The sequence below is a fragment of the Inquilinus sp. KBS0705 genome, from assembly GCA_005938025.2.
GTDB lineage: Bacteria > Bacteroidota > Bacteroidia > Sphingobacteriales > Sphingobacteriaceae > Mucilaginibacter.
On the sequence record VCCI02000004.1, the window covers coordinates 230,686 to 333,606 of the forward strand.

A 102,921-nucleotide genomic window follows, 5' to 3' on the forward strand; every position below is an offset into this window, starting at 1 on the left:
TAAAAACCAATGGTTTAACCTCGGGATGCTGGTATAAGTAATAGTTTATACCATCGGCAAAGGCATTCATCAGCTTTTTAAAATATGGCGAGCTTTGGTTGTAATCTTTTATGGCATCGGCACTATCGGCTATTAATTGCAGCTGTACATCTTCGTATAAGGCGGCTTCGCCGGTGGCCTCGCTTTGGCGGCCAAGCTGGTACAGGTAGTTTTTTTCAATACCCTTAAAATTGTCTTCGCATTGGGTATACATCAGGCCAAATACCACAGCTGCATCGGTTTTAGCATAAATATGCGGTACGCCGTAATCGTCGCGTATAATGGTAACGGCTTTGGCCTGTTGTTTATATCTGCTTATTTCGGCCGGGGTATACTTTTGTGCCCATACAAACAACGGAAGCATCATTACCCAAATATAAAACAGCTTTTTCATGATATAGACTTGATTATTAATAATTCATCCCAATTTAATAATTATTTGCACATGCATCCATAATCAAAATCCTTAACCCCTCAAATAATTGATATACAGCAAGTTTAAACTATCAATTTGTACGAATAATAGTGCAGGCCGTAGCTAAAAGCATTCAGTATACCTTTTTATTAAACGCTGTAATCCGATTGTATTTTAATAGTCTTATTACCAATAATAACAGGTTGATAAACTTTGATATGCAATCATATTATATATAAGCGCCAACTTTAACGCTTTTTTAAATTTTGAGCTTAAATGTACCCTGATTTGCATTAAAATGGCTTTTTATCAAAACAGAAACAGCTTTTTTGGGATATTTTTTATAAAAGTGTATTTTATTTTAATCCGATTGTAATATTTTAGGTATTTTAAACGTCATATTGACAATAAATTATTAAACAGGTTATTCATTGTGTATATTTGACACTTTAATAACCATCCAAAGGTTTGGGTATGTTTTTTGCAATTATGCACTATATACCATCCAAATTTGACATAGTTAGCCGCTAGGGTTATCATTATAAAGAGCTTAAGTATACTGCATGTTACTTGAGGTTTAGTTGATCAATATCATTTGAGAGATGATGTTGTAGTGCGTTCCGGGGTGAGATACGGAACGCATTTTTTTGCTAAAAAACAGGCTTCCTCTATTCTTTCTTCCGCTATAAATTATTCCACTTTTTTGCGGGTGCTGCTATAAAATTTTCGTTTATTTTGTTGGTGGTAGGTTAACCAATATAATAAAAATTATTCGTTTTTCCTATACATCGCCATAATTAATGACACCATCCGGTTGTAAGTTTCCAGTCCTTCGGGCTGGTTATTGGCCTTTAAAAACTTGTCGTAAAAAATACTGGTCACCACTTCTATCCGGCTTTGGTACGATTGCCAATACAAGCGCTCGGTTTTAAAGTCGGCCAATACAGCCGGCGAAATTTTAGCCTTTAGCTGATGAAAGCTTACCGTATCGGCCATGCGCACACTAAACATAAACTCCTCTACGGCCAGGTAATAGGCCGAGTACCGTAGCAGCCTGTCTTTAGCTGATGTGGCGGCTATATACCCTGCAAAGTTAGCTTCGTCCTCGGGGCCGTAACCCATTTGGTGCGACATTTCGTGGCAGGCCACAAAGGGGCGGTTAAAAACCGGCATTTGGTAATTAAGCTGTGCTTCGGTTGTGAACGGGTTGTAGTAGCCCGATGTACTGATGTAGTTAAGCAGCGGGGTAAGCAGCGACGGCTTTATACCCGGGCTATACGTTTTGTAATCGCCCGAGCGGCCCGAAAGACTCAACACCGCCCTTACTGCCCGATGGTAAATGGTATCGTTGGGTTGGGCAAGGTCGGCATGGGTAACGCGCGACCGGGTGATATTGGCACTATCTATAAGTATTTGGGTAACACGTTGCAGTTCGGCGGTAGTGTAGGTGGTATCTGGCAAGTGTAACCGCTCGGCAGCCGAAGGCCTGAAGTAATTCATCCCCCAAAAAACATAAAAAGCAATTATTGCCGCCTGCAGCCCTATAATAAGCTTTATGCTCAACATACCGGCTTCTGTAAACCGCTTTTTAAAAAGCAACTTTAACAGTTTTATAGTGGCATATATCAAATAGGCAATAACCAGCAAGTATACAACATCGCCAACACTAAAGGGGAATATATTGAGCACCGGATGCAACAGCCGGCATATAACAGGGTACAAGCCCTGCGAGTAATACCGCTCGACCGCGAGGGGGTGATCTGCAAAAAGCATCAACATAAAAATGGCCAATGCAAGCAGGGCTATTACAGCCGCCTTTACCGCCCATATATTGTTACATAAACGTTTAAACATGCGCTGTAAATATATACATGATAACCCATAAGCAAACCTTAACCTTTAAATAATTACAGCGCACAAAAAAGCCCCGCGATAAACGCGAGGCCTTTTTAAATTTATATTGGCAACTTATTTTACCGATACCGGTACAGACAGTTTATCCCAGTTTAACGAGAAACCTTTTGCGCTTGTTTTATACACCAGGTGCTCGCTCATAGGTGCGGCTACAGGCTTTACAGTTACGCGTAAAGCATCCTGGCTGGCGTCGTATTTAAAGGCACCCCATTGCTTGGCCACTTTGTTAAAAATGATAGTCCAGGTGGTTGCGGTTGGTATGGCAAAGAAGCCGTAAGTGCCGGCAGGTAGTTTTTTACCTTGTACCATAATATCTTTGCTGGTGGTAAATACAGTAGCCTCGTTTGCACCTGTGCGCCAAACCTGGCCAAAAGGCACCAGTTCGCCGTATATTTTGCGGCCTTTAACCGATGGGCTGCCATAGTTAATACTGATCTTGGCGCCATTGATAGTTGTGCTGATACTATCGCGCGGGCTTTCTACCTTTTTGGCTTGTGCCGATGCGATAGTGGTAAACAGAATAGCGAAGGCAAATAACATCGCCGATTTAAATAAAATTGAGTTTTTCATTTTAGTTTTTAATTGGTTTAATGGCATAAATATATACCGATTTTTAGTTGTGGACAAATATGCCCCGCATATTACCTCAATTAAACTCATGAGTTGTAAAAAAATTGCAGTCAATTTTTTGTGGCGCCTAAAACCTTCTTTCAATCAGCCTGTTATTGTATTTGAAAATCACATTGCAGTTAGGAATTGACCGAAAGGTTAAACAATTGTTGTGAGTTTTTGGCCCTCCGGTTTTTTAAGCCGGAGGGTTTTTATTATCCGTACTTTTTAAGCAGGCCCGCTCCAAACTATTTTAATTGCAATAAGCCTATATTTGCTTTAATAAACAGCCGCACCTTAGTATACACCATGGCCATTAATTACAAACCGTACTACCTGCTATTGCTTATTTTGGCGCTGGTGGTAAATGTTATTGGCATTAATAACGGCTTTTTTGCCGACGACCCGGGCCTTTATGCATCGCTTGCCAAAAACATGGTTTACAGGCGTGATGTTTTGCAACTATTTACCTATGGGCAAGACTGGCTGGACAAACCCCACTTTCCGTTTTGGGCCGCTTATGTAAGCTTTAAGCTATTTGGTATAAGTGTGTGGGCCTACCGCCTGCCGGCTTTGTTGTTTTTTTTACTGAGCTGCGTTTATGTTTACCTTTTTACCCGCAGGTTTTATACTAAAGAGATCGCCCTAACGGCTGTTTTAATAGTAATGACCACGCAGCACATCATTCTATCGAACGTTGATGTGCGTGCCGAACCTTATTTAATGGCCTTTATTATTGGCAGTATATATCATATTGCGCGCCTGCACGCCCGGTTTTCGGTAAAGCACATGGTGTTGGCGGCGCTGCTTACCGCCTGCGCCATCATGACCAAGGGCATATTTGTTATAGCGGCAATTTATGGTAGCCTACTTGGTCAGCTTATTTTTGAGGGGCAATTTTTACAGCTTTTTAAGGCAAAATGGTGGCTGCTGTATTTACTCACCTTTATTTTTACCCTGCCGGAATTTTACGCGCTGTACATACAGTTTGATATGCACCCCGAAAAGCTGGTTTTCGACAGGCATAATGTATCGGGCATACGTTGGTTTTTGTGGGATAGCCAGTTTGGGCGTTTTGCCAACACCGGCCCTATAAAACATGCGCCGGGCAGCGTTTTCTTTTTTTTACATACCATGCTATGGGCCTTTGCACCCTGGTGCCTGCTGTTTTACCTGGCCGTATTTTATAAATTAAAAAGCATTTGGCAAAAGGTAAAGCTGCCCGAATATTATACTTTAAGCGGTGGTTTGCTGTTGCTGGCCTTGTTCTCGCTGTCTAAGTTCCAGCTGCCGTTTTACCCTAATATTTTATACCCACTATTTGCTATTGTCACTGCCCCGCTTTGTTATGCAGCGCTATCGGCCAGGGGGCATGTACTACGGCAAATTAGCTTACTGGCCTATGCTATTTTGTTGCCGCTGGCCATTATTGCCTTGTATATATTATCCAAACCGGCCGGTAGCCTGTTATTGGTGGTTGATACAGTATTGTTTGGCAGTATGGTAATATTGCTATACATAAAGGTAAAACAAGCCCGGCTACGCCTGTTTATGTTTACCTGCTGCGCCGTATTATTTGCTAATTTTTATTTAAGCACCGTGTTTTTTAAAACGGTGGCCCACTACAATGGCGAAATAAGCGCGGCAGAATACATTAACCAAAACACCACTGCAAACACGCCCGTTTACACGATAAGGTTATCAAATAATGTGTTCCAGTTTTATTGTAACAGGCCGGTAGCATTTGTACCTGCAGAGGGCTTTGCAAGCACCCACACCCCGACAGGGGCGCTGTTTTTTGTTAACCAGGCATCAATGGATATGTTGGTACAAAAGCATGCTGCTTTTACGGTAGTAAAGGCCTTTGAAAACTACCCGCACGAAAACATTTTGCCCGCCTTTATTAATAGCGCTACCCGTTATAAGGTGTTAGATAAGGCATACCTCATCAGTAAATAACCGGTTAACAAAAAAGGCAAGGGATTTCTCCCTTGCCCTGCAAATATTTTTTAAGTTTAACCAACGTTAAGCGCTTATTGTACTTTGTATTTATAAACGCTGTGGCCTAAATTGCCGTTGCTGTCAATACCCTCAATAACTACGCGGTAATTACCCGGCGTAGCCCCGTTAAAGTAACTAAAGGTAGTATTGCCATCTTTATCTGTTACCAAATTAGGTTTCCACAAAATAGTGGTGCGGTTGGTGTTTACCTCTCTGTCGGTTATATTATAAACCGGCGAATAAAACTCACGCGCTTTGTAAAAGCCCTGCGGGGTTATTGATATTAGCCCCGGCGACATTACATGCACAGCATCACCGGCATCATCGCCGCCGCCCTGGCGGGTTGTTAATACTATTACACCCGCGCCGCCTGCAACGCCATAAATAGCCGCGTTGTTGCCTTTTAATATCTCTACTGTCTCAATATCGTTAGGGTTGTAATTTGCAAGGCTGCCACCACCTGTATTACCATCAACCACTATTAGCATCGGTTCATACTTTGCGGCACCGGCCGATATTACAAGTCCGTTTAAAAGATATGCCGCACCGTTAGAAAATTTTACCCCTCTTACCTTACCATTAAGGCCATCAATTAAAGTTGGCGAATCTTTAAATTCATCGTGTTTTATAACCTGATCTGCATTGCCCGAACCGCCTAAGTTTGATGAACGATAGTTAGTCTTACTATCTTTTACTAATACCGGTTTTAACTCTTTAGCATTATCGGCGTTGCTAACAACTGTACTTTCATCGGCCACGTTATTAACCGGTAAGTTGTCGGCATATTTACCCATAGGCGATACATCGGCATCTACAGCTAAACGGTTGATGCTTTTTTCGACCACAATTTTAGTTTTGCTTTTAATGGCCTGGTTTTCGGTTTTTAACAAAAACCTGGTGTTATTATCAAAGCCAAGGTCTTTAAAAATAAACTTGCCACCCGCATCAGTAACCGCGGTTAACGATTGGCCGTTATTAGCAAGCAGCGTTATCTTTTCGTTAGCTACAGGCTTACCATCGTTTGTTAGCATGGCGCCCTTTATCTGTAAAGCATTTTCGGGCTGGTAAGCAATGGTTGCCGGTTTGCTATCCATCATATCGCTCCATACAAAGCGGCGATAGCCCTGGGTTAGCATTAACACATCAAGGTTACTGCGTGTATCGGCTGTATTATTTACAAAATAATAGCCCGGCTGCTCTACATATCCCTTTACATCTGATGTCAGCAGCAGGTCCGACAGTATGCTGCGTTCCATATTCTCGTCAAATGGCACCTTGGTTTCATCAACCACCGATACCGAAAAATTGCCGGCGGCAGGGTTTACGCCCGCCTTTGCATTAAGGCTTATGGTTGCTTTATCGTTATGCGCGTAGGCAGCCTTATCGCTGTTTACCGTTAAATTTAATATGCCGCTATTTTGTATAAACGCCAAACGCTCGTTTAAAGGCGCGCCCGATTGGGAGAATAAGGTAACCTGCACAATCCCCGTTTTCATATCCTTAACAGGCAGGTCGAAACCTATTACCTGGTTATCTAAAACAGTTTTAACTGTTTTTACTACGCCACCATTATATATTACAATGTTGATATCCTGGTTTTTATTTTCTAAGTAATAAGCTTTGTTAGCATTTACCTCAACAGATATTTTATCAGGGTTGTCGTTATTAACCGCCAGTGCAATACCCTTAGCACTTGGGGCCGGTAAATCAACCTTATTTACAGATCCATCTGGATAGGTGATCTTTGCGGTATAGGTTTTATTTGCGGCCGGGGTTACAAAAAATTGCCCCATGCCCAAATGCGCCGATGTGATCTTGGCTACCTCGGTATTTTCGTTATCAACCACAACGCCTTTAATGTTTACACCAAGGCCATCGCTGCCTACCGCCTTAAACGCTATTTTTGATGGCAAATTGGTTACGAAGCTGCCACCCTCGGGGAAGAATTGAACATCGACCCTTTTATCGGCCTTAGCGGGTGCGGCTACTCTAGTAAGGTTTTTGCCCGTAACCGGAATTTGTTTGGTAAAAAAGTAAGTATTGCCGTTATTTTGCATCCATTGCGTATAGGCCCTTACTTTATAATTACCTTTTGTTAAATAGGCAGGCAGCAAAAAATCGCCGTTGGCCTGGCCATTGGTTAGGCGCAGTACGATGCTTTGCATCACAGAATCGTTTTTACTGATCAGATCTACATGCAGTACCCCGCTTATGGTAGATAGCTCGTGCTTTTCGCCGGCGGTTACATAGGCTTTAAAGTAAAGCGTATCGCCGGGGTCGTAATAGGGCTTGTCAAAATGCAGGTAAGCTTTCTCAATAACCCTATCGGTAGACAGGGACTGGAGTTTGCTGATAATGTCTTTAACATCAACCCCTGATTTTAGGGCCGCGGGGGTTGTTTGGGCGCTTAACTGCAATTGCAGGCTGCAAAGCGCCAAAAGCATTAAAAATAGCTTTTTCATAATGACAAGAATTTAATTTTGGTTAATGCGGGTGGTTAGCCCTTTATAATTGGCAAATAAATGTACTGATATTCAGCACTTAAAGCAAATTATTATTTAACACTAAATTAAATTATTCGTCATCCTTAATTTCTTCCCAATAAATGGTTCCGCAGTAAACTTTGTTGTTGGTGGCTACCTGGTCCTTAATTTTTTCGAGTTCGGCTTTTAACTCATCCTCGGTTATGGGCATGTTTACAGAATAATAGTGAAGCACATAGCCTGTTTTACTATTAATAAATTTAAAATGCCTGGCAACAGTACTCATGGCGGTATTGTTTTATACTATTACAATAGCAAATACCGCCAATTTGTTTGTATTGCGTAAAGCTATCGGCCGCCATCGGCAGGCGCCGCAGGCATATTGTTGTCTTCGCGGTTGCCTTTTTCTTTATCTTTTAAAAACTCCAGCTTGCCAAATTTATAGCTAAGCGATATACCAAACGACTGGAACGGTATCTGCCTTAAGGTAGTTTGCTTAAAGCCCGGCCCGTTAGTTTCCGACTGTTGGTTAACATACTTGCTAAACGCATTGTTGGCAACCAAACCAATGCTTGCCTTTTTGTTCATGAACTGCTTGCGCACGGCTATGTTGTAAAAGTAAAACTGGGGGCGGTAGCCTTGCAGGTTGGTTTGTTTAGAGTTGTAGTTACCAAATACCTCGGCAGTAAGGTCATTACCAAACTGGTAGGTGGCATTTAAGTTAATGCGATAGTTAAAGCCGCTAACTTTAACAATGCCCGGGTTGGTATTGGTGCGTTCAACAAAAAACATATTGGTGCGCAGGCTAAACTTTTTGGTTACCGGCACCGATGCAAACAGGTTACCACCTAAAGAGCTTTGCGTGCCGATGTTATCGCGCGAGGTAAGCAGTACATCGGTGTATTCGCGGCCGTTAATATCTAATACATCATAGCGGGTTGTATAAGGTTGTATATCATCCTTATTATGGCGATAAAAACCACCTATGTAAAAATTAGCGCCACCATCAAAGGAGCGGTTGTAACCCAATTCGAAGTTATTGCCCACTTCGGGTTTAAGGTTAGGGTTACCGGTGTTTATGTTATGCGGATCGCTAATGTTATAAAACGGGTTGATAGAAAAATAGTCGGGGCGCTCTATCCGGTAAGAATAGCTCACTTTAATAGATTGGGTAGGGCTTAATTTATGCGACAGCGTAAGCGAGGGCGCAAGTGTGTTGTAACCTGGTATAGTTACTCCCGGGAAATCAACTTTAGTGGTGGTGTACTCGTTTCGTAAGCCCGCCTTCGCATCCAAAAAATTATGAAAAAGCGATACCGAGGTTGACAAGTAAGCCGCGTAAATATCGCGCTTGTAATTAAATCCATAGCTTTGGCCGGCATTGTTAATGTAAGTACCGTCATTCAGCAGGCTATCGGTAATGGTATTGCTGCTCAGGTTTTCTATCACCAGTTTGCCACCACCCTCAATAGTAAAGTTTTTGCTGATAGGCTGCGTATAATCTACTGATAGGTTGGTTTGCTTTTCGGTACCGGGGCTGCTACCTCTTGCACCCGAGGTAAAGTCGGAGGTGTTTAAATAGTCCTGCGTTTGGTTATAGTTTGATGTGTTTTTACCCGTACTGGTCGAGTAGAGTACCTCCAGCTCCTGGCCTTCTTTTTTAAAGTTCTTTTTATAGTTCAGGCTCCAGTCGGTAGAGTTTGCACTAAAGCGGCTATCCGAGTTGCGCAGGCTAAGCAGGTCGTATATGAGGTTGCCGCTGCCTGTTTTGGTTTCCTGCTGGTTGGTAAGGCCGTTATTATGGTTGCCAAAATGGTCAAACCCTACCGATGCGGTAAACTCATCTTTAGGCGTAATGCTCCAATTAAAGCTTAAGCCCGATTGGTAGCCGCTACGCTGTGTACTGCCACTACCCTGCTGCAATAAATTAACAATAGTATCCCGGGTATCGTTATACGATTGCCTGTTGTTCGAGCTTTTTGCGGTAGTATTTAACTGCTTGTTGCCGCTAAAAAAGGCATTCAGGCCAAAGTTGCCTTTGCGCGCGTTCAGGTTAAATGATCCGTTTTCCTGGCGGGTGCCTATAGCGGTGTTTATACTACCGTTGATGCCTTGTACTTTACTATCCTTTAATATAATGTTGATGATACCGCCTGTACCCGCTGCATCATACTTGGCACCTGGGCTGGTAATTACTTCGATACTTTTTATCTGGCTGGCGGGTATGGCCTGTAAGGCATCGGCCAGGCTGGCTCCAAATATGCTTGATGGCTTGCCATTTATTAAAAAGCGGATGTTGCTGTTTCCCTGCAATTCTACATTGCCATCTAAATCTACAGTTACCTGCGGTACTTTCTTTAACACATCTATCGCCACCCCGCCTTGCGCGGTAAGGTCGTTAGCGGCGTTGTATACTATTTTATCAATACGGTTTTCGATAATTGGGGCTTTGGCAACAATATTTACCCCTTTTAACTGGTTTTGCACCGGGGCTAATAGTATATTACCTAAAGCGGTGACATTATCAGCCGTAACTATAACATGATCTATAGTGTGGCGTGTGTAGCCCAAAAAATCGATGGTTACTTTATAATCGCCGGCAGGCAGGTTGTCCACACTAAAATTTCCTTTAGCATCGCTGCTGATGCCATTGAACGGGCTGGTGGCATTTTGCTTAAATACAGATACGGTTGCATAATCAACCGGTTGCTTGGTAGCCGCATCGGTAACTTTACCGTTTATTTTACCATTGCCCTGGGCAAAGCCTTGTAAACCTACGAGTATGAAGATAGAGAAAGTTAACAGCAGTCGCATATAGTACACCTAACATTTTAATGGGGATGCAAAACTGTTAAGAAACTTTGAGTTAATGCTGATTTTTCCGCTTCATTTCATAATTGTTACAATTGTGTTAAATACACACAATCAAAATATTAAAACCAATGTACCGGCAATGATCAGTATAGCACCCGATGCTGATTTAAGTGTTAGCGGCTCGCCTAAAAACACTACGCTTAATATTATTGCCAACGCTACACTTAGCTTATCAACCGGCGCCACCTGCGATACCTTGCCCAATTGCAGGGCCTTAAAATAAAATATCCATGATAGCCCCGTTGCACAGCCCGATAGTATCAAAAACACCCAGTTGGTTTTGGTAAGGCTGCCTATGCTATGGTTGCTGCCTTTGTATAAAACAATGGCCCAGGCAATAAACAGTATCACCACGGTGCGTATACCGGTGGCCAGGTCGGTATCAACTTTCTTGATGCCTATTTTAGCAAAAATGGCCGTAAGGGCCGCAAATACTGCCGATAAAAGTGCGTATATCCACCACATTGTTACTTTTTATTAAAATGAAATAATTAATTACACGTACAAAGCTAAGCTACTGATTTGCAGATAAAAAAGCCGTCAAAATCTGTGGCATTAAATTAGCAGTTTCAGCTTTAGTTAAAAAATTTGCATTATAAATATGGTTTTTTTAACACGTTATCCTTATCTTCATCGTTTTAACTTTATATGAAAAAGACTGATTTTGTTTATTCGGAAGAGTCGGAACCACACAGGATCCGGACTAAAAAAATTCTTAAACAGTTTCCACAGTTAAGAAAACTGATCGGCAAAAACCCTAATACCATTTTCGCCATTATAGGCCTGGTGGCTTTTCAGGTAATATTGGCCTGGTTCCTGCGCGATCAATCGTGGTGGCTGGTTGTAGGTGCCGCCTATCTTTTGGGCGCATTTGCCGACCATGCCCTTTTTGTAATGATACACGAATGTACACACCAATTGTTATTTAAAAACCGCAACGCCAACCGCTTTGCATCAATGTTTGCCAATTTGCCGCAAATATTGCCAAGCGCCATATCGTTCGAAAAATATCACATCAAACACCACTCTTTTCAGGGCGTACACGAGTTGGATGCCGACTTGCCAAACCGCTGGGAGGCAAAACTTATCAGCAATTCGTTTTTTGGTAAGGCATTGTGGCTATTGTTCTTCCCGGTGTTTCAGCTATTTCGTTTATCGCGCCTGCGCGAGATACACCCTTTTGATGGCTGGATAGTAACCAACTTTTTAATACAGGTAGTATTTACCACTGCTATATGGTATTTTATGGGCTGGCACTCGTTAACGTTTTTATTGTTAAGCTTCTCGTTCTCGGTTGGTTTGCATCCGCTGGGCGCCCGCTGGATACAGGAGCATTATTTAACCCATAGCGTTGAGCAGGAAACATACAGCTATTATGGCCCTTTAAATACGGTTGCCTTTAACGTAGGTTTCCATAACGAGCACCACGATTTTCCATCTATACCATGGAATAAGCTGCCCGAAATTAAAAAGGCCGCCCCCGAGTATTACGACACTTTATATTACCACACCTCGTGGACAAAGCTATTCTTCCAGTTTTTGTTTGACCGCGAAATATCATTATTTAACAGGATATTACGCCGCGACAGGGGCCGGGTAGCCATAACTGATGTATCAAAGCCTGATGCCGAAATGAGTGCCGAAACGCCAAAACATCAGCCGTCAACAAGTGTAACGGCTTGAAAATAAATAGAGAACCCGCCTCAAAGCGGGTTTTTTTATGTCATTTAGCTGCAAATTATAAAGGCATCTATAATAATCTGAAATTTGATGTGTTATTAGTGCAGTAATTATGCGTTATAATAAAAAGTTTAAGGTATTTGTTCCGGTTGTTTTTTTGGTGTTTATAGCCGCCTTTGCCAAACACCGACTGGTTGATGCAAAAATGCAACCTGATGGCCAGCTGCAAAGCAAAGAGATGGACGAAACATCAGGCCTTGCCGCATCAGGCATTTTTCCAAATACTTATTATGCCCATAATGATAGCGGCGATACCAGCCGTTTTTTTGCCATAAGCCCCGATGGCGAGCTACACACCACCATTTATTTTAATGCAAGCAAACACAACGAGGGCGTAACAGACTGCGAAGATATTGCCGTTGGCCCCGGGCCAATAAAGGGTCACAGCTATGTTTATATAGGTGATATTGGCGATAACGATTACCGTCGCCGTAATATAGCCATATATCGTGTTGAAGAAAAAAAACAATGGGCCACGGAAGAAAGGACAGATGCCCACGCCGATAGGTTAAAACTAAATTATCCTGACGGGCCGAAGGATGCCGAGACCCTGATGCTTGACCCGGTTGAAAAACTCTTATATATTGTTACTAAACGCAGCGATACCGTATCGGTTTACACGACCCCTTTAAATTTTAAAGCCAACGATTCGGTTACGTTAACTTTTAGGTGTAAATTATTTTTTAAGGGGATAAAGCCCTTTAAATGGATAACCGCCGGTGATATATCAAAAGACGGGCAACAGATACTATTAAAAAACTACGAAAAGGTTTATTACTGGCGCAAGCAGACAAACGAGCCCATTTGGAAAGCAATGCAACGCGCGCCCGAAGAGTTACCATATAAAGCCGAAAAGCAGGGTGAAGCTATTGCGTTTACGCCAGACGGCACAGGCTATTACACCACCAGCGAAGGCGTATTTGCGCCCGTATACTATTATAAAATACCGTAATTGTTGTAAAAGACAATTAGATAGCGGTAGTAAGTACTAATCTATCGACTTGATGAATTTTGCCGGAATGCCGCCTACCACTGTGTTGTCCGCAACATCTTTTGATACTACTGCACCCGCGGCTACAATCGAATTTTCGCCTACGGTTACTCCGGGCAGGATGGTGGCATTTGCACCAATCCAGGCATTACGCTTAATAATAATAGGCCTGGTTATCAGTGCCCGCCGTTCAACCGGGTCGGCAGGGTGATTTTCAGTAACAAGGTTTACTCTTGGCCCTATTAATACATGGTCTTCTATAGTGATGCCACCCATATCAAGAAATGAACAGGCATGATTGATGAATACATTTTTACCAATAGTAATGAACTTGCCAAAATTGGTATAAAAAGGCGCAAACACAGTTGTGCTCTCATCTATTTGATTACCTATAATTTCGCTTAGTATATGGCGTATTTGCTGAATATCTCCTGCCGAATTAAGCCGGGCAGAAAGTTGTATAGTACGGTTTACTATTTCATCCACCTTCGGGAATTCAGGATCGCTCAACCGTATAAGCTCTCCGGCCCTCAGCCTGCTAAAGATATCTGCTTGCTTCATTACTATTTTAATTAAATAACGGTGTAAACTGTTTAATAATACAAATTAGCGCTTTGCAATTAAAATTTACAGCAGGTGCATTCTCTCAGCTCCTGCCATTCTTAACTGCGCCTTCATAATCGCCTAAATAGGCCCGCGGAGATTTGCCCGTAATATTTTTGAACACATAGTTAAAATTGGTAATACTGCTAAAACCGCAATTGTAAGCTACATCGGCAATATTGTTATGGCTGCCGTTCACCAGCATTTTGCAAGCCTCATTAACCCTTACCTTATTTACAAAGCCCACAAAGGTATGGCGGGTATGCTTTTTAAAATACCGGCAAAAAGCATTGGGTGTTAAGTGCGCCTGGCGTGCCACTTCATCAAGCGTTAGGGCGCTGCCATAGTTATGCATAATATAGTTATATACCGATGCAATGCGCATCCCCTCAGGGTCGGTCATGGCGCTGCTATAGCTGCCTGGTGATAGTGGCTGCATCTCTACCAAACTCATATCGTTCAGCACTTTTACAAATTGCGATAACTGTAATGCCCCGGTTGATTGCATAATTTCCAGTATCTGCTGCTCAAAGCCTTTATAATGGTTACCGGGAATTTTAAACCCGTTTTGCCAATGCCCGGCAAATGCCTGCAAGGCTTTCATTTCGGGCAGGTTAAAAAGTGACGACAGCTTGCCCAATGGGTTAAAAAATATAGTTACCGTTTTTACTACTTTATCATTGTCGCCTGTAAAATATTCGGGGCTGCTTTTAAACAGGTGGGGCTGGTTGGCACCAAGCACATATAGTTCGTTATCGGCAAAAACATGCATGCTATTGCCTGCCAGTAAGGTGCCGCTGCCTTGTTGTATCCAGGTTATTTGTACTTCGGCATGGCGGTGCAGGTGGGGGTAAAAATGCGGCAACACCTCTTCCTGTACAATTATTGTACGATCGTGCGGTACAGGTATGGTAAAGGGCAGCACTTTCATGAGCAGGGAGGTTATTGAATTACTGATTTATAGAATTAGAGAATTATTGATTTACTGAGTTAGAGAATTATTGAATTATTGATTTAGAGAATTATTGATTTTTTATCCCGGTAATTATAGGTAATTTTCTGTTGGAATAAATCACTCCATAATTTATTATATCAATAATTCAATAATTCAGTAATTCAATATTTTTTTTCACACCAAGGCAACCTTTGTATTACGGCCATCGTGTTGTAAGCAGATAAGGTAGCAATTTAAAGGTAACAGAACCCGGTATATATGGGCGAAGAAGAAGTACACCAACTGGTAGCACGCTGTTTAAAAGACGACAGGATCAGTCAAAAACTGCTCTACAAGGCTTTTTATGGCTTTGCCATGAGTATATGCCTGCGTTACGCGGGCAACCGGTACGAAGCTTCGGAAATTATGAACCAGGGATTTTATAAGGTATTTAAAAATTTAGCCAAATACGATACTGTTAAACCTTTTAAACCCTGGCTGGGCCGCATAATGGTAAATACATCAATAGATTATTACCGCAGCAATTTAAAAATAGCCCATACCGAGGAACTGGACAATGCCATGCATGTAAACGATACAGAACTAGCCGATAAAAATTTGAATTATAACGAACTGCTTGATATGATACGCGCTTTACCACGCTCTTACCGCACTATATTTAATTTATACGCCATTGAGGGGTATTCGCACGAAGAGATTGGGGGCATGCTAAACATCAGCATAGGCACATCAAAATCAAACCTGCACAAGGCGCGCGAAAAACTAAAGGTAATGATAGCACAAAGCAACAAAGCGCCGATAGCAACCAACCGCGATCAATCAAACAACATAGTACCAGTAAACCATACCAGCCTATCCGTATCCTTTATAAACAATGTTATTAAAAAATGAAAGAGGAAAAAGAAGATAGTATTGATAAGTTATTCAGCGGGGGCCTAAACAACCCCACCGAAGAGGTATCGTACCGCGAGGAGGATTGGGATGCTTTAGAAGGAATGCTTGATGGTACAAAGCCAAAAGGCGTTACCCGTAAAATTATATATCTTATTGGTGCAATAGCGGCTATGCTGGTGCTGCTATTGGGCTATGTATTTTTATCGCCGCCAAATAAACCACAAACCAAACCCGATTTAGTAAAAACAACCCCTGCAACACAAAAAGATTCCGGTACAGTCGGTTCGCCTTCGCAGCAACTGGCAGATCACACCCAATCGCTTTCGGATAGTGTAAGTATAGCCAGTAGTGCCGTTGATGACATCCGCAAAAGCAAATCGTTCTTTACCTTATCTGCTGCTGGGGGCGACCGTACTTATACCGGCACTAAAGCTGTTAACCAAAATACCGGCACTTTTGTAGCACCGGCAAAACCAGACACCATTACCGGCGAAAAAAATAACAACTTGACCGCAAACAAACCAGATACCATTACCGGGGTCAATAACCTGGCACTAAATAACACTGTTAAAAAAGATACGATAACCGGGCTTGCCGCCACTACTACCCCGGCTAAACCGCTGGTAACCGTAACCGACGATATTAAGCCTAAAAAACAAAAGGTATCGTCGGCTGCATACGGGTTTAGGCCAACATTTTCACTTGGCATCATAGCCTCACCTGATATTAATGGGGTTAAAACCTTTGCCAATAACAAGGTGGGTACCAATGCGGGGCTAATATTAACGCTTAACCTATCGCGCAGGTGGAGCATTAGTTCGGGGGCGGTATATGCCGATAAACCTTACAATGCCGATTTTGCCAACTATAAAACCAACTATCCCTTTGCCACTACGCCTACAAGCGTTACTGCAAGCTGCATAGTGTTAGATATTCCCTTAAATGTGGGTTACCAGTTTTATAACAAAAACCGCAACAAGTTTAGCCTGGGCACCGGCCTTTCATCGTACTTTATGCTAAGCGAAGACTATAAGTTTAACCATGCTGAGGGCGGATATAACTCGATAGATCCCTGGACATACAACATTAAAAATCAGAATAAACATATAATGGGCATCCTTAATCTGAATGCGACTTACCAGCGGGAGGTAAACTCAAAATTAGATATAGGCATACAACCTTATATGAAATTACCACTCACTGGTATAGGTTACGGCCAGGTTAACTTACGGTCGGCCGGGGTGTCAGTAAGTGTAATGTATAACTTTAAAACAGGTATAAAGCCTAAGTAAAATTCATGAAACATATCGGCTTAATTATACTCGCCTGGTTAATACCAAACCTGGCGGGACAGGATATCTACGTGTGTAAAAACGCGGTTATCACCCTTTATTCAAAGGCGCCAATAGAGGATATTGATGCCCGTACAGACCGCGGAACATCGGTTTTTAACGCTACCACCGGCGAACTTGCCTTTAGTGTGCCTATACGGTCGTTTAAGTTTGATAAGGCCCTGATGCAGGAGCACTTTAACGAAAACTACCTGGAAAGCGACAAGTATCCACAGGCGGTATTTAAAGGCAAAATAACCGGCACTACCGATCTGAGCAAAGATGGCAGCTACTCTATAAGCGTTACTGGCGTGTTAGATGTGCACGGCGTAAAACAAACCCGTACCATACCCGGCAAAATAACCGTAACGGGTGGCACCGTTAGCATGGCAGCCGAGTTTATGGTAGCCTGCAAAGATCATAACATTGAGATACCTACGCTGGTGTTTCACAACATTGCCGAAAGCATACGCATACAGGTATCGGCCAATTATTCGCCTTACAAAGCAACTCCCTAACACACAATAATACATTATGAAACCATCCCTACTCATCATTGCCCTGTGCTTATCAGGCACCATGCTAAAAGCACAAACCACCAAAACCGATACCGGCAACACCGACGCGCTTTTGAAAAGCCTGAGCACGCCCGATAAAGCCGAGCCGGTTATTGCTACCTTTAAAGCTACACGCTTAATACTATCGCAAACCACCGAAACCGTTAAAAAGAAAGAACTTAACTTTTTGGTGATACACCGCTTTGGCGATATTGGCGGCGGCGGCGGTGGCGGAAAAACCCTTTGGGGCCTTGACAACTCATCAGACATTTATATTGGCTTTGAATACGGCATCAGCGATAATTTTAACATTGATTTTGGCCGCAGCAAATACGAGCAATTATTAGAGCTGGGCTTAAAATATAACTTCCTGCATCAAACCGTTGATGATAGCTCGCCCGTTGCCATTACAGGTTTGGTAAAAACGGGCTTTAAACCTTACCATGTAAATACGGCGGTATTTGATAACTATGGCGACAGGTTCTCCTACCTGTTAGAGGCTATTATAGCACGTAAATTTTCGCCGGCATTGTCTTTACAGATAGCGCCGTCCTACATCCTTAATAACTCACCGTTCCCTTTTATAGCCGGTAACGAGAAGCGCTTTTTTTCGCTGGCTGCGGCTGGTCGCTTAAAGTTCAGCAAGCGCATGGGTATTGTGGTTGATTATGTGCACCCTTTCTCCAGTTTTAGAAACAACAGCATTGACCCTAAATTTTATAACGGACTGGGCGTAGGGATCGAGATTGAAACCGGCGGGCACGTATTCACCATCAACTTTAGCAACACCCAGTATATATCCGAATTTAATTACCTCAACGACACCGAGTCGAGCTGGGGCAAGGGCCAGTTTCGCTTAGGTTTCACCATATCACGCATATTCGATTTTAACAAAAAACATAAAAACTACTAAACAATAAAACTATGGAAAGGCAAGAATTTTTAGCAAAGTTAGGGATCACCATGGCTGCAGTATGCACCGGGTGTAGTTTGGTTGGCTGCGGCGGCTCAAAAAGCAACGACCCCGGGCCAAGCACAGGTGGCGGCGTTACCCCACCACCACCGGGCAGCGGTGCCGTTTTTTCGGTAAACTTAGATAGCGATCTGCAAGCTGTAGGCAGCTCGAAAGTATCAAACGGTGTGATCTTAGTAAGACTAGCTGCTGGCAGCACGGCTGCCGCTTTTACCGCCGTGCAAGTAGCTTGTACACACCAGGGCACCAATATTAACTACAATACCGCACAAGGTATATTTATATGCCCTAACCATGGCAGCGAGTTTAATACATCGGGCGCGGTGGTTATGGGCCCGGCTTCGGCAGCATTAAAACACTATACCGTTGTGGTAGATGGATCGACACTAACCGTTAACGCTTAATTAACACCCTTGCAGCATTTAAAGCTGCAAGGGTAATTATTTACTGATAGCGTGACGGGGAGAACTGGGTGATATTGGATGAGGGTGTTTTGTGGTTTAACACCTCATCCACCAGTTTGCCTGTTGCCGGTGCAAGGCTAAGGCCCATCATACCATGGCCTGTAGCAATTGCAAGGTTTTTGTATTTACCGGATAAGCCTATGTAAGGCAAGCCATCAGGCGAGCATGGGCGAAAGCCAAACCAAATATCTTTGGGCTGGGGTAAGGCAGGTTTAAAGTTGGGGAAATATTGGGGGATTGACTCCACTATGCCTGCCACCCTACTCATATTAATTTTATCGTTTATCTTACCTATCTCCATAGTACCGCCAAAGCGTATACTGCCATCCATAGGCGTAACAGATACCCTTGCTTCGCAAAGCAGTGCGGGGATGGTCATGCGTTTTTGTGGCTCGGGCAGCATAAAGGAGTAGCCTTTGCCCGGCATCATAGGTATGTTAAGGTCGGTTAACTTGGCAATGCCGGGTGTCCAGGCACCACCTGCCAGCAGGTATGCATCGCCTGTAAAGCTTTTATCGTTACTGTTTACCGATGTAATTTGCCCTGCATTGTGTTGTATAGCAGTTACCGGTGTATTGCGATGTATTTTTACACCTGCGGTTTCCAGGTGCTTAACCAGTCCTGCGATCAGCTTATTGGGGTAAAGGTGTGCATCGCAATGGTAGTGTACAGCGCCTAATACATCAAGGTCTATATCCGGTTGTAGTTTGCGGGTTTCGTCGGCGGTTAGGTATTGGGCATCCAGACCTAAATTAGTTGCCTTTTCGGCCGTGTGGCGCTCTTCGTCCTCAAATTTGGCAGTTTTAAACAGCATTAATATACCCTTATCGGCATAGCCGAAATCAAAGTTGGCCTCTTTTTCCAGTTCCTGATATAGGGCCTTGCTAAGTAAAGACAGATCGCGCAGCGCCCCTGCCGAACGCTCAACGTGGTGCTTATTAGCAGCCTTTAAAAATTTAATACCCCAGCCAAACAATTCCGGGCTTAGCGATGGCTTTACGTAAAACGGGCTTTTACTGTCAAACATCCAGCGTATACCCTGCTCTATCATACCGGGCGCGGCCAGTGGTATAAAGTGGCTCGGTACTATCATCCCGGCGTTACCAAATGATGCATTGTCCTTCAGGTCGCCCTGCTCCAGTATTTCTACTTCCCATCCCGATTTGTTCAGGTAGTATGCCGAAAATAAACCTATTATTCCGCCGCCTATTATTATTGCTTTACTCATGTTATATTACCTGAAACCCGTGTGCGTGTGGGTCGTCCTCGTCATCAATTTTTATGGTGTTATAACCGTATACTTTTGCCCAGCCTTCAATGCCGGGTACAATGGCCGGTTTGCCACCTAAAGTTACTTCGTCCTCTACTGTACCAATAAACTGGCTGCCAATAATGCTTTCGTGTATAAACTGATCGCCTTTTTTTAGCAATCCTTTAGCATGCCACTGCGCCATACGCGCCGATGTACCGGTGCCGCAAGGCGAGCGGTCAATAGCTTTATCGCCATAAAAAACAGCGTTGCGGGCAGTTGCCTGCGGCGATATGGTTTTGCCTGCCCACAAAATATGCGAGCAGCCATTAATAGTAGGATTTTCTGGATGAACGAAAGTGTACTTTTCGTTTATCCGCTGGCGTAAAACGCGGCTCCATGATATCAGCTGGTCGGCAGTATAATTCTCCAATCCTTTGAAGTTTTCCTGCGGGTCTACAATGGCGTAAAAATTACCGCCGTAGCTCACATCAACTGTTAGCATACCCAGGTCGGGGCATTCTACCTCCAAATTTTCGGCAGCCAGGTAGCTGGGCACATTAACCAATTTTACAGACTTTACCTTTTTACCCTCCTGCTTATACGATATTAGTACCAGCCCGGCAGGCGCTTCCATACGCACCACGCCGGGTGTTTTTGGGATAATAAGGCCCTCTTCGATAGCAATGGTAATGGTACCAATAGTGCCATGCCCGCACATAGGCAGGCAGCCGCTGGTTTCGATAAATAATACGGCCACATCATTCTGTGGGTCATGTGGCGGATATAGTATACTGCCCGACATCATATCGTGCCCGCGGGGTTCAAACATTAAGCCTTTGCGTATCCAGTCGTACTCTTTTAAAAAGTGCTGGCGCTTTTCGCTCATGTCGGCCCCAGTCAAATTTGGCCCGCCGCCGGCAACCAAGCGTACCGGGTTACCGCAGGTATGCGCATCTATACAAAAGAAAGTCTTACTTGACATTTTTTTTAAGTCTTAAGCCTTGCCCAGAGTCTTAAGTCCACTTCCGACTTAAGACTTTAGGCTTTATACTCTATTTACTCCATTCGTTATTGTACAACCGCCATATATTAAGCGGGTTGCCATCTTTTAATTCATCAGGCAAAAGATCGTTTTCCCAATTTTGCCAGGCTACCGGGCGTACAAAGCGTTTTATGGCGCCTGTACCTACCGATGTAAACCGGCTATCGGAAGTGGATGGGAATGGGCCGCCATGCTGCATAGCGTTACCCACCTCAACCCCTGTTGGCGGGTTATTTAGTATTACCCTGCCTGCCAGGTTAGATAGTTTATCGGTTATACTTTTGTATTGGGCAAGTTCGCCGGGTTCGGCCATTACAGATGCTGTAAGCTGGCCGTGCAGGCTATCAACTACCTGCTCTAATTGTGCCATATCGTCGGCAACAACCAGTAATGAGTATGGGCCAAAAACTTCCTCTTTGAACTTTTCATCCGCTAAAAAGTCGGCGGCCTTTATTTCGGCAACAACAGCTAAGCCCTGGTTGGTATTACCTGCATCCAGCTTATCTGATTTAGCAAAAACAGAGACAGCCTTATCTGCCAGCATACCTTTAGATAACTTATCAAAGTTGGCACAAATTCCCGGTGTAAGCATAGTGGCCGAATTAACATCGGCTATGGCTACGGCAAGGGCCTTTTTAAACTGTTCTAAAGGTTCCGACGCTACGGTAAGCAGCAAGCCGGGCTGCGTGCAAAACTGCCCCGCATTGGTGGTGATAGATGCAGATAGCTTTGCCAGTTCTTCGGCACGGTTTTCTAATGCTTTTGGAAGTAATATTATTGGGTTGGTACTGCCCATTTCGGCAAATACCGGTATAGGTTCATCGCGATCGCGGGCCATTTTAACCAATGCCATGCCACCTTTAAGTGAGCCTGTAAAGGTTACTATTTTTGTTTTGGGATGCTTTACCAATGCTTCGCCAATAGTATAGCCATCATCATACAAAAGCGAGAAAACACCTTCGGGCAGGTTATGCTTTTGGGCGGCTTTTTTTACCGCTTCGGCAACCAGCGCGCTGGTACCGGGGTGTGCCGGATGCGCTTTTACTACCACCGGGCAACCCGCTGCCAAAGCAGATACGGTATCGCCACCGGCAACAGAAAATGCCATTGGGAAGTTGCTTGCACCAAACACTACAGCCGGGCCAATAGGCACCAGCATCTTGCGTATATCTACCCGCGGTAATGGTGTACGATCGGGTATGGCGGTATCAACTACAGCCTCAACCCACGATCCCTCGTCCAGCAAATTGGCATACAGGTTTAACTGGCCGGTAGTACGGCCACGTTCGCCTTGTAAGCGGCCTGCAGGCAGGCCGCTTTCGGCCATGGCACACTCTATAAGCGCATCGCCAATGGCTAATATTTCTTCGGCTATGCTGCGTAAAAACGCGGCTTTGGTAGCCCTATCAGTATTTCGGTAGGTTACAAACGCCTTATCGGCTAAAGCCATTGCATTATCCACATCGGCCAGGCTGGCAGCATTAAATTCGGGCTCAATTTCTTTACCGGTCGCGGGGTTAACCGCCTTAAATGCCTTACCACCTTTTATGTATTGATATCCTATTAAATTTTTTGTTTCCATAGTATAGATATTATAAAACTGCCATACTCGGCTTGTCGAAGCACATTTATTAGGTCTTCGACAGGCTCAGACTGACAAGCAAATTTACGGCGTTTTCGCTGGCTATTAGCTAACGCCGGTTACATCCACCTCAGCTTCGACACCCCAGCTGCCTGCAGGTAGTTCGGGGCGGGTTTTTACAGCGTGGTTAATAATGGCTAATACCCTTTCGCGCTCTTCACCCTTAATTTTTAAACGTGGCAAACGTACAGCTTCAGTACCTAAACCGGTAACAGTTTCGGCCAGTTTAATGTATTGTACCAGCTTAGCATGTATATCCAATTCCAGCACAGGTAAAAACCAACGGTAAATAGCCAATGCTTCCTGCATACGGCCAGCCTTTGCCAAACGGAAGATAGAAACAGTTTCTCTTGGGAAAGCATCTACCAAGCCGGCAACCCAACCATCGGCACCCATAAATAATTCTTCTAAAGCTAAAGTATCCACACCACAAAGCAGCGCATATCTGTCGCCAAAACGGTTAATCATACGGGTTACGTTGCTTACATCGCGGGTTGATTCTTTAACCGCCTGTATATTTTTGTAAGGCAATAATTTTTCAAACATATCCAGCGTTACTTCAATTTTGTAATCGTGCGGATTGTTATATATCATAATGGGCAGCTTGGTGCTTGTTGCCACATCGGTAAAATATTTTATAGTTTCTTCTTCATCGGCATTATAGCGCAGTGGCGGCAACATCATTAAACCATCAGCGCCATACAGCTCGGCATTTTTAGCGCAAAGTAAAGCGCCTTTAGTGGTTTGCTCGGCTATGTTTAATATCACATATCCACGTTTGGCTACCACTTGTACGGTATGTTTTAACAATTCAATTTTCTCGTCGTCGGTTAACACGCTCGATTCGCCTAACGAACCGCCAATGATGATACCGCATGCGCCGGCCTCTAACTGTGCTTCGATGTTTTTATCAAATGCTTCAAAATCAAACTCGCCGTCTTCGGTGAATTTTGTTGTTACCGCGGGGAATACCCCTTTCCATACTATGCTCATTTTTTTCGCTTTTTAAGCCATGCTGTAAAGCACAACCATTTAATTTATATGTATAACCTAATTTGTTCAATTTAACCCTCTCCGATAACAGCGGAGAAGGTTGGTCGAAATTTTACTTCCATACCCTCACCAGCATCACCCCATGCGGTGCAATATTTGTTTTAAGGTCGCCGCCGTTGGTAGCCATATCTTTTTGCTGCCATACGTCCCTTATTTTTTTGTATCCTATAATTCCGGCATCAGCACTGCTTAACGTTACCGCCTGGAATTTATCTGTTGTATTAAATATGCCTATGGCTTTGCTGCCATCGTTCATTTCCTTTATCCAAACCTGGTAGGTGTCATTCTTTATTTTTTGCGTAGCGGCTTTACCTAAAGCGTCCTGGTCAATAGCCAATACTTCGGCATTGGTGAGCAGGTTTAAAGTAAACTTATCCAAGCGGCCCATATCGCAACCTATCAGCAGCGGCACGGCCTGCAGGCTCCACAAGCTAATGTGTGTGTATTGCTCATCAAAGGTTAAGCGGCTGTTATGCAGGCTTGGCCCCCATCCCACTTTACCAACCACCAGCATATCGGGGTCGTTAAAATGCCCCGGCTGTGCAAATGGTACCGCTGCCGACTGCCCAAAGCCTATACCCGACATACTGCCCCAGGTATCTTCAATATCGCCTGTAGTGCGCCAGCTGTTACCGCCCACTTCGGCACCCCACTCCCATACTTTACCCCAGCCATACTGGCAAAGGCTAAGCATAATATCGCGATGTACATTATCTAAAGCAGCGCGTATAACCTGATAAGGCTTTTTCAGATCGGCCAGTTGAGGGTCTTTAACCGTTACCGAGCTATATGAGCACCAATCATATTTTAAATAATCAATTCCCCAATCGCCGTAGGTTTTGGCATCCTGCTCTTCGTGCTGCCAGCTACCCAGGTAACCACCACATGTTTGCGGGCCTGGCGACGAGTAGATACCCATTTTAAGCCCAAGGCTATGCACATAACTGCTTAGGCCCTTCATATCGGGGAATTTGTTGTTTGGCGTTATTTCGCCGCTGGCTAAACGCTTTTCAGCTTCCCATCCATCATCAATGTTAATGTAGCTCCAGCCAAACTGGCTAAGCTTTTCGGCCATTTCGCGGGCCGATGTCCGTACTTTTTCGTCGTTAACACTTAAGCCCCATGCGTTCCAGCTATTCCATCCCAATGCCGGGGTAAGACCTATCACATCGCCTATTTTAATGGTAAGCTTTTTGGTATCGCTACCCAAAGTATTGCTTGCTGTAAGGGTTATATCATAATCGCCTTTGGCAGTTACCGCACCGGTGATAATACCCGTTTTTTCGTCGAGCGTTAAACCCGCCGGCAGGCCTGTTGCTTTATATTGCATGGGCTTTTTACCCGTTGCTGGTATCAGGTACAAAAATGGATTGCCCGGCCTTGCACCATAAACTTCGGCACCATTGATTTTTGGCGTAGCCGATGGCTCGGGCGTAAGTATGTATGGTGTAGTTTCGTTTTTGGTGAGGGTACTTCCCGATGCGGCATCGGTAAACGTATAAGTTATACTGTACGATTTTTTTTGCAGCGCCGCTATGTTAAAATTATAGGTAAAGGGCCTGCCCATTGTAAACGCAGCATCATTAGTTTTTTCGTAAAGTATAGTGCCGGTTTCGGGGTCGGTAACTTTGAATGCCAGCTTGCCCTTATAATCATAGGTGCTGCCCTTTGCCGTTAATTTAATAGATTTAGCAAGGCTGTTTTTTGGGCCATAAGTAAAATCTCCATCGGTATTTATGGTTACATAATCCATAATATCGTTCATGCTGATGCCGAACTTAGTACCATAAACACCACCATCGCCGCCGGTATCGTAAACACGTATGGCTATTACATTCTCTTTATCCCACAAAAGGGCCGGGTTGTTGGCTGCTATTATATAACTGCGCGGGCCATAATTCCCCTCTTTGATACTACTGCTTGCCGCACCGCCGTATTTACCTATCAGGGAGCCGTTAAGGTATACCTCGTCGTTATCATCAATACTGCCCAGGTCAATGTGCAGGCTATCCTTTAAGTATGATTTTTGTTTAATTGCCGATGGGATAAGCACATGCAGCCTGTACCAGCCAAAGCCATTGTAGCCGGGGTAGCCTTGCCCCTCCCAGCTGCGGGCCACATCAATGGCTTTCCATTGGCTATCGTCTAACTGCGGCGACGCCCATAGTGTGCTATCGCCTTGCTTAAACTTCCATCCGGTTGAAAGCGAAACCTGCTGTGCATGGGCATTTAAAAAGCCGGCCAGCAATACTAACAGTAACAGTTTCTTTATCATGGTTTTAATGGGTTAGCAAATCAACATACTTTACCTGCTGCGGAAACCAAACTGTCATTTCGCCCTTGCCGCGGTTGGCCCAGGCATAGTAAGGTATGGCTGTAAGCGTTTTATTTTGGGTAGATATGTTTTGCCCAGCGCTATCCACATTTACGGTTTTTACATCGCCGGTCAATACCATCACACCATTCAGCAATTCGGGCTTATATTCGGGTTTAAGGGTTGTAGTGGCGGGTAAAATAATGTTTGATGCCTTGCCATCGTTATCTTTCCACTCGGCGCAATACATTACGGGGCCACGTTGCAGGGCAACCTTACCGTTATCTTCGGGCAGTTTATCTGTAGCTATTACCCTGCGCACTTCCATTGGCAGGTTCATCTCAACTTTGTCGTTCTTTTTCCATTTACGGCTAATTACGGCGTAACCATTTTTCACATCATAATCTATAGCCGTACCATTAACCTTTATTTGCACCTGTTTATTTGACGGTGTTTGATAGCTGTATAATGCCGAAGGCATGGCCTGGTTTTGTGCCCAGCCGGGTATGCGTATCTTCAGGTTAAAATCCATGCTGTTGGCAGGGTCTATGGTGAAGGCCAGCGCGCCATCCCATGGGTAATTATTTTGCTGGGTTATTTTTAATTGCTTACTGTTTAGGGTTAAGCTGCCTGTACCGCTAATAAACAGGTTCACAAAAACATCCTTACCATTTTGGGCGTAAATATAGCCGGGGATTGATGGCATTAGCCTAACCACATTGGTAGGGCAGCAAGAACAGGTGAACCATCCCGCGCGCTCGCGCTCAATATCAGGGTGACTAAAATCATCGTGTATTTGCATGGCATTGGTATAAAAGAATGATTTACCATCCAAACCAACTCCTGATATCAGGCCGTTATACAGCGTTTTTTCCAATACATCAATGTATTTAGATTCGCCGTGCAGTAAAAACATACGCTGGTTCCAAAATACGCTGCCTATGGCGGCGCAGGTTTCGTTATAAGCGGTAGCGTTGGGCAACTCGTAGTTATCGCCAAAACGCTCGCCATCGCCTACGGCACCAATGCTGCCCTGTACATACATTTTTTTACCTACCATGTTGTCCCATATCTTATCAATAGCTGCAAGGTATTCCTTATCACCGGTAAGGGCGGCAACATCTGCCATACCCGAGTACAGATACATAGCACGTACAGCGTGGCCTTCGGCTTCGTCCTGGTCTATAACCGGCTTATCATCCTGCCAGTACACACCATTCTCGAAAACGCTTTTGCTTTTTTTGTTATATTCTTTATGCCCGCGTTCGTCTATAAAAAACTTAGCCAGATCCAGGTATTCTTTTTTACCGGTAATGCGGTACAGTCTTACTAAACCCATCTCAACAATTTCGTGACCGGGGGCAACATGCCTTTTACCGGGGCCAAAAACACGCACCAGCAGGTCGGCGTTGCGGATGGCAATATCCAGGAAATTGCGTTTGCCGGTAGCCATGTAATGTGCAACCGCACCTTCGTACATGTGGCCCGCGCAGTATAATTCGTGGCTGTTTTCCTGTTCTTTTACCCAACGCTCGGTACCCAGCCATGCACCTACGTGTAGTGGGTCGATAGTACGGGCGGTATACAAGTAGCCATCGGGCTCCTGCGCTTTAGCTACAATGTTGATCATGGAATCTACATAATGATCCAACTGTTTATCAGGGTGTAGGGCAAGCGAGTATGATGCCCCTTCTATAGTTTTGTAAATGTCGGTATCATCAAACGGGTAAGTGGTGCAAAATTTCCCTTTACGCTCGGCAGCCATCTGGAAATTTTTTACACGGCCGGTACTCTCGCAACGGGCAAAGGATGCCGGGATAGTTACTGTACGGTTTGTTTCGATACGCGATGACCAGAAATGATCCGTTAGCTTCACCTTAGTGAAGGCTAGGGGTTGTATAGGATAATCCTGCTTTTGGGCAACCGCACTAAAACTGCAAAAGACTAATAGGATAATACAAAGCTTTTTCATGATTGGATGGGGTGTTATTTCTGGTTAAAAGTAAAGCTAATCAAAAGTACAGGAAAATAACCGCTGTGTTAATTGATTTTTACCTGATTGTAGCAAGATATTAACCTTAATCAATCATTAAAAGCTAATTGAATGGTAAGATAATGTTTTCGTATCTCCGGCTATTATAAAACCATTACCAATCCTATAATAAAACAAATTCAATTACCAAGACTATCAAGATCATCCTTAAATCACATAAATCAAGGTTCAGATAAAAGGCAATTAAATTATTTACCTCATTATCAATAATATACAATTTAATATGGTACTATGTATTGCATATTACTATATTAAACATATATCTTTGTTTAAACTTAATATAAAAATGAAAACAGACATCAAAAAAATTATACTTGCCCTGCTATTAGTAGCATCAAGTACCCTGTGTTTTGCGCAGTGCGACAAAACCGCCACGCTTACATCATCATTAACTACCTACCTTAACGATAAGGGCGAAGTAGAGCGGACTAAAGACGAATCCGCAGTGATCACTATTAACAAAGCCGAAGTAACTATAGTTACCGGCGATAACGGGCGAACATTGAAAGGTGCCGTAAAAACCTATGCCTGCAATTGGGCCACGCCTTTTAAAGAAGGTAAAACTGTTTTAACCACAGCGCTTACCGATGGCGGCCAGGAAATGCATGCTACTATAACCATCGAAGGTAAGGCAGGTAAAGTAACCCTAACGTTTGAAGCAGAAGAAGAGCCAGGGAAAAAGATAGTGGTAATAGCCGATAAGTTTGAATAACCCTGCATCTATTCATAACACTTTAAACCCAAAAAGATGAAAGTTACCCTTAAAAAAACGCTGCTATTAATTATATTGATAGCAGCAGCAACGGTTAGCTTTGCTCAGTGTGGTAAGGCCACATTAACCGGCACTAAGCTTACCCAATTGGATAATAATGGCGCGGTGGTAAAAAGCAAAGACGAAAAAACTGTTGTAACCATCACCAAAACCGATATTACAATTACACCCGGTAACGACGATCCTAAAATGTCGGGAAAGATAAGCTCGAGCATTTGTAGCTGGGCCAAACCTTTTAAAACCGGCAAAACGGTTATTAAAGCTAAATTGTATAACGATGGCGAAAACAGGGAGAACAACGCCACCATAACTATTGTTGGTGTAGCAGGAAAAGTTACCCTTACATTTGAATCGGCCGAAACGCCGGGACGCAAAATAGAGATGATTGCAGATACTTTTGAATAACCACCTGGTAGCACCAATAGGGCTTATTTTTACCTAAAATTAATAGTATAATGATAATTTGTTTTAATAAAAAACCATACTTTTATTAGATTAAATTATAACTATAATATGAAAAAGAAAATTTTTACAACAGCCCTGTTATCATGCTGCTTCATGATATGTTTAGCAGCTGCAGTATTTGCCGACCTTAATGGCAAATGGACCGGTAACTTAACAATGGCCGATGGCAATAGCATACCGGTAACTTATGATTTTAAAGTTGATGGCGAAAAATTAACCGGCACTGCACAATCGCCCGAAGGTGACGTTGCTTTAGAGAACGGTAAAATTAAAGGTGACGACTTTAGCTTCAGCGTAAATGTAAACGGAATGGATATACCACATAGTGGTAAAGTTTATGCCGATTCGGTAGGTATGGATTTGTCGATAAACGATAATAAAGCGCACTTCGTTTTAAAACGCGTTGCTAAATAGGCGCCACGCATAAAAGCAAATAAAAACCCTGCCCAAACGGCGGGGTTTTTTATTTAATGCCAAACAAGCTATAATGCAGGCTTGTTTAATACGGCATAAGCATTACCTTTGCCTGCGCATGCTGCAACGTATTACCGCATATTTATTAATTGCATCGTTAATAACGGTGAACTTTTCGCGCGTGTTTGTTTATGCCGGTTTTGAGCTGAACAAAAAATACATTGCAGACAACCTTTGTGTTAATCGTTTTAAGCCGCAGCTGCATTGTAATGGCAAGTGCTACTTTATGAAAAAGATAAAACAGGCACAGGATAAAGAAAACTCCGAAAACAGGCAATCACAAAAAAACCTTTTCCAGGAGGCTTGCTTTAATCAGCCGTTAAAAATTAAATTTCAGTCGGTTTTACTTTCAGTTACACCAATTCCAAACTTCCGTATTATCCTTCCCCAACAAGTGCGGAGTATCTTTCAGCCTCCGCGGCTTTCATAAAAACACCTTTTTAATACAGTTTTTAATACCGGCTTCGCGGCCAGTATTTGCTACGCTTTACACTTTGCGTAAAGCTGTGCTTTTGTTATGCTGTTTCGGCAAAGCCGGAATGCACACTTATACATTTTTATGAAACCATCTATATTATTATATATAATGCTATGCTTTGCGCCTGCCTTTTGCTTTGGCCAAAGCAGCTTAAATGGCACCGTTACCGATGCCCGCACACACGAAGCTATTGCGGGTGTACTGATAACAAATGCCGACGATGTTACTCCTCTTGCACAAACCAATGCTAAGGGCAAATTCAGCATACCAACCGGTGGCATTAAAGCCATTCGCCTTACTATGGTAGGCTTTACTGACAAGGTTTATACCTTAACCGGCAGCACAAATGCCGAAATAAGCCTTGAACCCGCCACAATAGATCTGCAACCTGTAGTAGTATCGGCCAGCCGTGAGCGGCAGGCCAGGCAGGACGCCCCAATTGCTATCAGTAAAATAAATTCCACACAAATACACGATACTAAAGCTACCGCGCTATACCAGTTACTAAACAAGGTAACCGGTGTTTACATGGTTGATTTAGGGAACGAACAACATACAATGGCCATACGCCAGCCTATTACTTATAACGCGCTTTACTTGTACATGGAGGATGGCCTGCCTATTCGCCCTACTGGCATATTTAACCATAACTCGCTATATGAAATAAACATGAGTGGTGTGCGCGATATTGAGGTGATAAAAGGCCCGGCATCATCGCTATATGGCAGTAATGCTATTGGCGGTGCGGTTAACTTTATTACGCAAGGGCCGCCTGCAGGCTATGCCGGCAATGTATCTGTACAGGGCGATAGTTATCACTACCGCAGGGTTGATGCCGACGGCGGTTTTAGCGCAGGTAAATTCGGCTTATATGCGGGCGGTTACGTGGCTCATCAAAAAGATAGCTGGCAGGATTACTCCGACTTTGATAAATACTCGGGTAATTTTAAAACTACTTATGATCTTGACAGCAAAACCCGGCTCACAACATCTGTAGCTTATAATTATTTAAATACCCAAACACCCGGCAGTTTAGATAGCGCCCATTTTTACAGCCGCCAGTATGGTGCCAACCAACGCTTTACCTACCGCAAGGTTGATGCCTTAAGAGCCAACACACGCTTAGCGCATACATGGAACGATCAAAGCAATACCTTCCTGACTATATTTTATCGCCATAACTCTACAACACAGTTGCCAAGTTATTTTATATCGGATGTAAGGGACAATAATGGAAATTATGTAAGTTCTAACGGGCAGGAGAATGACCAGCGCTTTCACAGTTTAGGTTTGCTGGCACAGCACAGGCAGGATATGGATTTCCTGCATTCGCGGTTAATATTAGGCGCTTATGTGGATAATAGCCCAAGTTCGTATTACGCCAAATTTTTAGATATCCAAAAAGATGTAACCAATAACTATTATACTGGCTATACCAACACCGGTCGTTTTATTGACGATTATAAAATAAAACTGTTTAACACGGCAGCCTATGCGCAATACGAAATTAAACCTGCCGATGCGTTAAGGGTAGTAATGGGTTTACGGTACGATCGTATCCATTATAATTTCACCAACGGCATAACTACCGGCAGCAAATACAAACAACAGGAAACCAACGATTTTAATATAGTAGCGCCTAAACTCGGACTAACCTACAACTTTAATAATAATAAAGGTTTGTATGCCAATTACAGCGTAGGCTTTCAGCCACCCGAAACCGGCGATCTTTACAGCTCGCGCCAGTTGGTACAACTAAAACAGGCAACCTTTAACAATTACGAAGCAGGCGGATGGTTTGCCGCGTTTGATAAAAAAATGTACGTGGAAGTCACTCTTTATGACCTGGAGGGGCGTAACGAAATTATTAACCAGCTGCTACCCGATAATACCACCCAGAACCAAAACGCGGGTGCAACCCGCCACCGTGGTATCGAGTACTCGGTTACCTATGCACCGGCGCGCGAATTTAGTTTTAGGTTTAGTGGCACCAATGCCCGCCACACTTATGTAGATTACAGCGAAGTAAGCACCAATTACAGTACAAATGTAAGCACCGTTACCAGTTATAACGGCAACCGCATGAACAATGCACCGGCATGGATAGCCAACTCCGAAATTACTTACAAACCCCTTTATGCCGATGGTTTACGTGTAGCCGCCGAGTGGCAACATATTAATTCGTACTATACCAACCCGGCTAATACCAAAACCTATGCAGGCTACAATATTTTTAACCTGCGTACGGGGTTTGATGTAAAAAGCGGTGCTTTAAAAGGCGCAGGCATATGGTTTAATGTGTTAAACCTTACCAATAAGTTATATGCCACAACGGTTACCAGCAACCAATATGGCGATACTTATAACGCCGCGCCGCCACGCATTTATTCGCTGGGCATTAGTTACTCATTTGCAAAACAATAACATGGCAACAGCAAAACAAAACTTTTATAAATGGCATCGGATAATGGGTTTAACAGCCCTTATCCCTGTCATTTTTTGGACTATTAGCGGTTTATCGCACCCATTTATGTCTAACTGGTTTAGGCCCACCATAGCGCAGGAGGTGTTTAAACCTTTGCCTCAAAGCCAAATTAAACCAACCTTATCTATACATCAGGTGTTGGACAAAAATGGAATCACTGAATTCAGAAACTTTGGCCTGATCAATTTTAACAAACAAAGCTATTACCAGATATTAGGTAAAGACAGCATCACCAATTACTATTCGGCTGCAAACGGCGAAGTGTTAAAAAATGGCGATCGGCTTTACGCCGTCTATCTTGCAAGATATTTTACGCAGGATAGTACTTCAAAAATTAAAGCTATCAGCCTGCAAAAAATATTCGATGGGCATTACCAGCCCATTAACCACCTGCTGCCGGTTTGGAAGGTATCTTTCGACCGACCCGATGGTATGGATATTTACGTAGAGACCGGCCAAAGCCGCATGGGTACATTTAACAATAACACGCGTAAGGCAATGCTTAGCTTATTTGAGCAATTGCATACCTGGGCTTTTTTAGCAGCTATTGGCGGCGAGCAATTCAGGATAATTGTACTGCTAATAATTGTTAGCATCCTGTTTTTATCATTATTAAGTGGCCTAACTGTTTATGGCTTTTTTTGGAAGAAGTTTAAAACAGCCACCCAAAACCGTAAAGGTAGCGGAAAAAAAGATACCCGCTTTGTGCACCGTTTTCACCGGCAAATAGGGCTAATTGTATCTTTTGTAATGTTCACCTTTGTTACCAGTGGGGCATTCCATCTTTTGGTTAAGCTGCATAATATAGGGCCTAAGCAAAAAGTTTATGGGCAGGTATTTGATATTAATGATCTGGTATTATCAAACCTAAAACTGCCGCTTGCGGATAGTGTGATTACTAAAGTTGGTTTGGTTAAGCTTGATGGACAAACTTATTACCAGGCAAGCAACAACAGTAAGGATATTTTATATTTTGATGCTAAAACAGGCACTGAGTTAAACGATGGAGACAGGCAATACGCTAGGTTTTTAAGCGAATATTATCGCGGCAGCAAAACCACGCGTGATTTAAAGGTTACCCAAATACGCCAGTTTGATAACGAATACGGTTTTATTAACAAGCGCCTGCCGGTACAGAAAGTAGAATACCCCAATGCTGAAAATTGGTATATTGAGACCACCACATCCCAATTATCAACAAAAGTTGCCGGGATAGACCGCACGGAAGGGTTTTCCTTTATATTTTTACATAAATATTTCGGCATGACCTGGGCCGGTAAAAACATACGCGATATTGTGAGTATGTTAGCCGCGTTAGGGGTGTTGGTAGTATCGCTATTTGGCTTTGCAGCCTTTATTAAAAACAAATAATATATACATGAAGATACGTTTTGTAACCATTGCCGTAATAAGCCTTTTAGGTTTAGCCGCCTGTAGCCAACCCGATAAAAAACCTGCCGATGCAGCCAAAACAGCCGCAGTACAAAAAAAATATTATTGTACTATGCACCCCAGCATACAAAACGATAAACCCGGCACCTGCAGCAAATGCGGTATGGAACTGGTGGAACGCGATACAACTAAAGGGAAATAAATAAAAAGCTGTCATCCTGAACTTGTTTCAGGATCTCACAGGACAGGCCATCTATTCATCAACTTTGCTTGTGAGATGCCGAAACAAGTTCGGCATAACGTTCCATTATTTTAATCCTTCTTTACATCCTTCCCCTTCCAAAAAAGGGTATTAGGATGAAATTGCTTCCACGATCGCCAAAACTCCTGGTAGGCTTGTATCTTACTTAATTGGGCGCCTTTTTGCGCGCCGGTTATGCAGGCGCCGTTCCAATCCCAAACAGATGCGGTTTCCTGGTCGGTAAGTTGCCCGGCTGCATCTGCGTTAAAATGTAATTGGCGGCCGTTTACATTGGTATTATATACATGATAGTTCATGCTGTCGCGTTCTATTGTTACCAATAAACCGGTGTTGTTTACTATATCATTCAATACCTTTTTCTTTACCATTGTGCGCCAATCATAAGCTTTGGGTTTGCCATTTACTATTATGCCAATTATCCAGCTTTTATTCACCAGCGAGTCTTTGTTTTTTAAAGTGCTGTCTTTATCAACCGTTTGCAGGCGGTCATAATTTTTAAGGTCGAGGTAATCGTTGGCGTATATTTTATCGGGTTGTAATATTAACGATGCCGGGTACTTGCTCAGCCAGGCGCCAAGTGTCATTTGCTCATAAGGCAGCTCGGCTAAATGCTCGCCTTTTAACTTACCTACCGCAGCATTACCGGTGCTTTGGTACCACCATGTTTTAGTAGCGTTATCTTCAATAATGGCGTTATAGTGCCTTGCACCCACCAACCTAAAGGTTTGCACCTTGCCGTTAATTACAGGGCTGTACACCCGGCCGGTACGGCACATGGTGCAATAGGTAACCAAAACGGGCTTACCGCCAATCTCGTCCTGCACTTTATGATGATAGCCTAAATAAATTACCGGGTATGCCTTAGCAACACCATTATTTACAACACCTATTACCAGGTAGGTGCGCGGTACCCGGTTGGTAATACCGTTAGCAAATACCGCCTTACGTGTTTCGCGGAACATCACTTCGGCTTTATAAGTATAATCAGTATAATAAAAGGTAATTAGCCCCAGTACTAATACAGCAGCTTTAACGATCTTTCCTTTAAGCGTATCTTTAATAAAGTATGCTGCTACATACCATATTATTATTAAAGCACCAACAATACGCAACGGTAATATTATCTTTTCGAGGTAATAACATACTGTAATGGCATTGATATCTTGGCTGCCGGGGAAAGGCATCAGTAAATAAGCGTGTACAAGCCCGGGGATAAAAAGCAAGATAATGCCCGCCCAAAAAATTGATGGTTTTGTTTTATTCGTCATTCTTATCCGCAAAGGGCCGTATAGTTGGTTAATCAGGTTATGATGCCTAATTATAAAAGAAAATTAAATATCGATGCTATGTGATTGATAATTAGGTTTTTTATAATACAAGCGGCCGATATATGTATTTTTGCTATTTATTTTTGACTTTAAGCTTACCCTAAACAAACCAACATTGCATAATTTTATGCTTTTAACCCCGACACCATGAAAGTAGAGATATGGTCTGATGTGATGTGCCCGTTTTGCTATATAGGCAAACGCCGTTTTGAAGATGCTTTGCAGCAGTTTAAACATGAGGATGATGTAGAAGTAGAATGGAAAAGCTTTCAGCTTAACCCCGATATGAAAACCGACCCCTCGGTAAATATCAGCCAATACCTGGCCGATGTAAAAGGCTGGACGCTGGAATACGCGCAGCAAATGAACAACCATGTAACCGAAATGGCCACCGAGGTTGGTTTAACCTACAATATGGATAAAGCCGTAGTGGCCAACAGCTTTAACGCGCACCGCTTTACCCACATGGCCAAACAACATGGCTTAGGCGATGCCGCCGAAGAACAGCTGTTTAAAGCCTACTTTACCGACGGTAAAAATACTGACGATATTGATACCCTTGCCGATATGGGTGCTCAAATTGGCCTGAACAGGCAAGAAGTAATTGACGTGCTTAGCAACAATTTATACGCTGATGACGTAAAACACGATATTGCCGAAGCGCAGTACCTGGGTATACGCGGTGTGCCTTTTTTTGTAATGAATGGTAAGTATGCCGTATCCGGCGCGCAGGCAGTGCCTGTATTTACCGAGACACTGGAAAAAGCTTACGGCGAATGGCAACAGCCTAAACCCGATATGAGTGTTATTGAAGGACCGGCGTGCGGCCCGGATGGTGATTGCTGATAGGTTTTAAACATATATATGAAGAATTTAATTAAGGGTTGTTTATTTTTTGTTTTACTGTTAATGACGGTAACTGGTTGTAAGAACGACCCGCCCGTATACCCGGCCGGGTTATTAAAAACCGGCACTATTACCTACACCCTTAACGGCCCCGAAACCACCATTGTAGATAATGTATACTTTGACGTAATACTGCCCGGTATAGACGCGCCAAAAGGCAACACGCAAATTTTAGGCGGCACAAATGCCGATAATGCTTTTACTATACAAACCGCTATCGCTAAAACAGGTACATCTGATATAGATTATATACAGATTGGCCACTATACAGGCACTGTAGGTAGTGTTGTTATTACCAGCTTTAGCACTACCGACGGTAAAACAGGTAACATTCAAGGCACCTTTACCGCCGACCTGGTAAATGTTGATACCGATGAGGTAGCCAATGGCGTTACAGGCACATTCAATATCACTCAATAGCCTGTATAACAAAGCATTGTTAAGTATTTTAACATAAAACAGCAATAAAGCCGCTTAATAATCAAACGGCTTTACTAAATTTAAAAAATGTTTTACCTTTGCATCTTAGTGTAATAAATACACTAAGATAAAATATTATTTTGGAAGCAACCTTACCATCATATAATTACCCAAAAACAACATTACGCTTTGCCGTAGGCGCTATGTTTTTTATGGCGGGTTTGTGCTTTGCCAGCTGGGCATCGCGTATTGCAACTATACAGCAAAATTTAAGTTTAAGCGATGCGGGCCTTGGGGCGGTGCTGTTTGCCATACCTGTGGGCTTAATGTGCTCGTTGCCTTTTTCGGGATGGATAATTACTAAGTTTGGCAGCCGTAAGCTGCTTATTATGGCTTCGGTAATGTATTGCTGTAGTTTGGTTACCCTGGGCATGGCGCAAAATACTTTTCAACTCATATGCTGCCTGTTGGTTTTCGGGTTTTCGAGCAACGCTGTAAATATATCGGTTAATACACAGGCTGTAGCCGCCGAGCAATTGTATGGCAGGCCAATACTGGCATCTTTTCATGGTATATGGAGCCTGGCGGGTTTTGCCGGTGCTGCAATTGGCACTTTAATGATAGGTAAAGGCATTATACCGCTGCACCACTTTATAGGCATAATGCTTATTATTCTTATCAACATAGCAATTATATCGGGTTATTTAAAAAATGACAAGGTAACCAGCAGCGACCCTGTTTTTGTAATGCCCGATAACTCCCTTATCAAGTTAGGTGTAATTGCCTTTTGCTCGATGATATGCGAGGGCGCGATGTTTGATTGGAGCGTGATATACTTTAAAAAGGTAGTGCTGGCAACCGGCGCGTGGATGGGTGCGGGTTATACCGCTTTTATGCTTACCATGGCCACAGGCCGTTTCATAGCCGATTGGTTTGCGCACCGTTTCGGGTTAAAACGTACATTACAGGTTAGCGGTTTATTAACAGCCTCGGGTTTGCTTATAGCAGTATTGTTTCCTTATTTATATACATCGTTATTAGGCTTTTTACTGGTGGGCTTTGGCGTGTCATCTGTAGTGCCATTGGTGTATAGTGCCGCCGGGCGCTCAAAAACCATGTCGCCGGGTGTGGCGCTGGCAGCGGTATCAACCATAGGCTTTTTGGGCTTTTTAGTAGGGCCGCCTGTAATTGGCTTTATTGCCGGTATAGCCACGCTTCGCGGCTCGTTTACACTTATCGCTGCAATGGGTATTTGTGTTACTGTGGTATCAACCAAAGCCAAAATATAACTACGCTTTATTCAGGTCGCTATCTGTTGGGTTTAGTATATATTCAAAATTTTCGTAGCCGTTATGAAAGTTAAACTTAAGCCTTTCGGGCGGCAGGGCAATATCCAGCGATATGGCTGCCAGCGTTTGTGGCAGGTTATCCCTTATTAATTTCAAATCGGTTACCTGCGGCATGTCAATAGCTATATCTTCGCCACGGGCCTCTATTTTCCACTCTTTAAGGCCTGCCCTTTGTAACACATCTAACCACTTTTGTTGATACGCGCTCATATACATTATATAAGTAATTGACTATTGTGCTTTATAAACAGGCCCGGTATAAATAAGTTTTATCTAAAGCTTACTTAGCCTTCACTATGTACTTACCATACACCGCTAATGGTGCCAAACGATTTTCGAAAATAGGCGAACTCTTAAAAAACTTCTTAAAATCGGCTTCGCTAACCTGGCCGGGGTACGGCACGTAATAATGATCTGGCCGGCCATTGCGCCATGCCATTACATACGATGTTTTGTGTTTGTTTAAAGTAGGCAGCAAAACCTTTGTCCACCAGTCGGCTTGTGGTATTTGCTCATAGCCGGTTTCGGGCAGGCAGGCCAGTTTATGGTTACGCGCGGCAATGGCATCAATAATACCCAGGCGCATATCCAGTTTTTGCTGATAATCGCTTACGCTTTTGTAGCAATAGTTATCAAAACCCATAAAATCGGCGTAGCCATTGCCCGGGTAACGGGCCAAAAATTCGGCTTCGTTATTAAAATCGGCAACCGAGTATACAATAAGCAGGTTATGCAGTTTTTTGGTGTTACGCAAGTAATCAACAGTAAAACGCCAAAGTGCCTTAAACTCGTCAGGACTACTGGTGTTGGCGCACCACCAAAACCAGTTGCCTGTTAATTCATGAAAAGGGCGAAACAGCAGTGGTATCGGCTCGCCTTCGGGACCTTTAAGGTCGGCTATGTAGGCAGCGGCTTTGTCAAGCCAATTGATATAGGTTTGGTGGTACTCGCCATCGGGCAGTAATTCTTTAACCGTACGATTGGTAGTATCCCATGCGGTTTTACCGTTTGTAGGGTTATCCATGTGCCAGCAAAAGGTGTTGATTCCTCCTCTGTCGTATGCCTCGCGTACCAGTTTTTTTTGATATTTGAAAGGGATACCATTTATATCACGCACGCTATCATGCTCTATCTTAGCCAGGTCCCAGCCATACATTGCCGGGTACGATCCGGTTACGCTTTTCACGTCAGACCGCCCCTCTTCAAAGCACCAGTTTACCCCATAGGCAGTATCATCGTGGTGGCCAAATATGGCTCCGGCACCAACCAAACGCTGCATACTGTTAAACAGTTCGCGGGTTTCTTTGGTAGCCATTGGGTCGCTGGGGGCAAATAATTGTGCTTTAGCCGTGCCCGACAATAATAAAAAGGCTGCTATTGCAAAGCAGTAAATATTTTTCATATAGGTTAATCGTATTTGTACTCTGATTATTGGTATACGCACCTGCGTATAGTAGCAGCGGTCAATATACACTTTTCGGCAAAAAATGTTAACCGGTATAATTTTATCGGATACTTATTTCATGAGCCTGATTGCTTGTTTCAATCAATCTACAAGCCAATTATATGCGTAGATAGCCCGGGGGATATAGATAAGAGAACAATGTTATTACGTCTATTGGTTTAAGGGGTGTTACATTTGCAACATCATTGTATAACAGCATCCGTCTTTAATGTGTAATAATTAAAACAATTTGCTCACATACTTTATCTATATCTTACATTAGTTATACCTTTATCGCCATTAATGAATAACGCAAAAAGTACAACAAGGCCGGCACCTTCGCGCTTATCAAAGTTAAAAAGCAGCATTGCAGATTTTTTTTTAATGCTGCACCGCATCTATGCTTTTATACTGCGCTTTTTTAAAGAAGTTTTTTTACCGCCTTACGAGTTTAAAGAAGTTTTGCGCCAGTGTTACGAGGTGGGTGTTAAATCGTTCACCCTTATATCATTAACAGGTTTTATTGTAGGTGTCATATTCACAAAGCAAAGCCGCCCTTCGCTAACCGATTTTGGTGCGCAATCGTGGTTACCATCGCTGGTATCTATTGCTATTATGAAGGCATTAGCGCCACTTGTTACCGCGCTTATAGCGGCTGGTAAGGTAGGCTCCAGCATTGGCGCCGAATTAGGATCTATGCGGGTTACCGAGCAGATAGACGCCATGGAAGTTTCGGGCACAAAACCTTTTAAATTTTTGGTTTGTACGCGCGTTATAGCCACTACCATTACCATACCCTTATTAGCTACTTATACTGCTTTTATAGCGCTTTTAGGCGGCTATTTAAATGTTAGCCAAAACGAGGGCACCAGCTACGCCACCTTTATGCAGCAGGCTTTTGAGCCTTTAACGTTTATTGATTTTTGGGCATCGCTAACTAAAGCCGTAATGTTTGGTTTTACTATAGGAATTGTGGGCTGCTACCAGGGATATAATTCGACCAAAGGGACGGAAGGTGTGGGTAAAGCGGCTAATGGTGCGGTAGTTACTGCCATGTTTTTGGTGTTTATAGAAGAGGTATTAATTGTACAGATATTTGGCGCGTTTAGGTAAGATATGGAGAAGCAAAAGGTAGATATCGATAAAACCAACGAAGTAATTAAGATACGGGGACTTGAAAAATCCTTCGGTGATTACGACGTGCTAAGGGGTATTGACCTTGATCTTTACCAGGGCGAGAACCTGGTGGTGCTTGGGCGTTCGGGAACGGGTAAATCGGTACTAATAAAATTGATATCGGGTTTATTAAGCCCTGATAAAGGCACCGTCGAAGTTTTAGGTAACGATGTACCAAATATATCTGAAGAGGCTTTAGCCGAGTTGCGAATACGAATAGGTTTCTCATTTCAAAACAGCGCGCTTTATGATAGTATGACGGTGCGTAAAAACCTGGAGTTCCCGCTGGTACGCAACCGCAAGGGCATTACCCGTAAAGAAATAGATACTGCCGTTGAAACGGTACTTGAAGCAGTTGGCCTGTCGCAAACTATTAACCAAATGCCATCAGAGCTATCGGGCGGGCAGCGCAAACGTATTGGCATTGCCCGTACTTTAATACTGAACCCCGAAATAATGCTTTATGATGAGCCGACAGCCGGGTTAGACCCAATAACTTGCATAGAGATAAACGACCTGATAAACGAGGTACAGCAAAATTACCATACCTCGTCTATCATCATCACACATGACCTTACCTGCGCCAAACAAACCGGCGACCGTATAGCCATGCTGCTTGACGGGCAATTTCAGCGTATTGGCACGTTTGATGAGGTTTTTGACACAGACGATAAAAGGGTTAAACCTTTTTACGATTATAATTTTACAGCATAATATTATTACCCAATAAAATGGATAAAGAAGAAAATAGAAAATCGATAATAGTTGGCGTATTTGTACTGCTGGGTGTTGCCGTATTTATAATTGGCATACTCACCCTGGGCGGCCAGCAAAAAACATTTGTAAAAAGTATACAAATAAGCGCCATTTTTAATGATGTGGCGGGCCTAAAAAAGGGGAATAACGTATGGTTCTCGGGTGTTAAGGTAGGTACCATCAAAAATATACGCTTTACCAAATCGGCCCAGGTAGATGTGGATATGAATATAGATGCTGCTACTCAACCCTATATTCACCGCAATGCCGGTGTGCACATCAGTTCCGATGGTTTAATAGGTAATAAGATAATTGTGATTGACGGCGGAAGCCCGCAGGCACCCATTGTGCAAAGTGGCGATGTACTACAGTCAGAAAAGCTGCTTTCTACAGATGATATCATGAAGACCTTACAGCAAAACAACCAAAATTTATTAGCCATTACTACAGATTTTAAAACCCTTGGCCACAAAATACTGGAAGGCAAAGGAACTGTTGGCGCACTATTGGCCGACAGCAGTATGGCTATGCAGCTAAAGGCCGCCATGCGCAATTTACAGGCCGCTACCGAGAGTGCCTCTAAAATGGCTGTACAGCTAAACCAGTTTAGTAATAAAATGAACACTAAAGGTGGTTTGGCCGATAAATTACTGACCGATACCAGCGCATTTAACCGCATACAGGAATCAGTTACAAAGCTTAAAGAGGCGGCTAACAATGCATCTACCTTAACAGACAACCTTAACAAAGCCAGCAACAAGCTAAACAGCACCGATAATATTATGGGTATTTTATTAAACGACCCTAAAGGAGCGGCTAAAGTACAAAGCACCATTAATTATTTACAACAAAGCTCGGTTAAATTAAATGATGATTTAGAAGCTGTACAGCATAACTTTTTGCTAAGAGGGTTTTTCAAAAAGAAAGAAAAAGCCAAACAGGATAGCATAAAAAACGGCCTTAAATAAGCAGGTTTATAACATTTTAAAAGCGATGGGTGTAACTACCATCGCTTTTTTTATTTAACCAGTTTGGGTAACTGGCGTTTATCTAATGGCAAAGCCTCGTATTTTTTATAGCAATCGTTAAGGTAATCTAATAAATTAAATTTTTTACTGCTATATACCTCCGGCGTAGGCGTATAAAGGCTGATAAAGTTGTCCAGTTCAGCCCCGGTAAGGGGCACATAGCTGCCTATGTTTTTGGGTACAAATACACTGGCAATTTCATCCATGGTATCAAACTTCTTTAATAACTTTTCCAGCCTGGCTTTTTTCTTTTCGTCCTTTTTCCAATAGCGTAAGCGAATGGTTATACCTCCATCATACTCTTTAGTCCTGCTATTGCGGTGATATACCACCGGCTGGTTATGAAACTGGGGGTCGTAATAATTTTCAATGCCCTTGGTATCAGCATCTGTGGTGCGCACGGTAACTTCATTTAAAAAGTTCTGCTTCGGCTCTAAAAAAACCTCTTTTTCGCGCATATCAATCACTACAAGCGTATCGGTCTGGTAGGCAAAGTTTTTAAACACCAACAGATCGCCAATTTTAGCGCCAATGGTAAACATCCCTTTTTTATCAGCAAGCAGGCTTTGTTTAGTGTTCAGGTTCTCTATCAGCACATCGGCCAACGCAATTCGGGTCTTATTTTCAAAAACCCGGCCCTTTATACTGCTTTGAGCAAAGCATATAGTTGATGAGATTATAAATATTATAACAAGAAGATAACGCAGCATGATTAAAGCTATATAAAATACGCCATAAACATTGCTGCTTTAACTTAAATTAACATTTACCATTTTAATAAATAACAATAATACTTACCGGCTTTACGGTAAAAGAAAATTATTTAACTTGTTGTGTTATTAAACTTTTGTACTATTTTTGGGTAACCCCCGCTAATTAACGTTACTGACCCCCAACTTGAAAGAGCAGCTAACACATACCGAAGTTTCGCCACAGGGCTACTTACAGGCTAAGCACAGCTTGTATAACAGCTACGGTGGCATGCTGCTTGGTTATATCCTCGAAATTGTAAAGAGCCAAACTGTAGCCGAGCAATACCTTGTTGATTTGTTTGCTGATATAATGCCAGCTAATATTACAGAGCTATCATCTGGTAATGTATTTTGTAAATTACAGCTACTGGCCCGTAAAAAATTAAGCGCTTTTTTTGAAAGCCTTGAAAATTGCGCCCTCGAAGAAAAACAGGTAAGCGCTAATAAATTTACAAACCTGATGAATGCCGACCAGCAACAAGTTTTTTGCGGTGTGCAGTACTATGGTAAATCAATCGCCAAGCTGGCTGCCGAGCTTGGTAAAAGCGAGGATGATGTTAGGCGGATATTAAAAGAATCGTTCACAGTAATTAGGAATAACCGCGTATGATACAGCAGCAGTACATTGATAGCGGTATTCTGGAAGCCTATGTAACAGGGTCTGCCTCTGAAGAAGAGGTAAAGGAACTGATGTATATGAAAGCTAAATATCCGGAAGTGGACTTTGCTTTAAAACAACTGGAAACGGACATGGAAAACATTGCCTCTCAAATGGCAGTAACCCCACCAGCCGGCACCTGGGACAAAATATCGGGCCGTATAGACGAGTTGATGCTGCGCCCTAATGATAACCCCGAACAGTTTGACACCAACCGCCGGAATAATAACTATACCAATTTTAACAGGGGCAATAACGACCCGCAATATATAGAGGTTGAGGCCGAATCTAACCACATGAAAATACACAAAGTGTGGAAATGGGTTTTTGCGGCTGTATTTGTTTTGGGCAAAATATTTTTAGGTTGCGCCATATATTTTTACCTGGAGAACAGGCAGGCACAACAACAAATTATAGAACTTAAGACGGAATTACGGCAACTAAAAAAATAGCCTTCCGGCTTATACTTACTCCAAATTTGTTTAAACCTTTTAACCCGTTATAAGTTATTTATGATGGAGGCGTATTATTATGCAAAACACAAAGCCATCATCAAAAAACAAAAAATCAGCACCAGGAGGGCCTGATGCTGATTTTGAAAAAAAATTAATGTCCGAAATGCCTTTAAGCGAAAAGGACGAAGTAAAACGGGCCGAGCAAAAAACAAACAAGGCCGTTAAAAAATAACACTAAGCTTAATTTAGCTCAAGCGTTACAACCGATTTTGCCGGTACCACAACTGTTAGTTTATCACCATCTTTTTTGGCGCCGTTAAAACTGTGCAATTGCAATTTGTTAGGCTGGTCAAATGTATTTATATCGGTAATTTGGGCCGATGTTAATATTTCACCTTTAACATTTGTCCATTTAATATCTTTTAGGGCAGTGCTTATAGTAACCGATTTATTCAAATCAAGGTTAACCAGTGATATATGCACCTTGCCTGCAGCATCTTGCGATGCCGAAGCATTTACAGCAGGGATGCTTTTACCATCTACCTCGTAATCGGGCGAGTTTAATTTTATATTTAAATACTTAGCATCCTGGTGTACCTTATACATATCAAACACATGATAGGTTGGTGTTAACAGCATTTTGCTTTTATCAGTTAATATCAGTGCCTGTAAAACATTAATGGTTTGTGCCAGTGCAGCCATTTTTACACGATCGCAGTGGTTATTAAAAATATTTAGGTTGGTTGCGGCTATCAGCGCGTCGCGCATGCTGTTTTGCTGATATAAAAAGCCCGGGTTGGTACCTGGTTCAGGATCTGTCCATACACCCCATTCGTCAACCACTAAGGCAACTTTTTTCTCAGGGTCGTATTTATCCATAATGGCCGAGTGCTTATCTACCAGTTCTTCCATTTTTAGGCATTTTACCATAGTTTCAAAGTATTCCTTTTCGGTAAAACTTGTAGCTGATCCTTTTTTACCCCAGTTACCCGTAGGCACGGTGTAGTAGTGTAACGATATACCCCACATATCCCAGTTTGGTATATTTTTCATGCACACTTCTGTCCAGTTATAATCGTCAGAATTGGGCCCGCTGGCTATCTTTTTTAATGGAGCGCCGGGGTAATTTTTAGCAAACGAAGCATATCTTTTGAACTGATCGGCATAAAACTCCGGCGTCATGTTACCGCCACAACCCCAGCTTTCGTTACCTACACCCCAAAATGTAACCTTATATGGCTCGGGGTGGCCGTTTTGCTTACGAATTTGCACCACACTGCTGCTACTGTTAGAGTTAAGATACTCTACCCATTTCGACATTTCTTCTACTGTACCGCTACCTACGTTACCGGCAATGTAGGGCTCACAGCCCAACAATTTACAAAGCGCCAAAAACTCGTGTGTACCAAAGCTATTGTCTTCGGTAATGCCTCCCCAGTTAGTATTAACCATACGCGGCCTTTGCGCACGGGGGCCAATACCATCGCGCCAATGGTACTCATCAGCAAAGCAGCCACCGGGCCAGCGCAGGTTAGGTATTTTTATTTTTCGTAATGCGGCAACTACATCAAGCCTTATGCGGTCTTGTTTTTGTACCGGCATGTTTTTGTCTACCCAAAACCCGTCGTAAATGCCACGGCCAAGGTGCTCGGCAAATTGCCCGTAGATATGTTTACTAATAACCTGGTTAGAGCTGCTTACGGTAATGCTGGCAGCACTTTGTGCTAATGCGCCCAAATTAAGGCCCATCAGCATTAAAAATAAAAGTCGTTTCATAATTGGTTAGGAATAAATGTATAATTAACGGTTATAAATTTAAACAGATTTTTTAATTCTGCAACCCTTTACAATAAATTATCATTTATACGCTAAACACATTGCGGCTTTTATATAAACAGCAATACTTGGTTATCTTAACATTGCAACTAATGTGCGGCTATTTGGCCGGGTTTTGCTTCAGCCTTGTCTTTTATTTTTCGCCTGCCTATAAGCAAAACTATAAGCGCGAGCGTTGCGGAGGCAACCATAATGGCGGCCATAGGCACCGCCGTTTTACCGGGGAACAAGCTAACCCCTACCGATACCAGCGAACCAACAGACATTTGAAATGCGCCTAATAATGCAGATGCTGTGCCGGCATTTTTTTCGAAAGGAGCAAGGGCCAGTGCAGATGTGTTTGGGCTGGCAATGCCAACACAACAAAGCACACCAAATATCATTACAAGGCTGCCGGGCAGCCCTAATAAATTTTGCATAGCGCCTGCTAAAAACAATACTGAAATAATTACCATGGCCGGTATTACAACCATTATTATTTGCTCGCTTTTATATCTTTTAATTAGTATGCTATTTACCTGGCTGGAGCCGATAAACCCTACCGACAGGCCGGCAAATATCCACCCGTAGGTTTTGGCGCTTACCTTAAATACTTCCATAAAAACCAATGGCGATGCTGATACATAAGCAAACAAGCACGAAAAGCCAATGCCACCACATGCGGCATAGGTATAAAACTGCGGATTTTTTAGTACGGTGCCAAAGCTATTAAGCATAGGCCGTGGTTTTAATGAGTAAGATGCATCGGGCTGGTAATTATCTTTAAGGCCAAAAATAACAGCAAGCGCTATAAGCACAGCCATTACGGCCAGTATAATAAAAATTAACTGCCAGCCAAATACGGCGGTTACATAGCCGCCTACTGTTGGCGCTACCATGGGCGACGCGCCCAGCACCAATATTAGCAGCGCAAAAACCTTTGCGTTATCCTTTAGGGGGAAAATATCGCGTACCATGGTCATTGATGCTACGCCTGCTGCACAGCTGCCAATGGCTTGTATAAACCTTAGCCCTATCAGCATTTGTATGGTAGAGGCAAAATAACAACCTATTGATGCCACCACGTAAAGCGAAAGGCCAAAGTACAGCGGCTTTTTGCGCCCATACTTATCAAGCAAAGGCCCGTATAATAATTGCCCAACAGATATACCTATGAAAAATGTAGATAACGAAAGGGCAACCTTCTCGGTAGTAGTATGCAGCGATTTTGCAATTGCCGGGAAACCGGGCAGATACATATCTATAGAAAATGGAGCCAGTGCCGTTAGCGCACCCAATATTAATATCAAGAAAAAATAACGCTGCTTTGTCATATTTACAGTTGCAAAATAAGCAGTTTAATTGGCTAAAAAATATACCGGTGTAAAAATGGTAATATAAATACATAGCTATACCTGCCTGTATTATTTTCGCCACCCGGATGCTCAATTCGTATATTGTTATTACATTAGTTGCTGCACTGCTAATGGCATTGCAATTAACCTCTCAACCTAAAAAAATGCTGGTTATAGTATTTTGTATAGTATTGCTTATACTGCTGGTTAGCTGGGCCAAACTTAACCCGTTCCTGGCTTTTTTACTGGTATCTATTGCCGCGGGTTTGTTATTAGGTATCCCCATTAATAAAGTTACTGCATCGGTGCAAAAGGGCATGGGTGATATTTTGGGGCAACTGCTCATTATAATTTGCCTGGGTGCCATGCTTGGTAAATTGGTGGCCGTTAGCGGGGCCGCCCAAAAAATTGCCGAAGTGCTGGTAAACGCCGTTGGCGAAAAGTACATTCAGTGGGCATTGGTTGCCGCGGGCTTTATTATAGGCATACCGCTGTTTTACGGTATTGGCTTTGTGCTAATGGTGCCGCTCATATTTTCGGTGGTTTACAAATACAAGTTGCCTGCGGTATACATTGGCTTGCCTATGCTGGCTTCGCTATCGGTAACACATGGCTTTTTACCACCCCACCCCTCGCCGTCGGCCTTAGTGGTGCTGTTTCATGCTAATATGGCTACCACTTTTATTTATGGCTTGGCCATAGCTATACCTGCCATTATTTTGGCCGGACCAGTATTTGCCCGCCTGCTTAAAAAAATACCATCCGAGCCATTGGCTACCTTCCGTGCCGAAGAAATGCCTGCCGATAAGCTGCCCGGTGGTTTCAATAGCTTTTTTACAGCCCTGTTGCCGGTATTGCTATTGATGCTCACCGCCTTTTTCCCTTATATAGGCATCAAAAACCAAAGCACGCTAAAACTGGTAGCCTTCCTGGGCGATCCATCTATTGTAATGTTGATTGCTTTAATTGTAGCCACCTTTACCCTTGGCGTAAAACAAGGCCGCAGCATGAGCCAGTTGGCTGTTAACTACACCGATGCCATCAAAGATATCGCGTTGATATTGCTTATTATAGCCGGGTCGGGCGCGTTTAAAGAAGTACTTACCGCAAGCGGGGTAAATAACCAAATTGCCGATAGCCTTAAACAATTTAACTTGCCGCCTTTAGTTTTGGGCTGGCTTATCGCGGCTATCATCCGTATCAGCTTGGGTTCGGCAACGGTAGCCGGATTAACCGCCGCGGGTATTGTATCATCATTAGTGGTATCGGCACATGTTAACCCTAATTTAATGGTATTATCTATAGGCGCGGGCAGCCTTGCGTTTTCGCATGTGAACGACTCGGGCTTTTGGCTGTATAAAGAATATTTTAATTTAAGTATAAAAGATACCATCCGCTCATGGTCTATGATGGAAACCATCGTATCTGTAATTGGCCTGGTTGGCGTATTAATTTTAAACGCGTTTGTTTAGATTTTAAATCATGAAAAAAACGATATTTTTTGCTGCTCTTATAGCGGCTATGCTATGTGGCGTTAACCTTTATGCACAAGATGCTGAAGGCGCTTATTTTACATCGTTTGATGGTACAAAAATTTATTACGAGGTAAAGGGCAATGGCTACCCGGTAGTAATGCTACATGGCTTTACCGGCACCAGCCAGGGCTGGAAACGCGGAAAACTATATGCCCAGCTATTGAGCGAAGGCTACAAGGTAATTATACTTGACCAGCGCGGCAATGGCAAAAGCGATAAACCCCATACCGATGCCGGCTATAACAACGATGCTGAAGCAAAAGATGTAATGGCACTAACAAATAGCCTCGGCATAAAAAATTACGATGCGGTGGGTTACTCAAGGGGCTCTATTATCACCTCTCGGCTTATGGTGCTTGATAAGCGCGTGCACAAGGCTGTAATGGGTGGCATGGGTGCCGATTATACCAACCCCGAATGGCCGCGCCGTATACACGCTTACAAGGCCCTTATGGGCGACACCACCATACACGACGTTGACGATATGATGGTATGGATACGTAAAAACAACTTTGATAACCTGGCCTTGGCCTACCAGCAAAAATACCAGCCATCAACCAGTCCGCAGGAGTTGGCTAAAGTGAAAATTCCGGTATTATTGATAGACGGCACTGAGGATTTTACCAATGGGGATGTAACCGTATTGCAAAAAATGATACCCACAGCTACCTATAAAACCATCCCCGGCGATCATAACAGTGCAGGGAATAGTATACAATTTGCAGCAGAAGTTAGTTCGTTTTTAAGGCAATAGCCGTTTAAAAGGCCTATTATATGCCGGTTTAATTACGGCTTATTATTTGCAATACATTGGTATAATAAATCAGATACCAATGAAAAAGATAATTATTTTCAGCAGCCTTATTATAGCATCATTATCATCAATAAGCTATAATGCACAGGCACAGGATAAAAAAGGAATAAGCAAACAAGGTAAAGGCGCTATTATAGGCGGGGCAGCCGGCGCAGTAGCAGGCGGCTTAATAGGTAAAAGTGTTGGCGGTGCCGTAGTTGGCGGTGCAATTGGCGCAGGCGGCGGTTATATAATTGGTAACGAAGCCCGCAGGCGACAAGAAAAAAGAGAACGTGCCGCACGTATAGCCAGGTGGCACAGGCGCCACCCAAACAGGGCGTATCCATATTAATATGTTTGATTTACAGCACGAGGCTATATTAAACTATTCACATTTCTAATATAGCCTCGTGCTATAATTCAACTTGTTTTTTTAGCTTATAATGGCAAACTAAAGTAAAAAGATGCTCCCTGGCCTTCAGTGCTATCTACACCAATCTTGCCATTATGTAAAGCAATTATCTCGGCCGAAAGGTACAACCCTATACCAAAACCCGAAAACCCTTTAGTACTTTCATCCTCTACCCTGTAAAACCGCTGGAATATATTTTGCTGATCTTTTAGCTTGATTCCGATACCCTTATCGGTAACGTTAATCTTAACCATTTTGCCGGTTAATTTGCATTCAATGGTAACGTCAGTGCCTTTTGGAGAATATTTTATAGCGTTATTAATAAAGTTACTTAGCACCTGTCCTATTTTTTCCCTGTCGGCAGTAACATTTATTGCTTCAGCAGGGTTAAAAACAATGCCATGCCCTTGCGCTATCGGCAGGCTATCGGCTACCATTTCTTCAATCAATTGGTTTAAATCAAAAATTTCGGGGTTAAGCTGCAATTTGCCCGATTCCAGTTTCGACAAGTCTAAAAACCCGTAAATCAGCCTCGTCATTTTATTGATCTGGTTCTCAGATTTTTCAAGGGCGTTCAGTAAAAAGCTATCGCCTGACCGCTTGGCATTTGCTATTAGTAATTGGATATAAGCTTTAAGCGAAGTAAGGGGTGTTTTAAGCTCATGGCTGGCCATTGCAATAAAATCATTTTTGCGCAATTCGTTCCGCTTATTCTCAGTAATATCCAATACGGCCCCGGTAAACCGTACAGGCATATCCTGGTCGTTAAAAAGTACCTTGCCTTTTGCTCTTATCCAGCGCAGCTTTTTATCCTCGATGCCAATGGTACGATATTCTACATCATATTCGCCGTTAGATAGTTCGCGGTTAAACGCCCTGTTTACAGCATAGTCTGTTTTTTCGCGATCATCGGGGTGCAGGCCAAGTAAAAATGTTTCATCATAATTTATAGGGCCATCTTTAGTTATACCAAATAATTCGCCGCAACGCTTGTCCCACACCAGTTTGCGTGTTATGGGGTCCATATCAAATGTGCCCAATTCGGCAGCTTGCGTTGCCAGCCGAAGGTCTTCTTCACCTTTTTTCAATGCTTCCATTATATGCCGCTGATCGGTGATATCCTGTACGGTACCCAACATACGTAATGGCAGGCTATTTTCGTCATACACAACTTTACCGGTAGTTCGTATCCAGCGTATAGTTCCATCAGGCCAAATTATACGTACTTCATAAAAATAAATGCTGCTATGAAGTGCTTTATCAAAAGCTTTTATTACAATATGTAAGTCAGCGGGGTGCACTATGTCGCGTAGTTCCTGATGGCCAACAATAGTAGGGCTGTTATGGCCAAATATCTCGGCTAATTTAGGCGAATGAATTATCCCGCCGCTTTGCAAATCAAGGTCAAACGTACCCAGGCCGGTAGCCTCGGCCGCTAAGCGTAAGCGCTCTTCGGCATCTTGTAGCTTAAGGCGCACGTTAATCTGCTCAGTTACCTCTGTAGCTACTACCATTACGCCGCTAACTTTACCATCGGGCTCGGCAATAGGTTGGTATACAAAATTAAAGTAGCACTTTTCGGTTAGCCCGTTACGCACTAATGCAACTTTAGCTTCGTAGCCGTGGTGTGCAATCCCTGTATTAATTACATTATGTAAAATATCAACAAACGGCTGCCCAACTAATTCGGGCAGGCCATAGACAAGTGGATGGCCTATTATGCTGTTGTTTTTACCCCATACCTGTAGCATAATTGCATTTGCCGATTCGATGATCAGGTCATCTCCACGCAACACACTTAAAGCTACAGGCGCTTGTGCCATTAGGCCATGAAAGTCCTGTTCATTTAAAACTGAAGACATTTTAGGGGGATAATTAGTCATTTATTTAATTATAACAACAATAATACATCATTTTATCACGTATGCCGAGTATCAACTTTTTAATATACAATAATTATATTTACTTTTGTCAATGCAGTTTAAACTGCTTAACATTATTTTGAGTAAGATACCCACCGTAATTTTATAGCAGCAATATTTTTTATTTACTATTATACCTTTTCGTTCCTCTTTAGTTTATAGCATCTTTTATGGTAAAGCGTATTTTAGTACTTGATGATAACCAGGATATTCTGGATATAGTGCATGAAACCCTCACTTATGAAAATTTTGAGGTAAAAAGCACTGCGCAAGGCGAAGAGGTGATGCCTTTTATTGAAACCTTTAACCCCGACCTGGTGATATTAGATTACCGCGTAGCCGGTACAAACGGTGGTGAGCTTTGCCGCCAAATCAAATCGCACCCTAAATTTGGTAATGTTCCGGTTATTATATTCTCGGCTTATATTAACCACGATGCCGACCTTTTAGGTTACGGCTGCGATGCTATAATAAACAAACCATTCGACCTTACCGAACTTGTTGACAAGGTGAACAACCTGATTAGCTAAGAAAACTTAGGCAGAAAAAAAGCATAACAATACTATACATAAACAAAAAAGCCTCTCTGATTCCAGAGAGGCTTTTTTGTTATAAGACTATAGATTATTTAACTTCTTCGAAGTCAACATCTGTTACATTATCGGCATTGCCTTCGGCAGTTGCCTGTCCTGCATCACCTGCGCCTGGTTGTTGACCGCCTTCGGCAGATGCTTTGTACATATCTTCAGAAGCTGCTGTCCAGGCTGCATTCAACTCTTCCTGCGCTGTATCAATAGCAGCGTGGTCTTTAGCCGAATAAGCTGTTTTCAGTTTCTCTAAACCCGACTCGATAGCGCCTTTTTTATCAGCAGGTATCTTATCGCCGTATTCTTTCAGTTGTTTTTCGGTACTAAAGATAAGGGCATCGGCAGCGTTCAGTTTTTCAACTTCTTCTTTAGCTTTTTTATCAGCTTCGGCGTTTGCTTCCGCTTCGTCCTTCATCTTTTTGATCTCGGCATCGGTTAAACCTGATGATGCTTCGATACGTATTTTTTGCTCTTTACCGGTAGCTTTATCTTTTGCAGATACATGTAATATACCGTTTGCATCAATATCAAATGTTACTTCAATTTGAGGCACACCGCGGGGTGCTGGTGGTATACCATCCAGGTGGAAACGGCCTATGGTGCGGTTAGCAGATGCCATTGGGCGCTCGCCTTGTAATATGTGTATCTCAACAGATGGCTGGCTATCACTGGCGGTTGAGAATGTTTCTGACTTTTTGGTTGGGATGGTTGTGTTTGATTCTATCAAGCGTGTCATTACACCGCCCATAGTTTCGATACCCAATGATAGTGGGGTAACATCTAATAACAATACATCCTTTACTTCGCCGGTTAATACACCACCTTGTATAGCAGCACCAATAGCTACTACTTCATCAGGGTTAACGCCTTTTGATGGGGCCTTACCAAAGAATTTTTGAACAGCATCCTGGATAGCCGGGATACGGGTTGAACCACCTACCAATATCACTTCATCGATATCTGATGTGCTGTAACCTGCGTTTTTCAAAGCAGTTTTACAGGGCTCGATGGTACGTTTAATTAAGCTATCGGCTAATTGCTCAAATTTTGCACGGGTTAAGGTTTTAACCAAGTGCTTAGGCATACCGTCAACAGCGGTTACGTATGGCAGGTTAATCTCTGTTTGGGTGCTGCTTGATAATTCGATCTTAGCTTTCTCGGCACTTTCTTTTAAGCGTTGTAAAGCCATTGGGTCTTTACGCAAATCAATGCCTTCGTCGCTTTTAAACTCGTCTGCCATCCAGTCAATTATAACCTGGTCAAAGTCGTCACCACCTAAGTGTGTATCACCGTCGGTTGATTTTACTTCGAAAACGCCATCACCTAATTCCAGGATAGATACGTCATGCGTACCACCACCGCAGTCAAATACGGCGATTTTCATATCCTTGTGTGCTTTATCCAAACCGTAGGCAAGGGCAGCAGCAGTAGGCTCGTTAATAATACGGCGTACTTTTAGACCTGCAATTTCGCCGGCTTCTTTAGTAGCCTGGCGTTGTGCATCGTTAAAGTAGGCAGGTACGGTAATAACCGCTTCTGTAACTTCGTGTCCTAAGAAATCCTCAGCAGTTTTCTTCATTTTTTGAAGTATCATGGCTGATATCTCTTGCGGAGTATATTTACGGTCGCCAATTTCAACGCGTGGGGTGTTATTATCACCTTTAACTACGCTGTATGGTACACGCTCGGCCTCTTTGGTAACCTCGTTAAACTGGTTGCCCATGAAGCGTTTAATAGAGTAAATAGTTTTTGTAGGGTTTGTGATAGACTGGCGTTTTGCCGGATCACCAACTTTACGTTCGCCATCGTTAACAAAAGCCACAACGGACGGCGTAGTACGTTTACCCTCGCTGTTAGCAATAACTACAGGCTCGTTACCTTCCATTACTGCAACGCAGGAGTTTGTTGTCCCTAAGTCGATTCCAATTATTTTAGACATATTATTGATTGATTTTTTATTAATTAAGTGTTGCTTACCACACCTATTTATCAATGGTTGTGCCAATATGTGTTTGGCAGCAAAATATGCCCAAGCCTGTCAGTTAAATAACAATCCGTCAGCATGTATTACACAGCGGTGACATGTTGGCAGAAGTTTGGTAAGTAGAGAATGGTGAATGGAGAGGAGTTGTATCGTGGTAAAAACGCGTTACCAAACTCGGTTTCTTTTGCTTTTATTCATATAATAAGTATGTTTATATGTAAATAATTACCGCCGCTGTTACTTAACACACCACTAAGGCAAATTACATTGCCTGGAATTGCATAACAAACAGTCATTAATCATGACTGGCCCCGTAGCCGCATATTGCGGACAGGTATCTTATTGTTATTCAAATCTTTAAATCAAAACAATGTTTTTTATTGAAACTGAACGGTTAAAACTAATACCGTTAAATTATACGCAACTTTTATTGCTGCGCGAAAGTCGCGAAGCACTCGAACGATCAATGGGCTTAAACCCCTCTAATATGGTAATAGAGCCACTTTATCAGCATGAATTGCTTGACGCGCTCGACAATTTTTGGCTGCCCAAGATACAGCAGCACCCCGATCATTATGAGTATTATACCAATTGGGAGGTTATTATCAAGGCCGAAAACGTGAGCGCGGGCGGTATTGGCATAGGCTACCCCGACGAAAATGGCGAATCGGTTACGGGGTATTGTATTGATAAACAGCAGCATAACAAAGGTTATGCAACCGAGGCCCTTAAATGCTTATGCGAGTGGGGGTTTACCAATCCGGCTATTAAAACCATCTGGGCCGAGACCCCGCCTGATAATTGCCCATCGCAGCGGATACTGATAAAGGCCGGCTTTAGCCAAACCGGCACCAAGGACAGCAACCTGGTATTTAAGCTGCCGCGAACCTGATCAAAAACAAAAGCCCTGCTAAATAGCGGGGCTTTTGTTGGATTATCTTCTATTCCACACCTATACTTAAACGATTCCATTTTTTTCGTTTTTTTTGCGGATTTTTCGTTTTAATTCGTTTTTTTTCGTTCCGGATGCTTAACTAATATAAAATTATTTTTGATATATCCAAGCTTTTTCGTCAGGATGGGTCAATCCAGTTGCCATCGCCTTTGATGATTCCGATGAGTTCGTCGAGTGCATTGGCAGAGTTGATATTTTTTTTGACAGCCTCTTTGCCACGGTAAAGGGTAACCTTATCGGTACCCGAACCTACATAACCGTAGTCGGCGTCGGCCATTTCGCCGGGGCCGTTTACTATGCAACCCATAATGCCAACTTTAAGGCCCTTTAGGTGACTGGTTCTGCTGCGGATCATCTGCGTGGTAACCATCAGATCGAACAGCGTACGACCGCAGCTGGGGCAGGATATGTACTCGGTTTTGGATATGCGCGAGCGTGTGGCCTGCAGTATGCCAAAGGCGGTAGAAGTGATAACGCTTGTAGCTACCTGCGGGGCATCTATCCATACGCCATCACCAAAACCATCAACCAGCAAAGCACCCATATCGGTAGCAGCTTGTAGTTGTAAGTCTTGAGTCTGAAGTCCTGAGTCTGAAGTTTCAAAACCATACGAACGCTTAATGATCACCGGGACATCCAGTTCCATTTCCTGTAGCTTTAGGAAAAAGGCACGCTGGTCGGCCATGCCATGCAGTTCGTTGGTCTCCAGTACAAACACCAGCGTGTTATCCAAAGGTATCAGCCCGAATGCCTCGCTATCCAGGTCGGCATTGGTGATGCGTACCAGGTTTAATGCCGATGTACGGTTATCCGCCGCAATGTACTCAGCTAAAGTAAATACCGGGTGACAAAGCGTTTTGTTGGCCAGTTTTTGCCAGGTTGGATAGTTATAAAGCTGTTTTAGGTTACCGGGCACGGTAAACGATGGTAAGCTATCGCCCAGGTACACAAAATCTACCGATTGCTCGGCCATATTGTACTTATCCAGCAATGCCGAGTACAGGTAACCCGCATCGTTCATTACAGCAGGGTCCTTCAAATTGGCCCGCGACAGATCGACCACTACCCTTGGCACAATATGCCCGCCTATAAAGGCATTAGCCTCGTAGGTTTCGCGTTTTTTGTATTCGTAAGGATTGTAGGAAGGTGAAAGGTTAAAGGTTAAGGGTGAAAGGTTGTTATCGCCTTTTGCCTTTTGCCCTTCGGCCTTTGACCTTAAAACGTATCTTTTCACTAGTGCAATAGCAACCGGTGCTTCGGCTTCGGGTTCTTCGGTTAAGGATACACGAACGGTATCGCCAAGGCCATCTTCCAGCAGTGTGCCAATGCCCACGGCCGATTTAATGCGCCCGTCCTCGCCGTCGCCGGCTTCTGTTACGCCCAGGTGCAGCGGGTAGTTCATGCCCTCGGCAACCATGGTTTGTACCAGCAAGCGGTAGGCTTGCACCATTACCTGCGGATTGCTGCTTTTCATAGATACCACCAGGCTGTAATAGCCCAATGTTTCGCACATGCGTATAAACTCCATAGCACTCTCAACCATTCCCTGCGGGGTATCGCCATAGCGGCTCATAATGCGGTCGCTAAGCGAGCCATGGTTGGTGCCAATACGCATAGCGGTACCATATTCTTTGCAAATTTTAACCAGCGGGGCAAACTTTTGGTAAATGCGTTCCAGTTCGCCCTGGTATTCCAGGTCGGTATAATCTAACTGGTCAAATTTCTTTTTATCGGCATAGTTGCCAGGGTTCACACGTACTTTCTCTACAATACGGGCAGCCACTTCGGCAGCATTGGGGGTAAAGTGTATATCTGCAACCAGCGGTACATTATACCCGCGCATGCGTAATTGCTTTTTTATCTCGGCCAGGTTATTGGCCTCCTTTATGCTTGGCGCAGTAATGCGTATGTATTCGCAACCGGCATCAACCATACGTATCGACTGTTCGACCGTACCGATGGTATCCATGGTATCGGTAGTGGTCATGCTTTGTATGCGTATAGGGTTATTGCCGCCCATAGGCACATCGCCAATAGCCACCTCGCGGGTAACAAACCGCGAATATTGGGTTAAGGAATTACAGTAACGGCCTTGCAGCAATTTTACAGCATCAGCATTCATGCACGTATATTATATTAATAAGTTACAAAACTACAAAAACTTGTTGGATGGTTTAAAGTTGTACTATATGAATGATTATATAAACTAATAAAACTATATTGTGTCACCAATACACTTAAATGAAGCGACTTTTTTATCTCCTTATAATTGCAGGCCTATTTGCCTCATGCGGCGGCAACGAATCTGACCAGGACGCGGCAAATAACAAACCGCTCGATCAATCGCAGGCTTTAATATCGCAGTTTAAGCCTATTGTTAGCGGCGTTTGGGTAAAGAAGAATTACATCAAAAAACTCATCAAAAGTAAATCGCCATTAGCAGCCGCAGACAGGGCTACAGGCTTAACCACAATGCTTATTGATACCGCTAAACTTAAAGGCGATAGCATAATAGTTGCTGCCGGATGGAATAACCACGAGGGTAGCAATCTTACCCTAAGATTTCAGCCGGGTAAAAACACCACCACTATTGAATTGGGCGACGATGAGTTAAGCTATAAAATAAAAAATGGCGATACTACCCTTGTTGTATACCATTACGACGAGAAAACCAAAGAAACATCAACCACCAATTATATTAAAGCCTTAAATACCCAACCCGCAAATAATTTAGGCTACGGTATGAGTTATATGATTAACAAAGGCATCATATCCGGCATATACCAGGCTACCGACAATACAGGAAAAAAGTTTAATGCCGTATTTTATGATAATGGAAAGGTATCGGGTTTCCCGGACTTTAACACCTACTATGTGGAAAATGATTTAGGCAACGGACCTATGAGTAACCTTGATGAGCTAATTTTTGAGCTGAATGGGAAAAATCAAAAATCATACGCTTTCATCATCAACAAACGCAAATTAGACCTGTATACTACCAAAGCAAATGCCGATTCATCTGAATTACTGCTTGATAAGGTAGCTTTTAAACTTGTTAAGAAAGATTAAGGTATCTGGATATTTAGCTAAGGGTAGCCACCTACGGGGCACAATAGCATTTGTTATTTTCTACAAAGCGGTAGCTCCTATGGAGCATGATAAGTTTGAATTAAATGCCCAATGAGGCACAACATATTATGTTATTGCGCTACAAAGTGGTAGTTGCTACGGAACATGTGGATTGTATATATTTAATACAATTGATTATAATGCAATAATATCCCGTAGGGATAACCGCTTTGTAGAAAACAAAAGCAAGGTTAATTTTGCGCCGTAGGTGCTACCCTTAGCCAGCATATAAATCCAAAAGTATATTATAAATTCAGCACATTGCAAACCCCCGCTTAGTTCAACGCCTTACTTTTTACAAACTACAGCTCATAAACAAAGTGCTGATATACCCTATTTACCAATATTCCAACTGTTTAAATACGGCTATCAAGTCTTCGTCACCAAATTCGTCTCGGGCGTCTTCAAAGGTTTTTAGCGCAGCCAGTCCCATTGGGGTATTTAAGCCGATATCTTTTGCCAGCCTAAGGTCTTTAACTATATTGTTTAAGCTGAATGCCGCTGTAAAATTATTATTCACAATGGCATCGCCCTTAATTTTCATAAAGGGGTTGCCCAGCGCGCTATTGCCCAGCATATTTAGCAAAACTTCGGCATCTATACCATTTTGTTTGGCCAATATAAGAGCCTCGGCCAGGCCCTGCGCATGAAAGCTAAGCAAAGTATTAATGGCCAGCTTAGCGGTATTGCCTGCGCCTACCGCACCTATGTTAAGGGCCATTTTACCCATAGCATCTAATATGGGTTTTACCTTGTTAAAAGCGTCGGCGTTGCCACCTGCCATTATTACCAACTGGGCGGTTTCGGCCTGCTTAACACTGCCAGATACCGGCGCATCTAAATAATGGTTGCCCTGCTGTTGGCAAAGTTCGGCCATATCCCTACTGATGGCAGGAGATACGGTGCTCATGTTGATAATAATCTTGCCGCCAGTATTGGCTGCGAGTAAGCCATCGCTGCCTTTAAATATATCGTTTATGGCTTTATCATCCGTCACCATTAATATTACTACATCTGTTTGCTGCAGTAATTGGGCCGGTGTTGCGGCAGTGCCGGCACCTTGCGCTTTAAGGCCTTCTTCTTTGGCTTTATTACGGTTGTAAACGGTAACAGGGTAGCCCGCTTTGATAAGCTGCTGCGACATGGGCGTACCCATTAAACCCAAGCCTATCCATCCAATTTTTGTAGTTGTAGTAGTAGACATTTTATGATGCAATTACGTTATCGTTAAAATACTTTTTCACTAATAAATTTATAAACCTTTTTAGATAGGTTTCATTTAAAAACACGTTAGACCAGTTATCAAACCGCCGGCATTGCACACCCAGGTAAAAGAAATAAAGGCTTACACCCAAGGCAGGCAACAGGCGCTTTTCTTCGACGCTTATATTGGTTACAGACTCATAACCACTCATAAAGCTTTTCAGTTTTAGGTCGCGTTCATTTTCTTCCTTTTCGGTACTGTGCAGCTGTAAAATATAGTAGGCTATATCATAACACAACCAGCCGTTACCGCAAAAATCAAAATCAAACAGCGTGATATCTCCCTGCGGACTAATATTAAAGTTATCAAACCAAATATCAAGGTGTACAACGCCCTGCCTTAATTGGGCAGTATCAGCATCGGCTAACAGGCCCAGTAAGTATTTTTGCGTATCGGCCATCCATAGCATTTCGGCGGTATCGGCCGGCAAAAATTGTTTTAGGCTTTCAAACGAATCTTTTAATACTACCTGTGGCGCATAGCTAACCCGCTGTAATGTTAAATTGTGTGTTAAGGTATGTATGCGGGCCATGGTTTGGCCAACCTTGTAATGCACATCTGCCGAAAAGTTGAGCAGCTTATCCCCTTCTGCGAATGAGAATAACATGCCTGTGCGTGCCCCCTCTGGTGCATCTAACTGTTGTAAGTAGTTACCGACTTTGTCTTTTATAGGGTACGATACTGATACGCCATTTCGATATAATAAATTCAGCAATTTTACCTCTTCGGCTATCTCTACCTCTGTACGCCAGTTTAGGCTGTATATCCTAAATACAAAGCGGGTTCCCTCATCGGTTACCAAATAGCTATGGTTGATGCCGGTTTTTAGCAATTTGCAGGTAGCATTAACCGAAAAACCATATTGAGCCTGCAAAAACGAACCCACATGATGCGCAGAGAGGATTGAACTGGTAACCGGAAATGTTTTCATAAGGCGGATTTTATTTGAGGGCCGCAAAGAAACAAAAAACGCCGTTGATAATCAACGGCGTTTAATTATAATTAGCGCAGATTAAACCGCGTCTGATAACGAACTAAAGGTAAAGTCGCGTATTTTCATAGGCGGTATCAGGTAGCTGCGGTAGCTTTCTACACTGATGCTGCGCTCCTGCTTACCTAGGGCTTCCAGGTTGTTCAGCATAATAACCGGGCTCTCGTTAAACCTGAAGTTTTTAACAGGGAACATGATCTTTCCGTTCTCGATATAAAACGTACCATCACGGGTGAGGCCTGTTAGCAGCAGCGATTGCGGGTCGACCATACGGATATACCACAGGCGCGACACCAGTATGCCCCGTTCGGTGCTTTTTATTAACTCTTCCAATGTGGCATCGCCGCCATCCATAATAATATTGCTTGGGCCGGGTACCGGTGCTACACCCTTTTTTTGCGCCCAAAAACGTGAGTACGATAAGTTTTTTACCACCCCTTTATCAATCCACATGGTTTTTTCGCGTGGCAAACCATCGCCGCCCCAGGTTGCGCCAGGCAGGTCGGGGTTAAAGGGATCAGAATAGATGTTCACTTTAGGGTCTACCAATTGCTCGCCCAAACGGGTGCCGCCGCCTTTTTTACTTAAAAAGCTGCGGCCTTCTTCGGCGCTGCGGGCATCAAAGCGAAACATATTCTCCAGCATGTAGGTAGCTGCAACTGGCTCTAATATCACCATGTATTTACCCGGCTCAATAGCCTTTGCACCTACCGAACCATTTGCTTTCATGGCAGCCACACGGGTGGCTGATGCGGTATCTAATTTGCTTACATCTGTAAAACCACGCGCTGCATAGCCCGAGCCGGTGCCGGCATCGTTACGCAAGGTAACCGAAAAGGTAACATCGCTGCTTTTGTTATAGGCAAACAAACCTTTAGAGTTCATTACCGCGTAAAACCCTGTCGAGTTCTCTAAAAAGCCCGCTGCGTTCAATTTGGCTTCTTTGGCTACTGCTAAACTTTTGCCCACCATTTCGGCACGGCTATCGGGTGTCATACCAGCGGTATTGGCATTGTAGGTGATAGATTCCTTAAACTCGCTTTGGCCAAGCATAGGCATATACTCCGAGTTTTCGGGAGCCAGCTGTGCCAGCTCTTCTGATCGGCGCACCACGCGCTCCAAAGCGGCATCGTCAAACTCATCAATAGTGGCCGAGCCTGCCTTTTTGCCGTAAACCGATGTTACCGATAAACCTACCGTACTAATATCGCCCGCGGTTGAAACCGCGTTTAAAGCATAGCGAACGTTGCCGCCCTCGCTGCCGCTAAGGCCTACTTCACACTCGTCGGCTTTTGAATAGCTAAGCACTTTCTTTAATAAAGCCTGTGCTTGTTCTTTTGTATATATAGGCATATTGTTATCCGATCTTTCTTTTTGTGTTAATTACATTAACTCCGTTAAATCTTGCTGTTGATGCACCATGCGATACCGCGCTGCTTTGGCTTGGCTGGCCCTTACCATCGTTAAACGCGCCGCCCAGGCGGTAATCGTTCTTATCGCAAACCTGCGTGCACGAGTTCCAAAACTCGCGGGTATTGGCCTGGTAGGCTACATCATTTAGCATACCCACTATTTTACCGTCTTTTATCTCGTAAAACAACTGCCCGCCAAACTGGAAGTTATAACGCTGCTGATCGATAGAGAAAGATCCGTCGCCAATGATATAGATACCTTTCTCTACATTTTTGATCATATCATCAACACTCAGCGGGGTTTTACCCGGCTGTAACGATACGTTTGGCATGCGCTGAAATTGCACATCCTGCCAGCTTTGTGCATAGCAGCAGCCCTGCGATTCTTTAAGGCCGATAATATGTGCCTGGTCGCGAATGGCCTGGTAATTTACCAGTATGCCATCTTTTATGATATCCCATTTTTTGGTACCCACACCTTCATCATCATAACCAACAGCACCAAGCGAACCTACCTGGGTTTTGTCGCCCACAATGTTTACCTGCTTGCTGCCAAACTCAAAATTGCCCGATTTCCATTTATCCAGCGTTAAAAAACTGGTACCGGCAAAGTTGGCCTCGTAGCCCAACACACGGTCAAGCTCGGTAGGGTGTCCCACCGATTCGTGGATGGTTAGCCAAAGATGACTTGGATCAAGCACCAGATCGTATTTACCCGGGTCTACAGATTTTGCGGTCAGTTTTTCTCCGGCTTGTTTGGTAGCAAACTTGATATCTTCCATCATATCGTACCGGTTTTTATAGCGCGGTGTAACACCGCCAACCGTTTCGGCCGGCGAGGCGTTCAAATACTCGTAGCTCATGCCCACCGGCGAGCTTAACGAACGGCGCGTTTCAAACGAACCTTTTGATGGGTCTATTTTAGTTACCGTAAAGCTCGGGTAAAATCGGTGTATATCCTGGTCGATGTAGGAGCCATCGGTTGAGGCAAAGTACTTTTGCTCATTTACCGCAAAAATGGTAGAATTTACAAAGTTTGCTCCCCCACCCATGGCAACCGCATTAGCGCCAAGCAGCAGGTCAACCTTTTCTTTAATAGGCACTTCAAAGGCATTCTTTTCGATAGGTGTTTTCCAGCTTACTTCGCCGTAGCCCTTTTGTGGTGCCAGTTGTACCGGCGCGCTGCCCAATTTAGCATTGGCCTTTGCAACGGCAACCGCTCGCTGCGCTGTTTTGGCAATACCCGTCTTTGTAACATCGTTTGACGCGGCAAAGCCCCAGCAACCATTGGCTATAACACGTATACCCACCCCATAAGATTCGGTGTTGGCTACGTTGGTTACCCGGTTTTCGCGGGTGATTACAAACTGGTTAAGGTAGCGGCCTATGCGCACATCGGCATAGCTGGCCCCGGCAGATTTTGCGGCGTTTAACCCGGCATCGGCCAGTTCCTTTTTAATGCGGACGTCCACATACTCCAGCGCCTGCTGCTGATCGATGTTTTTGCCAAAGCCTGGTATCGACGGGAGCATCATGGCCCCTGCGCCCATACCTGATAAATAAATAAAATCTCTTCTTCTCAAAGTTTATCCTCCAATTTATAATGAAAACTTAGTTTCTATCCATAAGAAAGTACACGCTGCCAGCAGCAGGATATAAAAATATATTTTCGGCACAGCAATCTGTACTTTTTGCTGTATCTGTTTTGTTACAATAGTATTTGCCGTATGGGCTGCCGCGTATTTGGTTGTTGCCGATAGTCTTTCTGCCGCCTGAACGCCCGGCCAATCCTGTTTATGATATGCATACCACCAAATGGTTTTATCGCCCTGCTTTAATTCCTGCCAGCCTTTGGCAGATGGCCAGTAAGTGGCGGTCCACTCAAAGGGAATATTGGGGTTTTGTGCAATAGGGGTGCTCTCGCCATTAATAACAACCGGTGCAAATTCGCTTTGCGTTACGGATATATCTACCGGTTCATCAACGAGCGGCAGTGTTTGGAAGCTCAATTTATTTGGTTTATCTCCATCCTTACGCGCTGCTTTGCTAATGAGGGTCGACCATAATGCCGAGTAATCCATTTTATTGCCCGCCAGCATCCAGCTAAAAGTGTTGTTAAGCGTAGTAAACACTATTTTGCCCGAACCTAAAATTGTACTGTTTGCTAAAATATCTCCACGCGTCCCCTCTGCTATAGGCTGTGTGCCATCTCGGTAAATAATATGCGCCGGGCCTGTATTTAATTTATCTGAATTGCTTTTTTTACCTGCTATTTTAATATACGATGGCACAGGCTCTTTACCCGATGGCCTATCTACAGGGAAATCCTTTTGCAACCATGATGCTTTGCCGATACTATCCGCACGAACAATTAAGCCTAAGCCTTTATCGGCAATTTGTTGTTTGAGTACCGCGCTTTCGGCGACGCTTAGGGCTGTTATCACCGACAGATCGCCCAATACCACATCAAATTTATTAAGCGTGGCGGGCGACAGGCTGTTTAAGTTAAGTTGCTCTGTATTGATGTATTCGGTATTGAACTTACCCTTACTTATAGCCGACCGCAAAGCAACCGCATAACCATTTTCGCTTAGCCAGTTCTTTAAAAAGCGGGTCTCAAAATCGGGTGATGCGGTTAGCATTAGTATTTTTAGTGGCTTTACCGGTATTATTTGTACCGGCACATCTCCCTGCGTAATGGTATCGTTGCCCATAACCGCTTGCAGTGTATAAACCACCTTACCGGTTGTTTTAGGCTGTGTACTTAATGTAAAAGACGATTGCCCGCCCGGGTTAATAACCGCAGTTGCCAATACGGTATTTAATCCTTTCAATAGCAGCTTTACCTTTTGTGTCGATGGATTATTATAGGTTCCTTGTACAATTAAGTCTTCGCCGGCTTTTATGGCTTTGTTCCAGCTTATATGGCTTACCCCTGCAGGTATGGCCGAGGGATGAAAAGCAAGGGGCAACGCGTTCAACTGTTTTAACTCGACGGGTTTTAAGCCATAACCATATACATCTAAAGCCCGTGTAGTATCAATTTCGTCGGCACCGCTTATAAGCTGCACTTTGGGGTACGCCTTTTTAATTTCTTTATCCAATGTTAGGGCTTTGGCTATATCCTTTAAACTATCTGTAGCAAAGCCGGGTGTGAGTAATATAGTTTTACGTGTAGCTGAAATGCTTTGTTGGGTATGATAGCTTAGCGGCAAAGCTATACAAGCTAAACATGCTGCTGCCACAAGCACCGACAATAAGCGCCAAAGTAGATTTGCCTTTACAGCGCGCTTGTACTCCATCCAGGTAAAAAACCCTGCCAGTAACAGGCAGATGATGCAAACTATGTATGTAAAGTTCGCTATCATGGTTTGGCCTGTTTAAGGTTTTTATAGTATTGTTCAGACAGGCCCATATCCGTCGCGCTTGCATCAGCGGAAGGGGTATTCTTCGCGGGATTAAGCGTCTTTTGTATGGCACGCTCCACTATATCAATATCGTTAGCGTAAGCGTTAGCTTTTTGTGCTGCCAATATCCTGCGCATAGCGCTTAACGATGTTAGGTAGATACCCGGCTCGGCAGATGCCTTTGCAGCCAGTTGCTGGTTGGCCAATTGCAAAACGCGGCTGTCTGTTGCTTTTAAAACCGGGTCTATCTTTAATCCTTCTAAAACATTAACCGCTTTTTTAAGTGCATCCTGCTCATCAGCGCCGGGTTTTATATCCTGCCGGTTTAGGGGTTCAATAATTTTATCCAGTTCGCCGCTCAGGCGTTTTTCCATTTTTAGCGGCGGCGGGTTATAGGATGTTTTGGCCACAAAGGAGCGGGACTTTTGCTGCAGGTCTTTTAACAAACGCAGGGCCTTGTAAGCAAATGGCAGTGCCGCCTGCGGCTTGTACAAACGCAATTGCAATTCGGCTTTCCACATTTCGGTAAGGGTAGCTTTTAGCTGGGCCTTAATGGCAGGTTCAAAAAAACTTGCGTCGGCAGCATTGTCGTGGTCGTCGGTGTATTCCTTTAATATCTTGGTGGCATTGCTAAAATCGGCAGGGTCGGCAGGTCCTGCATCCGGCGAACCTATTTTGTCTTCGCCCTCTTCGCCTAAAAATTTGCCATAGCGCAGGCGTAATAGTTTTTGGTCGATACCCAGATCGTTGCTGCGGTTGTTAAACTTTTGTACACTGATGGTGTCCTTCTCCTTTATCAATTGCTCGGCATCAATAATAATTTGCCGCTCGCTCCTAAAAAACTCAGGTTTTAAATTAGATCCTGTTAAAATACCATCCATACTTAGCAGCGCGGCGGTATCTTGTATACTCACGGTGTATACATCGGTACGACTTAGCTGTTGGTGCGTGTCATGCGCCTGTACATAAAAATACAGTTCGTCGCCGGGTTCCATATTTAATGCAGGCAGACTTACCAACTTTTGTACATTGTATTGCGTACCACGTTCGCTAAAACTCGCCGGGAAGTTAATTTTATACTCCTTAAACTTCACCCCTTCGCCTTTGCCTTTAGCCACGGTGGCTACTATTAAGGCATCAGCAATGCCGTAATCATCATTAAGCGAGGTGCTGATATTAACCTGCTGCGTTTCGCCCGCATCAATATAGGTATAGGGCTTAGGCGTTTTAATGTGCAGTATAGGCGGCGCATCTTTTATTACCTGTACCTGGTAAAGGTCGGACAGTTTGCCATCAATACTCACCTGGTAAAAGCAGGGCCTGGCAATGATTTTTTGCGCTACCCAAAGCTTGTGCCCGTCGCGCGGGGTTAAAGCAATGCGTTCGTTATCGTTAAACAGTAACCATGCACTTTTTATGGCAATGTTGGTTTTAATTTGCCAGTTGGCCACGGCACCTTCTTCGGCCACCATGTTAAACTTATCCTGGGTGTGCTTTGCCCTGCCGGTGTAGGCCGGTGGAGTAATAGATAGCTCCACACCATCAACCTGCGGCAAAACTACTTCGGGTTGATTGGGCGGTGTGTATGGGATAACCTTGCCATCTTTACCATAGTAAACATGCGCTTTGGGGTAAAATTTTACCAATGCAATTACCGCCATTACAGCTACTGCCAATAATAATAATGCGGGCCATAAGCGTTTAGTAAATGGCTTATGGCTAATATCTATTCCGCTTAAAGTATGCTCGGCTTGGTTAAGTGCTAAGGTCTGTAAAACGTTTAATTCGGTTGGCGGTAAAAGTATCAGGTCGCTGCTTTCCTGCAATTCGGGGTATTGGCTGTTTAAAAAACTGGCTATGTTTTTATTGCTTATATGCCAGGGCTGATGGATAGCCAGTAGTACAATAAGCATCGCAACCCCTATCACCAAAGCCCAAAATGGCGATACCCCAAATACATAAAACAGCAAAGCTCCGGCTATTAGCGCAGCAGATAAGGCCAGCAGCACATCGGCCACTACCTGCCATATCATATAGCGGCGGCGCAGGCCTTGTATAATATGTATGCCCTGCTTAGCCATTGGTAATCGGTTTAGTTTTATGCGATAATAAACGCTCGGCTATAAATACCAGCACTAATGCCAGCCAAAAATATTTAGACACATCTGTTTGCTCTGTTTTTGCTGTCAATGCCGGCGATTCTCCCTTCCCCGAAATATTGGGCTGTATTTGTTGGGTGCTTAATATTCGTTGGTCGTATCTTATGGGTTGGCTGTAAACCTGGTTATCAATTAGCTTTAATATGATTTTGGGGAAATCCTCACCCCAAACCAGGTCGGTCCACAGCGGGTTAAAATGGGTGTAAAAGTGGTAGATATTTACTTTAGGCTGCTGTTTTAAACTTAGCACCGCGTTGCCAAAACCATCCGTTAAAATAAACCCGTTTTTATCAGTTGCTGCTACTCTCTTAAATAAAGCAACATGGGCGTTTTGCGTATTTATACTTGTGTTAACTGTATTTGCCTTGCCATTAACATAGGTGAAGATATTCCCGCTTTTCAACCGCTCGCTCACCGCCTGTTCCGATAGCCAAAACAACCAATTTTGCCCGGCGGGTATCTGGTCGGCTTGCGTGTATTGTTTAATAATTGCCCTTTGTCCCGTAAAATTTACCGCAGCTGTTAAAGCAGCCATTAGGTAATGCGCATCAACAGCATACTTATTGGTATAAATGGCAATTTTTAAGGTGCTGGTATCGGGTACAACAATTTCATTTTGGTCTATCTTAATTTCCTGTCCATTTGGCAAGCTTTGTTCTGTAAAATAAACGGCCTGCGGGTTGCTGTTACCATAGGTAACCTTGCGGGTATTGGTCCCGGTATTGGCTATAGCAGCTACCCACTTACTTGTGGAATCTGTAGGCGTGTACGTTCGCCATTGCAGGTTTAACGATACCGCCGGTTTGCTGCCTGTAAAGTGACCAAGGTTGTTGGGCGTAAACACATACACCCGCCTTGCCGGTGATAATTTGGTATTCAACCTGCTGATTAGGCTCCAATAATTAGCTGTTGTGGTGGTATCGGCTGCTAAAGTATCTGTGAGCAGCTTTTTTATATCGGCCTTTGTGAAGCCCTGGTTAAAGTAATGAAATTCATACCCGGCCGCCGTAAGCGAATCTATTGTCGGTTTAAACTTTTGATAGCTCTGTTTAAAGTTTTCCTTTGGTATAAGCACCCAGCCCTTAATATTTTTATTCGACAGGTAGCTTTGCCAAACCGGTGCAGACAAAAACAGGGCCAACAAAGCCAGTAAAAGGCAACGCAACATTAACAATAATATATCCTGTATTTTAAAGCTGCGACTGCTGATTTTAGATGCCTCGGTAATTAGCGATATACTGCCAACCTTCAAGGTTTTACCCGGCCTTATATTCCACAGGTGTATAATTACCGGGATACTTAAAGCGGCAAGTGCTGACAACCATATGGGAAATAAAAACTGCATACGCCTAATTAAACCCTTTCTTCCTTTGCACTAAAAAGCTTCTAAGGGCTTCATCCAGCGGTTCGGCAGTACTTATCATGCGATAAGCTATGCGTTTGCCTAACAATGTACTTTTAATAGTTGCCAAATGCTCCTGTAACTTTTCGGTATAGGTATCTTTAGCACGCTGGGTATTTACTTGTATGGTTTCACCGCTCTCCAGGTCTTCAAGTGTGGTAAAGCCCTTAAAGTCAAAATCCAGTTCGTTTTGCCCCATTAAATGAAACACGATGATCTCGTGTTTTAAAGCCGACAAAGAATTGAGCAAGGCATTTATCTCTCCATCGGCCTGGTACATATCCGTTATAAAAACCAATAGCTCTTTACGCCCCGTACCGGCAAACAATTCTTTATAATGCACCGGTTTAGTAAACGCGCCGGCAGGGTCTACCTGTTGCAGATGATAAAACAGGCGCTGCAAATGCTGTGGGTCGGGTTTGGATGGGGTAGTAAAAAGCTCGCCATCTTTAAATATGTTCAATGCTACCGAGTCGCCCTGCAAATTGGCCAGGTAGGCCAGCGATGCCGCCAAAAAGCGGGCATAATCTATCTTCTTTACCCCATTATCATCGTGGTTCATAGATGCGCTGGCATCTACCAAAAACCGCACGGATATGCTGGTCTCTATCTCCGACTCGCGGATATAATACCTGTCGCTGCGGGCAAACATGCGCCAATCCAGCCAGCGCAGGTCGTCGCCGGGCTGGTAGCTGCGGTACTGGCTAAATTCCAGGCCGGGGCCCTTTACGGTGCTTTTGTTAAAGCCATTCATAAAGCCATCAATAACCGTTTTCGCCAGCAATGGCAAATCCTTAATGGTCATTAATACTTTGGGGTCAAGCACGATAGATCTTAGATTTTAGATGTACGATTTTAGATTTGTCCTGCCGCCAGCTTAAAGTGAGCCTTTGCGCGCTGTTACCTTTATCAGTTCGGCGGTTACTTTATCAGCATCAATGCCCTCGGCTTCGGCTTTAAAATTCATTAGTATGCGGTGCCTTAATACAGCAGGGGCCATAGCATGTATATCTTCCATTAAAACGGTGTACCTGCCTTTAAGCAAAGCCCTTGCTTTGGCGGTTAAAATTAATGCCTGCCCTGCGCGTGGACCGGCACCCCAACGCACCCATTCTTTTACATAGTTAATAGTTGTCGTATCCGGGCGGGTAGCGCGTATCATACTGCTTACGTAGCGGGTAAGGTCCTCGTTAATACTTACCTGCCTTACCAATGCCTGGGCCTGTATAATTTCTTCGGCTGTTATAACCGCCTGTACATCGGCTTTTGCCGAGCCTGTGGTTCGGTTTAATATCGCAAACTCTTCCTGCTCGCTGGGGTAGCCAATTTTTATCAGCAGTAAAAACCTGTCCAGCTGCGCCTCGGGTAAGGGATAGGTACCGGCCTGCTCAATCGGGTTTTGCGTAGCTAATATAAAAAACGGCTTATCCAAGGAATAAGTTTGGCCGCCATAAGTTACCTCAAACTCCTGCATGGCTTCCAGTAATGCCGATTGCGTTTTGGGAGGCGTACGGTTTATCTCGTCGGCCAGTATAATATTGGCAAACAAAGGGCCTTTGTTGAATTTGAAGAAACGTTTGCCGGTGGCATGGTCTTCTTCCAATATCTCGGTGCCAATAATATCCGTTGGCATCAGGTCGGGTGTAAACTGTATACGACGAAACGCCAGGTGCAAAGCCTGCGACATGGTTTTAACAATGAGTGTTTTTGCCAAGCCCGGCACCCCTTCCAGCAGGCAGTGCCCTCCGGCTAAAAAGGCTACCAGCAGTTCGTCAAGTATAGCATCCTGCCCAACAATTACCTTTTGTATCTCGGTTTTTAGCCGGGGCAGTTTGGCAAGCAGGTCTTTTATGTTCTCTTCGGTAAGTTCCAATGTAATATTCGTTTATTTATTTGCAGCTTTAATCTACTCACCCCCTGCCCCCCTCTCTTCGCTACGCGCAAAGAGGAGGTTCTTTTTCTTGCCCTCTTTCCGCAAAGCGGAGAGAGGGTCGCCCAGCGAAGCGTCGGCGGGGTGAGTCTACCCGCCGGTAATACACTGCGTAAAATCCACTCACAAGATATTACCCTTTTAACTAAATACCATGCTTTTTTATCAAAAACTCAATAAAGTATCTAAAACTTTACAACTTGTTCAGTTTAATTCATCAGCCAGGCAAAAATTTTATCCTAATTTTAGAGTTTTGTAAGCAGATGGCATACGGTGCAAAATTTACTTTTACAAGGTTAAGCTACCACAGCGGCGATTGGGACACCGATCAGCGGATGCCATCCAACATCCTTAATTCGTTGCTGGAATATACCACTATACCCATCGACCCGCACGAAAAGGTAATACCGCTAAGCAGTGATGATATTTTTACAGCGCCATTCCTTTATTTAAGCGGCCACAAGCTTGTGCAATTTGATACCAAGGAAAAAGCCAACTTTAAAAAGTATGTGCAAAACGGCGGTTTTGTTTTTGTTGACGATTGCAACCACGATATCGACGGGCTTTTTGCCAAATCATTCGAGGCGCAAATGGCTGCCTTGTTTGGGCCTAACGCTTTAAAAAAGATACCTAATAACCACGCTATCTATCACTCGTTTTTTAAATTTGATAAGGGCCCGCCTACTACTACCTTTGAGCTTAACGGCTGGGGCGACGACCTGGTGCACGATTATTTAAAGGCGATTGAAATAAACGGCCGCATTGGCGTGTTGTATAGCAGTAAAGATTACGGCTGCGAATGGGATTACGATTTCAGGAACAAGCGCTTTTTAGCTGAAGACAATACTAAATTCGGGGTAAATATTATTGTATACGCCATGAACTCGTGATGGGTGTATGCGCTATATTTACCGCGTAAGTTTATATAAATGGAAAACGAATACTACATCCAAAAAAACGGCGAACACACAGGCCCCTTTAGCTTACACGAGCTGATACAAATGGACCTGCGGGTTGATACGCTGATATTGTCGCCGGAGTATGACGGATGGCAAAAAGCAGCAGACCTGCCCGAACTATTCGAATACTTTGAGGCCAATGGTGTATACTTCCCTACAGATGATAACCTCGCTAGTTTTTGGTGGCGCTTTATGGCTTACATAGTCGATTCTTTATTGCTGTCTTACCCGCTATCGTTTATAAGGCCCCCGGGTGTAAAAGAAGCTTACGACCGTATGCTAACCAGCACAACCACCACTGCCGATATGCTGCTACTGCTAAAATTTAACCTGATAAGCTTTGTGATACTGGCTATTTACCATGCTGTTTGCGAAGCTTCGGCATTGCAGGGAAGCCTGGGTAAAAAACTGTTCAAATTAATAGTTGTAAATGCAGACGGGCAACGGCTAAGCATTGGCCGCGCGTTTTTACGCAACATTGGTAAATTTATATCGGGCTCGGTTTTACTAATTGGCTATCTGGCTGTGCTTTGGGACTCGCATAAACAGGCCTGGCACGACCAATGGGCCAAAACCTACATTATTATTCGCAACCGGTAAATTGTTTTTAAACATGCCTGTATATCGTTATATTAGGCAAATAATCATACTGCATTGAAAAGAAAAGATTTCCTTTACCTAACCGGCATGGGCATCAGCGCTTCCATGCTCAGCAGGTTTACTGCTGCAGGATCGCCGGTTATGCACGGCACCGCCTTGCGCGATGTTGATGTAGCCATTAAAAAGCGCATGGCCGATGTTGCCCTTAACGCTGCACGCTCAAAAGGTGCCACCTATACTGATGCGCGCCTTGGCCGCTACCTAAACCAGTTTGTGGTAACACGCGATAAAAACATCGAGAACATTGTGGATACCGAATCGTACGGGATGGGTATACGCGTTATTGCCAACGGCTGTTGGGGCTTTGCCGCTACCGACAAGCTGGATAACGACAGCATTGCACGCGCTGCCGAAACCGCCGTTGCCATAGCTAAAGAAAACGCCCGCCTGCAACTGGAGCCTGTACAACTGGCCCCGCAAAAAGGTTATGGCGAAGTAAGCTGGAAAACCCCCATCGAAAAGAATGCCTTTGAGGTGCCGATGAAGGACAAAACCGACCTGCTGCTGTCTGTTAACGATGCTGCCTTTAAAAACGGCGCCAACTATGTTAACTCGGTGCTGTTTTTGGTGAACGAGCAAAAATACTTTGCCTCAACCGATGGCTCGTACATCGATCAGGATATTCATCGCATTTGGCCGGTATTCGGCGTTACCAAAATAGACGAGAAAAGCGGCAAGTTTGAAACCCGCAGCTCGTTAAGCGCGCCGCGCGGCATGGGCTACGAATACCTGATGCCCCGCGAAAGTGATAAAATTAAAAGCCAGACCACCCTTTACCGCGACCGGTACGATATGCTGGAAGATGCCGGTGCAGCCGCTTTGCAGGCCGCCGAAAAACTAAAAGCAAAAAGCGTTGAACCTGGCAAATACGACCTGGTGCTCGACCCAAGCCACTTGTGGTTAACCATTCACGAATCGGTAGGCCACCCATCAGAACTTGACCGCGTGCTGGGTTACGAGGCTAACTTTGCCGGCACCAGTTTTTTAACGCTGGATAAGTGGAAATCGGGCAATTTTAAATTTGGCAGCAGCCACGTAAATATTGTAGCCGATAAGCTGCAACCAGGCTCGCTTGGGGCAGTAGGTTACGATGACGAAGGCGTAGGTACCAAACAATGGGATATTATTAAAGAGGGTGTACTGGTTAACTACCAGGCCATCCGCGATCAGGCGCATATTATCGGCCTTAAAGAGTCGCAGGGCTGCTGCTACTCGCAAAGCTGGCAGGATGTCCAGTTTCAGCGCATGCCAAACATATCGCTGCAACCGGGTAAAGAAACCATGAGCCCTGCTGATATGATTAAAAATGTAGAAAAAGGCATTTACATTATAGGCGATAGCTCTTTCTCGATCGATCAGCAACGCTACAACTTCCAGTTTAGCGGACAAATGTATTACGAGATAAAGAATGGTAAAATAGTGGGCATGCTAAATGATGTAGCTTACCAGGCCAATACCCAGGAATTCTGGAACTCGTGCACGGCCGTTTGCGATAAAAATGATTACCGCCTGGGCGGATCGTTCTTTGACGGCAAGGGCCAGCCAATGCAGGCAAGCGCGGTATCGCATGGTTCATCAACAGCCCGTTTTAACGGGGTTAACGTAATTAACACAGCAAGAAAAATTTAAAGATATGGCTATTTTAACTGAAGATGAATGCCGCGCAATAATGAAAAAAGCGCTCAGCTATTCAAAAGCCGACGAGTGTGAAATAAACCTTAGCGGGTCCGACTCGGCCAATATACGTTATGCACGCAATGCCGTATCAACCAGTGGTGCTATAAGCAGTACCAGCATGGCCATTTCATCGGCATTTGGCAAAAAGCTGGGCATTGTTACGCTTAACGATTATACCGACGAAGCAATTTCAAGCGCGGTAAAGCGCTCGGAAGAATTAGCTAAACTGGCACCTGAAAACCCGGAATACATGCCATTTTTAGGCCCGCAAACCTATAGCGCGCCAACCAAAACATTTGTATCCGAAACGGCTGCCTTAACACCGGCGCAACGCACCAGCATGGTTGAGCAAAGCCTTAACGTATCAAAAGAAAATAAGCTTACCGCTGCCGGCTTTTTACAAAACAGCTCGGGCTTTAGCGCCTTAATGAACTGTAAGGGGTTATTTGCCTATAATACCTCTACTGATATTAATTTTTCGGCAACACTACGCACGGCCGATAGCCAGGGATCGGGCTATGTTACCAAAGATTATAATGATGTAAGCAAGTTAGATACCCTTGCGTTAACCAAAATAGCAGCCAAAAAGTCTGCAGGGTCTACCAATGCCAAAGCATTGGAGCCGGGTAAGTATACCGTTATACTGGAACCAGCGGCGGGTATTGTATTGTTAGAACAATTATACGGCAGTCTTGACGCACGCAGCGCCGACGAGGGTCGCAGCTTTTTAAGCAAACCCGGCGGTAAAACCCGCCTGGGCGAAAAAATGGTTGATGAAAGAATAAACATCTATTCAGACCCATCGCACCCGGAGTTGCCAACCAGCGTTTGGAGCGGCGATGGCCAGCCACAGGTAAAAAGGAGCTGGATAGAAAAAGGTGTGGTGAAGAATTTAAACTACTCGCGTTTTTGGGCTCAAAAGAAGGGCGTACAGCCAATTCCATACCCGAGCGGTATAATTATGGATGGCGGCACACAAAGCCTGGAGGAACTGATAAAAGGCACCGAAAAAGGCATATTAGTTACCCGCCTGTGGTACATACGACCGGTTGACCCGCAAACTCTACTATTTACCGGCCTAACCCGCGATGGTACTTTTTATATTGAGAACGGGCAGATCAAATTCCCGATAAAAAACTTTAGGTTTAACGAGAGCCCTGTAATCATGCTAAACAACCTGGATGCTTTAGGTAAGACCGAGCGCACAGTGAGCGGCGAAAGCGGCCAAAGTGCCTTAATACCGCCTATGCGTATCAGGGACTTTACCTTTAGCTCGTTATCTGACGCGATATAATCAGTTAACGGTTTGCAGCAGGCGGTTTGCAAATACTGCTTATTGCAAACCGCCTGCTGCAAACTTAATATCCGTCCAGCCTATCTTTAATTACCACAGTGTTGGCCATCATATCGTGCAGGCATTGTTGCTTTTTGGTGAAAAAGGCCATTAAATAACCTATAAAAAGCGGTAGTAGCGATAGCAGTTTGGCTACATTGCGGCCAAGCGCATTACCCCAGGTTATCCTTTCGGCATATATATCGCATACTTTTATTTTAAGCAATTGCTTGCCATAAGTACCTTGCTGCGGGCCGCTTTCCATTACTACGTTGTAAATGAGCCGGGCTATGGGTATCAACACCAATATACTTGCACTGATGATGAGCCGTATTGTTTTATCCTCAATAACATATACGGCTGTAAACCCAACAATTATAAACCCTGCCGATACTATCAGCCAATCTATAACGGTTGCCAGCAGGCGCTGGTCAAAACTGCCAAAATATTGCAGTGGCTGGGGCTGCTTTCTAAAGCCAAAAAGTTGCCGTAGTTCGGCAACTTCATGGGCTTCTTTATAATCGTCCATTTCGGGGGTCTTAACAAAATCCCCTGGTTTTATCTTTCTTTCTTTTAACTCAGCAATAGTAAACGGGCCTTCAGGCTTGCCGTTTATTACCAGTATGTATTGGCTATTGGGTTGGGTTATACTATTACCGGAAGGTTGCATAATTATCAAAGCTAAACATTACGCTAAACCTTCCGGCTAAAAATTAATATTTCTGTACTTTAAAGTCAGACAAGCCGCCCTTCATGTGAATTTCGATCTTGTTTTTTGCGGCATCAAAACCAGGGGTTTGGTAGCTGTTATCATCCTTTTTATCAAAACCATCAAAAGTACTTGATGATAAACCCGAATCGGAAGTGATACGGCACGCTGCATTAGCAGGCACCTTTATTAACACTTCAGATACGCCTGTTTTAACTTCAACAACGGTTGATGCTATTGGCTGCCCTAATTTAACATGGAAGGATGCAGCACCACCATTGATGGTCAAATTTCTGATCTTATACGGCGACAGGTCAAAATCTAACTCTGTAGCGCCGGCATCAATGTTTACTTCCCACTCCGGCCTGGTATTTAGTTTTATATTGGCTGTATTGCCTTTTTTGTCACCAAAATCAAAATGGCCGCCGTTGTTCTTTTTCATGCGCAGGTTTAAAACCGGGGTTGTTCCGTCCATAGTTTTAGTATACTCATATTTGTTATAAAACTCCTTGGTGGTAGCATCAAACAAATTGCTTGTGGTATCCTGCAATTTATACACGGTACCGCCGCCGCTTACATTTAGCTTTGCAAAAGTAACCGCCGCATTAAAGGGCTCGGTAAAGGTGCTGTTGCCTTCTATTTTAACAATACCGCTGCCGCGTTGGGTAGTATCGCTGTCATCATCGTCGTCGTCATCGTTGTAATGAAAGTTGTAGTTGTCCCACGAGGACCAGTGGTTTTCTGTACGGGCAAATATCAACACGCCAAAACACAATACTACAACGCTTATTTTTACTATGGTTGCCCATACGGCTTTGTTATTGGCCAATACCAGGTTTACACCACCCATTATTAAAAACACCGGCCATAGATGCCATAGGTTGCTCCAGTGAAAATCAATCACGTTGTAATTATCTAATAAAAACAAGGTGCCTATTCCAACCAGGATAAGGCCTGGTACAATTTTTTCGTTTTTCATGACTATATAGTTGTAGGGTTATCGTTATTGTGCTCTTGTGTTTTATCTGCTTTCAGGCTATCGTCTACAGGTTCGGTTGTAGTGGTTGCTTTCCAGTCTTGTTCTTTCCATGGCTCTTTCTTTTGGCCGGTAAAAATAAGCGTTGCACCTACTGCAACTAATACTACAGGCCACAGTTTATCAAAATCCAGGTCGGGCAAAAAGTCGAACTGATCAAGCAGGAATATTGATCCTAATACGATAAGTACCACGCCGAAAACAATACCTGCACTTGATGATGATTTTTTTGGCGCAGTATACATAAATGGCTGGCCGGGTGCGTTTGGTGGCGGGATGGTATAATCTACACCGGGGGTATAACCAGGGGTATTAAAGTTTGGATTAAAACCGGGTTTGTTAAAGCCATTGCCCAGCAAAGTACTACGTTTTGGTAATACTATCCATAAAACTATATAAGGTACAAAGCCAACACCTTTAAGTATCATTGATAGTAAAAAAATTACCCGTACAATTGATACATCAATGCCAAAGTAATCGGCTAATCCTGCGCAAACGCCACCAATCATTTTGCGGTGTTCGTCTCTGTAAAGTTTCTTTTCCATTTTAGTATAGTTTAAATGTGTTTTTTTATACTTGGCCCGGTGCAGGTTTAATAATCATTTCGTCAACATTGGCACCGGCGCTCATATTATAAATGTTTACAATTGCCGATGCGATATCTTCGGGGAGCACCATTGTGTTTTTATCAACCTCAATGCCCTTCCACGAATCTGTTAATGTTGACCCCGGGATTATTGCTGTTACCTTAACATTGTGTCCCTGCATCTCGAGCCTCATTACCTTATTAAGACCTAAAAGTGCATATTTAGTTACACTATACATACCTGCCTCGGGTATAGGGTTTATAGCCGCAACAGAGCATATATTGAATATATGCCCTTCACCGACAGAAACCATACTTTTACCGAAGAAACGGTACAGTTCGTAGGCCGGCATAAGGTTAGTATCTATCTGTTTTTGGAAAGAATCTTCGCTATCGTTAAGTATAGAAACATGCTTGTACATACCCACATTATTCACAATAATACCGACGAAACCCAGCTTTTTCTCGGTGAATTCGGCAAAATTTATTACTTCGTCGCGCTTACTACAGTCGGCAATGGTGGCAGCAACCTCAATTTTGGGGTTAATGGCGCGCAGCTCTTGCTCAAATTCAAATAATTCTTTCTCATTGCGCGAACAAATTGCCAGGTTTATTCCTTGTTTAGCAAAAGCGATTGAAACAGCACGGCCAATGCCTTTGGTGGCGCCGGTAATAAGGGCGTTTTTCATATATTATGTTGTTATTAAAAGTAATTCAATTGTATCTGGCAGTAAAGCTTAAAATTAAAAATGTATTTTTAACCGAATTTAACACAAGTAATGTTTGATAGCTTAGGAAAATATATACTCTTACTGCGTTTAAGTTTTAAAAAGCCCGAAAAATTCAGTGTTTACTGGGCCGAAGTAATGCGCGAAATGGTATCCGTTGGTATTGGCTCGTTGGGTATTATCAGCATTATATCGTTATTTATTGGCGCGGCAACCACTATACAGGTAGCTTTTCAGTTATCAAGCCCATTGGTACCACGCAGTATTGCCGGCAGTATCTCGCGCGATTCAAACATCCTGGAATTTAGCCCCACCATATCGTCATTAGTATTAGCCGGCCGTATCGGCTCCAACTTTGCATCGCAAATTGGTACCATGCGTGTTACCGAGCAGATAGACGCGCTGGAAATAATGGGTGTTAATGCGCCGGGGTATCTGATATCGCCTAAGATAATAGCAAGTGTTACAATGGTGCCCATGCTGGTGGTTATATCTATCATGTTAGGCATCACAGGTGGTTATATTGCCTGCTTTGTAACCGGTGCTATATCACCTGCCGACTACATTATGGGTGTTAACGATGGCTTTGACGGACTTACCGTACGTGTGGCCTTAGTTAAGGCTACAGTATTCGGCTTTATCATCGCTTCTATATGCTCTTACCAGGGCTTTTATACATCAGGCGGTGCATTAGAGGTTGGCCAGTCGGCTACTTCGGGTGTGGTTTTTAGCTGCGTATGGATATTATTTGCTGACCTTATGATCACCAGTTTAATGTTATGATCGAAGCTAAAGATATTTATAAAACCTTTGGTGATAATGATGTGTTAAAAGGCATCACTGCTACTTTCCAAACAGGTAAAAATAACTTGATAATTGGTGGCTCGGGCTCAGGTAAAACTACCTTGCTTAAATGCATTGTGGGCCTGCACGAACCAACCAAAGGAGAAGTGTTTTTTGAGAATGAGAACTTTACAAAAATGGACTTTACCGAACGTGTGCCCATACGCACACAAATTGGTATGCTTTTTCAAAACTCGGCGCTATTCGATTCGATGACCGTAGAGGAAAATATCATGTTCCCGCTTAATCTTTTCACCCAGCAATCGCGAGCTGAAAAACTAGACCGCGCTAATTTTTGCCTGGAGAGGGTGAACCTTAAAGATAAAAACAAGCTTTACCCGGCCGAACTATCGGGTGGTATGAAAAAACGTGTAGGCATAGCCCGCGCTATATCCATGCAGCCAAAATACTTGTTTGTTGATGAACCCAACTCGGGCCTCGATCCAAAAACATCTATCCTGATAGATGAACTAATACATGAACTAACCACCGAGTATGAGATGACAACCGTTGTTGTTACCCACGATATGAATTCGGTAATGGGTATAGGCGACCATATCATATTTTTACACCAGGGGCAAAAATGGTGGGAAGGCACTAATAAAGAAATTGCTAAAACCGATAACAAAGAGCTTAACGACTTTGTATTTGCCAGCAAGTTTATGCAGGCAGCCAAGAGTAAACTTTAGTGATTAGTTGATTGGTGATTAGAGATTAGTAAAATCGTAATTCCTATATTTGTTGCCTTTATAACTAATCTCTTATTGCTAACCTCTTACCTCCACCCATGATCCAACTGCTTACCCCAACCCACTGGAAAGATTACGAGCTGATTGATTGCGGCGACTTTGAAAAACTGGAGAGGTTTGGTAATATTATACTTATACGCCCCGAGCCACAAGCCGTTTGGAGCAAAGCCCTGCCACAAGCTGAATGGCAAAAGCTGCACCATATTAAATTTAAAGGCCGCAGCGCTACCGCAGGCGATTGGGTTAAAAAGGACCAAAAAACACCCGACCGCTGGCATATCGAATACAAGAACAACGATGTTGCTATCAAATTCAGGTTAGGATTAACCTCGTTTAAGCATTTGGGCATCTTCCCGGAGCAAGCTGTAAACTGGGATTACATATCTGATAACATCAAAAGATTTAAAACACCTGCCCCTAAAGTGCTTAACCTGTTTGCTTATACAGGCGGTGCATCGTTAATTGCCAAGGCCGCCGGTGCCGATACCACACATGTAGACTCGATAAAACAAGTGGTAACCTGGGCCAACGAAAATCAGGAGTTATCGGGGCTAAAAGATATACGCTGGATGGTAGAGGACGCCCTTAAATTTGTAAAGCGCGAGGTAAAACGGGGCAAAACCTATAACGGTATCATTTTAGACCCGCCGGCCTATGGCAACGGCCCCAATGGCGAAAAATGGAAGCTGGAAGATAACATCAACGAAATGATGAACGATGTAATGCAACTACTCGACCCCGAGGAGCATTTTCTGATATTAAACACTTATTCACTGGGCTTTTCATCGGTTATTATCGAAAATTTGATCAAACAGGCCTATCCAAAAGTAGAGAATTTAGAGATAGGCGAACTATACCTGCAAGCTACCGCAGGGCCTAAGTTACCCCTTGGTGTGTTTGGAAAGTTTTATAAAAATAAAAGCTGATTATTGCCCCCTGTTTATATCTTTACAAGCATTATATTTAACCATATATATTAAAATTTACATAAACTGATAATACATCACACCCACGCCACACCACGCACTTCTATGAAATTTAAAAAAGCATTATTCCCGGTCCTTGTTATATTAATGGCAGTAGCGGTATTTACCGGTTGCAGCCAAAGCGGTAATAAAACCGCTGATAAAAAACCCGGCGACACCACTTCGACAGCAAAAGCTGAGGACGCGCCAGATACCTTAAGCGTAAAAAAATCAGACTACCCACCAACAGATAAAGCCCTGTACGACTCGTTACTAAAATTTAATGCGCATGGGGATACCACCGGCAGATGGCCTGTTAAAAACACCCCATACCCTTTAGGCGGGGCTATATTGCCTTACAAACGTGTGGTTGCATTTTATGGTAACCTATACTCTAAAAAGATGGGTATACTGGGCGAATTGCCGCCAAACGAAATGCTTGCCAAGCTAAAAAGCGAAGTCAAGCATTGGGAAAAAGCCGACCCTAAAACCCCGGTACAACCAGCCTTGCATTACATTGCTGTTGTTGCCCAGGGCGATGGTGGTAAAGATGGCAAATATCGTTACCGTATGCCGTTTAAACAGATAGACAGCGTATTGGTATTAGCCAAAAAAGCCCATGCCATTGTGTTTTTAGATGTACAGGTGGCCTTAAGTAACATACGTGCCGAATTGCCGCTTTTCGAGAAATACTTAGAGATGCCACAGGTACACTTCGGTATGGACCCTGAGTTTTCTATGAAGGATGGTACCAAACCAGGTAAAAAAATTGGCACTTACGATGCTGACGATATTAACTTTGTAAGTAACTACCTGGCTGGTATTGTTAAAAAGAATGGTTTGCCGCCAAAGATATTAGTGGTTCACCGCTTTACCAAGAAGATGGTAACCAACTACAAAAACATCAAACTACACCCAGAAGTACAGGTGGTAATGGATATGGATGGCTGGGGCGAACCCGACCTGAAGACCGGAACCTACCGCTACTTTATAAACCAGGAGCCGGTACAATTTACAGGCTTTAAGCTGTTTTATAAAAACGATATCAAAAAGGCACCACACCACATGCTAACACCCGAAGAAGTCTTATCACGCTATAAGCCTTACCCTATTTATATACAATACCAGTAATTTTAAGGTAAAAGCCTTAAGTTTAAAGTCTCAAGTCCCCTGCCAATTAGTTGGGGATTTGGGGCTTTTTTAATTCAATTATAACAATGATCAAATGGGGTATTATAGGTTGCGGGCGTATAGCGCATAGGTTTATGCAGGGTTTGCAAGCCTTGCCTGGTAACGTGCTTACAGCCTCGTGGTCGCGCAGGGCCGAGACGGTGGATGCTTTTACTGCCCAATATGGCGGCGCGGCCTGTAGCAGCGTTAACGAGCTGCTAAACAGCGATATTGACGCCGTATACATTGCCACCCTACCCGATAGCCACGCCGCGTACAGCATACAGGCCCTTAACGCCGGCAAGCATGTACTTTGCGAGAAACCCGCCACTATTAACCTGCTACAGTTAAACGAGGTACTGGCCGTAGCCAAAGCCAGCGGACTGCTTTTTATGGAGGGTATGAAACCACCCTTTTACCCCTTGTATACCAAACTGAAGGACTACCTACAACACGACCCTATTGGCCCTGTGGGTTACGTAAGGGCGGGATCCTCGGTAGCGGATATAAGCCGCGACCACCCCAACTTTAGCTACGAACTGGCCGGCGGCAGCCTGATGGGCATAGGCATATACGAGGCCTTTTTAGCTATAGACTGGTTGGGCGAGACCCTTGATGTGCAAACCATGGCCAGGTTTAGCGGCATGCCTATTGACATGTTCGCGGTGTTTCAAACCTTGCATACGGGTGGGTATGCGCAGCTTTATGCCGGGTTTGACCTGCATGGCAAGGGCGATGCTTTAATATGCGGCACACTGGGACATATTACCATACACAAAAACTGGTGGAACCCCGCCAAAGCCACTATTAGCTACTTAGATGGCCGTACCGTAGTGTTAGATGAGCCCTTTACCGCCGGGGGCCTCAACTACGAGATAGCCCATTTTTGCGATCTTATTAAAACGGGGCAGACGGAAAGCCCCATCATTACGCACCAACTATCTCGGCAGATGATAGGGATGATAGACGAGACCCGCAGGCAAATAGGGCTGAAATTTATTGGCGAGTAGCCTCATTCGTTCCCCTGTGTGATTTTTTGTTTTTTATTGCTTTATTTTTGAGACGCTGCTTAGCGGTTTTCCATTTTTTTGTTGTGCCCTGGTTTACTAATATAAAATTTAAAACCATATATCCTAACCATCATTTTGGTTTTTGAATTTGCCAGGGTATTGGCCGCCTAAAAAGTTAGTGACAAAACGGTGTCACGAAATGTTTTAATATTTATGTCGAAATTTGTAATGGAGGTACGGGTAAAACAAAAAGAGACGCGAAGTATCGCGTCTCTACATTATATCATAAATTCGAAATACCTTAATGGATGCCCCTGAATATACGGCTCCAGCGTATTTTGCCAAGGAAGGATGCGTTATCGTCCCAGCTCATCCAGATGAACAGGGCCTTGCCTACTATGTGGTCTTCGGGTACAAAGCCCCAGTAGCGCGAGTCGGCCGAGTCGTGGCGGTTATCGCCCATCATCCAGTAATAGTTCATTTTAAAGGTGTAGCTATCGGCTTTTTTGCCGTTTATCAGCACTTCGCCGTTCACTATCTGTAGCTTGTTGCCCTCGTAAACCTCAATGGCGCGGCCATAAACAGGCAGGGTTAGGCTATCCAGTTTTACCGTCCAGCCTTTTTTAGGGATAATGATAGGACCATAGTTATCTACGTTCCAGTCAAAATCCTTGTTTTTGGGGTCTAACTTATATTTTGGGTAAGCCGCCGGGAAAACCGGGTTAAACGGATCGGCAACACCGGGTGCTTTGGTATTAGGGGTGATAGATTTTACGTTAGAGTAGCCTTTTAAAGCTGCCGCGGCAGCCTTGGTCATCGTTGGCGATGCTACGTTGTCGTAGTTAGATACTTCAAGGTCCTGCAGTATTTGGGGGTTAACTTCCATGCCATTGGTAACAATGCTGTAATCGGTTTGCTCGCCGGGTGGGTTTGGCGCGGCTTTACCGTTGATATAGACTTGCGCGTTTATTAAACGCAGGGTATCACCGGGGGCACCCTGGCAGCGTTTTATATAATTTTCGCGTTTATCAACAGGGCGGTAAAAAGGCGAATCGGCTTCCATTGGGTAGTTAAACACTACTACATCGCCCTTTTTAACTTCGCTTAAACCGGGTAGGCGGTAGTAAGGCAGCTCCCATCCGTCCCAATATGCCTTGGTATTTATAAGCGGCATGGTATGGTGCGCAAACGGGAAGGCAATAGGTGTCATGGGGGTGCGGGCACCGTAGTTTACCTTGCTTACAAACAAAAAGTCGCCTACTAAAAGCGAGCGTTCCATTGATGGTGTAGGTATGGTATAAGCTTCGATAAATAAGGTGCGTATAAGCGTAGCGGCAATAACAGCAAAAATAATGGCATCGGCCCACTCGCGGCCCGCGCTTTTCTTTTTGCTTTTGTCTTTATCCTTCTTGGTCCAGAATTTCCAGTTCATTAGTTATTTAATATTATGTATTACTTATTAAAATCAAACATATCTTCAACAGAATAAAAGCCTTTTCTATCCTTTATCCATTCGGCAGCCAGTACCGCGCCCAAGGCAAAACCATTACGGTTATGCGCAGTGTGCTTAAACTCGATGGTATCTACCTCGCTGTCGTATATCACGGTATGGGTGCCGGGCACGCTATCAATACGGTGCGATTCTATCAACAACTGGTTGGCGGCCAGGTTGTCATCTGCCACGGCATCGCCGCTTAAAACGTTTACCCAATCTTTTTTACTATCCAGGTTATCAATAATGCCCTCGGCAATGGTAATAGCCGTACCGCTTGGCGAATCGAGCTTTTGGGTATGATGAATTTCTTCTACCTGTACATCGTAATAAGGGTAGTTGTTCATCAGTTTGGCCAATATACGGTTTACATGAAAAAATATGTTTACCCCAACACTAAAGTTGGTAGCGTATATAAACGAGCTTTTGCCGTATTCGCATTGTTCTTTTATCTGCGCCAGCTCGTGGTGCCAGCCGGTAGTGCCCACCACTACAGGTACGCCTGCCTTAAAGCAGCTTTCAATGTTACCCAAAACGGTTGATGGGGTGCTAAATTCAATGGCTACATCGGCCTTTTGCAGGTTTTCGGTAGTCAGCTCCTCCAGGTTGCTGTAATCTATCTTTAAAACAATTTCGTGTTTGCGGTCGTGGGCTATCTTTTCGATGATCTTACCCATTTTGCCGTACCCTAATAATGCGATCTTCATTAAAATATTATAAGCTACGCGGTTAATTAAAGTGTAAAGGTAATTTTTATAGCCGGAATAAATGCACTGCTAAAATTTGCAGCATACATGGGCTGGCCTATAAGGCCGGGAGTAACTTTAAACGACAGGTTATCATCAACAGTATACGCATTAATAAACTTGGCATCAATGTAGGCATCAATGGCTTGTATGCCCCAAAAGCCAATTACACCCAGCATACCTAAAGTGCGGTTGCGCAGGTACCCGTCTGATGCATCGGCAAGGGCCTGGTAACCCACTCCGTTATATTTTTCGTATTCGGCCTTATACTTTATATAATCGTTATAATACAAGCCACCTTTTACCGGCACATTCCCTGTTTTAACAATGCGGGCCAGGGCCAAAAATTCTTTATAGTACTGTTGGTTATACACAATAACCCAGGCCAACGAGCCAAGGCCGGCATAAACAAGCGGCACTTTCCAATATTTGCGGTTATAAACCTGCCCCCAGCCGGGTATCATTAACGACCGCTTTACGGCAAGGCTGGGTATATGCGTACTATCGGGGTGGTATTGCTTTTCCTTTTTTGCAGGCGGGGCAAATGTTTTGGGCATGGTAACCGGCGCGGGGTTAACCTTTTTGGTAATAACCGTATCTTTTTTTAAGCTATCGGGTGTTTGCGCCAGGGTAATGGCAGCAAAACTTAATAAAAATACGGTTAAAAAGGCTTTAAGCATGTTTACCAATCCAGCATTTCCAGTATACGGCCCAGATCATCTTCTGATAGGAACGGAATTTCTATTGATCCATTGCCTTGCGCGCCAACTTTAAGCTTTACCCTGGTGCTAAATTTTGATTGCAGGTCGTCCTGAATTTTTTGCAGCTGAAAAGACAGCGTTTCGGGCTGTTTGCCTTCCTTTTTTTGTGGGGCACGCTGTATATCTCTAACCAGTTCCTCTACCTTACGTACAGACAGGCCCTGCTTAACTATTTGCTGATGGATGTATAGCTGCGTAGCGGGGTCGTCAACGGCCAATAGCGCCTTGGCATGGCCCATGCTAATTTCGCCATCGCGCAGGGATACCTGTATAGTTGGCGGCAATTTTAACAACCTTAAGTAGTTGGTAACGGTCGATCTGTTTTTGCTTACGCGATCGCCCAGTTCTTCCTGTTTAAGACTTAGCTCCTCAATCATCCGCTGAAAGCTTAGGGCTACCTCAATAGCGTTCAGATCTTCGCGCTGTATGTTCTCTATAAGGGCCATTTCCAGCATTTGCTGGTCGTTGGCGCTGCGCACATAAGCCGGTATTTGCGTAAGTCCGGCCAGTTTTGAGGCACGCAGCCTGCGTTCGCCCGATATTAACTGGTACGAGTGGGCGTTTACGCGCCTTACTGTAATAGGCTGTATAAGGCCCTGCAGTTTAATAGAGGCCGATAGATCGGCCAATGCCTGCTCATCAAATTCGGTACGCGGCTGAAAAGGGTTTACCTCTATCTCGCTTATCTGTATCTCGTTTACCGATCCTAAGCTATCCAACTCCGATACCTGGCTGGCCTTAGTACTGGTATTACTGTATTTATTAGGGTTTACGCTGGCCGAATCATTTAACAAGGCGCTTAACCCTTTGCCGAGTGCGTTTCTTTTTTCTGTACTCATAATAGGTTAAACTGTTTCGGTAGTGGCCAAAGCTTCATCTTTAACCAGGCCGTTTTTGCGTACAATTTCGCGGGCCAGGTTAAGGTAATTTACCGCGCCCTTGCAATTGGCATCGTGCATAATTACCGATACGCCAAAGCTTGGCGCTTCGCTTAAGCGGGTGTTGCGTTGTATAATGGTATCAAACACCATGTCTTCAAAATGCGTGCGCACCTCGTCAACCACCTGGTTAGATAGTCTTAGCCTTACATCGTACATGGTTAACAATATCCCCTCAATTTGCAGGGCGGTATTTAAACGCGATTGTACAATTTTAATAGTGTTTAACAATTTGCCCAATCCCTCTAACGCAAAATACTCGCATTGTACGGGTATGATAACCGAGTCGGCAGCGGTAAGGGCGTTTATGGTAATTAAACCCAACGATGGCGAGCAATCTATTATAATAAAATCGTACTCATCGCGTATGCTTTCTAAAACGGCTTTCATTTTATACTCGCGGTTGGGCAGGTTTATCATTTCTATCTCGGCCCCTACCAGGTCAATATGCGCGGGTAGCAGGTCAAGGTTTGGGGTATCTGTTTTCTGGATAGCATCATGGGGGTTAATATCGTTGATGATACACTCGTATATGCTATTTTTTATGTTGCGCGGGTCGAAACCAATGCCCGAAGTTGAGTTGGCCTGCGGGTCGGCATCTACCAGTAAAGTTCTGTATTCCAATACGGCTAAGCTTGCAGCCAGGTTAATTGATGATGTAGTTTTTCCGACGCCACCCTTTTGATTGGCTAAAGCAATAATTTTACTCATTCTATATCTCCAAAAATTTTTATCTGCGGTTTATTGTAACGAAAAACCAAAGCATTAATTTTTATGTTTGTAGTGTTTTTCTGTCCGCCGCTAAAGATACGGATTTTAATAATTCCGAAATCCACAGTAAACGGCAACTTACAAACAAAATATTGAAGGATTGAGGGATTGAATTAGCGAATTATTGATTTAATGAATTATTGATTTGTTTTGATATACATTTCAAAAGTTTAGTTTAATAAAAAACTCAATAATTCAATCCTTCTATAATTAATTCAATAACTCCATCATTCAATAATTCAATAATTAACATGGTCACTATCATAGCATCTACTAACCGCCCCGGCAGTTCCACCTTAAAAGTGGCCCAGTATTATCAAAACCGGATGGCGCAAAAAGGCCAGCAAAGTACGCTGCTATCTTTAGCCGGGCTCCCTCCCAACCTGATACAAACCGACCTGTACGGCAAACGCAGCCCCGAATTTGAAAAGATACAGGAGCTGATAACCGCTACCCAAAAGTTTATATTTATAATACCCGAGTACAATGGCAGTTTCCCGGGGGTGCTGAAGGTTTTTATTGACGCTTGCAGCTTCCCCGAAAGCTTTTACGATAAAAAAGCCGCGCTGGTGGGTATATCATCGGGCAAATACGGCAACATCCGCGGCATAGACCACTTTACCGGGGTTTGCCACTACTTACACCTTAATGTAATGGCGCTAAAAATACACATCCCCAACATACGTAAAGAGGTAGATGTAGCCGGTGCCCTAACCGCCGAAGATACCCTGCGATACACTGATGAACAGATAGATAAGTTCATAAAGTTTTAGGTTATCCCCTATTCAATAATATTTATTTATCTTCACCCATACTATTTAATACTATTTGATGAAACCTTTACGCTTATTGGCGGCAATGTTGCTGTTGCCATTGCTGTCGATAGCACAAAGCAACTTTAAACCCGGCTACGTGGTTACCCTAAAAGGCGATACCATACAAGGCTTTTTTGACTACAGGGGATGGGATAGTAACCCCCGGAAAGTAAAATTTAAAACCGACCTTAATGCTGCTGTACAGGAATTAACCCCTGCCAATACCTTGTATTTTGATATAAACGGACTGGAGGCTTATCAGCATTATGAAGGCCCTATAACACTTGATTGGATGCCGAAAACAGGGTAGGCAACGAAAGGGACAGCACCTTTAGGATGGACACCGTATTTGTAAGGGTATTGCAAAGAGGCGAAAAAATGACCCTTTACTCCTACTCGGACCATATAAAAGATCGTTTTTACTACACGGAAAAAAACAGCGAAACCCCAAAAGAATTAGGTTATCGCGTTTATTACGATAGCAATAAGGTAAACATGTTTAGGGGCCGTACGGTTAACGAAAATACCTACATGAAACAGTTGTATGACCTTGCTTTTAAATACAATGTACTAACCGACAGGCTTCAAAAGATGATTGAAGAATCGGGGTATGAAAAGCGCTATATTTGACATAGTAAGCCGCATAAACGGCCTGGGTAAAAAGAAAAAATAACCCGCAAAACTTTTATTTATACCAGCCTAAACCCAATTTATGAAAAAACTTTACAAACTGTTATTAGCAGTATTGCTGCTCCCTGCCATTGCCTTTGCGCAAAGTAATTTTAAACCTGGTTATATAGTAACTTTAAAGGGCGATACCATTCGTGGGATGGTTGACTACCAGGAATGGGATAACAACCCCGGTGCAATTAACTTTAAGACAGCCGATGCAAAAATCAACAAGTATACACCGGCTACTATCAGCTATTTTAGTATTGATAACCGCGAAGAGTATCAAAAATATACCGGCCCTATTAGTCGCGATGAGACGTATGAGAATCGTGTGCTTGCAGGCAGGGATACCAGTTTTTTTGTGGGCGATGTTTTTTTAAAGGTTTTACAAAAAGGTAAAACCATAAATTTTTATGAATATACCGACGCTATAAAGTCACGCTTTTTTTATAACGACCATAGTGATAATACCTACCACGAATTAGTATACCGCGTATACTATAACCCCGATGTGGTAGACCGCTTTAAAGGCCGCACCGTTAACGAAAACACTTATCTGCAACAATTAACCTCAATTGCATTAAAGGCCGGCGTAATGGACGATAAGTTGCAAAGCATGATGGAAGATGCTAATTACAATAAAATTGTGTTGCTTAAAATAGCGAGCAAAATGAACGGATTAAGCAATGCAGACCTGCGAAAAAAAATAAATAGCGATGATGCATCCAACTTTGACGTTTATGCTGGTGTTGCTGCAAGTATATCAAAAATAACACCCGTTGACTTGTACCTGGCTAATGGCGGTAAACCCTATTCATCTGTTTTACCAAAAGCGTTGGTAGGCTTTAATGTTTATGCTAACCCTAACACCCGCCGCGTTGTGGTTACATTAGAACTTAGTGTAACACTGGGTAAATACGAATCGATATATGACAATAAGATATATCCTTACAAAGGCATACATTATGGCTACAATCAGGTAATAGTATCGGCAACGCCGCAGGTTTCATATAACTTTTACAATGCCGATAACTTTAAAGTTTTTGCAACCTTTGGTTTCGATATAAGTCATTACAGCTATACAAACCACATATACGAGGAGCAAGATGGTTCGGAAGCCAACTATGGGCGCAACCCATTTCAGTTTTATCAATTTATAAACTCACCGGCTTATAAGCTTGGCGTTTTGGTTAATAAACGTGTACAGGTATATGCCTATCATGTTCAAGGGGGCTATATAAATTATGATAGCTCATTTGATCAAAAGCAAAGCACTTACCAAATAGGTTTAAATTATATTTTAGGCAAGCAAAAGTAACTACCTCACCAGCATTACCCAACCCGATCTTTTTGGGGTGTCGTTCTTCAGGTCGATAACGTAATAATATACCCCTACGGGTAACTGCCTGCCCTGGAATATACCATTCCAGGGTTTTGCATATCCCGTGGTGTGGTAAACTTCGCTGCCGCTGCGGGTGTACACAGTAAGTACACTTTCGGGATAGGTGCTTAGCTGATCAATATTCCACAGGTCGTTAATACCATCGTTATTTGGCGAGAAGGTGTTAGGAATGGTTATTTTTTTAAACACCCGCACAAAAACATCATCCGTTACCACACCGCAATTATCCTGCGACTCTACATGCAGCGTATACGTGGTGTTCTCTACCGGGCTTACCGTTGGTGTAGGTGTAAGCGCGTTGGCGATGTGGCCATCAGGTGTCCAGTAAAATTTAACATTATCACCCGAAACGGTGCCGTTGAGTTGTATGCTTTCGCCCTCTTGTATGCTCACATCGGCCCCGGCATCGGCATGGGGCCTTTTTATCACCACTACCGTTACCGTGTAGCTTTCGTCGGTGCAGGCGCCGTTATCTATCTTCAAATGGTAGGTGGTGGTTTCGGCGGGCTTGGCTATAGGGTTGGGTATATCGTCGTGGTCAAGGCCGGTAGCGGGTGTCCATTTATATGTATAATTGGCACCTCCGGTAGCTGTTAAGGGGGTCTCGTCGCCTTCGCATATAACACCGCCCCCACTAACCGTAGCTTGCACCTTTGGCAATACCGTAACTGTTGTTGATGCTACCGTAGAGCAGCCTTTGTCGGACGTTACGGTTACTGTATATACCCCATTAAAACTGGTATTGGCACTTGGGCTTACAAGCGGCGAATTATCTGTTGAGGTATATCCGTTGGGGCCAGTCCATCTGTAAGTAGCCCCACCTGTAGCACTTAGCCTCAGCTCCTGCCCAAAACAAACAGTAGTTGTAGCCGCCACGTTGGCAACCGGCAGCTTGTTCACATTTATAGTAAGCGGTGCCGAGTATATGCGGCAATTGATAGATGCACCGGCCTCTAAAACGCCCAGGCGGTATTGGTATATACCCGCTGTTGCATTGGGCAATGCTACATTTAGCGATGTGGTGGTACCGTTGGCGGCATCTTTCCAAAGCTTTGCTACATCATCATAATATTGCCACTGGTAAACCGGGTTGATGTACCCCACCTGCGAACCTTTTAAAGTGTAATTGCCATTCTCGTGCTCGCATTGGTCTTTTGTTTTGGTACCGCCCAGTACGCCAAAACCGGTGGTAATAATTGGCCCGCATGGCCTAAAGGTAATATCATCTAACACCAGGTCGTTTCCGTTACCGCCGGGCGCGTTATTTATCATTTTTACGATAATATCCTCGCCGGTAGCAGGCGTGGTAAATAATGTGCCATATTGATGAAATGTAGCCACCTCCTCAGACGGTATATCGCCTGTTGGATAAGTTTTAAGCACTCTCCCGCTTACTGTTTCAATACTAAAAGTGATATTAGGCTTAATTTCGGGCCTGTTTACCCCGCGTATCAGGTTTAATATCCAGGCTGCAAACTCATAGGTGGTATTAGGGCACAATACCTGGCCGCTGGCTTTTTGTGTATAAAACACTCCGGGGGCATACGATGAATTAACCACCATCATGTAGCCATTTTTATCACCTGTATGGTCGTGTGGTACTATATCCCAGGCGTTAAAACAGGTGCCTATGCCGGTTTCAATAGTGTAAAAGCCGTCCCCCGGGCACGATTGCGATGTATAGGTATAATTGGTTACCGTGCCGGGTAAAGCGGGCCCGGTGCCAAAGGTTGATCCGGCCCCAAAGGTTTCATTTATTACCGGGTCGCCCAGGCTGCCGTTACAGGTTTGCGCCCTGGTTTGCAGCGTAACCAACAGTATAATTGCCGATAATAGAATTTTAAAACTGACCGACCGGGTAAATGGCATTATAGCTGTGTAACTTTAATTTCAAAAATATACTTTTTTAGCGATGTTGCATCGCTTTGCAGGTGATATATAAGTAATTACCTACGCCAATAAAACAAAAATAAACCGCGCCAGGTTGCTATATTTAATACCGCCTATGAAATACCAGTTATTGTACTTAGCCGCTTGTTTATTTATTATTACAGCCTGCAAGCAAAAGAAAGCCGATCTGACTAAAGCCTACAGGTTAAATACCGATGTACAACAACAGGTAAACCTGCCGGCGCCGTATCAAACAAAATCTGCACGTAACTATTGCAAGGTAATTGGCTGGCCCAAGGGTAAAACCCCCGTTGCACCACAAGGCTTTACTGTAAGCCTATTTGGCGACGGTTTAAATAATCCGCGCAATATTTATATAGCGCCTAACGGCGACATATTAGTAGCCGAAGCTAACACCGAATTAAAGGGTATTAAAAAAATAGGTGCTACTATTATAGGCGCGGCTGCTTCGCAAAATTTAGGTAAAAGCGCCAACCGTATTACCCTTTTTAGGGATGCCGACGGCGATGGCGTACCTGAAAAGAAACAAACCTTTTTAAGTAACCTGAACCAGCCGTATGGTATGCTGATATTAGGCAATGCCTTTTATGTAGCCAATACCGATGGCTTATGGAAATATGATTATTTACCAGGCCAAACCCGCATTACCACACCCGGTAAAATGATACTGGCACTACCTGCGGGTGGCTACAATAACCACTGGACACGCAACTTACGTGTAAACGCCACCGGCACAAAAATATTTGTATCGGTAGGCTCGGGTACAAACGTGGCAGATCATGGAATGGAAAACGAGGTACGCCGTGCTGATATTTTAGAAATTAACCCCGATGGCACCGGCGAGCGCGTATATGCAAGCGGCTTGCGCAACCCTGCCGGTATAGATGTGCAGCCCGGCACAGGCGTTTTATACACCGTTGTAAACGAACGCGATGACCTTGGCGACGAACTGGTGCCCGATTACCTGACCAGCGTTAAAGAAAATGGTTTTTACGGCTGGCCCTGGGCCTATTTTGGCAAGCACGAAGACCCGCGCCTAAAGGTAAAACGCCCGGATATGGTAGCCAAAACCATTACGCCTGATTTTGCATTAGGCGCGCATACGGCATCATTAGGATTAGCATTTTATACCGGCAAAAACTTCCCGCAGCAATATATTAATGGTGCTTTTATTGGCCAGCACGGCTCGTGGAACCGGTCGGTATTGTCGGGTTATAAGGTAACTTTCCTGCCTTTCAGTAATAATAAACCGGCCAATAAGATGGTCGATTTTTTAACCGGCTTTATTGCTGATAGCGCCAAGCAAGAGGTTTATGGCCGCCCGGTTGGTGTTGCAGTTGCCAAAGACGGCTCATTATTAGTGGCAGATGATTCGGGTAATAAAATATGGCGGGTTAGGGCAAAGTAGCTAAACAAATATTACTTTTTGCAGCAGCTGTTTTGCAAGGGCTATTTTGTTAGCTTAGCTTTGTATGATGACCCGCACACTGCCCACCCTGTTATTAGCTTTGTTTAGCGCCAGCCTATCGGCACAAAACAAGCCGGCAAGCCAGCCCGATACCACAAAGCAATTACAGCCCGTTACCGTTAAAGCCTATTTATCTACACAGCCTGTGCTTAGTGTGCCTGCATCGGTAAGTGTATTAGGCGCAGCACAATTAAAAATACAACCCGATATTTCTTTTGTTACCGCGTTAAATACCGTACCGGGCGTCAGGGCCGAAGAGCGTTCGCCGGGCAGTTACCGCTTGTCTATTAGGGGTAGTTTACTGCGCTCGCCATTTGGGGTAAGGGATGTAAAGATATATTTTGACGAGATACCGCTAACCGATGCAGGCGGCAATACTTATCTAAACGCTATCGACATTGGCAACATCCGCAATATCGAGATATTAAAAGGCCCCGATGGTAGCCTGTTTGGTGCCAATTCTGGCGGGGTGGTATTAATAAGCCCTGTAGTGGGTGGGCGTACAGATAGTAATTACCTTTCGCTGGGTGTAAATGGAGGCTCGTATGGGTTGTTTCATCAAAAGGCATCGCTACAGCAAAGCGGCAGCAACTACCGCTTCAACCTCGATCAGTCGTACCAAAACTACGATGGCTACCGTCAAAACAGCCGCATGCACCGCATTTACCTAAATGCCAATAATAGCTGGTTTTACGGTAAACATAACGAGCTGAAAGCGCTTGCACTTTATTCCGACCTGGATTACCAAACACCCGGCGGCCTAACTATCGACCAATACAACGCCGACCCAACTCAGGCCCGCCCCGCAACTAAATTTGTACCAGGGGCTATCGATCAAAAAATACGCATCAACACTAAAATGCTGTTGGGCGGGCTGGTAAACGAGGCCCACCTAACCGACCGTATACGCAGTGTACTGGCTGTATTTGGCAACCATGTTGATTTTGAAAACCCCTTCATTACTAATTATGAGCAGCGCAACGAAACTACATTTGGCGCGCGCACTTATTTTGAACTCGCCGGCATCCCGCAGGAAAACCTCAACTGGAAACTTAATTTAGGGCTGGAATGGGAACAAACCAATTCGCTCATCAGCAACTATGGCAACAACAAAGGTGTTAGGGATACCACCCAAAAAATAGACCGCATAAACAGCAACCAGCATTTCTTTTTTGTACGCTATGCGGCCGATATTTATAAACGCCTGCATGCCGAGGCTGCCGTAAGCTTAAATTATTATGGTTACAAGTTTCGTAATGTGTACCCACTTAACGAGGCTACCGCCACTAACCGCGATTTTAGTGCCGAGCTAATGCCGCGTTTAGCTTTGTCGTACCAAATTCTGAATGATTTTATATGGCGCGCATCGGTTAGTCGTGGCTACTCTACCCCTACTACTGCCGAGGTGAGGCCAACCAGCAATATTGTAAATACTGCTTTACAGGCACAGTTTGGCTGGAACTATGAAACCGGCCTGCGTTTGCGTAACAGCGACGAAACCATGCTTTTGGATGCGTCGGTATTTTATTACCGCCTGGATAATTCCATCGTTCGCCGATTAAACCCCGATGAAACAGAATATTACATCAACTCGGGCGGTACCAACCAAAAAGGACTGGAATTGGCCTTTACCGACTGGCTCATCCGCCAAAATACCGAACATTTTATACGCGGGTTGCAGTTTAACACGTCGCTAACGCTAAGTCGTTTTAACTTTAGGGATTACAATGTGGCGGGCACCAGCTACTCGGGCAATAAACTAACCGGCGTACCGCGCGAAGTGATGGTGTCATCGTTGATAGTGGCATTACCAAAGTATTTTTCGGTATTTGTGCAGCATAACTATACCTCCAACATTCCGCTTAACGATGCCAACACCGTTTACGCGGCTAAGTATCATTTAATGCAGGCTAAAGCCAGCTGGGGGCACAAACTGGGCCTTAAAACAAGGCTGGAGCTTTATGCAGGATCAGACAACCTGCTTAATCAAAAATACAGCCTCGGCAACGATCTGAACGCTATAGGCAACCGCTATTTTAACGCAGCGCCATTACGCAGCTACTTTTTTGGCGTGAATTTGGGCTTGTAAATATTACTTATCAAACCAATTTGTCATTGAGGAGCGCCGGCGCGATGCGGCAATAATATCCTATTACTGCGCTATGGTCGCTTTCGCTTCGCTATCGGCAACGTTACCGCCGCGGCCCTTTACATCAAACGCCCTGAATTTTACTGGCCCTGTGGCTTCAACCGGTGCACGGTAAACAGGGCTGCTTGCTGTAGGCTCGCTGCCATCAGTAGTGTAGCGTACAGTTAAACCGGGATATTGAATATTGCTAAAGTATTTGCCATCCTGGTAAATAACGCCCGGTTTGGGTATACGGTAATGGAAACCGCCGGTGTAATACGCCAAACGCGGCAGTTCGCGCTTACCTAAAATATTCAGGAACTTGCTCCAATCCGCATCGTATAATAGCTGACTTTTAGCGGCATCCTTTTCGGTAGCCCATGCCGGGTCCGGCGACCACGCCCGCTCGGCTAATGCCAGCAGTTTAGGGAATATCATATACTCCATGCGCTCGCCGCCCTTAACCGTTTCGGCCCAAAGGGCACCTTGCAGGCCAAGTATATTGCTTTTACCATAGTCGGTTAAACGCTGCTTGCCTATAAACAGGTTGCGGTTTACAGGCTGCCCATTTTTATCTACATCGGCGTTTTTAAAATAATCGTAAGGGATAAAAGAGAAGAATTTATCTATACCCAGGTAAGTGCCCCAGTAATAGCCCGGCTCGTCGTACGATTTATCGTTGGCCATATCAAAATACAGGTTGGTTACACAGGTAAGCACTACTTTATAGCCGCCATTTGCCAGCTTGTAGGCCAGGTCTTCCTGCCCATCGCCCAATACATTGTTCCAAACATCAACGCGCATATCGTCATTTAAAAACTGCGGATTTACCACGTAGGTCGGTTTACCGTCTAAATTAGTTTTGCGCAGGGCCATCTCTTCCCAGCCCGATAATACCAGGTTCTTCTTTTTTAAAATATCGTTTACCCTGCCATAAAAATAATACCACAGGTCGTTTGTACTTTTTATTTCGGGGTGGCTTACCTGCAGGGCCAAAAATGCAGGTGATTTCTCCCAAACATGCGCGGGGACTTCATCGCCACCAAAATGTATGGTTTGCAGGGGTGCATTTGCTTCTTTATACATGGCAACCAAATCGTCAACTACAGTCTCTACATAGTTATAGGTTGATGGCAGCGCTACATCTATCACATTATCGTTCCAATACTGTACCGAGCGGTAATCCGATTTGTCATTCATATCGCGCAGCAAATTGCGTTCGGCACCAGCTTTGTCGCCTGCAGCCATTAAACGCTCGTAACGGGCATCCATAGCCTTGATAGAGGCACGCGCATGGCCGGGAGATTCTATCTCGGGAATAACGGTGATGTGGCGCTCGGTGGCGTATTTTAAAATCTCGATGTAATCGGCCTTGGTGTAATAGCCGCTACCCGCTGTATTGGTAAAATCGGGGCCCGAACCATGTGAGGCAGGTAAAAAGCCCTTACTATCCAATGTGTGGCCGCGTTTAGAGCCTACGCCAGTTAACTCCGGCAGGGATGGTATTTCTATCCTCCAGCCTTCATCATCCGTTAAATGCAGGTGCAGTACGTTTAATTTGTACAGAGCCATCCCGGTGATCAGTTTAAGCACTTCGCTTTTTTGCTGAAAGTTGCGGGCTACATCCAGCATTACGGCGCGGTGCGCAAAGCGGGGCTCGTCTTTAACGGTTACACAAGGTATCTCTATCGCCGACGGCGTTTTGGCCAGCGCAATTGCAGGTATCAGTGTTTTTAATGATTGGATGCCATAAAATATACCGGCGGTTGTGGCCGCTGTTATTTTAATTTGCGAAGGGGTTACGGTTAAGGTGTATGCCTCGGCACCTAAACTCGCATCTTTAGCCAATAGTATCATTTTGCCTGATGCATTGCCCGCGCCGCTTATCTTTTTACCAAATATGCTTTCCAGGTCCTTAATTAAGCCATTGGTTTCTTTATTAAATTCCGGCTCATAGGTTATGCGTATGGCGGTGGTTAAATTAAAAAATCCTGTACTCTCGGTATAAGCGGCCGGTGTAGGGAATACCTTTTGCAAAGTGGCGGCAGGGATATCCTGTATGGTTTTATTTTGATTATATATTACCTCGGGCGTAACCAAGCCCTGATAAGTAGGTTTGTATGGTTTAATGGTAAAATCGCCCGGCAGGTAGCCTTTGTTAGGTTCGGCATCCCATACAATGTAGGGGCCTTCAATGGCATCGGTAAAATTCACTACGGTAGATTCGCACAGGTAATCAATACGCCCGCTTTCGCCGGGCTTTACGGCAGTAAATTTGGTATTGGGTGTTATACTGTATAAGTCGCCGTTTATTTGCTCTACTTTGGCGTTACCGCTAACAGCATCAACCACAAAATTGCGCGATGAGTTAAAATATATCTTCCAGCCGGTAGATGGCAGCGTTTCTTTACCCTTATTGGTTATCACCAACGCGGTTAGTGCCTGGCCCTTGTTTTGGTAATTATTATCAACTACTTCCCAACTGATGTACAGATCGTGTGCATTTGGTTTGGGTGCATTGGCCATTGTATTAAAAGTAACAATCGCTACAAGCGCAAGGGTAAGTAAATAACGCATTAGAATTATATTTAGGTTTTTTGAAACGTAAATATAATATTTAAGATGTGTAAATACTTTTTAAAATATTTATTAAAGTGAAAACTTTATCCAGGCATCACCCTCGTAGCCAAAATTGAATTGTTTTGGATTGATGATCTCGGCCAAAATCTCAAGAGACTCGACCATAACCTCGCCATTCTGGTGGAAATATCTTTCGCCGTCAGCTATATAAACGCGGTTATTTTTTACAGCCTTTAACTCGGCAAAGCCGGGATATGCTAATAGCGTGTTGATGCCGCCCATAGTATGCGCTACGGATGCACCTTCGGGCATTAATATAATAATGTCAGGGTCGGTCGCAAGGCTATCAGCAGTTGTGCCACCTGCAATGTTTAGCATATCGGCCAGGTTGTTTACTGTAGTAAGGGGATCTATTTGCCCTGCACAAAACACAGTAGGCTTGTTCTCCATAAATTTAAGCTTATGGCGAATAATATCAACCCGCTCCTGCAACTCTTCGGGCAGTTGGGCAAACAATACAGAAAATTGCGATGGTGCAGACATTTTGCAAATATGCGAATTTACCTGTTTTACAATCCGCATAAATAGGCAGAATTTACGCAGCCATTATTTTATTATATTTGAAGCAATGATATTCCTGACCTTTTTTATCGGGGTTATAGCTAATTTTATAGGTTATATACCACCCGGTAACATCAATCTTACGCTTATACAGATAACTATAAACAGGGGTTTAAAACAGGCCCTTCAGTTTATTATCGCATTTTCGTGTGTAGAGTTTTTCTTTACCTATTTTGTAATGCAAGGCGCTAAATGGCTATCGGAAGAGGTGAGATTAGATACCATTATAGACTGGGTGATGGTGGTATTATTTGGTACTCTGGGCTTAATTACCTGGCGCAATCGCAATAAACCACCAAAAACAACCTACTCTAACCATGCCAGTATCAAATACGGCATATTATTAGGTTTTCTAAATCCTATGCAAATACCTTTTTGGATGGTTACAGGCACTTACCTTATTACCCACCAATGGATTGAGGATGGCCGCTTAGCCCTGGTGATATTTAGCATAGGTTCGGCAGGGGGTGCGTTTTTAGCCTTGTTTTTATACGCCAAGTTTGCCGGTTTTGTGCAAAAGAAGTTTGAACTGAGCACACGTGTAATAGATATATCCATAGCGATACTGTTCTTCGCCTTTGCGGCTTACCATATATTTAAGCAGCTTTATTTAATTTATTTTAAGCACCATTAAACATTAGCCTCATCGGCTGTTTGCGATGCTTTGGTATTGATATTCCATATCTTCTCTGCCTTGCGGCCAACCAGCCAAAAGGATAAAGCCAGGACGGAAAAGAAAACCGTTTTATTGGTATGATCCCAAAAGTATTCGAAGTATTTAGTGTACAGGAATATGATCAAAAAGGTAATGCCAAACTCGCGGGCTATGGCATCTTTAAACTTTAAGCCGTATAACAAAAACAGGCCCGCTACCACGGCAGATATGATGCCCCAATAAAATAAAGTGATCTGCTTAATGCTCCACCACACATCTAAACTGCCATAGTTGCCAAAAATACTTAACAACCATAACGACATAAAAAGGTAAAGCATGCCCACCACATAGGTAAGCTCCCAAAACCAGGCAAACCATTTACGATTTTTTAATACATGGCATGCGCTTACCAGCAACAAGCCAAACACTACAAAGCGCAACGGGTAATTCATCCCTAAAAAGTATAGCGCCCAGTTGGTTTGATAACCGGTTTCGGTGCCAAACCAGCTACCCAGCGATACCAGCGCGAAAAGCCATATCAACCTTGATGGCATGCGCCAGGCCAAAAAACCATATACAAAAACCGATACCAGGAAAAGCAACGAATAATGCCCTGAGCCATTATCGAACGTCTTGCCCAGGTAGGCTATGCAACAGGCGGTAAACAGCACGCCGGTAAATAACACAGCCTCGTTACTAAACACTTTTTCGGGGAACTGGCGCTCGCGTTTGCGGCCAAGATAAAATAGCCCGGCAGCCATGGCGCCTGATAATATACTGATAATGATATCGGGCGTATCGTACAGCTTTTTTATCCAATTTATAACTGCGTCATCCACAATAAGCGAGCCTATGGCGATAGCCCCGCAAATAAGTGCCACCCACATTGAATACTTAGCCAAACGCATCCAGTCGAACCCCTTTACTTCGTACGAGTTGCGTAACTTATCGGCCTGTGCATCATCAATAACATGGTGCTTTTGCCAGTGACTGATGGTTTGGTTTAAAAAGTCGCTTTCCTGCCTGTCAAGGTTAAGTTTAGCCATGAATACTAATTACCTGAATTAATTTTAATTACACGAATTTAAATTAATTTATAAGCAGCAGACTATTCAATTTACCGATCACAGCGTAGGGCTGTGCGATTCCTTCCCTCGGGAAGGAGGAGGAAGGGGTTAATCAGCTATCCAAAACTTCGAAAGGAAAATTTTTCGGAAGTTTAATAGATTTATCGCTTTTAATAATGGAGATGATTTCGCCCTCTAATGCCCGTATCACATTTATCAAATCGTACTTTACTACAGATTCATCAAATCTTATTACTTTAATGCCAAAGCTCTCTAACTTCTTCTGCCGTATTTCATCTCTGTTAAATGCCTCCTGTGATTATGCGACATGCCATCAATCTCAATGGCTAACATTAACTCCTTGCAATAAAAGTCAACTATATAAATATCAACACATCTTTGTCTATCAAAATCTAACCCCCATAATTTATCTCCTTTCAATTCATTCCAAAGAAGTATTTCGCCAAAGGTCATTTCCTTTCGAAGTTTCCTGGCCAATGGTTTTAACGCGGGATTGTATTGAATTAGTTTAGACATAAATAATTCTACTTTCAAATTTAGATTCCTTTATTAACCCCTCCCTGCACCCTCCCGTTGGGAGGGAATCGCACAAGCCCC

General features: G+C 43.8%; 91 protein-coding genes and 1 pseudogene (1 of these 92 only partly in view). 45 read left to right on the forward strand and 47 right to left on the reverse strand.

Going from position 1 to position 102,921, the window contains the following annotated elements; all coding sequences use genetic code 11:
- The 3 genes from FFF34_017720 to FFF34_017730 form a co-directional block, all read right to left on the reverse strand.
- On the reverse strand, positions 1-433 hold the 5' end (the start) of the coding sequence (locus FFF34_017720) for an acylase (GenBank protein ID TSD63429.1). 1,754 nt of this gene lie to the left of the window's left edge; the window shows 433 of its 2,187 coding nt (coding positions 1-433); the start codon lies at positions 431-433; the stop codon falls past the left edge of the window.
- A gap of 789 nt (positions 434-1,222) precedes the next feature.
- Positions 1,223-2,308: a DUF3810 family protein gene (locus FFF34_017725; GenBank protein ID TSD63430.1), complete on the reverse strand. Its 1,086-nt coding sequence runs from the start codon at positions 2,306-2,308 to the stop codon at positions 1,223-1,225.
- A gap of 114 nt (positions 2,309-2,422) precedes the next feature.
- Positions 2,423-2,938, reverse strand: a complete 516-nt coding sequence (locus FFF34_017730; protein TSD63431.1) for a DUF2911 domain-containing protein — start codon at positions 2,936-2,938, stop codon at positions 2,423-2,425.
- Between the two features lie 348 nt (positions 2,939-3,286).
- On the opposite strand from FFF34_017730, the gene FFF34_017735 reads away from it, so the two are divergent.
- Positions 3,287-4,936, forward strand: a complete 1,650-nt coding sequence (locus tag FFF34_017735; protein TSD63432.1) for a hypothetical protein — start codon at positions 3,287-3,289, stop codon at positions 4,934-4,936.
- A gap of 74 nt (positions 4,937-5,010) precedes the next feature.
- Here FFF34_017735 and FFF34_017740 read toward each other — a convergent pair whose 3' ends face one another.
- From FFF34_017740 to FFF34_017755, 4 genes are all read right to left on the reverse strand, one after another.
- Positions 5,011-7,440: a TonB-dependent receptor gene (locus FFF34_017740; protein ID TSD63433.1), complete on the reverse strand. Its 2,430-nt coding sequence runs from the start codon at positions 7,438-7,440 to the stop codon at positions 5,011-5,013.
- Positions 7,441-7,552: 112 nt separating this feature from the next.
- Positions 7,553-7,747 carry a hypothetical protein gene (locus tag FFF34_017745; GenBank protein TSD63434.1) on the reverse strand — a complete coding sequence of 65 codons (195 nt, stop codon included), beginning with the start codon at positions 7,745-7,747 and terminating at the stop codon, positions 7,553-7,555.
- A 62-nt stretch (positions 7,748-7,809) separates the two neighbouring features.
- Positions 7,810-10,275: a TonB-dependent receptor gene (locus tag FFF34_017750; GenBank protein TSD63435.1), complete on the reverse strand. Its 2,466-nt coding sequence runs from the start codon at positions 10,273-10,275 to the stop codon at positions 7,810-7,812.
- 111 nt (positions 10,276-10,386) lie between these two features.
- Positions 10,387-10,800: an EamA family transporter gene (locus FFF34_017755; GenBank protein ID TSD63436.1), complete on the reverse strand. Its 414-nt coding sequence runs from the start codon at positions 10,798-10,800 to the stop codon at positions 10,387-10,389.
- Positions 10,801-10,983: 183 nt separating this feature from the next.
- On the opposite strand from FFF34_017755, the gene FFF34_017760 reads away from it, so the two are divergent.
- Both FFF34_017760 and FFF34_017765 read left to right on the forward strand, forming a co-directional pair.
- Positions 10,984-12,018, forward strand: coding sequence for a fatty acid desaturase (locus FFF34_017760; GenBank protein ID TSD63437.1), 1,035 nt, complete (start codon positions 10,984-10,986; stop codon positions 12,016-12,018).
- Positions 12,019-12,127: 109 nt separating this feature from the next.
- Positions 12,128-13,027, forward strand: a complete 900-nt coding sequence (locus FFF34_017765) for a hypothetical protein (protein TSD63438.1) — start codon at positions 12,128-12,130, stop codon at positions 13,025-13,027.
- A gap of 36 nt (positions 13,028-13,063) precedes the next feature.
- Here FFF34_017765 and FFF34_017770 read toward each other — a convergent pair whose 3' ends face one another.
- Positions 13,064-13,627, reverse strand: coding sequence for a sugar O-acetyltransferase (locus FFF34_017770; protein ID TSD63439.1), 564 nt, complete (start codon positions 13,625-13,627; stop codon positions 13,064-13,066).
- 85 nt (positions 13,628-13,712) lie between these two features.
- The gene (locus FFF34_017775; GenBank protein ID TSD63440.1) at positions 13,713-14,600 is read right to left on the reverse strand and encodes a helix-turn-helix domain-containing protein; all 888 of its coding nucleotides are present in this window, start codon (positions 14,598-14,600) and stop codon (positions 13,713-13,715) included.
- 282 nt (positions 14,601-14,882) lie between these two features.
- On the opposite strand from FFF34_017775, the gene FFF34_017780 reads away from it, so the two are divergent.
- From FFF34_017780 to FFF34_017800, 5 genes are read left to right on the forward strand one after another with little or no spacing between them, the layout of a single operon-like run.
- A complete protein-coding gene (locus FFF34_017780; protein ID TSD63441.1) occupies positions 14,883-15,515 on the forward strand; it encodes a sigma-70 family RNA polymerase sigma factor in 633 nt (210 codons plus the stop codon).
- Complete coding sequence (locus tag FFF34_017785; protein TSD63442.1) at positions 15,512-16,810, forward strand: PorT family protein; 1,299 nt, start codon at positions 15,512-15,514, stop codon at positions 16,808-16,810. Before FFF34_017780 ends, FFF34_017785 begins: the two co-directional genes overlap by 4 nt.
- A gap of 5 nt (positions 16,811-16,815) precedes the next feature.
- Positions 16,816-17,367 carry a YceI family protein gene (locus FFF34_017790; GenBank protein TSD63443.1) on the forward strand — a complete coding sequence of 184 codons (552 nt, stop codon included), beginning with the start codon at positions 16,816-16,818 and terminating at the stop codon, positions 17,365-17,367.
- Between the two features lie 16 nt (positions 17,368-17,383).
- The gene (locus tag FFF34_017795; GenBank protein TSD63444.1) at positions 17,384-18,319 is read left to right on the forward strand and encodes a hypothetical protein; all 936 of its coding nucleotides are present in this window, start codon (positions 17,384-17,386) and stop codon (positions 18,317-18,319) included.
- Positions 18,320-18,330: 11 nt separating this feature from the next.
- The gene (locus tag FFF34_017800) at positions 18,331-18,783 is read left to right on the forward strand and encodes a Rieske (2Fe-2S) protein (protein TSD63445.1); all 453 of its coding nucleotides are present in this window, start codon (positions 18,331-18,333) and stop codon (positions 18,781-18,783) included.
- A gap of 40 nt (positions 18,784-18,823) precedes the next feature.
- Here the strand turns inward: FFF34_017800 and FFF34_017805 are convergent, their stop codons facing one another.
- From FFF34_017805 to FFF34_017830, 6 genes are all read right to left on the reverse strand, one after another.
- A complete protein-coding gene (locus tag FFF34_017805) occupies positions 18,824-20,071 on the reverse strand; it encodes an FAD-dependent oxidoreductase (protein TSD63446.1) in 1,248 nt (415 codons plus the stop codon).
- Between the two features lies 1 nt (position 20,072).
- A complete protein-coding gene (locus tag FFF34_017810; GenBank protein ID TSD63447.1) occupies positions 20,073-21,077 on the reverse strand; it encodes a 4-hydroxyproline epimerase in 1,005 nt (334 codons plus the stop codon).
- Positions 21,078-21,147: 70 nt separating this feature from the next.
- Positions 21,148-22,719 carry an aldehyde dehydrogenase (NADP(+)) gene (locus FFF34_017815; protein TSD63448.1) on the reverse strand — a complete coding sequence of 524 codons (1,572 nt, stop codon included), beginning with the start codon at positions 22,717-22,719 and terminating at the stop codon, positions 21,148-21,150.
- A 105-nt stretch (positions 22,720-22,824) separates the two neighbouring features.
- Positions 22,825-23,772 (reverse strand): dihydrodipicolinate synthase family protein, encoded by a 948-nt coding sequence (locus FFF34_017820; GenBank protein ID TSD63449.1) that lies wholly within the window; start codon positions 23,770-23,772, stop codon positions 22,825-22,827.
- A 112-nt stretch (positions 23,773-23,884) separates the two neighbouring features.
- Entirely contained in the window at positions 23,885-26,107 is a 2,223-nt protein-coding gene (locus tag FFF34_017825; GenBank protein TSD63450.1) for an alpha-galactosidase, read from the reverse strand.
- A gap of 4 nt (positions 26,108-26,111) precedes the next feature.
- Positions 26,112-28,118, reverse strand: a complete 2,007-nt coding sequence (locus FFF34_017830; protein ID TSD63451.1) for a glycoside hydrolase family 127 protein — start codon at positions 28,116-28,118, stop codon at positions 26,112-26,114.
- 367 nt (positions 28,119-28,485) lie between these two features.
- On the opposite strand from FFF34_017830, the gene FFF34_017835 reads away from it, so the two are divergent.
- From FFF34_017835 to FFF34_017865, 7 genes are all read left to right on the forward strand, one after another.
- Positions 28,486-28,911, forward strand: coding sequence for a hypothetical protein (locus FFF34_017835; GenBank protein ID TSD63452.1), 426 nt, complete (start codon positions 28,486-28,488; stop codon positions 28,909-28,911).
- Between the two features lie 36 nt (positions 28,912-28,947).
- Positions 28,948-29,376 (forward strand): hypothetical protein, encoded by a 429-nt coding sequence (locus FFF34_017840; protein TSD63453.1) that lies wholly within the window; start codon positions 28,948-28,950, stop codon positions 29,374-29,376.
- A 108-nt stretch (positions 29,377-29,484) separates the two neighbouring features.
- A complete protein-coding gene (locus tag FFF34_017845) occupies positions 29,485-29,850 on the forward strand; it encodes a glycoside hydrolase (protein TSD63454.1) in 366 nt (121 codons plus the stop codon).
- 118 nt (positions 29,851-29,968) lie between these two features.
- Complete coding sequence (locus FFF34_017850; protein TSD63455.1) at positions 29,969-30,340, forward strand: hypothetical protein; 372 nt, start codon at positions 29,969-29,971, stop codon at positions 30,338-30,340.
- Positions 30,341-30,427: 87 nt separating this feature from the next.
- Entirely contained in the window at positions 30,428-32,812 is a 2,385-nt protein-coding gene (locus tag FFF34_017855) for a TonB-dependent receptor (protein TSD63456.1), read from the forward strand.
- Positions 32,712-34,244 carry a PepSY domain-containing protein gene (locus FFF34_017860; GenBank protein ID TSD63457.1) on the forward strand — a complete coding sequence of 511 codons (1,533 nt, stop codon included), beginning with the start codon at positions 32,712-32,714 and terminating at the stop codon, positions 34,242-34,244. Before FFF34_017855 ends, FFF34_017860 begins: the two co-directional genes overlap by 101 nt.
- Before the next feature lie 7 nt (positions 34,245-34,251).
- A complete protein-coding gene (locus tag FFF34_017865; GenBank protein TSD63458.1) occupies positions 34,252-34,467 on the forward strand; it encodes a hypothetical protein in 216 nt (71 codons plus the stop codon).
- Between the two features lie 110 nt (positions 34,468-34,577).
- Here FFF34_017865 and FFF34_017870 read toward each other — a convergent pair whose 3' ends face one another.
- A complete protein-coding gene (locus tag FFF34_017870; protein TSD63459.1) occupies positions 34,578-35,795 on the reverse strand; it encodes a DUF3179 domain-containing protein in 1,218 nt (405 codons plus the stop codon).
- 207 nt (positions 35,796-36,002) lie between these two features.
- Between FFF34_017870 and FFF34_017875 the strand changes: the two genes are divergently transcribed.
- From FFF34_017875 to FFF34_017885, 3 genes are all read left to right on the forward strand, one after another.
- Positions 36,003-36,701 (forward strand): DsbA family oxidoreductase, encoded by a 699-nt coding sequence (locus tag FFF34_017875; GenBank protein TSD63460.1) that lies wholly within the window; start codon positions 36,003-36,005, stop codon positions 36,699-36,701.
- A gap of 18 nt (positions 36,702-36,719) precedes the next feature.
- Positions 36,720-37,181 (forward strand): hypothetical protein, encoded by a 462-nt coding sequence (locus FFF34_017880; GenBank protein TSD63461.1) that lies wholly within the window; start codon positions 36,720-36,722, stop codon positions 37,179-37,181.
- 140 nt (positions 37,182-37,321) lie between these two features.
- The gene (locus tag FFF34_017885; GenBank protein ID TSD63462.1) at positions 37,322-38,470 is read left to right on the forward strand and encodes an MFS transporter; all 1,149 of its coding nucleotides are present in this window, start codon (positions 37,322-37,324) and stop codon (positions 38,468-38,470) included.
- Here FFF34_017885 and FFF34_017890 read toward each other — a convergent pair whose 3' ends face one another.
- On the reverse strand, positions 38,471-38,740 hold the full coding sequence (locus FFF34_017890; GenBank protein TSD63463.1) for a hypothetical protein: 270 nt from the start codon (positions 38,738-38,740) through the stop codon (positions 38,471-38,473).
- Between the two features lie 70 nt (positions 38,741-38,810).
- Positions 38,811-39,932: a beta-mannosidase gene (locus FFF34_017895; protein ID TSD63464.1), complete on the reverse strand. Its 1,122-nt coding sequence runs from the start codon at positions 39,930-39,932 to the stop codon at positions 38,811-38,813.
- Between the two features lie 345 nt (positions 39,933-40,277).
- On the opposite strand from FFF34_017895, the gene FFF34_017900 reads away from it, so the two are divergent.
- From FFF34_017900 to FFF34_017910, 3 genes are read left to right on the forward strand one after another with little or no spacing between them, the layout of a single operon-like run.
- Positions 40,278-41,087: an ABC transporter permease gene (locus tag FFF34_017900; protein ID TSD63465.1), complete on the forward strand. Its 810-nt coding sequence runs from the start codon at positions 40,278-40,280 to the stop codon at positions 41,085-41,087.
- Positions 41,088-41,090: 3 nt separating this feature from the next.
- Positions 41,091-41,864 carry an ATP-binding cassette domain-containing protein gene (locus tag FFF34_017905; protein ID TSD63466.1) on the forward strand — a complete coding sequence of 258 codons (774 nt, stop codon included), beginning with the start codon at positions 41,091-41,093 and terminating at the stop codon, positions 41,862-41,864.
- 17 nt (positions 41,865-41,881) lie between these two features.
- On the forward strand, positions 41,882-42,874 hold the full coding sequence (locus FFF34_017910) for an MCE family protein (protein TSD63467.1): 993 nt from the start codon (positions 41,882-41,884) through the stop codon (positions 42,872-42,874).
- A 50-nt stretch (positions 42,875-42,924) separates the two neighbouring features.
- Here FFF34_017910 and FFF34_017915 read toward each other — a convergent pair whose 3' ends face one another.
- Positions 42,925-43,644 carry a hypothetical protein gene (locus tag FFF34_017915; protein TSD63468.1) on the reverse strand — a complete coding sequence of 240 codons (720 nt, stop codon included), beginning with the start codon at positions 43,642-43,644 and terminating at the stop codon, positions 42,925-42,927.
- Between the two features lie 187 nt (positions 43,645-43,831).
- On the opposite strand from FFF34_017915, the gene FFF34_017920 reads away from it, so the two are divergent.
- Positions 43,832-44,296: a hypothetical protein gene (locus FFF34_017920; protein TSD63469.1), complete on the forward strand. Its 465-nt coding sequence runs from the start codon at positions 43,832-43,834 to the stop codon at positions 44,294-44,296.
- Positions 44,293-44,796: a hypothetical protein gene (locus tag FFF34_017925; GenBank protein ID TSD63470.1), complete on the forward strand. Its 504-nt coding sequence runs from the start codon at positions 44,293-44,295 to the stop codon at positions 44,794-44,796. The genes FFF34_017920 and FFF34_017925 overlap by 4 nt, the downstream gene beginning before the upstream one ends.
- Positions 44,797-45,039: 243 nt before the next feature.
- Here FFF34_017925 and FFF34_017930 read toward each other — a convergent pair whose 3' ends face one another.
- Positions 45,040-46,575, reverse strand: coding sequence for an alpha-N-arabinofuranosidase (locus FFF34_017930; protein ID TSD63471.1), 1,536 nt, complete (start codon positions 46,573-46,575; stop codon positions 45,040-45,042).
- Positions 46,576-46,724: 149 nt separating this feature from the next.
- The gene (locus FFF34_017935; GenBank protein TSD63472.1) at positions 46,725-47,948 is read right to left on the reverse strand and encodes a multidrug effflux MFS transporter; all 1,224 of its coding nucleotides are present in this window, start codon (positions 47,946-47,948) and stop codon (positions 46,725-46,727) included.
- A 185-nt stretch (positions 47,949-48,133) separates the two neighbouring features.
- On the opposite strand from FFF34_017935, the gene FFF34_017940 reads away from it, so the two are divergent.
- The 3 genes from FFF34_017940 (at position 48,134) to FFF34_017950 (ending at position 50,649) form a co-directional block, all read left to right on the forward strand.
- Positions 48,134-49,441, forward strand: a complete 1,308-nt coding sequence (locus FFF34_017940; GenBank protein ID TSD63531.1) for a gluconate transporter — start codon at positions 48,134-48,136, stop codon at positions 49,439-49,441.
- A 10-nt stretch (positions 49,442-49,451) separates the two neighbouring features.
- Positions 49,452-50,258 carry an alpha/beta hydrolase gene (locus tag FFF34_017945; GenBank protein ID TSD63473.1) on the forward strand — a complete coding sequence of 269 codons (807 nt, stop codon included), beginning with the start codon at positions 49,452-49,454 and terminating at the stop codon, positions 50,256-50,258.
- Positions 50,259-50,337: 79 nt separating this feature from the next.
- Positions 50,338-50,649, forward strand: a complete 312-nt coding sequence (locus tag FFF34_017950; protein ID TSD63474.1) for a hypothetical protein — start codon at positions 50,338-50,340, stop codon at positions 50,647-50,649.
- Positions 50,650-50,735: 86 nt separating this feature from the next.
- Here the strand turns inward: FFF34_017950 and FFF34_017955 are convergent, their stop codons facing one another.
- Positions 50,736-52,592, reverse strand: a complete 1,857-nt coding sequence (locus FFF34_017955) for a PAS domain S-box protein (GenBank protein TSD63475.1) — start codon at positions 52,590-52,592, stop codon at positions 50,736-50,738.
- A 209-nt stretch (positions 52,593-52,801) separates the two neighbouring features.
- Between FFF34_017955 and FFF34_017960 the strand changes: the two genes are divergently transcribed.
- Entirely contained in the window at positions 52,802-53,161 is a 360-nt protein-coding gene (locus FFF34_017960) for a response regulator (GenBank protein ID TSD63476.1), read from the forward strand.
- Positions 53,162-53,255: 94 nt separating this feature from the next.
- Here FFF34_017960 and dnaK read toward each other — a convergent pair whose 3' ends face one another.
- Positions 53,256-55,157 carry a molecular chaperone DnaK gene (gene dnaK / locus FFF34_017965; GenBank protein TSD63477.1) on the reverse strand — a complete coding sequence of 634 codons (1,902 nt, stop codon included), beginning with the start codon at positions 55,155-55,157 and terminating at the stop codon, positions 53,256-53,258.
- Between the two features lie 415 nt (positions 55,158-55,572).
- Here dnaK and FFF34_017970 point away from each other — a divergent pair, with 415 nt between their 5' ends.
- Positions 55,573-56,094 carry a GNAT family N-acetyltransferase gene (locus FFF34_017970; GenBank protein ID TSD63478.1) on the forward strand — a complete coding sequence of 174 codons (522 nt, stop codon included), beginning with the start codon at positions 55,573-55,575 and terminating at the stop codon, positions 56,092-56,094.
- A gap of 181 nt (positions 56,095-56,275) precedes the next feature.
- On the opposite strand, the gene ispG is transcribed toward FFF34_017970, so the two are convergent.
- Complete coding sequence (gene ispG, locus FFF34_017975; protein TSD63479.1) at positions 56,276-58,279, reverse strand: (E)-4-hydroxy-3-methylbut-2-enyl-diphosphate synthase; 2,004 nt, start codon at positions 58,277-58,279, stop codon at positions 56,276-56,278.
- 119 nt (positions 58,280-58,398) lie between these two features.
- Here ispG and FFF34_017980 point away from each other — a divergent pair, with 119 nt between their 5' ends.
- Entirely contained in the window at positions 58,399-59,226 is an 828-nt protein-coding gene (locus FFF34_017980; GenBank protein ID TSD63480.1) for a hypothetical protein, read from the forward strand.
- A gap of 397 nt (positions 59,227-59,623) precedes the next feature.
- Here the strand turns inward: FFF34_017980 and FFF34_017985 are convergent, their stop codons facing one another.
- From FFF34_017985 to FFF34_018025, 9 genes are all read right to left on the reverse strand, one after another.
- The gene (locus tag FFF34_017985; protein TSD63481.1) at positions 59,624-60,490 is read right to left on the reverse strand and encodes an NAD(P)-dependent oxidoreductase; all 867 of its coding nucleotides are present in this window, start codon (positions 60,488-60,490) and stop codon (positions 59,624-59,626) included.
- Position 60,491: 1 nt separating this feature from the next.
- Positions 60,492-61,481: a phosphotransferase gene (locus FFF34_017990; GenBank protein TSD63482.1), complete on the reverse strand. Its 990-nt coding sequence runs from the start codon at positions 61,479-61,481 to the stop codon at positions 60,492-60,494.
- 81 nt (positions 61,482-61,562) lie between these two features.
- Positions 61,563-62,894: a TldD/PmbA family protein gene (locus FFF34_017995; protein ID TSD63483.1), complete on the reverse strand. Its 1,332-nt coding sequence runs from the start codon at positions 62,892-62,894 to the stop codon at positions 61,563-61,565.
- A 4-nt stretch (positions 62,895-62,898) separates the two neighbouring features.
- Positions 62,899-64,536 carry a TldD/PmbA family protein gene (locus tag FFF34_018000; GenBank protein ID TSD63484.1) on the reverse strand — a complete coding sequence of 546 codons (1,638 nt, stop codon included), beginning with the start codon at positions 64,534-64,536 and terminating at the stop codon, positions 62,899-62,901.
- A 15-nt stretch (positions 64,537-64,551) separates the two neighbouring features.
- Complete coding sequence (locus FFF34_018005) at positions 64,552-66,321, reverse strand: hypothetical protein (GenBank protein TSD63485.1); 1,770 nt, start codon at positions 66,319-66,321, stop codon at positions 64,552-64,554.
- Positions 66,318-68,441 carry a hypothetical protein gene (locus FFF34_018010; GenBank protein ID TSD63486.1) on the reverse strand — a complete coding sequence of 708 codons (2,124 nt, stop codon included), beginning with the start codon at positions 68,439-68,441 and terminating at the stop codon, positions 66,318-66,320. The genes FFF34_018005 and FFF34_018010 overlap by 4 nt, the downstream gene beginning before the upstream one ends.
- Positions 68,434-69,864: a hypothetical protein gene (locus FFF34_018015; protein ID TSD63487.1), complete on the reverse strand. Its 1,431-nt coding sequence runs from the start codon at positions 69,862-69,864 to the stop codon at positions 68,434-68,436. The genes FFF34_018010 and FFF34_018015 overlap by 8 nt, the downstream gene beginning before the upstream one ends.
- A 4-nt stretch (positions 69,865-69,868) precedes the next feature.
- Entirely contained in the window at positions 69,869-70,726 is an 858-nt protein-coding gene (locus FFF34_018020) for a DUF58 domain-containing protein (protein TSD63488.1), read from the reverse strand.
- Positions 70,727-70,798: 72 nt separating this feature from the next.
- Entirely contained in the window at positions 70,799-71,794 is a 996-nt protein-coding gene (locus FFF34_018025; GenBank protein ID TSD63489.1) for a MoxR family ATPase, read from the reverse strand.
- Between the two features lie 320 nt (positions 71,795-72,114).
- On the opposite strand from FFF34_018025, the gene FFF34_018030 reads away from it, so the two are divergent.
- Genes FFF34_018030 through FFF34_018045 form a run of 4 tightly spaced genes read left to right on the forward strand, consistent with a single transcriptional unit; the run spans position 72,115 to position 76,441 of the window.
- On the forward strand, positions 72,115-72,741 hold the full coding sequence (locus FFF34_018030; GenBank protein ID TSD63490.1) for a DUF4159 domain-containing protein: 627 nt from the start codon (positions 72,115-72,117) through the stop codon (positions 72,739-72,741).
- Between the two features lie 39 nt (positions 72,742-72,780).
- Positions 72,781-73,410: an RDD family protein gene (locus FFF34_018035; GenBank protein TSD63491.1), complete on the forward strand. Its 630-nt coding sequence runs from the start codon at positions 72,781-72,783 to the stop codon at positions 73,408-73,410.
- A 54-nt stretch (positions 73,411-73,464) separates the two neighbouring features.
- Positions 73,465-75,099: a TldD/PmbA family protein gene (locus tag FFF34_018040; protein TSD63492.1), complete on the forward strand. Its 1,635-nt coding sequence runs from the start codon at positions 73,465-73,467 to the stop codon at positions 75,097-75,099.
- A gap of 4 nt (positions 75,100-75,103) precedes the next feature.
- On the forward strand, positions 75,104-76,441 hold the full coding sequence (locus FFF34_018045) for a TldD/PmbA family protein (protein ID TSD63493.1): 1,338 nt from the start codon (positions 75,104-75,106) through the stop codon (positions 76,439-76,441).
- A gap of 64 nt (positions 76,442-76,505) precedes the next feature.
- On the opposite strand, the gene FFF34_018050 is transcribed toward FFF34_018045, so the two are convergent.
- The 4 genes from FFF34_018050 to FFF34_018065 are packed head-to-tail and all read right to left on the reverse strand — an operon-like array spanning position 76,506 to position 79,500.
- Complete coding sequence (locus FFF34_018050) at positions 76,506-77,150, reverse strand: RDD family protein (GenBank protein ID TSD63494.1); 645 nt, start codon at positions 77,148-77,150, stop codon at positions 76,506-76,508.
- A 43-nt stretch (positions 77,151-77,193) separates the two neighbouring features.
- Complete coding sequence (locus FFF34_018055) at positions 77,194-78,168, reverse strand: hypothetical protein (protein TSD63495.1); 975 nt, start codon at positions 78,166-78,168, stop codon at positions 77,194-77,196.
- A gap of 2 nt (positions 78,169-78,170) precedes the next feature.
- Entirely contained in the window at positions 78,171-78,770 is a 600-nt protein-coding gene (locus tag FFF34_018060) for a PspC domain-containing protein (GenBank protein ID TSD63496.1), read from the reverse strand.
- Between the two features lie 25 nt (positions 78,771-78,795).
- Positions 78,796-79,500 (reverse strand): SDR family oxidoreductase, encoded by a 705-nt coding sequence (locus tag FFF34_018065; protein ID TSD63497.1) that lies wholly within the window; start codon positions 79,498-79,500, stop codon positions 78,796-78,798.
- Positions 79,501-79,590: 90 nt separating this feature from the next.
- Here FFF34_018065 and FFF34_018070 point away from each other — a divergent pair, with 90 nt between their 5' ends.
- The 5 genes from FFF34_018070 to FFF34_018090 all read left to right on the forward strand — a co-directional run bounded on the left by FFF34_018070 (position 79,591) and on the right by FFF34_018090 (position 84,276).
- The gene (locus FFF34_018070) at positions 79,591-80,322 is read left to right on the forward strand and encodes an ABC transporter permease (protein ID TSD63498.1); all 732 of its coding nucleotides are present in this window, start codon (positions 79,591-79,593) and stop codon (positions 80,320-80,322) included.
- Positions 80,319-81,071: an ATP-binding cassette domain-containing protein gene (locus tag FFF34_018075; GenBank protein TSD63499.1), complete on the forward strand. Its 753-nt coding sequence runs from the start codon at positions 80,319-80,321 to the stop codon at positions 81,069-81,071. The genes FFF34_018070 and FFF34_018075 overlap by 4 nt, the downstream gene beginning before the upstream one ends.
- 98 nt (positions 81,072-81,169) lie before the next feature.
- Positions 81,170-82,057, forward strand: a complete 888-nt coding sequence (locus tag FFF34_018080) for an oxidoreductase (protein TSD63500.1) — start codon at positions 81,170-81,172, stop codon at positions 82,055-82,057.
- 105 nt (positions 82,058-82,162) lie between these two features.
- Positions 82,163-83,227 (forward strand): hypothetical protein, encoded by a 1,065-nt coding sequence (locus FFF34_018085; protein TSD63501.1) that lies wholly within the window; start codon positions 82,163-82,165, stop codon positions 83,225-83,227.
- Between the two features lie 86 nt (positions 83,228-83,313).
- Positions 83,314-84,276, forward strand: a complete 963-nt coding sequence (locus FFF34_018090; GenBank protein TSD63502.1) for a Gfo/Idh/MocA family oxidoreductase — start codon at positions 83,314-83,316, stop codon at positions 84,274-84,276.
- 301 nt (positions 84,277-84,577) lie between these two features.
- On the opposite strand, the gene lepB is transcribed toward FFF34_018090, so the two are convergent.
- Genes lepB through FFF34_018115 form a run of 5 tightly spaced genes read right to left on the reverse strand, consistent with a single transcriptional unit; the run spans position 84,578 to position 88,924 of the window.
- Positions 84,578-85,708 (reverse strand): signal peptidase I, encoded by a 1,131-nt coding sequence (lepB, locus tag FFF34_018095; protein ID TSD63503.1) that lies wholly within the window; start codon positions 85,706-85,708, stop codon positions 84,578-84,580.
- Between the two features lie 20 nt (positions 85,709-85,728).
- Positions 85,729-86,475 (reverse strand): 4-hydroxy-tetrahydrodipicolinate reductase, encoded by a 747-nt coding sequence (dapB, locus tag FFF34_018100; protein ID TSD63504.1) that lies wholly within the window; start codon positions 86,473-86,475, stop codon positions 85,729-85,731.
- Positions 86,476-86,501: 26 nt separating this feature from the next.
- Entirely contained in the window at positions 86,502-87,194 is a 693-nt protein-coding gene (locus FFF34_018105; protein TSD63505.1) for a hypothetical protein, read from the reverse strand.
- A 2-nt stretch (positions 87,195-87,196) separates the two neighbouring features.
- Positions 87,197-88,117, reverse strand: coding sequence for a ParB/RepB/Spo0J family partition protein (locus FFF34_018110; GenBank protein TSD63506.1), 921 nt, complete (start codon positions 88,115-88,117; stop codon positions 87,197-87,199).
- 3 nt (positions 88,118-88,120) lie between these two features.
- On the reverse strand, positions 88,121-88,924 hold the full coding sequence (locus FFF34_018115) for a ParA family protein (GenBank protein TSD63507.1): 804 nt from the start codon (positions 88,922-88,924) through the stop codon (positions 88,121-88,123).
- 311 nt (positions 88,925-89,235) lie between these two features.
- Here FFF34_018115 and FFF34_018120 point away from each other — a divergent pair, with 311 nt between their 5' ends.
- The 4 genes from FFF34_018120 (at position 89,236) to FFF34_018135 (ending at position 91,789) form a co-directional block, all read left to right on the forward strand.
- Entirely contained in the window at positions 89,236-89,757 is a 522-nt protein-coding gene (locus FFF34_018120; protein TSD63508.1) for an NAD(P)H-dependent oxidoreductase, read from the forward strand.
- Positions 89,758-89,815: 58 nt separating this feature from the next.
- On the forward strand, positions 89,816-90,109 hold the full coding sequence (locus FFF34_018125) for a hypothetical protein (GenBank protein TSD63509.1): 294 nt from the start codon (positions 89,816-89,818) through the stop codon (positions 90,107-90,109).
- Positions 90,088-90,429, forward strand: a complete 342-nt coding sequence (locus FFF34_018130) for a hypothetical protein (GenBank protein TSD63510.1) — start codon at positions 90,088-90,090, stop codon at positions 90,427-90,429. Before FFF34_018125 ends, FFF34_018130 begins: the two co-directional genes overlap by 22 nt.
- A gap of 82 nt (positions 90,430-90,511) precedes the next feature.
- Complete coding sequence (locus FFF34_018135; GenBank protein ID TSD63511.1) at positions 90,512-91,789, forward strand: hypothetical protein; 1,278 nt, start codon at positions 90,512-90,514, stop codon at positions 91,787-91,789.
- Here FFF34_018135 and FFF34_018140 read toward each other — a convergent pair whose 3' ends face one another.
- Positions 91,790-93,742: a T9SS type B sorting domain-containing protein gene (locus FFF34_018140; GenBank protein TSD63512.1), complete on the reverse strand. Its 1,953-nt coding sequence runs from the start codon at positions 93,740-93,742 to the stop codon at positions 91,790-91,792.
- A 136-nt stretch (positions 93,743-93,878) separates the two neighbouring features.
- On the opposite strand from FFF34_018140, the gene FFF34_018145 reads away from it, so the two are divergent.
- Together FFF34_018145 and FFF34_018150 are read left to right on the forward strand one after the other, a co-directional pair.
- Entirely contained in the window at positions 93,879-95,192 is a 1,314-nt protein-coding gene (locus FFF34_018145; GenBank protein TSD63513.1) for a sorbosone dehydrogenase family protein, read from the forward strand.
- Positions 95,193-95,256: 64 nt separating this feature from the next.
- On the forward strand, positions 95,257-97,341 hold the full coding sequence (locus FFF34_018150) for a TonB-dependent receptor (protein TSD63514.1): 2,085 nt from the start codon (positions 95,257-95,259) through the stop codon (positions 97,339-97,341).
- 63 nt (positions 97,342-97,404) lie between these two features.
- On the opposite strand, the gene FFF34_018155 is transcribed toward FFF34_018150, so the two are convergent.
- Both FFF34_018155 and FFF34_018160 read right to left on the reverse strand, forming a co-directional pair.
- On the reverse strand, positions 97,405-99,957 hold the full coding sequence (locus FFF34_018155) for a family 20 glycosylhydrolase (GenBank protein TSD63515.1): 2,553 nt from the start codon (positions 99,955-99,957) through the stop codon (positions 97,405-97,407).
- Between the two features lie 72 nt (positions 99,958-100,029).
- Positions 100,030-100,503: a hypothetical protein gene (locus tag FFF34_018160; GenBank protein TSD63516.1), complete on the reverse strand. Its 474-nt coding sequence runs from the start codon at positions 100,501-100,503 to the stop codon at positions 100,030-100,032.
- An 85-nt stretch (positions 100,504-100,588) separates the two neighbouring features.
- Here FFF34_018160 and FFF34_018165 point away from each other — a divergent pair, with 85 nt between their 5' ends.
- Entirely contained in the window at positions 100,589-101,215 is a 627-nt protein-coding gene (locus tag FFF34_018165) for a lysine transporter LysE (GenBank protein TSD63517.1), read from the forward strand.
- Here FFF34_018165 and FFF34_018170 read toward each other — a convergent pair.
- Together FFF34_018170 and FFF34_018175 are read right to left on the reverse strand one after the other, a co-directional pair.
- Entirely contained in the window at positions 101,212-102,282 is a 1,071-nt protein-coding gene (locus FFF34_018170) for a DUF2157 domain-containing protein (GenBank protein ID TSD63518.1), read from the reverse strand. The genes FFF34_018165 and FFF34_018170 overlap by 4 nt on opposite strands.
- Positions 102,283-102,415: 133 nt before the next feature.
- A pseudogene (locus FFF34_018175) lies at positions 102,416-102,840 on the reverse strand (DUF559 domain-containing protein).
- Positions 102,841-102,921 lie beyond the last annotated feature (81 nt).

Coding starts and splice junctions, on each gene's coding strand:
- FFF34_017765 (TSD63438.1), top strand. CDS start 12,128: ATGCGTTATAATAAAAAGTTTAAGGTATTTGTTCCGGTTGTTTTTTTG.
- FFF34_017795 (TSD63444.1), top strand. CDS start 17,384: ATGAAACCATCCCTACTCATCATTGCCCTGTGCTTATCAGGCACCATG.
- FFF34_017780 (TSD63441.1), top strand. CDS start 14,883: ATGGGCGAAGAAGAAGTACACCAACTGGTAGCACGCTGTTTAAAAGAC.
- FFF34_017745 (TSD63434.1), bottom strand. CDS start 7,747: ATGAGTACTGTTGCCAGGCATTTTAAATTTATTAATAGTAAAACAGGC.
- FFF34_017835 (TSD63452.1), top strand. CDS start 28,486: ATGAAAACAGACATCAAAAAAATTATACTTGCCCTGCTATTAGTAGCA.
- FFF34_017770 (TSD63439.1), bottom strand. CDS start 13,627: ATGAAGCAAGCAGATATCTTTAGCAGGCTGAGGGCCGGAGAGCTTATA.
- FFF34_017725 (TSD63430.1), bottom strand. CDS start 2,308: ATGTTTAAACGTTTATGTAACAATATATGGGCGGTAAAGGCGGCTGTA.
- FFF34_017730 (TSD63431.1), bottom strand. CDS start 2,938: ATGAAAAACTCAATTTTATTTAAATCGGCGATGTTATTTGCCTTCGCT.
- FFF34_017990 (TSD63482.1), bottom strand. CDS start 61,481: ATGAAAACATTTCCGGTTACCAGTTCAATCCTCTCTGCGCATCATGTG.
- FFF34_017865 (TSD63458.1), top strand. CDS start 34,252: ATGAAGATACGTTTTGTAACCATTGCCGTAATAAGCCTTTTAGGTTTA.
- FFF34_017980 (TSD63480.1), top strand. CDS start 58,399: ATGAAGCGACTTTTTTATCTCCTTATAATTGCAGGCCTATTTGCCTCA.
- FFF34_018045 (TSD63493.1), top strand. CDS start 75,104: ATGGCTATTTTAACTGAAGATGAATGCCGCGCAATAATGAAAAAAGCG.
- FFF34_017790 (TSD63443.1), top strand. CDS start 16,816: ATGAAACATATCGGCTTAATTATACTCGCCTGGTTAATACCAAACCTG.
- FFF34_017995 (TSD63483.1), bottom strand. CDS start 62,894: ATGCCTATATATACAAAAGAACAAGCACAGGCTTTATTAAAGAAAGTG.
- FFF34_018080 (TSD63500.1), top strand. CDS start 81,170: ATGATCCAACTGCTTACCCCAACCCACTGGAAAGATTACGAGCTGATT.
- FFF34_018165 (TSD63517.1), top strand. CDS start 100,589: ATGATATTCCTGACCTTTTTTATCGGGGTTATAGCTAATTTTATAGGT.
- FFF34_017840 (TSD63453.1), top strand. CDS start 28,948: ATGAAAGTTACCCTTAAAAAAACGCTGCTATTAATTATATTGATAGCA.
- FFF34_017940 (TSD63531.1), top strand. CDS start 48,134: ATGCTGGTTATAGTATTTTGTATAGTATTGCTTATACTGCTGGTTAGC.
- FFF34_018015 (TSD63487.1), bottom strand. CDS start 69,864: ATGCAGTTTTTATTTCCCATATGGTTGTCAGCACTTGCCGCTTTAAGT.
- FFF34_018060 (TSD63496.1), bottom strand. CDS start 78,770: ATGGAAAAGAAACTTTACAGAGACGAACACCGCAAAATGATTGGTGGC.
- FFF34_017820 (TSD63449.1), bottom strand. CDS start 23,772: ATGAGCATAGTATGGAAAGGGGTATTCCCCGCGGTAACAACAAAATTC.
- FFF34_018030 (TSD63490.1), top strand. CDS start 72,115: ATGGCATACGGTGCAAAATTTACTTTTACAAGGTTAAGCTACCACAGC.
- FFF34_017845 (TSD63454.1), top strand. CDS start 29,485: ATGAAAAAGAAAATTTTTACAACAGCCCTGTTATCATGCTGCTTCATG.
- FFF34_017925 (TSD63470.1), top strand. CDS start 44,293: ATGATACAGCAGCAGTACATTGATAGCGGTATTCTGGAAGCCTATGTA.
- FFF34_017895 (TSD63464.1), bottom strand. CDS start 39,932: ATGAAAAATATTTACTGCTTTGCAATAGCAGCCTTTTTATTATTGTCG.
- FFF34_017810 (TSD63447.1), bottom strand. CDS start 21,077: ATGTCAAGTAAGACTTTCTTTTGTATAGATGCGCATACCTGCGGTAAC.
- FFF34_018120 (TSD63508.1), top strand. CDS start 89,236: ATGGTCACTATCATAGCATCTACTAACCGCCCCGGCAGTTCCACCTTA.
- FFF34_018020 (TSD63488.1), bottom strand. CDS start 70,726: ATGACCATTAAGGATTTGCCATTGCTGGCGAAAACGGTTATTGATGGC.
- dapB (TSD63504.1), bottom strand. CDS start 86,475: ATGAAGATCGCATTATTAGGGTACGGCAAAATGGGTAAGATCATCGAA.
- ispG (TSD63479.1), bottom strand. CDS start 58,279: ATGAATGCTGATGCTGTAAAATTGCTGCAAGGCCGTTACTGTAATTCC.
- FFF34_017900 (TSD63465.1), top strand. CDS start 40,278: ATGAATAACGCAAAAAGTACAACAAGGCCGGCACCTTCGCGCTTATCA.
- FFF34_017950 (TSD63474.1), top strand. CDS start 50,338: ATGAAAAAGATAATTATTTTCAGCAGCCTTATTATAGCATCATTATCA.
- FFF34_018125 (TSD63509.1), top strand. CDS start 89,816: ATGAAACCTTTACGCTTATTGGCGGCAATGTTGCTGTTGCCATTGCTG.
- FFF34_018140 (TSD63512.1), bottom strand. CDS start 93,742: ATGCCATTTACCCGGTCGGTCAGTTTTAAAATTCTATTATCGGCAATT.
- FFF34_017755 (TSD63436.1), bottom strand. CDS start 10,800: ATGTGGTGGATATACGCACTTTTATCGGCAGTATTTGCGGCCCTTACG.
- FFF34_018155 (TSD63515.1), bottom strand. CDS start 99,957: ATGCGTTATTTACTTACCCTTGCGCTTGTAGCGATTGTTACTTTTAAT.
- FFF34_018035 (TSD63491.1), top strand. CDS start 72,781: ATGGAAAACGAATACTACATCCAAAAAAACGGCGAACACACAGGCCCC.
- lepB (TSD63503.1), bottom strand. CDS start 85,708: ATGAACTGGAAATTCTGGACCAAGAAGGATAAAGACAAAAGCAAAAAG.
- FFF34_018005 (TSD63485.1), bottom strand. CDS start 66,321: ATGATAGCGAACTTTACATACATAGTTTGCATCATCTGCCTGTTACTG.
- FFF34_017880 (TSD63461.1), top strand. CDS start 36,720: ATGAAGAATTTAATTAAGGGTTGTTTATTTTTTGTTTTACTGTTAATG.
- FFF34_017775 (TSD63440.1), bottom strand. CDS start 14,600: ATGAAAGTGCTGCCCTTTACCATACCTGTACCGCACGATCGTACAATA.
- FFF34_018105 (TSD63505.1), bottom strand. CDS start 87,194: ATGCTTAAAGCCTTTTTAACCGTATTTTTATTAAGTTTTGCTGCCATT.
- FFF34_018115 (TSD63507.1), bottom strand. CDS start 88,924: ATGAGTAAAATTATTGCTTTAGCCAATCAAAAGGGTGGCGTCGGAAAA.
- FFF34_017875 (TSD63460.1), top strand. CDS start 36,003: ATGAAAGTAGAGATATGGTCTGATGTGATGTGCCCGTTTTGCTATATA.
- FFF34_017870 (TSD63459.1), bottom strand. CDS start 35,795: ATGACGAATAAAACAAAACCATCAATTTTTTGGGCGGGCATTATCTTG.
- FFF34_017785 (TSD63442.1), top strand. CDS start 15,512: ATGAAAGAGGAAAAAGAAGATAGTATTGATAAGTTATTCAGCGGGGGC.
- FFF34_018085 (TSD63501.1), top strand. CDS start 82,163: ATGAAATTTAAAAAAGCATTATTCCCGGTCCTTGTTATATTAATGGCA.
- FFF34_017760 (TSD63437.1), top strand. CDS start 10,984: ATGAAAAAGACTGATTTTGTTTATTCGGAAGAGTCGGAACCACACAGG.
- FFF34_017800 (TSD63445.1), top strand. CDS start 18,331: ATGGAAAGGCAAGAATTTTTAGCAAAGTTAGGGATCACCATGGCTGCA.
- FFF34_017935 (TSD63472.1), bottom strand. CDS start 47,948: ATGACAAAGCAGCGTTATTTTTTCTTGATATTAATATTGGGTGCGCTA.
- FFF34_017945 (TSD63473.1), top strand. CDS start 49,452: ATGAAAAAAACGATATTTTTTGCTGCTCTTATAGCGGCTATGCTATGT.
- FFF34_017955 (TSD63475.1), bottom strand. CDS start 52,592: ATGACTAATTATCCCCCTAAAATGTCTTCAGTTTTAAATGAACAGGAC.
- FFF34_018135 (TSD63511.1), top strand. CDS start 90,512: ATGAAAAAACTTTACAAACTGTTATTAGCAGTATTGCTGCTCCCTGCC.
- FFF34_018090 (TSD63502.1), top strand. CDS start 83,314: ATGATCAAATGGGGTATTATAGGTTGCGGGCGTATAGCGCATAGGTTT.
- FFF34_017805 (TSD63446.1), bottom strand. CDS start 20,071: ATGAGTAAAGCAATAATAATAGGCGGCGGAATAATAGGTTTATTTTCG.
- FFF34_017890 (TSD63463.1), bottom strand. CDS start 38,740: ATGAGCGCGTATCAACAAAAGTGGTTAGATGTGTTACAAAGGGCAGGC.
- FFF34_017960 (TSD63476.1), top strand. CDS start 52,802: ATGGTAAAGCGTATTTTAGTACTTGATGATAACCAGGATATTCTGGAT.
- FFF34_017930 (TSD63471.1), bottom strand. CDS start 46,575: ATGAAACGACTTTTATTTTTAATGCTGATGGGCCTTAATTTGGGCGCA.
- FFF34_018145 (TSD63513.1), top strand. CDS start 93,879: ATGAAATACCAGTTATTGTACTTAGCCGCTTGTTTATTTATTATTACA.
- FFF34_018075 (TSD63499.1), top strand. CDS start 80,319: ATGATCGAAGCTAAAGATATTTATAAAACCTTTGGTGATAATGATGTG.
- FFF34_017740 (TSD63433.1), bottom strand. CDS start 7,440: ATGAAAAAGCTATTTTTAATGCTTTTGGCGCTTTGCAGCCTGCAATTG.
- FFF34_017825 (TSD63450.1), bottom strand. CDS start 26,107: ATGATAAAGAAACTGTTACTGTTAGTATTGCTGGCCGGCTTTTTAAAT.
- FFF34_017970 (TSD63478.1), top strand. CDS start 55,573: ATGTTTTTTATTGAAACTGAACGGTTAAAACTAATACCGTTAAATTAT.
- FFF34_017905 (TSD63466.1), top strand. CDS start 41,091: ATGGAGAAGCAAAAGGTAGATATCGATAAAACCAACGAAGTAATTAAG.
- FFF34_017750 (TSD63435.1), bottom strand. CDS start 10,275: ATGCGACTGCTGTTAACTTTCTCTATCTTCATACTCGTAGGTTTACAA.
- FFF34_018065 (TSD63497.1), bottom strand. CDS start 79,500: ATGAAAAACGCCCTTATTACCGGCGCCACCAAAGGCATTGGCCGTGCT.
- FFF34_017735 (TSD63432.1), top strand. CDS start 3,287: ATGGCCATTAATTACAAACCGTACTACCTGCTATTGCTTATTTTGGCG.
- FFF34_017850 (TSD63455.1), top strand. CDS start 29,969: ATGCTGCAACGTATTACCGCATATTTATTAATTGCATCGTTAATAACG.
- FFF34_017985 (TSD63481.1), bottom strand. CDS start 60,490: ATGTCTACTACTACAACTACAAAAATTGGATGGATAGGCTTGGGTTTA.
- FFF34_017915 (TSD63468.1), bottom strand. CDS start 43,644: ATGCTGCGTTATCTTCTTGTTATAATATTTATAATCTCATCAACTATA.
- FFF34_018010 (TSD63486.1), bottom strand. CDS start 68,441: ATGGCTAAGCAGGGCATACATATTATACAAGGCCTGCGCCGCCGCTAT.
- FFF34_018150 (TSD63514.1), top strand. CDS start 95,257: ATGATGACCCGCACACTGCCCACCCTGTTATTAGCTTTGTTTAGCGCC.
- FFF34_017855 (TSD63456.1), top strand. CDS start 30,428: ATGCTGTTTCGGCAAAGCCGGAATGCACACTTATACATTTTTATGAAA.
- FFF34_017860 (TSD63457.1), top strand. CDS start 32,712: ATGCCACAACGGTTACCAGCAACCAATATGGCGATACTTATAACGCCG.
- FFF34_018160 (TSD63516.1), bottom strand. CDS start 100,503: ATGTCTGCACCATCGCAATTTTCTGTATTGTTTGCCCAACTGCCCGAA.
- FFF34_017815 (TSD63448.1), bottom strand. CDS start 22,719: ATGGAAACAAAAAATTTAATAGGATATCAATACATAAAAGGTGGTAAG.
- FFF34_018170 (TSD63518.1), bottom strand. CDS start 102,282: ATGGCTAAACTTAACCTTGACAGGCAGGAAAGCGACTTTTTAAACCAA.
- FFF34_018070 (TSD63498.1), top strand. CDS start 79,591: ATGTTTGATAGCTTAGGAAAATATATACTCTTACTGCGTTTAAGTTTT.
- FFF34_017910 (TSD63467.1), top strand. CDS start 41,882: ATGGATAAAGAAGAAAATAGAAAATCGATAATAGTTGGCGTATTTGTA.
- FFF34_018055 (TSD63495.1), bottom strand. CDS start 78,168: ATGAAAAACGAAAAAATTGTACCAGGCCTTATCCTGGTTGGAATAGGC.
- FFF34_018050 (TSD63494.1), bottom strand. CDS start 77,150: ATGCAACCTTCCGGTAATAGTATAACCCAACCCAATAGCCAATACATA.
- FFF34_017830 (TSD63451.1), bottom strand. CDS start 28,118: ATGAAAAAGCTTTGTATTATCCTATTAGTCTTTTGCAGTTTTAGTGCG.
- dnaK (TSD63477.1), bottom strand. CDS start 55,157: ATGTCTAAAATAATTGGAATCGACTTAGGGACAACAAACTCCTGCGTT.